Here is a 114,047-nt window from a genome sequence, read left to right on the forward strand (position 1 = left end):
TTTGCGCGTGCGCCGCGTACTCAGATTCAGGCCAAGTTCTCGTTGGGTCATCACGCCATTGTTCCTGTCGTGCCTCGCTCATGCCATTCGGGCTTGACCGGGGGTTTTGAACACCATCCCTAAAGAAGTGCATAGCAGGCAGTCAACGGCTTGCTCAAGAGACTTTGCCTTCTCGGCAACCCGATCGCGACAAGGAGTTGATATCGCGCCAGCGCGACGGCAGCATGTGCCTGCATCCAGGAAGACGCATCTGCGGCCGGACCAGGCATGGCGGCATCAGCAGGGTCTTCGTGACCGCAACGTCATCCTCGTCAAGGGCGAGGTGGTGTTCGAGGGGTCTTCGGAAGAACTGCTGTCCGGGCCGGAACTGCTGGAACAGTATCTGGGCGTCTGACGCCGCTCAGAGCAGCGGCCGCAGTTCCCGCGCCGCATCCAGCAGCAGCGGCAACAGGTCCTTGCGCATCACCGCCGGCACCAGGCGGTCGGGCGCGGCCACCACGTTGAGCGCCGCCACCGTCTGCCCTTTCATGTTGCGCAGTGGCACCGCCAGCGCGTGCACGCCCAGCTCGTGCTCTTCGCTGGCGACCGCGAAGTCGTCGGCCTTCACCTGCGCCACGATCGCGCGCAGGGCCTTGTGATCCACCGTGGTTTTCGGGGTCAGGCGCGGCAACTCACGGCCCTTGAGCCATGCAGCGAACTCCGGCTTCGTCATCGCCGCCAGCAACACCCGCCCGGTCGAGGTGGCGTGCACCGGCAGCCGGGCACCCAGATGCAGGCCATAGGCCATCAGCCGCTGGCCGCCGACCGACGCGCTGCGCGCCACGATCACCACCTCATCCCCATCCAGCACCACGGCCGAGAACGATTCGTGCGTCTGCGCCGCCAGACGGTTGAGCGTGGGCTGCAGCAGGCGCGGCAAGCGCGCCGAGGCGAGGTAGCTGCCCGAGAAGCGCAGCACCTTGGCTGAGAGCCAGTAATGCGTGCCGTCGGTGTCGAGATAGCCCAGGTATGCCAGCGTGAGCAGGTGGCGCCGGGCGGCGGCGCGCGTGAGCCCGGCGCGCTCGGCCGCCTGGGTGGCGTTCAGGCGCTGGCGTTCGGTGTCGAAACTCTCCAGCACGGCCATGCCCTTGGCCATGCCTTCGATGAAATCCGCCTTGGCGATCTCCATGCAGGTTCTCCAGCAAAGTGTTGCGCGATCATCGCACAAGCAAGCCAATCACCGCACAGAGTCGTCCCGCAGGGCATGGTCAAGCGGCGCCCGGAAACCTACAGTCCCGTCACCCGTTCCACACAACCAGGAGACATTCCATGCGCACCCAAGTCGCGATCATCGGCGGCGGCCCCTCCGGCCTGATGCTTTCCCAGCTTCTGCACCTCAAGGGCATCGACACCATCGTGCTCGAACGCCAGAGCCGTGAGTATGTGCTGTCGCGCATTCGCGCCGGCGTGCTCGAACACGGCTTCGCCAAGCTGATGCGCGAAGCCCAGTGCGGCGAGCGCATGGACCGTGAAGGCGAAATCCACGACGGCTTCCTCATCTCCGACAACGGCAAGATGAACCGCGTCGACCTGCACAAGTACAGCGGCGGCAGCTCGGTGGTGGTGTACGGCCAGACCGAACTCACCCGTGACCTGTACGAAGCACGCGACAAGATGAACGGCGTGGTGATCCACAACGCCGAAGACGTGCAGCCGCACGACCTCAAGAGCGACCAGCCCTACGTCACCTACCGCAAGGGCGACGAGGTGGTGCGCATCGACTGCGACTATGTGATCGGCGCCGACGGCTTCCACGGGGTGAGCCGCAAGTCGATCCCGCGCGAGGTGCTCAAGGAATACGAGAAGGTCTATCCCTTCGGCTGGCTGGGCGTGCTCTCGCGCACCAAGCCAGTGTCGCCCGAACTGATCTACGCCAAGCACGAACGCGGCTTCGCGCTGTGCTCGCTGCGCTCGCAGGTGCTCTCGCGCTACTACATCCAGGTGCCCCTGACCGACACGGTGGAAGACTGGAGCGACGACAAGTTCTGGGAAGAACTCAAGCGCCGCCTGCCCGCCGACGTGGCCGAGCGCCTGATCACCGGACCCTCGATCGAAAAGTCGATCGCGCCGCTGCGTTCCTTCGTGGCCGAGCCGATGCGCTACGGCAACCTGTTCCTGGCCGGCGACGCGGCCCACATCGTGCCGCCCACCGGCGCACGCGGTCTCAACAGCGCCGCGTCGGACATCTACTACCTCTACCACGCGATGGTCGCGCACTACAAGAACGGCGACGACTCCGGCCTGGAGAACTACTCGGCCAAGGCCCTGGCCCGCGTCTGGAAGGCGCAGCGCTTCTCGTGGTGGATGACCACCATGCTGCACACCTTCCCCGACAACCTGACCTACGACCAGAAGCTGCAGCAGACCGAGCTGGAGTACCTGTTCTCGTCCGAGAAGGCCCAGGGCTCACTGGCGGAAAACTACGTCGGCCTGCCGTTCTGAACGGCCCCGGTCACAGCTGTCGCCCGGACGCTGGCCGGGCGTCAGCGTTCCGGGTTAAAAACGGGTCATGGCTGCCAAGAACCCCTCCTCACCCACCACGTCCAAACCCGCCGCCGCGCTCAAGCCCCTGCGCGGCGTGCGCGTGCTCAGCCTCGCGCTGAACCTGCCCGGCCCGGCCGCCTTCCTGCGCCTCAAGGCCATGGGGGCGACCTGTCTCAAGGCCGAGCCGCCCGGCCCCAAGGGGACCAGCGGGGACCCGATGGGTCAGTACAACCGCGGCGCCTACGACACGCTGCACGCCGGCATCAAGGTCGTGACCCTCGACCTCAAGACCGAGAAGGGGCAGCAGAAGCTGCACCAGGAACTGGCGCGCACCGACGTGCTGCTGACCTCGTTCCGCCCTTCGGCACTGGCCAAGCTCGGCCTCTCGTGGAAAGCGCTGCACAAGGCCTACCCGGCGCTGTCGGTGGTGGCCATCGTCGGCGCGCCCGGCGCGCGCGCCGAAGAGCCGGGCCACGACCTGACCTACCTCGCCGACGCCGGCCTCGTGACCGGTCTGGACCTGCCGGCCACGCTGTTTGCCGACATGGGCGGCGCGCTCATGGCCAGCGAAGCGGCACTCACGGCCGTGCTGGTGCAGAAGACCAGCGGCAAGGGCTCGTTCCAGGAAGTCGCGCTGAGCGACGCCGCCGCCTGGCTCGCCCTGCCCCGCAGCTGGGGCCTGACGCAGCCCAAGGGCGCCGTCGGCGGTGCGCACGCGGGCTACCGCGTCTACCCCTGCAAGGACGGCCGCGTCGCCGTGGCCGCGCTGGAGCCGCACTTCGCGGCCTCGCTGTGCGCCGCGGCCGGCGTGGCGATGAACGGCATGGGCAGCATGTTCCAGCCCGCGACCCACCAGGCGATCGCCGCCTTCCTGGCCGGCCAGACGCGCAAGCAGCTCGATGCGCTCGCCACCGCACGCGACATTCCGCTGCACACGCTCGGCAGCTGAACGCCCGGCCTCAGTTCGCCAGCGAAAACTCCACCGCTGCCAGCGCGTGCAGGGCGGTGGTGTCGAAGGTCGGGATCGGGCTGTCTTCGGGGCGGATGATCAGCGGCAGCTCGGTGCATCCCAGCACCACACCTTGCGCACCGCGCGAGCGCAGGTCGGTGATGCAGCCGGTGAACCACTGGCGCGAGACCTCGTGCAGCTCGCCGCGGCACAGCTCCTCGAAGATGATGCGGTGGATCTCTTCGCGCTGCACCTCGTCGGGTAGCACGCAGCGGATGCCGCGCTGCGCCAGTCGCTCGACATAGAACGCCCGCTCCATCGTGAAGCGCGTGCCCATCAGGCCGACCGTGTCCAGCCCCTGCGCGAGGATGGCGTCGGCCGTGACATCGGCGATGTGGATCAGCGGCACGTCGGTCGCGGCCTGCACCTGCGGCGCCAGCTGGTGCATGGTGTTGGTGCCGATCAGCAGGCACTCGGCGCCGGTGTCGGAGAGGCGCCGGGCGGCGTCGCACAGGATGCCTGCCATGCCGTCCCAGTCGCCCGCGCGCTGGCGCTGGGCGATGTCCTGGAAATCGAGGCTGACCAGGTTCATGCGCGCGCTGCTCAGGCCGCCCCGGCGTCGCGCCACCTCGCGGTTGATGATCTGGTAGTAGAGGGTGGTCGACTCCCAGCTCATGCCGCCGATCAGGCCAATGGTTTTCATGGGTGCTCCGTGCTGCGTTGAATGCAGGAAGTTTCCCATCGCTCCCGGGGAAATGGCTTGCCTTTTTCGCCTTATGAAGCGCAATATTGAGCATTGATTTGCTCAAATCGACCATGAAAAGAAAACTGGATGCCACGGACCGGCAAATTCTCGCGATCCTGCAGCGCAACGCGGAAACCCCGCTGGCCGAGCTCGCCGCCGCCGTGCACCTCTCGTCCACGCCCTGCTGGCGCCGCATCCAGCGCCTGCGTGAGCAGGGCTTCATCACGCGCCAGGTCGCCCTGGTCGACGCCGCGAAGATCAACCTGGGCGTGACCGTCTTTGTCTCGGTGCGCACCAGCCAGCACAACCAGGCCTGGTTCGAGCGCTTCCGCGACGCGGTGCGCGACATTCCCGAAATCGTCGAGCTCTACCGCATGAGCGGCGACGTCGACTACCTGATGAAGATCGTGGTGCCCGACATCGCCGCCTACGACCGGGTCTACCAGCGGCTGATCCGCTCGGTCGATCTCTCGGACGTCAGCAGCAGCTTCGCGATGGAAGAACTCAAGAACACCACCGCCCTGCCGCTGGACTACGCCGACTGAAGGGCACTGCCGCCGTCTTCAGCGTTGCGGCGTCGGGGTCAGCACCTCGCGCGCCCAGCCCGGCAGTGGCCCGGCCTGCCAGCTGACCACCCCCGCCCGCAACCGCGCCACCTGCCGCGGCGGCTGGAACGGCTCGCCCGGCGGCACCGAGGTGTCGTAGAGCAAGGCCAGATCGGCTCGCCGCACCGCCACGCCCAGGTGCCGCACCGTGCGCGGGTACCGCGCCAGGATGCGCTCGGGCGGTACCGGGTGTCCGCCCTCCTTCACGCGCTGCGCCACGCGCCCGAGCAGTTGCTGCGGATCGTCGACGCAGACCACCAGCAGCACCACCGCGAAGCCGGCCCGCTTCGCCGCGGCCATCAGGTCGAGCTTGGAGGTGTGCGAGAACACGGTCTCGCTGGCGAACGAACGCCCCTGTTCGAGGCACTGCGCCCGCCGCGCGTCGGCCCACAGACGCGCCTGCCGGGAACGCTCGGCCGGGTCGGCCACTTGTTGCAGCTGCGCCGCCTCGTGCAGGTCGGCGTTGATGAACTCGGCACCGGCGGGAATCAGGCCCTCGGCCACGGCCGAGCGGTAGAGCGTGGACTTGCCGGCGCCGTTGGGACCGGCCAGCAGATAGAAAACCGGGGCGGCCAAACCGGGCGTCGCCTGGCGAGGGTTCAGGCGGCGCGGGGCAGCGCGGCGTCGGCCTTCTGGCGGTTGGCGCTGACCGTGCTGCGCACCGCCTGCACCAGCCGGCCGGTGGTTTCAGCATCGGCAAAACGCGCCTCGATCGCGTCCAGCGACTCGTCCAGGGCACCCCCACTCTGGCGGGCGTCGTAACGGGCGATGGCCTCGCGGGCCTCCTGCACCGTCAGACCGGTTTCGTCGGCGATGCGGCCCAGCGTGGCCCAGTATTCGATCTGCCCCGCCACCGAGCGGCGCTGCGGCTGGGCCGCCTCACGCGCCTGCTGCACCAGGGCAGCGGGCAGTTTCACGGAAGCAAACGGACTCGGGGATGCGGGCATGACAGACTCCTGTTTGGCGCATTTTGCGCCAAAGTGCGGCATTCGGCAAATTCGTATCATCGGCTGCTCAAGGAGGAATGCGCCGTCATGCGAAAACAAGGCACCGTCCGCCGAGCCCAGGCTGCGCGAACGAAAGCGCCCGCCTGGCCTGCGTTCACGCTGATGCTGGTCTGGGCTGGTCTGCTCATCGCGGGTGTGGCACTCGGTCGCCTGGGCTGGCTGTTCCTGCCGGCGGCCCTGCTCCTCAACCTGGTCACCTTCTTCGTCTACTGGCGGGACAAGTTCGCGGCGACCAAGGGCGCCTGGCGCACGCCGGAAGACACCCTGCACCTCTTCGGCCTGCTCGGTGGCTGGCCCGGTGCGTGGTTTGCGCACCAGATCCTGCGGCACAAGTCGGCCAAGCAGGCGTTCCGCAATGTCTACTGGATGACGGCGATCCTGAACGTGATCGCCCTGGGCGCCTGGGTGCTGCTGCCCTGGCTGCCCTTGCCCCATTGAAGTGGCGCCCTGCCAGGGCGCCAGGACTTATTCGCCGCCGCCGAACAGCCGCGCGAAAAAGCCCTTCCTCTTCTTCAGGTGCAGCTCGCGGATCAGCTCCTCCTTGATCTGGGCCTTCATGTCGGCGTCGCCATGGCCGACATTCTTCAGGTAGATCTTCACCGAGTCGCCGTAGCTGCGGTCGTCGTTGCGGATGTGGTTGAACAGCCAGCGTGAGAGCATCGCGTGCAGTTCGGACGCCACGTCTTCGCCCGCGTCGAAGCGCATGCGGTACTCGCCCACCTTGCGGGTGAACAGCTCGTGGATCTTCTTGTGCGGGCCGGCAAACATGTAGCCGGCGTCCGCCATCAGCGACTCCTCGAACGCGAAGTGCGACAGCGTGTAGTCGACCATCTCGTCGATCACGGCGCCGACGGCCGCCCGGTCGTGGTGGTCGCGTGCGTCGTAGAGCTGGTTGATGTATTCGACGATCCGCTTGTGCTGACCGTCGATTTCGCGGATGCCCGTTTCGAGATCGGACGTCCAGTTCAGATGTGCCATGTGGGTGCCTCTCGTCAGGTGACAGGTGCCACCCGGAAAAGTGACAAATTGTGAGAGAGAACCCGCGCCGTTGCTGGTGAATCCGGCGCTTTCATGACTTATCTCAACCCTTCAGGCCAGGGCAGTACACGAAAGTTCAGTACACCCGGGTAACCTTGAAGCCTTTGCCCTGCAGCAGCCTGGGCAGGCCCTGCGGTCCCACCATGTGCAGCGCCCCCACCGCCGCGAACACGCTCACGTCCACGTGCAGCCGTTCGATCGCATCGGCCAGCCCGGGGTTGCGCCCGTCCACCAGGCGCGCATAGGCCTCGCGCTCGGTCGGCGTATTCAAGCAATCGCACCAGTCCGCATAGGCCTCGATGTCCTTGAGGTCGCGCGCCTCCCAGGCGCGGGCCAGCCGCTCCAGCCCCTGGTTGGCCATCGGCCGCTGCAACTCCGCCAGCGCCTCGCGCACCATGGACGCCGCCTCGTCGTCGTCGCGCGCGAGGATCGCCGAGAGCTGCGTCTGCGCTGTCTCCAGCCCCACCACCGGACGCTGACCACCCAGGCTGCGCACCAGCAGCACCGACTCGGCACCGTAGAGCGGAAACAGTCCCAGGCGCTGCGCCTGCGCGACCGCCAGCTGAGAGACATGAAATTCCGCCGCGCCCCGGTCCAGATCCGCCGCCGGCAGGCACTCGGCCGCCCAGGCCGAGCGCAGCGACTGCATCAGCTCGGCCGGCAGCGCCCGTGGTGGCCCCTGTGTCGCCCCCCGCAGGGCCGACTGCACCGCGGGGTCGGTCACATCGATCTCCAGCGCCAGCACGCCGGTGCGCGACAGCGACGCCTCGGCCCGCGGCCCCAGCGCAAACCACTCCGGCCGCCCGGCGTGGATCGTCCCGTACAGATAGGAGTCGCGCCCGTTGCGACCGATGCGCCAGAGAAAGCCCCGGTCGGTCGCCTGCTGCTGGGCCTTGAGCATCAGTTCGCGGCTGGGGGGCGTGGGCTGGGGCGGGCAGGAATTGGCGTCGGCTGGCGCGGCGATGGAGCTTGCCGCGGAGCACAGGCCGGCAAAGGCCAAGGCGAGTCTGGCGAATTGACGGCGGGACAGCGGGCGAAATGACATCGGTGAATTGTCGGCGCTGTGCCCAGTGCGATGGCCCGTGGCCAACAAGACCACAACCGGGTTGCGCCCAGCCCCCCGGCAAGCAATCGGCTCACCCCGACCGCTGACTCCTGAAAAGAGTGCAGTACGATATTTCGGTCAATTTGCTTTCAATCGTTAATATTTTTTACACCTTATCCACTATTCGCGGTGGTCATCTTTCAAGGAGGAACTTCATGAATCGCTTGTCCAAAATGTTTTTTGCCGCGGCAGGAATCTCGATCCTGACCGCCTGCGGCGGGGGCTCCAGTGAGCCTGCCGACGCCTATGTCGGCGCATGGAGGTCGGCCTGCTATTCCTATGTGGGAAATGACGGCAATACCTACTTTGCAAGAGACACGAACAACTTCACGAAGGCTTCAGCGACCTCTCTGAACGTGACCTTCTCCGATTCGACCGCACACGCCGACCCTGCCTGCAACAACGTGCTGGGTGCCATTTCCAATCCGGCCGGTGGAACTGTCCAACTGGGACCCAAGGCCAGCTTTTTGGGTGGCGAAGTGGACTCGATCAGCGCGACCTTTCCCTCGCGCACTTTGGTTGGCTACATGACGGTCAGCGGATCACAGCTGTTCATCATTGCAGAAGCACCCAACATCCCTCTCACTGGCTGGGGTGTCGGATCGCCCTACACCAGAACCGAGGCCAAACAAGCGCCTGCATCTGCGCTGCTCAAGAGCATCGGGGTCAGCGATGGTCTGGCTCCGGCAACACCGCTGGGTGGGTACTCCAGGTAACAAGCCACGGCCCGAAGCTGCCCAACAGACCCGGGCCGATTCAAGGTGCGGTGGGGGCCGCGTCGGGCTCTGGCTGTGAATGTCCGGTGGCAGTCACCGCTGCGCCGAACGGGCTGTCGGCCAGCGCCTGCGCACATTCCTGCACCATCCAGCGGCGGAAGCGGTGCAGGGCTTCGCTGTTGCGGCGGCTGTTGGGCTCCACCAGAAAGTAGCCCCGCTCCGTGCGCTGCGGGCTGTCCACGGCGGGCACCAGCTGGCCGCTGCGCACCAGCTCGTCCACCAGCGGGGCCCAGCCCAGCGCCACACCCTGTCCCGCCGTGGCGGCCTGAATGACCAGCGGGTAGGTGTTGAGCGTGAGGTCGTGCCCGGTGCCCGTGCGGCGCAGGCCGTGGGCGGCGAACCAGCCGTCCCACTGCTGCCAGCGCTGGGGTTCGGCGCTCTCCAGGTGCAGCAGCGGCAGCGCCCGCATGTCGGCGGCCTGCCCGCTCAGGCGCTGCCGCGCAAAAAACGCCGGGCTGCACACCGGCACCACGATCTCGGGGATCAACGCTGTCGCGCTGCAGCCGGGCCACTGCCCGTCGCCAAACGCAATGGCCATGTCCACCGCTTCGCCGCGGATGTCGAACTGGTTCTGGCTGGTGACGATGCGCACGTCCAGCTCCGGCACCAGCTCGCGCAGCGTGGCCAGGCGCGGCATCAGCCAGTAGGTGGCAAAGCCGAAGTCGGTGGCCACGGTCAGCACCTGGCGCTCGCGCCGCGCGCGGATCTTGGCCGCCACCTCGCCGATCCCGCTCAGGCTCTCGCGCACCGCCGCGACGAGTTGCAGGCCCTCGGGCGTGAGCGAGACGCCGCGGTGCTCCCGCTTGAACAGGGCCGCGCCCAGGTCGTCCTCCAGCAGGCCGATGCGCTGGCTCACCGCCGGCTGGCTGGTGCCCAGCTCGCGGGCGGCGGCGGTGAAGCTCAGTTGCCGCGCCGCGGCCTCGAAAAACACCAGGCTTTGCAATGGGGGGAGTCGGCGCGCATCTCGCATAAGCCCACTTTATACGTCCATAAGCAATACCGGGCTTCACCCCTCTCAAACGCCTCCCTAAACTGGCCCTCACACATAAACCCGTTTTATGTTTTTCAAGCCGCTGACAGGGAATCCGCACCCGTGAACCGACCCAACATCCTCATCCTCATGGCCGACCAGCTGACCCCGTCGGCGCTGGCCGCTTATGGCAACACGGTGTGCAAGACGCCCACCATCGACGCGCTGGCCGCCGCCGGTGTGGTGTTCGACTCGGCCTACACCAACAGCCCCCTGTGCGCGCCGTCGCGCTATGTGTTCCTGTCCGGCAAGCTGCCGTCGGCCATCGGGGCCTACGACAACGCGGCCGAGATGCCGTCGGAAGTGCTGACCTTCGCCCACCATCTGCGCCACGCGGGTTACCGCACCGTGCTCTCGGGCAAGATGCATTTCTGCGGCGCCGACCAGACCCACGGCTTTGAAGAGCGGCTGACCACCGACATCTACCCCGCCGACTTCGGCTGGACCCCGGACTGGGAACACCCCGAGGTGCGCCCCAGCTGGTACCACAACATGGGCTCGGTGCTGGACGCCGGCCTGTGCGTGCGCACCAACCAGCTGGACTTCGACGACGAGGTCGTCTTCCTCGCGCAGCAGAAGCTGTTCGACATCGCCCGCGACGCCGACCCGCGCCCGTTCTGCATGGTGGTGTCCATGACCCACCCGCACGACCCGTATGCCATCCCGCGCGAATACTGGGACCGCTACCGCCACGAAGACATCGACATGCCCAAGGTGCGCGACGACATGGTGCCGCGCGACCCGCACACCCAGCGCCTGCGCCATGTGAGCGACATGGACCGCACCCCGGTGAACGACGAACAGGTGCGCAACGCCCGCCACGCCTACTACGGCGCGGTGTCGTACGTGGACGACCAGATGGGCCGCATCCTGAAAACGCTGGAGCAGGCCGGCCAGGCCGACAACACCATCGTCGTCGTGCTGTCCGACCACGGCGACATGCTGGGCGAACGCGGGCTTTGGTACAAGATGACCTACTTCGAGAACGCCTGCCGCATCCCGCTGATCGTGCACGCGCCCCAACGCTTCCAGCCGGCGCGGGTGGCGGCCAGCGTGTCGTCCATGGACCTGTTGCCCACGCTCATGGACCTGGCCTTCGACGGTGCCGCCCCCGAGCGGCCCGAGCCGCTGGACGGCCGCAGTCTCTGGGGCCACCTCACCGGCCAGGGCGGGCACGACGAAGTGGTGGGCGAATTCCTGGGCGAAGGCGCGGTGGCGCCGCTGGTGATGCTGCGCCGGGGCACGCTCAAGTTCGTGCACACGCCGGTGGACCCGGACCAGCTGTACGACCTGGCGGCCGACCCGCTGGAGCTGCACAACCTCGCGGCCGACCCGGCCCACGCGGTCACGTTGCAGGCCTTCCGCGGCGAGGTCGCCCAACGCTGGGACATGCCCGCGCTCACGGCCGAAGTGATCGCCAGCCAGAAGCGCCGCCGCTTCCATTACGCGGCGCAAAGCCAGGGCGCGGCCCAGCCCTGGGACCACCAGCCCTTCCAGCCCGCCAGCCAGCGCTACATGCGCAACCACATCGACCTCGACACGCTCGAAGCCCGCGCCCGTTTTCCGACTGTCCGTTCCGCCTGATCCACCCTTCCCATCCTTCACCTTCTGAGGAGTTCTCCATGGCCCATCACCGCCTCGTTCTTGCGTCCTGTGCTGCGGCACTGGGCCTGCTCGCCAGCCACGCCCAGGCCGCCGAGCCCGAGTCCTGCCGCCAGGTCCGCATGGCCGACCCGGGCTGGACCGACATCACCGCCACCAACGCCTTCGCCGGCGTGGTGCTCAGCGCCCTGGGCTACGAACAGAAGGTGTCGTCCCTGAGCGTGCCCATCACCTACGTGGGCGTGAAGAAGGAACAGATCGACGTGTTCCTGGGCAACTGGATGCCGGCCCAGAAAGCGCTGGTCGAACCGCTGATGAAGGAAGGCTCTCTGGAGGTGGTGCGCGCCAACCTGCCCGGCGCCAAGTTCACGCTGGCGGTGCCCGCCTACGTGGCCGACGCCGGGGTGAAGACCTTCGCCGACCTCGCCAAGTACGCCGACAAGTTCGACAAGAAGATCTACGGCATCGAGTCCGGCTCGCCCGCCAACCAGAACATCAAGAAAATGATCGACGCCAAGAGCTACGGCCTGGACGGCTGGTCGCTGGTCGAATCGAGCGAGCAAAGCATGCTCAGCCAGGTGGCCCGCAAGGAAAAGGGCAAGGACTGGATCGTGTTCCTGGCCTGGGAGCCGCACCAGATGAACACCAAGTTCCGCATCAGCTACCTGGACGGTGACAAGGACTACTTCGGCCCCAACTACGGCAGCGCCACGGTCAACACCGTCTCGCGCAAAGGCTACGCCGCCCAGTGCACCAACGTGGGCAAGCTGTTCGCGCAGATGGAATTCAGCGTGGACCTGGAAAACAAAGCCATCACCGAGGTGCTGGACACCAAGATCGACGCCAAAGCCGCCGCCATCAAACAGCTCAAGGCCAACCCCAAGGTGCTCGACACCTGGCTGGCCGGCGTCAAGACCTACGGTGGCGACGACGGGCTGGTCGCGGTGAAGAAGGCGCTGGCGCTGAACTGACGCGGCGGTGGGGTGCCCTTACCCGGCGCCCTACCGCCCCTTGCCCTTGACCCCCGCCCGCGGCGGCAAGCCCGTGTGCTGGGTGAGGATGCGCCCCTTGACCGGCGCCTTGCCGGCGGCGCCTGAGGCAGCGGCGCCCTTCGCCGCACCACCCGGCTTCACCACCGCCGCCGCCCGCTCGCTGGCTTTCGCGCCCACAGGCGTGCTGTTCTTCTTCCGTGCACTCTGGTACCCGCCGTCGGTCATCGGCTGGAAGGTCGGGATCAGGTGGTGTTTGCCGTTGCCGATCAGGTCGGCGCGGCCCATGGCCTTGAGCGTTTCGCGCAGCAGCGGCCAGTTGTTCGGGTCGTGGTAACGCAGGAAGGCCTTGTGCAGGCGGCGGCGTTTTTCGCCGCGCACGATGTCCACCCGCTCGGCCCGGTCGTCGCGGTGCACGCCCTTGAGCGGGTTGAGGTTGGTGTGGTACATGGCCGTGGCGGTGGCCATGGGGCTGGGGTAGAAGGTCTGCACCTGGTCGGCGCGGAAGCCGTTTTTCTTCAGCCAGATCGCGAGGTTCATCATGTCCTCGTCGCTGGTGCCGGGGTGCGCGGCGATGAAGTACGGGATCAGGAACTGCTTCTTGCCCGCCTCTTCGCTGTACTTCTCGAACATGGTCTTGAAGCGGTCGTAGCTGCCGATGCCGGGCTTCATCATCTTGGACAGCGGCCCGCCTTCGGTGTGCTCGGGCGCGATCTTGAGGTAGCCGCCCACGTGGTGCTGCACCAGTTCCTTGACGTATTCCGGGCTCTTGACGGCCAGGTCGTAGCGCAGGCCGGAGCCGATCAGGATCTTCTTGATGCCCTTCAGGGCCCGCGCGCGGCGGTAGATCTTGATGAGCGGGTCGTGGTTGGTGGTGAGGTTCTGGCAGATGCCGGGGTAGACGCAGCTGGGCTTGCGGCAGGCGGCTTCGATGGCGGGGCTGCGGCAGCCCAGGCGGTACATGTTGGCGGTGGGGCCGCCGAGGTCGGAGACCACGCCGGTGAAGCCGACCACCTTGTCGCGCATCTCTTCGACTTCGCGAATGATGGAATCTTCGGAGCGGCTCTGGATGATGCGGCCTTCGTGCTCGGTGATGGAGCAGAAGGTGCAGCCGCCGAAGCAGCCACGCATGATGTTCACGGAAAAGCGGATCATTTCCCAGGCCGGGATCTTGGTCGCACCGTCGTGTTTGCCGTGTTCGTCGGCGTAGGCCGGGTGCGGGCCGCGGCCATACGGCAGATCGAACACGTAGTCCATCTCGGCCGTGGTCAGCGGGATCGGCGGCGGGTTGATCCAGACGTCGCGCGCCGTGGCGCCTTCGCCGTGCGCTTGCACCAGCGCGCGGGCGTTGCCGGGGTTGGTTTCCAGGTGCAGCACGCGGTTGGCGTGGGCGTAGAGCACGGCGTCGCTCTTGACCTGTTCGTAGCTGGGCAGGCGGATCACGGTGCGATCGCGCGGCAGCTTGGCCACGCCGCCCAGGCCCTGCGGGCGGTGGATGGTGATGGGTTTGACCTGCGGATCGCTCGCCGGGGCAGAAGCGCCCTCTTCCTTGGAACAGCTCTGGCCCTGCGCCTGCGCCTGTTCGCTGGTGGTCTGGTAGGGGTTGATGTGGTCTTCGACGTGGCCGGGCTGGTCGACCTCGGTCGAATCCAGCTCGATCCAGCCCTCGGCCGTCGGGTCGCCGGGGCGGCGCACGAAGGCGGTGCCGCGCACGTCGGTGATCTGCTCAATGGGTTCGCGCGCGGCGATGCGGTGCGCCACCTCGACCAGCGCGCGCTCTGCATTGCCGTACAGCAGCAGGTCGCACTTGGCGTCCACCACGATGGACCGGCGCACCTTGTCGCTCCAGTAGTCGTAGTGGGCGATGCGGCGCAGGCTGCCTTCGATGCCGCCGAGCACGATGGGCACGTCCTTGTAGGCCTCGCGGCAGCGCTGGCTGTAGACGATGGCGGCGCGGTCGGGGCGCTTGCCGCCCACGTCGCCGGGGGTGTAGGCGTCGTCGCTGCGGATCTTCCGGTCGGCGGTGTACCGGTTGATCATGGAATCCATGTTGCCCGCGGTCACGCCCCAGAACAGGTTGGGCTTGCCCAGCGCCTTGAAGGGCTCGGCGCTCTGCCAGTCGGGCTGGGCGATGATGCCGACGCGAAAGCCCTGAGCTTCGAGCACGCGGCCGATGACGGCCATGCCGAAGCTGGGGTGGTCCACATAGGCATCGCCGGTCACCAGGATGATGTCGCACGAATCCCAGCCGAGCTGCTCCATCTCCGCCCGGCTCATGGGCAGGAAGGGCGCGACGCCGAAACGCTTGGCCCAGTACGGGCGGTAGCTGGTCAGCGGCTTGGCGTTGCGCGCGAAAAAGGAGACGTCGATCGGGGCATTCATGGGGGGCGCTCGGGGTAACCCGCAAGTGTAGGTGTTGGGCATCAACCTTGTTGCTGTCCGGGACCGCAAGAAATGTCCGCATGCCGTGTCCAGAATGGGCCGCTCCCCACCCTTTTGGAGCGATTTCATGCCATTCACCGCCCAGCCGCAGGCCCTGCACGTCGTCGGCATCGCCCTGCGCACCCACAACGGCGAGGCCTTCCAGACCATTCCAACGCTCTGGGCGCGCTTTGCCCAGTCCGGCCTTGCCGGGCGCCTGCCGCACCGCCTGTCGGACGATGTCTACGCGGTCTACACCCACTTCCAGAACGCGGGCGTCGACAACCAGGGCTGGTACACCCTGGTCATCGGGCATGCCGTGCCCGGCGACACACCCGCGCTGCCGCCCGAAGGATTGACGCACGTGGTCGCACCGGCCTCGCGGCGCGCGGTGTTTGAGGTGGCGCAAGGCCGGCCCGAGCTGGTGGGCGCCGAATGGCAGCAGATCTGGCGGCGCACCGACCTGCAGAAAACCACGCTGGCAGACTACGAGCATTACCGGCCGGACGGCAGGATTGGCATCCACATCGGTGTTTCCGGGAGCCCGAATGAACGAGAAGATTGATCTGAAGAAGACCCTGAAGGACCTGTATCTGGCGTCGGCAAAAGAGCCGGCGGTGGTCGAGGTGCCGACGCTGCGCTACCTGATGGTCGATGGCGAGGGCGATCCCAACACCGCGCCGGCCTACGCCGAGGCGGTGGAGGCGCTGTTTTCGGTCTCCTACACGGCCAAGTTCATGGTGAAAAAAGGGCCGCAGGCCATCGACTACGGCGTGATGCCGCTCGAAGGCCTGTGGTGGTCCGACGACCTGTCGGCCTTCCGGACCGGCGCCAAGGACCGCTGGAAATGGACCGCAATGGTCCTGCAGCCCGACTTCGTGAGCGACGAACTGATCGCCGAGGCCATCGACGAGGTGCGCAAAAAGAAGAAGCTGCCGGGCGTGGACCGCTTGCGGCTGGACCGCCTGACCGAAGGCCGTTGCGCCCAGATCCTGCACGTCGGCCCGTTCTCCGAAGAAGGCCCGACCATTGAGCGGCTGCACGACTTCATCACCGGGCGCTCGGCGCTGCGCGGCAAACACCACGAGATCTACCTGAGCGACATCCGGCGCGCGGAGCCGGCGAAGTGGAAAACCATCGTCCGGCAGCCGATGGCATGAGCACCGCCCGGCCGTTCCGAAGGTGCTCGGCCCCGCAGCGCTCGGCGCGAAGGGAATTTCAGTGAGCACCACACCATCACCGCAATGGGTCGACTACCGGGCGCAGTTGCTGCGCGTCACCGCCCACATCCACGACCACCTCGCCGAGCCGCTGGACCTGGCCGAGCTGGCGGTGGTGGCCGACCTGTCGCCGTTCCACTGGCACCGGATCTACCACGCGCTCATGGGCGAGACGGTGGCCGCCACCGTGCGGCGCCTGCGGCTGCACCAGGCCTCGGGCCACCTCGCACAGACCGCACTGACGGTGACCGAGATCGCCCGGCGCTGCGGCTACCCGAATGCACAGTCGTTCACCCGCGCGTTCCGTCAATTCTTCGGCGAGAGTCCACAAGCCTGGCGCGAAACGAGGACCGACGACTTGCCATGGCGGACTGCCGCGGCGGCGCAGCCGGACGGCTGGCCGGTGACGGTGCGGCAGGTGCCGGCCATCGAGGTCGCGGGCGTGCCACACCGGGGCAGCTACATGCGCATCGGTCGCGCCTTTGAAACCGCGCAGATCCAGTTTGCGGCGCAAGGGCTGATGCGGCCGGACACGCGCTGGCTGGCGCAGTACCTGGACGACCCGTTTGCCTATCCCGAGGCGCAGCTGAGTTCGCGCGCCGGGTTCTCGCTGCCGCCCGGCGCCGAGGTCGCGCCACCGCTGCAGCGCTTCAGCCTGGGCGGCACGCCCTGCGCCGTGCTGCGCTACCGCGGCCCCTACCCCAACATGCGCGACGCCTACCAGTGGCTCTACGGCTCCTGGCTGATCGCATCCGGCCACCGCCTCGCCGACCAGCCGGTGTTCGAGGACTACCTCAACAGCCCGCGCGACACGGCCCCGGCCGACCTGCTGTCGGACATCTACCTGCCGCTGGCCCCTTCAGCCATCGCTGCCCGCTGAGGCTCAGAGGTCCTTCAGCGCCGCTTCGATGTGCGCCTGGAACACGGCCGGGTTGGCCAGCGCCTGGGCGTTCATCAGCGCGAGCTTGACGAGGAACAGCTCGGTCTTGTTGGGGCCGACGGCGTCGATGGCGGTGGCGAGCTGGTCGTAGACCTGTTCCAGGCCGGGGATGGACAGCCCGTTGTTCGGGGTGTTCGTGGGGGTGTTCGTGGCGGCGTTCTGGCTGCTCATGCTGGGGCTCCCGTGGTCAGGCCGGCGGCGGTGTGGAGGGCGGCGCGCAGCCGCCTGGCGTCCAGCGAGGTCCAGCGGGCGCAAACGTGCTGGTCGGGCCGCAGCAGGTAGGCGCCGCCATCCTGGAGGCCGTGGGGCTGGCGCAGGTGGCCGTCGGCGTCGGGCAGGGTCTGGTCGGCGCCGGGCACCGGCTGGCTGGCGCCGACGGCGATCACCTGCAGCGGCAGGCCCTGGGCGCGCAGTTCGTCCATCACAGCCCGCAGGTCGGCCGGGAGGGTGGCGTCGGAGGCACAGAGCAGCGTGAAGCGGTGGTCGAGGTGGTCGAGCAGGAAGTCTTCATCGCCCAGCCGCACGTTGCGCGGCGGCGCGCCGTGGCCCGGGCCGGCAACAAATGCGTCGTTGTCGTCGCCCACGGCATTGAGCGGCGAGGCGCCGTATTCGTGCGGCCGCGAGGTGCGCCAGTGGTACAGCGGCCCGACAAAGGGCTGGCTCAGCGAGAGCGAGAGCACGGCGTCGCGCAGCAGGCGGAAACCGCGCGTGGGCGGCGCCATGAAGCGCGTGCTCTTGCCCGCTTCGTCGATGATTTCGCGCGCCGCGGCCACGCGCTCGCTGCTGTAGCTGTGCAGCAGCGACTCGGGCGCCACGCCCCGGGCCACCAGCGCCAGCCGCCAAGCCAGCGCCTGCGCATCCTGGAAACCGGTGTTCGCGCCGCGCACGCCAAAGATGGGCAACAGGTGCGCCGCATCGCCCACGAACAGCACGCGGCCGTGCACATAGTCGGGCAGCGTGAGCGCTCGCGCCGAATAGACCGAGCACCAGTCCATCTCCCAGGGCGCGCCGGCGTGGCCGATCATGGCCAGCTGCGCGTCGATGCGGACCTGGAGCGACTCGGGCCGCAGCGCGTCTTCGGGTGTCTCGCCGGGCGGCAACTGGTAGTCCAGCCGCCAGATGCCGTGCGGCTCGCGGTGCATCAGGATGGTGTTGCCCGGGTTCCAGTCGGGGTCAAAAAAGGCCAGGCGTTCGGTCGGCAGCGGCAGGTCGACCCGGATGTCGGCGATGACGAACTTGCCTTCGTAGGACGCACCTTCGAGCTTGAGGTCCATCAGCCCACGCACGGCCGAACGCGCACCGTCGGCGGCCACCAGCCAGTCGGCCTTCAGCGTGTACGGGCCTTCGGCGGTGTCGACCTGCAGCGTGGCGCCCGTGCTGTCCTGCTCAAAGGATTCCAGCTTGTTGCCCCAGCGCAGCTCCACCAGCGGGTTGGCCGCGCAGGCCTCCACCAGGTACTGCTCCAGGTACTGCTGCTGCAGGTTGATGAGCGGGAAGAAGCGGTCGTCCGGGTCGTGCGGGTTCTCCATGCGGAACACGCGCTGGCCGCGGTAGATCGAGTTGCCAAAACGCCAGGGCAGGCCGTTTTCCGTCAGCCGGTGCGCCACCCCCACCTGCTGCAGGATCTCCATCGAGCGGCGGGTGAACACGATGGCCCGGCTGCCCTCGGACACCTGGCGCTCGGCTTCGAGCACCACGCTTTTCACGCCCTGCTGCGCCAGCGCCAGCGCGGTCACCAGGCCGATCGGCCCGGCGCCGGCGATCACGACCGGGGCGTGCTGTTCCGCCGGGTGCTGAGATGGCAGCCAGGCGTCGAACACCTGGTAGTCGTAGTAGATCGAGCGCCGGGGTTCGGCGTGCGGCTGGTACATGGTCTGTCTCCTGTGCTGCCGCGCAGTGTAGGCAGCCGTCGCCTGCTGCATGTCCTGAAAGCAGGACATCAAGGGAAAGCCCTCAGCCGGCCGACTCCAGCAGGGCCGCGACCAGTTCGCGCTGCCCGGCCACGCCCAGCTTGCGGTAGACCCGCTGGCAGTAGGTCTGGGCGCTGGCGGGGGTCAAACCCAGGCGCCCGGCCAGGGCGGCGGTGTCCAGCCCGTCCATCAGCGCCATCACCACATCACTGTCGCGCTGCGTCAGCGCCGGCCAGCGCCGCACCGCGCGCGCCAGCAGCAGGCCGCGCAGGTCCTGGTGCACCGCGAGGCCGGTGTGGTGCAGGCGCACGGCCTGCACGATCAGCGGCGCGAAGGCCTCGACCACGGCGAGGGCCGCGTCGTCGAACGGTCCGTGTTCGGTGCCGCGGTACAGGTGCACCGACATCCAGCGCCGCCCTTCGTACAGCGCCAGCACCGCCAGCCGCTCGGCCACCTGCGGCAGTTCGTAGCAGGTCTGGCGGTAGTCGGCGTGGGCGATGTCCGCGCCGGTCTGCCGGTGCAGCAGGATGCGCGGCGCCTCCGCGCCGGCCTTCTGCGCCGCGGCCCACTCGGCCTGCATCACCGCCGCCAGCCCGTCGAGCCGGTAAAAGCGGCTCACATAGGCCTCGGCGATGTGGGGCAGTTCCTGCGTGCGCGAACGGTCGCCGACCGCGACCACCACCGGTTTGCGGCCGGGCTCGAAGGCGAACACCGTGCACTGCGCCAGCGGTGCGTGCGCCCCGACCAGCCGCAGCAGGTCTTCGGCCACCGCGTCGCGCGCGCCCTGCCCGAGGTGGGACAGCAGCGCACTGGCCTGCGCCAGCGGCAGATCCAGCGCGGGGAGCGGGCGGCTGCCCAGCACCCAGTGGCGCGGCGGGGGTTTCGACATGCGGGGCACTGTAGCGCAGGCGACCGCGACCGCCCCCCCGCGCTCCTAGCATGCAAGCCACCGCCACAGGAGACCACCATGCCCGACTTCAGCACCCTGCGCATCGCGCCCGACCCCGACCAGCCGCGCATCGCGCGCCTGCTGCTCAACCGGCCCGAGCGCTACAACGCGATCAACGACGCGACGCCGCGCGAGATCCGCGCGGCGGTCGAATGGGCCAACGCGCAACCGGAGATCCACGTCATCGTGGTCGAGGGCGCGGGCAAGGGGTTCTGCGGCGGCTACGACCTGGTCAGCTACGCCGAGCAGCAGATCGAGCACCCTTGCCAGCAGGAAAGTTACCCGTGGGACCCGCTGGAGGACTACGCCGTCATGAAGCGCAACACCGAGGACTTCATGAGCCTCTGGCGCTCGGCCAAACCGACCATCGCCAAGGTGCACGGCGCGGCGGTCGCTGGCGGCAGCGACATCGCGCTGTGTTGTGACCTTCTGGTGATGGCCGAAGACGCGCGCATTGGTTACATGCCGACCCGCGTCTGGGGCTGCCCGACCACGGCCATGTGGACCTACCGCCTGGGCCCGCTGCGCGCCAAGCAGATGATGTTCACCGGCGAGGTGATCGACGGACGAAAGGCCGCGGACTGGGGGCTGGCGAACGAGGCCGTGCCTGCCGATCAGCTGGACGCCAGGGTGATGGCGCTGGCCGGCCGCATCGCCGGCGTGCCGCGCTCGCACCTGGCGATGCACAAGATCGTGGTGAACCAGGTGATGCTGGCGATGGGACTGGAGCAGTCGCAGCAGATGGCGACCGTGTTCGACGGCATCACGCGCCACAACCCCGAAGGCCTCTGGTTCCGCCGCTACGCGCAGGAACAGGGCTACAAGGCGGCGGTGCAGTGGCGCGACGGCGGCGCACCGATCCCCGAGGGCGACGAAGCCCGCGCGCTGATCCGCGAGATGGAATCGCGCCAACCGCGCTGAGCGCATGCACGAAAACACAAGCGCGCGTTACGCAACAGGCGCAACCAGACGTACGGTGCATCTCGTTACCCCTCTTACGGAGCCAACCCGAATGTAAGCCGCATGCTCCGTAGCATGAGTGCTTCACTTTCAGAAGGAGCTCGCATGGCACTGCATTTCGGTAAACGCGAAAACGAACCCACCAACAACCTCAACTCGGGCCTGAACACACCCCGCTACGGCGCCAGCGGCACCAGCACGACCAACACCACCAGCTCCCCGAACGACACCCGGACCACGTCCACCGCCCCGGCCAGCAGCACCGTGCCCGAAGGCGGCAGCAAGCTGACCGTCGGCCCGAACATCAAGCTCAAGGGCGTCGAGATCACCGATTGCGACACGCTGGTGGTCGAAGGTCTGGTCGAGGCCACGATGGACTCGCGCGTGATCCAGATTGCACAGCAAGGCGCCTTCAAGGGTTCGGCCGAGATCGACATTGCCGAGATCCACGGCGTGTTCGACGGCAACCTCACGGTGCGCCAGAAGCTGGTGATCTACGCGACCGGCAAGGTCACCGGCAAGATCCGCTACGGCAAGGTGGTGATCGAAGAAGGCGGCCAGCTCTCCGGCGACATCGAATGCTCGGTGGCTGGTGCGGCGAAATCGGCCTCGGCGGCGGCGGCCGGCGGCGCGAAACCGGCCATGGCGCTCGCCGCGTAAAGCTCGCCCGAACCGTTCAACGCGGTGTCTGCGCCCGCTATGCTTGGCGCATGTACACCGCGTTCTTCGGCCTGCAGCGCGATCCGTTCACGATTTCGCCCGATCCGCGCTACCTCTTCCTGAGCGAGCGCCACCGGGAAGCCTTTGCGCACCTGATGTACGGCGCCCATGGCGGCGGCGGTTTCGTGCTGCTCACCGGCGACATCGGCACCGGCAAGACCACGGTGTGCCGGCACTTTCTCGAACACACCCCGGCGCAGAGCCAGGTCGCCTACATCTTCAACCCCCGGCTGAGCGTCATCGAGCTGCTGCGCAGCATTGCCGACGAGTTCGGTTATGCCGTGCCGGCGCCTGGCAACCGCGAGACCACCGTCAAGGAACTGGTCGACCCGCTCAACCGGTTCCTGCTGGTGGCCCATGCGGCCGGCCGCAACCCCATCCTGATCATCGACGAGGCGCAGAACCTCTCGCCCGAGGTGCTGGAGCAGCTGCGTCTGCTGACCAATCTCGAGACCCACGAACACAAGCTGCTGCAGATCGTGCTGATCGGCCAGCCGGAGCTGCGCGGCATCCTCGCGCGGCCCGGGCTGGAACAGCTGGCGCAGCGCATCGTGGCGCGTTTTCACCTCGGTCCGCTGGACGAGGCGGACACCAAGCGTTACATCAGGCACCGGCTCCAGGTCGCGGGCCTGGCCGGCCCCTTGCCGTTCACGCCCCGCGCCATGCGCCGCGTCCATGCGCTGAGCGGTGGCGTGCCGCGCAAGATCAACCTGCTCTGCAGCCGTGCGCTGCTGGGAGCGTATTCGCTGGGCGCCAGAAGCGCCGGTCCGGAAGTGATCGAACGGGCGGCGCTCGAGGTGTTCGGCAACACCCGCACCGCACCGTCCCGGGTCCGCTCGCTGGCCCTGCTGGTCACCGGCGGGCTGGCGGGGGCGGTGCTCGCGGGCGCCCTGCTGTGGGGGTGGCGCACGCCGCCGGCCACCGCCACCCTGGCTCCGGCCGCCCGTCTGCCAGCCCCAGCGGCCCCGGTCGCCGCACCGGTCGCTGCACCAGAGGCAGCCCCACCCGCAAAACCCGTCTCGCCCTCACCGACGGCCATCAACACGCCACCATCGGCCAGCGAACTGCTGGCCAGCGAAGAGGCCGGCTGGCGTGCGCTGGCGCCGCGCTGGGGCATGGGCCCGGTGGATGGCGCACTGTGCCCCGCTGCGCTGAAACAGGGCCTGCAGTGCTACTCCACCTCGCGCATGACGCTGCACGGCATCGGACAGATGGACCGCCCCGCCCTGCTGCGCCTGCACCTGCCGGCCGGCGAGGGCTACGTGGTGCTCGAAAGCCTTGACAACGACCGCACCACGCTCTCGACCGCGGAGCGCCGCTGGACCGTCGACACCGCCTGGCTGCAACGCACCTGGCAAGGTAGGTACCTGACGCTCTGGCGCACGCCCGAGGGACAACAAGGCCTGCTGAGCAACGGCCTGGCCAGCCCGGCCGCCGCCCGCTGGATGGAACGGACGCTGGCCACCCTGCAACAGCGCGGCGAGATCGACCCGAAGGCGGGCACGCTGGCCGCCAAGGTGGCGGCGTTCCAGCGTTCGCGCGGCGTCGAGGTCGATGGTCGCGCCGACCCGACCACCCTGATACTGCTGAACCGGGCCAGCGGCGAAAACGAGCCGCGCCTGTCCGCCACGAACCCCTGAGCCGATTCATGTCCTACATCCTGGATGCCCTCAAACGCGCCCACGCCGAACGCAGCCATGCGGCGTCCGCCGGTGCCCCCCTGTCCGGCGCGCAGGCGTTCGCGCTCCCCTCCGCGCCCGGCAGCCGGCGCCTGCCCCAGGGCCTGTTGCTGGGCGCCGTGTCGCTGATCGTGGTGGCCGCGCTGGCGACCTGGTGGCTGCGCAAGGAACCTGCACCGGCGCACACCGAGACACCGCCAGCAGTCATGGCCGTGGCGCCGGCCCCTGCGCCGCCGCCTGGCGCGGTGCCAGTCGACACGGCCCCGGCACCCCAGGCGCCCAGACCCTTCGTGGGCCCCACCCAGTCGGCGGCACCGGTGCTCAGGCCGCCCCCCATGCCGGCCAATGCCACCGAACGTGCCCAGACACCCACCCCGGCCCAGTCGGCGGCCAGGGGCGCGGCCCTGATGCCGATCCAGGGCCGCCCGGTTGGTCCGGGCGACGCGCCCCCGAACGCACCACCCGCCGAAGGCGCCAGCGACGCCACCGGCACCATGGCCGCCGGTGCGCCGGCGGCCCCGGGTGCGGGCGTGCCGGCCGCGCCGCCGGCACCGCCACCGGCAATGCCCGCCCCGCTGCCCGTCACGCGTTCCCCCAGCACCACGACCACCACGTCGGGAGGTCCGAGCGGCGCCCTGGCCTCGGACACCGGCCTCAAGGTCACCGGCGCCACCTATTCGGAAAACCCGGCGCACCGCCTGCTGATCGTCAATGGCAAAGTGGTCAAGGAAGGCCAGGAGGTCGAGCCCGGCCTGGTGCTGGAGGTGATCTCTCCCCGCAGCGCCGTGTTCAAACGCCAGGGAACGCGCTTCAACGTCAACTACTGAAGGGCAACCACGCCCACATACGCCCTGCTTACGGCAGCGCCGTCCGAAAGCCCCTGCAAAGGAGGCGACAATCCTGTTTTCGTCCCACAAAAGAGACTGCGGAGCCCTGCATGCGCATTTCCAACCGAAAAAGAATCCTGATCACCGGGGGAGCCGGCTTCCTGGGCTCGCACCTGAGCGAGCGCATGCTGGCCGAAGGCAACGACGTGCTGTGTGTCGACAACTTCTACAGCGGCACCAAGGACAACGTCGCCCACCTGATGGGCAACCCGCATTTCGAACTGATGCGCCACGACGTCACCTTCCCGCTGTACGTGGAAGTGGACGAGATCTACAACCTGGCCTGCCCGGCCTCGCCGATCCACTACCAGTGGGACCCGGTGCAGACCACCAAGACCAGCGTGCACGGCGCGATCAACATGCTGGGCCTGGCCAAGCGCACCAAGGCCAAGATCTTCCAGGCCTCGACCAGCGAGGTCTACGGCGACCCCGAGGTGCATCCCCAGCCGGAAAGCTACTGGGGCAAGGTCAACCCGATCGGCATCCGCTCCTGCTACGACGAAGGCAAGCGCTGCGCCGAAACCCTGTTCTTCGACTACCACCGCCAGCACCAGGTCAAGATCAAGGTCGCCCGCATCTTCAACACCTACGGCCCGCGCATGCACCCCAACGACGGCCGGGTGGTGAGCAACTTCATCGTGCAGGCCCTGCGCGGAGAAGACATCACGATCTACGGCGACGGCTCGCAGACGCGCAGCTTCTGCTTCTACGAAGACCTGATCGAAGGCTTCGTGCGCCTGATGGCCAGCGGTGACGACGTGACCGGCCCGATCAACCTGGGCAACCCCAACGAATTCACCATCCGCGAACTGGCCGAGGCCGTGCTGCGCAAGGTCGGCGGCAAGTCCAAGCTGATCTGCCTGCCCCTGCCCTCGGACGATCCGAAGCAGCGCCAGCCCAACATCGAGCAGGCCAAGGCCGTGCTCGGCTGGCAGCCCCAGGTCCAGCTCGAAGAAGGCCTGGACAAGACCATCGACTACTTCCGCCGCTTCCTGCAACAGCAATGAGCCAGACCCAGCACGACATCGTGATCGTGACGCCGGTCTACGAGGACCAGGAGGCGAGCGGTCGACTGTTCAATGAGCTGGCCAAGGAACTGGGCCAGCGCGTGTTCGTGATCGCGGTGGACGACGGCTCGGTGCGCCAGCCGCTGGACATCGCCAGCCTGCGCGAAGGCGGTGTGGACGGCGTGGTGCTCAAGCTGCGCCGCAACGTCGGCCACCAGCGTGCGATCGCGATCGGCCTGGGCTACGCCGACGAGCGCCTGCTGCCGGGCCAGCGGGTGGTCGTGATGGACTCCGACGGCGAGGACCTGCCCTCGACCATCCCCCCGCTGCTGGCCCAGCTGGACAATCCGGCCATCGATGTCGTGGTGGCGCAGCGCAAGAGCCGCGTCGAGACCTTCAAGTTCAAGGCCTTCTACCAGGTCTACAAGCGCTTCTTCAGCCTGATGACCGGGCGCCCGATCAGCTTTGGCAACTTCATGGCGCTCAAGCCGGCCGCGGTGCGCCGTCTGGTCGCCATGCAGGAGCTGCCGATCCACGTGGCGGCGGCCGTGCTGGCGTCCAAGCTGCGCACCGGCATCTGTCCGCTGGACCGCGGTCCGCGCTACGCCGGCCAGTCCAAGATGAACTTTGTCGGCCTGGCGCTGCACGGCTTCAAGGCCCTGATGGTGTTCGCCGAAGACGTGCTGGTGCGTGTTGGCATCTTCAGCGCGGGGCTGGCGGTGCTGTCCATCGGTGGTTCCGGACTCGCGATCCTGCTCAAGCTGTTCGGTTACTCCACGCCCGGCTGGTTCTCGATCGCCCTGGGCGTGCTGCTGCTGATCTTCCTGCAGACCGGCGCGCTGGCGCTGATGACGCTGATGCTGACCGGCGTGATGCGCAGCGGCAGCGTGGTCACCGCCGTGGCCCACCGCGAGTTCATCGCCGAAGTGTTCGAGACGGCGCCATGAGCGCCACGGCGACCTCCAGCCACCCGCGCGCCGAACTGATCCGTTTCATCGTCAACGGCCTGGTCGCCACCGCGGTGCATTTCGTGGTGCTCACCGTCAACCTCAAGGTGCTGGGCTTCGGCTCGGCGGGTCTGGCCAATCTGGTGGCCGCCGTGTTCGGCATCACCACCTCGTTCCTGGGCAGCCGGTTCTACGTTTTCGCCGGTTCGGCGCAGCAGGCCTGGATGCCGCAGGTGGTCAAGTTCAGCGGCCTGTACGCGGTCGCGGCCGTGCTGCACGGGCTGGTGCTCTGGGCCTGGACCGACCGCCTGGGCCTGGACTACCGCATCGGTTTCGTCATCGCGACCGGCATGCAGGTCTCGCTCAGCTACCTCGGCAACAAATTCCTGGTGTTCAAGTCATGAAGCTGTTTCGCGCCTTTGCCGCCACCGTCCTGTTCGTCCTGCTGCTGCTCTCGACGTACTACCTGCACATCCGCTTCTTCACGGTCAACGTGGTGTTCTACGCCGCGATCGCCGACGGCGTGGTCGCCGCGCTGGTGACGTCCCTGGTGATGTACCCGAGCCGTACCTTCAACGGCTTCGAGAAGTTCCAGCTGCTGGTGATCTGGGTGCTGGCGGGCTACTGCTTCGCGATCTCGGTGCCAACCGTGATCGACCGCTCGCTGTCGTTCTACATCCTGGAGAAGCTGCAGCAACGCGGCGGCGGCATCCAGCAAAGCCGCTTCGCCGACGTGTTCACCAAGGAGTACCTCAAGGAACACCGGCTGGTCGACGTGCGCCTGACCGAGCAGATGGAATCGGGCACGATCCAGATCGTCGATGGTTGCGTCAAGCTGACCGAGAAGGGCCAGAAGTTCGCCGCCGCCAGCCGCTACTTCCGCCAGAACTTCCTGCCCAAGAAGCGCCTGCTGATGGGCCAGTATTCGTCGGACCTGACCGACCCGTTCCGCAACAGCGCGGACATCAGCGACTACAAGTGCCAGTGAGCGCGCTGCTGGAGACCCGGGATCTGGGCTTTGCCTGGCCCGGCCAGCCGGCGCTGTTCCAGGGCTTGAATCTGTCGGTCGGCCCCGGCGTCAGCCTGGTGACCGGCGATGAGCAACGCGGCAAGACAACGCTGCTGCGCCTGCTGGCCGGTGACCTGCCTCTGCAGCGCGGCCGGCCGTCCTGGCACGGCGAACCCGTGGACACCGCGACCGAGGCCTGGCGCCGCCAGGTGTTCTGGATCCACCCGCAGACCGAGGCACACGACCAGATCTGTGCCAGCGATTGGTTCGCCAGCCTGCCGGCGCGTTACCCGCGCTTTTCGCGGGAAGCCCTCGCCGACCTGATCGAGGGTTTCGGGCTGGAGCCGCACCTGGCCAAACCGCTGTACATGCTCTCCACCGGCAGCAAGCGCAAGGTCTGGCTCAGCGCGGCCTTCGCCGCCGGCGCGCCTCTGACCCTGATCGATCAGCCGTTTGCCGCGCTCGATGGCCCGGCGATCCGTTTCCTGCGTGACCTGCTGCAGGAGGCGGCCGAAGTGCCGGAGCGCGCCTGGGTCATCGCGGACTTCGAAGCGCCGGCCGACGTGCCGCTGGCGGGCACCATCACGCTGTGAACCCCGGGCCCGTCACCGGCCGCCCAGCCCCATCGCGCGCGAAATCACCTCTTTCATGATCTCGTTGGTGCCGCCGTAGATGCGCTGCACGCGCGCGTCGGCGTAGGCACGGGTGATGGGGTATTCCCACATGTAGCCATAGCCGCCGTGCAGCTGCACGCACTCGTCCATGACCTTGCACTGCAGGTCGCTGCACCAGTACTTGGCCATGCTGGCGGTCGCGGTATCCAGCTTGTCCACAGCCACCAGCTCGCAGCACTTGTCGACGAACACGCGCGCCACCTGCACCTCGGTCTGCAACTCCGCCAGCGTGTAGCGGGTGTTCTGGTAGCTGGCCACGGCCTGGCCGAACACCTTGCGGTCCTTGACGTATTGCACGGTCCAGTCGATCGCCGCCTGCGCCGAGGCCACGGCACCAATGGCGATCTGCAGCCGTTCCCAGGGCAGTTGTTCCATCAGGCAGATGAAGCCCCGGCCCTCGAACGCCGCGCCGCCCAGCAGGTTCTCCGCCGGCACCGCCACGTTGTCGAAGAACAGCTCGGACGTGTCCTGCGCCTTCATGCCCAGCTTCTTCAGCCGCTTGCCCTTGCTGAAGCCGGGCATGCCCTGCTCCACCAGCAGCAGGCTCGTCCCCTTCGCGCCCGCAGCCGGGTCGGTCTTGGCGACCACGATCACCAGGTCGGCGTGCCAGCCGTTGGTGATGAAGGTTTTGCTGCCGTTGAGCCGGTAGCTGCCGTCGGCCTGCTTGATGGCCGTGGTCTTCACGCCCTGCAGGTCGCTGCCGGCGGCGGGTTCGCTCATCGCAATCGCGCCCACCATCTCGCCCGTGGCCAGCAGCGGCAGGTACTTTTTCTTCTGTGCCTCGGTGCCGTAGTGCAGGATGTACGGCGCCACGATCTCGCTGTGAAGGCCGAAGCCGATGCCGCTCACCCCGGCGCGCGCGATCTCCTCCATCTGGGCCACCGAGTACAGCTTGTCGGCCCCCGCGCCGCCGTATTCCTCCGGCATGGTCATGCAGAGAAAGCCGTTTTCACCGGCCGCGCGCCAGACCCCACGGTCCACATAGCCCTGTTCTTCCCAGCCCTCATGGAAGGGCGTGATCTCCTTCTCCACGAAGCGGCGGAAGCTGTCGCGGAAGGCTTCGTGGTCGGCATTGAAGAGGCTGCGTTCGATCATGGTGTCACCTTTCGGACTGGAGAAATTGATTTTTACAAAGCATTTGCTTGGCAAAAGTCTATACTGATCCGATCGCCCGGACCATCCGGACAAATCCCCCAGGAGACACCATGAGCGAAGCCTATGTGTACGACGCGATCCGGACACCGCGCGGCAAGGGCAAGAAGGACGGCAGCCTGCACGAGGTCAAGCCGGTCAACCTGCTGGCCGGCCTGCTGAGCGAGCTGCAGCGCCGCAACGACCTGGACACGGCCGCGGTGGACGACGTGGTGATGGGCGTGGTCTCGCCCATCGGTGAACAGGGCTCGGTGATTCCCAAGGTCGCGGCGCTCAAGGCCGGCTGGGACTGGCGCTGTTCGGGCGTACAGCTCAACCGCTTCTGCGCCTCGGGCCTGGAGGCCGTGAACATGGCCGCCATGAAGGTCAGGAGCGGCTGGGAAGACCTGGTGGTCGCTGGCGGCGTGGAGAGCATGAGCCGCGTGCCCATCGGCTCGGACGGCGGCGCCTGGGCGCAGGACCCCGAGACCAACAGCGCCACGCTCTTCGTGCCGCAGGGCATCGGCGCCGACCTGATTGCCACGCTCAACGGCTTCAGTCGCGCCGACGTGGACGCCTTTGCGCTGGAATCGCAGAAGCGCGCCGCGGCCGCGCGCGCCGCCGGGCATTTCGACCGCTCGGTCGTGCCGGTCAAGGACAAGATGGGCCTGACCATCCTGGACAAGGACGAGTTCATCAAACCGAACACCACGCTGGAAGGCCTGGGGGGCTTGAAGCCCGCCTTCGAGCAACTCGGTGCCATGGGCTTCGACGCCGTCGCCCTGCAGCGTTACCCGCAGGTCGAGCGCATCCACCACGTGCACCACGCCGGCAACTCGTCGGGCATCGTGGACGGTGCCGCGGCCATCCTCATCGGCAGCGAAGCCGCCGGCAAGATCCACGGATTCACACCACGCGCCCGCATCGTGTCGGTCGCACTCTCGGGCGCCGACCCGACCATCATGCTCACCGGCCCCATGCCGGCGGCGCGCAAGGCGCTGGCCAAGGCAGGGCTGACGATCGACCAGATCGACTTGTTCGAGGTCAACGAGGCGTTTGCCGCCGTGCCCATGAAGTTCATGCAGGAGATGGGCGTGCCGCACGAGAAGGTCAACGTCAACGGCGGTGCGATTGCGCTGGGGCATCCGCTGGGCGCGACGGGCGCCATGATCCTGAACACGCTGATCGACGAGCTGCACCGCCGCAAACTCCGGTACGGCCTCGCCACGCTCTGTGTCGGCGGCGGCATGGGCATTGCCACCATCGTTGAACGCATCTGATCGACAGCGGAGACCACGAACATGATCACCCAGACCATCCGCTACGACCTGGCCAACGGCATCGCAACGATCACCTTCGACGAGCAGGGCTCGCCGGTCAACACCATGTGCCTGCAGTGGCAGGACGACCTGGACGCCATCGCGGCCCAGGTGGTGAAGGACAAGGCCCAGCTCAGGGGCATCGTGCTCGCTTCGGCCAAAAGCACCTTCTTCGCTGGCGCCGACCTCAAGGGCGCGATGCGCTCGACCGCCGCCGACGGCCCGCGCGTGTTCCACGAGATCGAGCGCATCAAGAAGAACTTCCGCACCATCGAGACGCAGGGCCTGCCGGTGGTGTCTTGCCTCAACGGCGCGGCGCTGGGCGGCGGCTGGGAAGTGGCGCTGGTCGGCCACCACCGCATCGCCGTCAACAACCCGAAGATCCAGTTCGGCCTGCCCGAGATCACGCTCGGCCTGATTCCGGGTGGCGGCGGCATCACCAAGATGACCCGCGTGCTGGGCCTGATGGCGGCGCAGCCCTACATCCTGGAAAGCAAACTCTTCGGCCCGGAAGAGGCGCTGAAGATCGGCGTGGTGCACGAACTGGTGGCCACACCGGAAGAGCTGGTGCCGCGTGCGCTGGCCTTCATCGAGGCGGCACAGGGCAAGCCCGAGGCCTGCCAGCATGTGTGGGACCGCAAGGACTACAAGATGCCCGGCGGCACGCCGAGCAACCCCAAGATCGCCGGCATGCTGACGGTGGCGCCCGCCGTGCTCAAGCAGAAAACGCGCGGCCTCTACCCCGCGCCCGAGGCCGCGCTGGCCGCGATGGTCGAAGGCGCGATGGTCGATTTCGACACCGCCATGCGCGTGGAAAGCCGCCACCTGGCCGGGCTGATGACCGGCAACGTCGCGCGCAACATGATCAACACCTTCTTCTTCAACATGAACGCCATCAAGGGCGGGCAGTCGAGGCCGAAGGACGTGGCGAAGTACCAGCCGAAGAAGGTCGGCGTGCTGGGCGCCGGCATGATGGGCTCGGGCATCGCCTATGCGCAGGCCACGCGCGGCATCGCCACCGTGCTCAAGGACGTGAGCATCGACGCCGCCGAGAAGGGCAAGTCGTACACGACCAAGCTCACCCAGAAGCGCGTCGACAAGGGCCAGATGTCGGCCGAGAAGCAGCAAGGCATCCTGGGCCTCATCACCCCGACCGCCAGCGCCGCCGACCTGAAGGGTTGCGATCTGATCATCGAGGCCGTGTTCGAGCAGCGCGAACTCAAGGCCATGGTGACGAAGGAAGCCGAGCCCATGCTCGCCGAGGGTGGCTTCTTCGCCAGCAACACCTCCACCCTGCCCATCTCCGGTCTCGCCCAGGCCAGCCGAGATGCCAAGAAGTTCGTCGGCATCCACTTCTTCAGTCCGGTGGACAAGATGAAGCTGGTCGAGATCATCCGCGGCAAGGACACGGACGACGAAACCATCGCCCGTGCCTACGACTACGTGCAGGCGCTGGGCAAGCTGCCCATCGTCGTCAACGACTCCCGCGGCTTCTACACCAGCCGCACCTTCGGCACCTTCGTGATGGAGGGCGCGGCCATGCTGGGCGAAGGCATCCCGGCGCCGGTGATCGAAAACGCCGCCATGCAGGCCGGCATGCCGGTGGGACCGCTGGCGGTGCTGGACGAGACCGCGCTGTCGCTGTCGGTGCATGTGCTGGAGCAGACCCGCATCGACTTTCAGAAGGAAGGCCAGCAATATGTGGCGACGCCCGGCGAGACCCTGGTCGAACACATGGTCAAGCAGCACAACCGTCCGGGCCGCGCGGCCGGCGGCGGTTTCTACGACTACCCCGAGGGCGGCAAGAAGCACCTGTGGCCGCAACTGAAAGCGCTGTACGAAAAGCCCGGCGCCGAGTGGGACCTGCAGGACGTGAAAGACCGCCTGCTCTACCGCCAGGCGGTGGAGACCGCACGTTGCCTGGCCGAGGGCGTGCTCACCAGCGTGCACGACGGCAACATCGGCTCGATCTTCGGGATCGGCTTCCCGGCCTGGACCGGCGGCGCGCTGCAGTTCGTCTACGGCCAGGGCATCGAGGCCTTCGAGCGGCGCTGTGCCGGGCTGGCCGCGAAGTACGGCAGCGGCTTCGTGCTGAGCGATGCGGTCAAGGCGGCCTTGCGCACGCACCAGCCGGTCTACTGAGCAGGGAACGGTGCCGGGTAAGCTACACCGCATGAACCGGCCCATCCGGCACCACCTGTCCGTCACCCTCGGCCCACGCTCCTCGCCGGCGCCACAGCCCTCCCCCATCGACGCCGCCGACGCCGCCCTGCAAAGCGGCCGTCCCGACACCGCCGAGCATGTGCTGCGGCAGGCCGATGTGGTCGGGCGCGGCGATGCCGTCGGCATGCACCTGCTGGCGATCGCCTGCGCACAACAGCAGCGGTTTGCCGAGGCCGAAGCCGTCTGGCGGGCGCTGCTCGCCCTGCCCGGCCAGGAAGCCCAGGTGCTGCCCAACCTGGGACGCATGCTGGAGAAAGCCGGACGGCTGGACGAAGCCAGGGCACTGCTGGCCCGCGCCGTCGAGCTCACCCCGCAGGACTACACCGCCCGGCTCAACCTCGGCGCCTGCCTGCACGCCCTGGGCCGTTACGCCGAAGCCCGGGACCACACGGAAGCAGCAGCCCGGTTGCGGCCCGATCTCGCCCAGCCCTGGTTCAACCTCGGCAGCCTCTGGCAGGCCGAAGATCATTTCGCCCAGGCCGCCCGCTGCCACGACCAGGCCTTGTCCATCGACCCGACCCACCAGGGCGCCATCAGCAACGGCCTGTTCCTCCAGCACTTCCTGCCCGAGGTCACTCCGGCGGACCGGCTTCGCAGCGCCCGCGAACGCGGTGACGCGCTGTGCCGTGGCATCGCCCCGAAGCCGCACCCACGCACCCGCGCGCCCGGCCCGCTGCGTGTGGGACTGCTGTCGGCCGACTTCCGCGCCCATTCGGTGGGCTGGTTCCTCGCGGGTTTCCTGCCGCTGCTGGACAGCGCGCAAGTCCGTGTCACGGCCTACAACAACGGCACCCGGAGCGACGCGTTGACCGCTCGCCTGCGCGCGGCCTGCAGCGACTGGCACGACATCCATGCCCTGGGCGACGCCGCCGCGGCCGACCTGATCGCCTCGTACGGCCTCGACGTGCTGCTCGATCTCTCCGGCATGACCGCCGGCCACCGTCTGGGCGTGCTGGCCCGCAAGCCAGCGCCGCTCCAGGTCAGCTGGCTGGGTTATTTCAGCTCGACGGGCATGCCCACCATCGACTGGGTGCTGGCCGATCCGCTGTGCGTGCCGCCAGGCGAGGAACGCTTTTTCCGCGAACAGGTCTGGCGCCTGCCGCACAGCCGCTTCTGCATGGCGCCGCCGCCCGATGCGCCCGAGGTCAATGCCTTGCCCGCGCTGTCCGCCGGCGCCGTCACCTTCGGCTGCTTCCAGGAGCTGGCCAAGCTCAATGATCGCGTGCTGCGCACCTGGGCCGCGGTGCTTCACGGCCTGCCGGGCGCCCGCCTGCGCGTGCAGTCGGCGCGGCTGGCCAAGCCCGAGGAGCGCGCGCGTTTCGCGTTGCGTCTGGAGGCTGCCGGCCTCGACCCCGCACGGTGCGCGCTATTGCCCCCCACCAACCGTGCCGGCTACCTGCGCGCCCACCACGAGATCGACTTCATCCTCGACAGCTTCCCTTACACCGGCGGCACCACCACCTGCGAAGCCTTGTGGATGGGCGTGCCGACCCTGACGCTGGCCAGCCCCGGCATGCTGGAACGGCAAGGTGAAGCGCATCTGCGCAATGTGGGTCTGGTCGACTGGGTCGCCCACAGCGAGCAAGACTTTGTGCAACGCGCCCTGAGCCACGCCAGCCCCGAAGGTTTGCGGTCCTTGGCCGTACTTCGCAGCCAGCTGCGCGAGCGCTGCCGCGTCAGCCCGCTGTTCGACAATGGCCGTTTTGCCGCCGACTGGACCCAGGCCCTGCGGGCGATGCACCAACAGTTTCTTTCCCAACCTCTCCAAGAACCATGAAACGACTCGAAGGAAAAATCAGCCTCATCACCGGCGCCGCCCAGGGCATTGGCCTGGCCACCGCGCTCAAGTTCGCGCGCGAAGGCGCCACCGTGATCGTCTGTGACGTCAAGCAGGCGGCGGTCGACGAGGCCGTGAAGCAATGCCAGGCCGAAGGCGCGACCGCCGTCGGCTTCGTGATGGACGTGACCCAGCGCGAGATGGTCGATGCCGTGGTGGCGCAGGTGAAGGAGCGCTTCGGCCGCATCGACGTGCTGGTCAACAACGCCGGCATCACGCAGGACGCGCGGCTGCAGAAGATGACGCTGGAGCAGTTCGACAAGGTGATCGACGTCAACCTGCGCGGCGTGTTCCATTGCGCCCAGGCGGTGGCCGACACCATGGTCGCCCAGGGCAGCGGCGTGATCCTCAACGCCTCGTCGGTGGTCGGCATCTACGGCAACTTCGGCCAAACCAACTACGCCGCCACCAAGTTCGGCGTGATCGGTTTCACCAAGACCTGGAGCCGCGAGCTGGGTCCCAAGGGTGTGCGCGTCAACGCGGTCGCGCCGGGCTTCATCAGCACGCCGATCCTGAGCACCATCCCGGGCAAGGTGATCGAGGAAATGGAACACCGCGTGCCGCTGCGCCGCCTGGGCCAGCCCGAGGAAATCGCCAACGTGTACGCCTTCCTCGCCAGCGACGAAGCCAGCTACGTCAACGGCGCGGTGCTCGAAGTCTCGGGCGGCATGTCGGTCTGACCATGGAACGGCCGCCACTGCCACCGGGTGTCACGCTGCGCGAGCCCCGGCCGGGCGACATGGGCTGGGTGATCCAGCAGCATGGCGAGCGGTACTGGCGCGAGTACGGCTGGAACGCCGAATTCGAAGCCCTGGTGGCCGGCATCGTGGCCGACATGATGAAGAACCACGACACGGCCTGGGAGCGCGGCTGGATCGCCGAGCGCGACGGCGAGCGGATCGGCTCGGTGTTCGTGGTGCGCAAGAGCGAGGGCGTGGCGCAGTTGCGGCTGCTGATCCTGACCCCGGCGGCGCGCGGGCTGGGGCTGGGCGGCCGGCTGACCGACGAATGCATCGCCTTCGCCCGCGAAAAGGGCTACCGGCGCATGGTGCTCTGGACCAACCGCAACCTCGACGCCGCCCGGGCCATCTACGCCCGGCGCGGCTTCACGCTGGTCGGCAGCGAGCCACACCACAGCTACGGCCAGGACCTGGTGGGCGAGCACTGGGAACGCGCGCTCTGACCCGGTGACCGGCGCTCACGCGCCCCGGCGCAGCCGCGCAAAGGTCTCGTTCATCTGCCGCGTCTGGTTTTCGTAGGCCATGTTGGTGACCACGGTTTCCGGCACGGCATGGCGGTAGGCACGCAGGAAGTCCGCATGGCTGTGAAAGCAGCCCATGTCCCGGATCGGGCAGCTGTCCGGGTCGGAGGGACTGAACCGCTGCAGCGCATCGCCCCGCCCGTCCCAGGTGCACACACCGTCGCGATGGACAAAGTAGCCCGCCATCAGCTTGCGCTGACGGATCTCGGCCACCACGGCCCCGAACAGCGGCGGGTCCATCACGTAGGCGTCGACCGACTGCCAGAGCCCCTGGAGCCAGACCTCGGTCAGCGGATAGAAGAACGGCATGCCGGCCAGCCGGGAAAAATCCCACAACCCGTTGGTCACATACGCCGGCTCCAGCTGGACCCAGTGCATGCGCGCCGGGATGCCGCCGATCCGCAGCAGATGCAGCCAGAGCGTGGCCTTGAAGTACCCGTCTCCCGCCGTCAGCCGGTGCAGTGCCCTGGGCGCAGTGCGCAGGGACGGGTCGGAGAGTTCAAACGGCAGCAGGGAGACATGGTGGAACAGCATCAGGGCCTGCTCGCCGGGCTCCGTCAGGCCGTCCGTCAGGCCCGCGGCCAGCGCGCGCAGGCCGGTGGCCTCCAGGTCCACCCCGGGAGCGTTGCCCAGCCAGGCACCAGGGCTGTCGTCGCAGTGGCAGGTTTTCCAGGTCACCGATTCCTCCGTCCCCGGGTCTTTCGAAACCCGCTGGATGCAGACACTAGAACTTTTTGCCGCACACCACAAGACACAAGCCCCGCGGGACCCGCATTCTTTGGCGACCCGTCGATAATTTCCGGATGACCGACCCGCAAACCACAGATGCCGATGCGGCACCAGACCGCCCCCGCTCCAAAACCGACCTCTTCCTCTCTTTCACCTTCCTCGCCCTGCAGGGTTTCGGCGGCGTGCTGGCCGTGGTGCAACGCGAGCTGGTCGAGAAAAAACGCTGGATGACGCGCGAGCAGTTTGTCGAAGACTGGGCTGTCGCGCAGATCATGCCGGGGCCCAATGTGGTCAACCTCTCGCTGATGATCGGCGGCCGCTATTTCGGCCTGCCGGGCGCACTGGCCGCGCTCACGGGCATGCTGGCCGCGCCGCTGGTGATCGTGCTGCTGCTGGCGGCCCTGTACGGCAGCGTCGCCGACACGGCGGCCGCGCAGGGTGCGCTCAAGGGCATGGGCGCGGTCGCCGCCGGCCTGATCACCGCCACCGGCATCAAGCTCATCGCCGCGCTGGACAAGAACGCCATGGGCCTGTGGGTCTGCATCGGCCTGGCAGCCATCACCTTCGTCGCGATCGCGCTGCTGCGCCTGCCGCTGGCCTGGGTGCTGCTGGTGGTCGGTGGCGGCGCCTGCCTGTGGGCCTACCGCGTGCTGGGCGGCCAGGACCGGGAGACAAAAGCATGAGCAGCATGGAACCCATCCTGTCCAACTGGCTGGACCTGTTCCTGCATTTCGCCTCGCTGTCGCTGCTGGCGGTCGGCGGTGCGATCACCACCGCGCCCGACATGCACCGCTATCTCGTCGGCGAGCAGCACTGGCTGAGCGATGCACAGTTCGGTTCGTCGATCGCCCTGTCGCAGGCCGCGCCCGGGCCCAACGTGTTGTTCGTGGCGCTGCTGGGCTGGAACGTCGGCCTCAACGCCGGCGGCGGACCCTCGGCCGGCTGGCTGGCCTGGGTCTGGGCACTGGTGGGTGTGCTGGTCACGCTGGTGGCGATCATGCTGCCGTCGTCGGTGCTGACCTACACCGCGACCCAGTGGGGCCACCGCAACCGAGAGTTGCGGGCGGTGCGTGCCTTCAAGGCCGGCATGGCACCGATCGTGATCGCGCTGCTGATCGCCACAGGCTGGCTGCTGAGCGCATCGCACAACGACGCGGCACGCGACTGGCCGCTGTGGCTGCTGACCCTGTGCGCGACCCTGCTGGTCTGGCGCACGAAGCTGCACCTGCTGTGGATGATCGGCGCGGGAGCGCTGGCGGGGGCGCTGGGCTGGGTCTGAAGCAGCCCTTTCAGCACCCGCTCACTTCTCGCGCGCGATCGCCGACAGGCCCTTGAGGTCCAGGCTGTTCAGGGCCGAGCGCACACCGTCCATGTCCACGTTGTCGCCGGTCACCTCGATCATCACGCCGTTGGCCAGCATCATGGTCATCTCGGCGCGGCTGCCATCCTTGCGGTATTCCTCCTTCACCGCCACGCCGTCCTTCTTGTAGACCTTCTCGACCTCGGTCTGGGTCTCGCGGTTGACCGTGCTGCTGGCCCAGGCGCCCATGGCCATCATCAGGGCCGGCATGGCGCCGATGTCCTGCACCTTGACCTCGACACGGCCCTTGTCGTTGCGGAACTCGGAGGTCACGCTGGAGAAACTCATGCCCATGGCGTTGTCGGTGCGCGCCTCGATCGCGGAGCGTTCCATCGCGCCGAGCTTGGCGGGCACGAAGGCCTGCAGGGCTTCGGGAGCGATCGGCTTGCCGCCCTGCCCGCCCAGCGCACCCATCATGTCGCCCAGCGCCTTGCCGGCGGCCGCCGAGTCGCCCTTGGCCTGCGCGGCTTCCATTTCCTTGCCGGCCGCTTCCATCTTCTTGGCGGCTTCTTCGAGCTTGGCGGTGTTGATGGTGACGTCGGAGCCGGGCACCTTGATGTTGACCTCGGCCGGCGGCGTCGCGCCGCCCATCATCATGCCGGGGCCACCACCGGAGAACATGGCGGTGACCGCGCCAACGATCAGGCCCGCCACGATGCCGCAGACGATCAGCACCGCCGTGTAGCCCAGCGCCTTTTCTTCCGGGGCCTTCATCAGCACGGGAATGCCGGTGTAGAGCAGGTAGATCGAATACAGCCCCGCCAGCAGGCCGAGCATCGACAGCGCGGGAATCAGGTTGAAGACGCCACCGACCAGGCCGGCCGTCGCGCCGTAGGCCACCAGCTTGAAGGCGTTGAGCCCGTTCTTCTGGCCGCCGAAGCTGGGCGCCAGCGCGTCGGCGATCAGCGACAGCACATAGACCATGGCCAGCGACAGCACAAAGCCGACCACCATGTTCACCAGCCCGGCCAGGATCGGTACCCGGAAGCTGAGGCCGAAGCCGCCGACACCGATCAGGCTCAGGCCGATGAAGGTGGCGATCGCCGGGATCGCCGCCAGGTAGACCAGGTAGTTCTTGTAGATCGACGGAATGTCACCCGCCTCGGCATCGATGACCGGCCAGGTCTCCCTGGGCTTGAGCAGGATCGCTTGCACACGTTCGACGAGGTTCATGGTGGGCTCCTGTGATGGGAAAGGGGCGGGGAAAGAAACCGGGTCAGTGCGGGTTCTCGAAGAACACCGCGTTGGTGTAGTCGCTGACTTCGAAGTAGACCTTCTTCTCGCCCGGATCGACGGTCATGTTCTGGTTTTCGTCGAGCACGCCGTAGCCGTAGCGGTAGGCGCGGGGCTTGCCGTCTTCGGTGCCCATCGCGGTGCTCATCTTGTCGATCGCCAGAAAGCGGCGGGCCAGCTTGTCGCCCGCGTAGACCTCCAGCACGCCATTGGTGCCGGTCCAGTTCTGGATGTCGCGGCTGATCTTGTTCTGCTGTTCCTGGGTACAGCCCGCGAGCACGGCCAGCACGGAAAGGGTGACAAGGCCGGCAAGGGAAGCGATTCGGAAGTTCATGGAGCGATCCTGATCAGACAGTCAAGGAGATTCAGCCGCGCTGGCGCAGCGCTTCGTAGAGGCACACGCCGCTGGCGACCGAGACGTTCAGGCTCTCGACACCGCCCTTCATGGGGATGCCGACCAGCTCGTCGCAGGTCTTACGGGTGAGCTGGCGCATGCCGTCGCCCTCGGCGCCCAGCACCAGCGCCACCGCGCCCTTGAGGTCGACCTGGTACAGCGTCTTGGGGGCATCGTCGCTGGTGCCGATGATCCAGATGTTGCGTTCCTTGAGTTCGTTCAGGGTGCGCGCCAGGTTGGTCACCATGAAGTACGGCATGGTCTCGGCGGCGCCGCTGGCCACCTTGGCCACCGTCGCGTTGATGCCCACCGCGTGGTCCTTGGGCGCGATCACGGCGTGCGCGCCGGCCCCGTCGGCCACGCGCAGGCAGGCGCCCAGGTTGTGCGGGTCGGTCACGCCGTCGAGCACCAGCAGCAGCGGCGCCACGCCTTCGGCTTCGAGTTTTTCCAGCAGTTCGTCCAGCGAATGGGCCTGCTCCAGCGGATTCACGCGCGCGGCCACGCCCTGGTGGCCGTGGCTGCCGGCCAGCTTGGCCAGCCGCAGCCCGTCGGCCTCGATCAGGCGCACGCCGGCTTCCTTGGCGCGGTCGATGAACTGCCGCATGCGCTGGTCGCGCCGCGTCGGTTCAAAGTAGATCTCGATGATGGATTGCGGCGCCGTCTTCAGGCGCACGCCGACGGCGTGGAAGCCGAACAGGACTTTGGGGGAGGACATCCCGTGATTATCCCCGCGACGGTTCCAGACCGAATGCCACGGACGGGCCGTTTCTCAGCCGGGCACCCGAACCAGCCGCACGGCAAACAGGAAAGCGCGCGAATACGCCCGCACCTGCCCGTCGATGAAGTCGACGCCGAAGGCATTCACATCGGATGCCGAGGCGGAATTCACCGCCGGCGTGGTCGACCAGAAGGCCGCGAGCGGCGTGTTCGGAAACGCCGTGGTGTCGAGGAGCGGAGCGCTGCCCCTGGACGGTTCGACCAGACTGCTCAGTTCCTTGACGTTGGGCATGCGCCAGCCGGTCGCGCTGCCAGCGAGCGCAAACGCGTTGGCGTGGCGGAAGGTGCTGACCCCGCCGTCGACGCAGGTGCTGCCGTTCCAGGTCTTCGATTCGACACAGCGCCGCCACTGCAGGCCCGTCTGCCGGTCGATCACCAGGTTGTTGGCTGCGTCACCCGGATAGCTGGCCGACCCGAACACGAACCGCGCACCACCGAACGCGCCCCCGCGCACCAGGCGCACATGCCGCAGCGTCGACGGCGCCGCCGTGGAACGCGCACCCGTGCCGAAAGACAGGCTCCAGCGCTGGGTGCCACCCAGCGGCGCCGCGGCGCTGCTCCAGTAGCCACCGGCCGCGTCGCTGGTGTTGGGCAGCTTCGACAGGTTGATGCTGATCGGCCCCACCACCCCGTAGCGCACCAGGTTCTGCAGCTCCTGGGGCGTGGGCAGCCGCCAGTCGCTGAAGCCACACAGGTTGCTGGCGTTGACGGCGGCGATGTAGCCACTGGTGTCGCCCGCGCCACCGCCGCCAGCGTTGGTGTAGCTGTTGCTGCCGGCCCGCAGGCCGGACGCGGTCTTGCCCTCCCACACCAGGCCGGTCAGGTCGGACTGCACGCAGTCGGTCAGGGGAGCGCTGCCCACCGGGTTGTAGAACTCGGTGTTGTAGAAGAAGCGGGTGCCGTCCTGCTGCCGGCTCAGGGCGATCGCGCTCGCGGCGGCGCAGTTCACCAGGATGTTCGTGCCAGTCTCGAAGCACTGTGCGCCCGACACCCCGGTGTTGGGCAGCTTCTCCCCGACCCAGCCGCTGTCCATCACGTGGTAGCCCACGCCCTCGTAGGTGTAGATGCCGGCCAGGGTCGACTGGATGCGGTCGCGCTCGGCGGCGCTGGCGGTGTAGAAGTGAAACCCCTTGCTCGCCACGTAGAACCGGTAGAGCGGCGTGAGACCGAACCCAGGCGCCGTGCTGGCGTAGTAGGCGATGCCTTCGTCGGTGAAATGCGGCAGGGTCGCGAGGATGGTCGAACGCTCCGACGCACTGATGGTGTAGAAGTGCACGCCGGTGCGGGTGTTGTAGAAGCGGTAGACCGGGCTCAGGCCGGCCGTGGACACGTTGCTCGCGTAGAAGGCCGCCCCTTCAAACGGCATGTCGGGGCGGGTCGCCTGGATCGTGGCGCGCTCGGTTTCGCTGACGGTGTAGAAGTGCGCGCCGGTCCCGGTGTTGTAGAAGCGGTAAACCGGGATGCCTGTGGCCGCCGCCTTCGCCAGGGCAGCGTCCCCGCTTTTGTGCGTCGGCGCGCGCTCTTCCTCCGCGGATTTCTCCTGTGTCCCGGCCTCGGTCCCGCCCCCGCAGGCGGTCAGCAAGACAGCGACAACCACGCCGACCAGCAGCGAGGCGGTCGGTCGGATGCGGGGAGTCGGATGGGACATCACAATGGGCTCCAGTCGGGTGTGTCTGCATTGGGACACGCGCCCGGCGGGCCGGACAATAGGCCGAACAGCCTATGAACAAGGCTATCCGCCCGCGGTAAGCTGTACTTCATACCACATCGAGGTGATGCCGCGTGGACACGCTCAAGAGCTTTCGACTGCTGCTGCTGGACGACCACCCGCTGTTCCGCGAGGGTCTGGTGATGGCCCTGAACAAGCTGGAGCCGGAGTGCGAGGTGGTGGCGGTTGCCACCCTGCCGCAGGCCAGGGCACTGCTGGCCGACGACCCGAACCGGTTCGATCTCGTGCTGATCGACTACAAGCTGCCCGGCCGCGATGGCCTGTCGTGTGCGGTCGAGCTGCAATCCCTCCACCCCATGGTCAGCTTCGGCCTGATTTCGGGCGAGGACGACGACCGGCTGCCCCGGCATGCGCGCGAAGCCGGCCTGGTGGCCTTCCTCTCCAAGTCGCTGGAAATGGACGCCCTGCTCGATGCCTTGCGGCGGCTCGCCAGCGGCGAAACGGTGTATTCCGTCAACACCAGCCTGGCCACACGCGGCCTGCCCGCACAGGACTTCGGTCTGACACCGCGGCAACTGGATGTGCTGCAGATGCTGGCCACCGGCGAGAGCAACAAGGCGATCGCCCAGGCCATGGGCATCTCGCCCGCCACAGTGAAGAACCACCTTGACGCCATCTTCGAGAAGATGGGCGTGACCAACCGGTTGCAGGCGGTCATGCTCGCGCGAGCGGCACTGCGCTGAAGCCCGGACCACGCGGGCCCATGCCATGACCGACAGCACACTGCCGCCGCCCAACCCCGCCATCGCCATTGCCGAACAGCACCGCATCCGCATCCTGCGGGAGGTGCTGCGCCTGGGCGCGCGGGTGCCGCTGGTCTCGGTGGTCTGGCAGACCGCCATCAGCCTGCTGACCGCCGGCTACTTCGGCTACCCGGACCACTTGCTGGAGGCCGGCATCTGGCTGGCGCTGATCGCACTGAGCCAGACGATGCGCCTGGTGTTCAGGACAAAGGACCCGGGACCGGACACCATGCTGATCCGGCGCACGCTGCGCCGGCATCAGATCCGCGTGCTCTACAGCGCCCTGGCCTGGGGCAGTGCGGGCGTGCTGCTGTTCGACCACGGCAACGCGGCCCGGCAGCTGGCGCTGACGGTGATCATGGTGTCCAGCTGCATCGGCTTCTCTTTCTCCGCGTCTTCCCACGCCCCCACGCTCAAGCTGGCCCTGCCCCTGCTGGTCGGGCCGATCATCGTCTCGCTCTTCATGAGCCCGCAGCCCTACATGTGGGTCATGGGCGTGATCGGCACGAGCTTTCTGGTGCTCATGCACCGCCTGATCCACGACCGCGGCCAGCAACTCGAAGAAACGCTGTCGCTGCGCATGGAGGCCCAGGAAGCCCGCGAGGAGAAGCAGCGCTTCTTCGCCGCCGCCAGCCACGACCTGCGCCAGCCCCTGCAGGCGCTGACGCTCTACCACACGGTGCTCGCCAGGGGTGACACCAGTCCCGGCGTGATCGAGCGCATGGGGGAATGCATCGACGCGCTGGACCGGCTGCTCGCGGGCGTGCTCGACATCGCCCGGCTCGATGCGGGCAAGGTGGTTGCCAGCATCGAGCCCATCCACCTGCCCGAGCTGATGCTGCGCGTGGCGCGCCTGCACGACCTGGCGTTGCGCGACAAGGGGTTGCGGCTGCGCCTGCACACGCAGGACGAGTGGCTGCTGAGCGACCCCGTTCTCCTGGAACGCATCCTGTCCAACCTGCTGAGCAACGCGGTGCGCTACACCGAACGCGGGAGCATCCTGTTTGCCGCCCGCCGGCGCGGCGATCACCTGCTGCTGCAGGTGTTCGACACCGGCATCGGCATTCCCGAAGACCGACTGGAAGCGATCTTCGGAGAGTTCACGCAGTTGAACAATCCTGCCCGCGATGCCGAGCGTGGCACCGGCCTCGGACTGGCCACGGTGCAGCGTCTGGCGCGCCTGCTGGGCCACCCCGTCTCGGTACGCTCGGTGCTCGACAGGGGCTCCTGCTTTTCCCTGCAGGTGCCGCGCGGCGCCGCCGCCCCATCGAAGGCGCAGGGAGGCCAGGCAGAGACCGGGCCGCCGTCGGCGACCGCTCTGCCCCCCTGGCGTGTGCTGGTGGTCGACGACAACAACCTGGTGCGCGACGCCCTGGAGAAGATGCTCTCCGGCTGGGGGCTGGTGGTGGTGACGGAGGACAGCGCCGCCGGCGCGCTGGCGCGCATGCAATCGGAAGATTTCGATGCCGTGCTCAGCGACTGGCGACTGCCGGGCGAACGGGACGGCCTGCAGGTCCTGCAGCAGGCCCGTCGAGACACCCGTGCCCGCCTGACCGCCTTGCTGACCGGCGACAACCCGGCAGAGGTGCCACCCGGGTTCCCGGTGATCGGCAAACCGGTGCGCCCGCTGCGCCTGCGTGCCCTGCTGCAGAGTTCGCTGGCGCCCGACGGATCATGCGACGGCCGGACCGGTCAAAGCGGCCAGACGTAGAAAGCGATGCCTTCGTAGGCGTAGACCTGGGACAGGTTGTTCCGGATGTCGGCGACTTCGGTGGCGGAATACGAGTAGAAGTGCGAACCCGTCGCCAGGTGCCGGAACCGGTGCAGCGCAATGGTGCCGATGCCCGGGGAGCTGGCACTTCTGGCCCACCACGCCACCCCTTCCAGGGTGAAGTACGGCAGGGCCAGCACAGCGTTCTTCTCGGCCTCGCTGATGGTGTAGAAGTAGGCTCCGTTGCTCAGGTTCCTGAACCGGTAGACCGGCAAAGAACCTACGGCAGCAGAGGTTTGCACTTTGTAGGCCGCCCGTTCGTACTGGTAGGAAGGCAGTGCCCCGAGGATCGTGTCCCGTTCGCTGGGTGAGGCGGTGAACAGGTGCATCCCTGTCCTCAGGTTGTAGAAGCGGAACACCGTCCCGGCGGCGAAGGTGGGCGGAACCAGTGCGCCATAGGCGTTGAGGTGTCCGGCGCCACAACCGGAGCACGGGGCGGCAAATGGCGTGCTGCCCAGCTTCAGCCGGGCCGCCACCTGATCGGGGGTGAGCCCCGGATTGAGCTGCAGCAGCAGGGCCGCGACGCCGGCCACATGCGGGGCGGCCATGGAGGTACCGTCCATGTACCAGTAGTCCGCCGTCCCGGGGGCCCAGTAGCCGAAGTTGTAGGTGGACAGAATGCCTGCGCCTGGCGCTGCCAGACCCACCGTGGCACCATAGTTGGAGAAACTGGCCTTGTCACCGAGATCGCTGCTCGCCGCCACGGTGATCACCCCATTGCAATTGGCCGGGGCGTAGTTGAGCACGTTGTCGTTGGCGTTGCCGGCAGACACCACCACCACGGCCCCCAGCCCTCGAACCGTGTCGATGGTGGCCTGCTCCGTGGCCGTGCAGGCCGCCTTGGCGCCCAGTGAAACATTGATCACCCGGGCCGGATACGGATTGGCAGGCACCCCGGGGACGCTGCCACCAGCGGCCCAGATGACGGCCTCGGCAATGTCCGAGACCAGGCCACCGCAACGCCCCAGCACACGCACCGGCACCACCTTCGCCCCAGGGGCCACGCCTGCGATCCCGATGCCGTTGTTGGCAACGGCCGCGACGATGCCGCTCACATGGGTGCCATGCCAGGTCGAGGGGTACTCGGTGTAGTCGTCACCGCATTCCCAGTACGAGTCCGACGCGCTCACCCCATCGCCCGTATCGGACGGATCGCTGTCGCGCCCATTGCCATCGTTGCCCATCCAGGGGTCGGAGATGAAGTCGTATCCGCCGATCAGGTTGGGGGCAAGGTCGGGATGGGCGGTGACGCCGGAATCGACCACGGCCACGCGCACACCACTCCCGGTGGCCAGGTCCCAGGCCGCCGGCAGGGCCATGTTCGTCGTGGCCTGCGTGCGCCAGTATTGCCATTGCAACGCATAGTTCGGATCGTTGGGTGTCGACATGTGGCGGCGGATCCCGTCGGCTTCCACATACTCGACCGCCGGATCCTGCGCGATGTCCTGGATCAGCTGGCGCAGTTGTGCCGGCTGGAGCGGTGTGCTTTGGCTCAGCAGGTACCCCCCGGTCACCAGGGTCTTGTTGAACAGCAGGCTGATGCCGTGCCGGTTGGCGGCCTCGCTGGCCTTGGTGAAACCCAGCCCGGCGGCGTTCTGGCCGGCGTACTGGCTGGACAGGCTCTTGGTGAGAGGTGCGCCTGGCCGGTACTTGATGATGATGCCCCGGACCTTGGGCGAATCGGTCGCAGCCTTGGCGAAGATCCGGGGCGGCTTGGCTTTCTCCGCAGACTGCGCGCTCACGGAGACAAAGGAAAGGGAAAGCGCCAGCAGCGCCTGGAGCAGGGCCGCAGCCCTGAAAAACTGTGTTCTGTTCATGGGGTCCCTGATGAGCGCCGGGATCCGGCCCACCGCCGTGGGCCAGATGCCCGATCCGCCCCATTATGTGAACGAACGAAACCGCATTCCATCTCCCAAACAGAGGAGGTCTCTCCAGAGTGCAGCGCGGCGCGCACTCAGTCGCGCACCGCCATGCGTCCTTCCTCGATCGTGATGCGCCGCTCGCAGCGCTGTGCGATCGCACGGTCGTGCGTGACCAGCACCAGCGTCGTGCCCTGCTCCCGGTTGAGCGCGAACATCAGCTCCATCACCTTCTCGCCGGTCGCGAAATCCAGGCTGCCCGTCGGCTCGTCGGCCAGCAGCACGGCCGGCTGGACCACGAAGGCGCGCGCCAGCGCCACGCGCTGCTGCTCTCCGCCCGAGAGCACCTTGGGGTAGTGCCCCAGCCGCTCCTGCAGGCCGACCCGCTGGAGCATGGCGGCCGCGGTGGCGCGCGCGTCGCGCCGGCCGGAAAGCTCCAGCGGCAGCATCACGTTCTCCAGTGCCGTCAGGTTGCCCAGCAGCTGGAAGCTCTGGAACACGAACCCCAGCTTCTGCGCCCGCAGGGCGGCGCGCTGGTCTTCGTCGCGGGAGAACAGGTCTTCACCGTCGATGCGCACCGTGCCGCTGGACGGTGTGTCCAGCCCGGCGATGATCGACAGCAGCGTGCTCTTGCCCGAACCGGAGGCGCCGACGATGGCGGCGGTTTCCCCTTTGCGCAGCGAGAAATCGATATCGCGCAAAATCGTCAGAGTGCCCGTGGCGTCGGTGACCGACTTGAACACGTGCTGTACCTCAATCATTTCCTGGGACATCGGGTTCGCCCTGAAAGGCCGTGTGTTGAAACGCCGTCACTGTAACGCCCTGCTCTGCGCAATCCTCGCCAGCGGGGCATTCCACGCCGCGCTGGCACAGGCGCCGGCCGCCACCAAGGTGCTCGTGGTCGGCGATTCGATCAGCGCCGAATACGGACTGCGTCGCGGCAGCGGCTGGATCCAGCTGCTGCAGACGCATTTCGACCGCGAAAAGCGCCCGGTGCGCCTGATCAATGCCGGCATCAGCGGCGACACCACCTCCGGTGGCCGCTCGCGCCTGCCAGCCCTGCTCAGGCAGCACCAGCCGGCGGTGGTGGTCATCGAACTGGGCGCCAACGACGCCCTGCGCGGGCTGCCGCTGGCCATGACCCGCGAGAACCTGACCGCCATGACCAAGGCATCCAAGGATGCCGGTGCCAAGGTGCTGATCGTCGGCATGCAGGTGCCGCCCAACTACGGCGGGCAATACACGCGCGACTTCCAGGCCCTGTTCAAGCAGGTCGCCGATGCAGAGAAAACGGCCCTCGTCCCCTTCCTGCTCAAGGGCGTGGCCGACCAGCCCGACCCGACCTCGCTGTTCCAGGAAGACCGCATCCATCCCAACGAAGCGGCCCAGCCGACGCTGGCCGCCAACGTCTGGCCAGCCCTGTTGCCGTTGCTGCCGAAACGATAATCGGCACATGCCCGTCCACACCCTGCCCGCCACCGGGGCGATCTGCCGCCTCGGAGAGTTCGACACCATCATCGACGCCCGCAGCGAAGACGAACATGCGCTCGATCACGTGCCGGGCGCACTCAACTGGCCCACGCTGAACAATGCCGAGCGGATCACGATCGGCACCATGTACAAGCAGGTCAACGCCTTCGAGGCCAAGAAGCGTGGCGCCGCCATCGCCGCCCGCAACATCGCGGCACACATCGAACGCGAGGTGATCGACAAGCCCAAGGACTGGAAGCCGCTGGTGTACTGCTGGCGCGGCGGCAACCGCAGCGGCGCCCTTGCCACCATCCTGGGCGCCATCGGGTTCCAGGTCACGTTGATCGAGGGCGGCTACAAGGCCTGGCGCGCGGCGCTGGTCGACGACCTGGTCGTGCAGGCGCACCGCCACCACTACCGCGTGGTCTGCGGCCCCACGGGCAGCGGCAAGACCCGGCTGCTGCACGCGCTGGCCGCACAAGGCGCACAGGTGCTCGACCTCGAAGGCCTCGCGCGGCACCGCAGCTCGGTGCTCGGCCACCTGCCGGGCATCGAGCAGCCGAGCCAGAAGCGCTTCGACAGCCTGGTCTGGGACGCGCTGCGCAGCTTCGACCCGCAGCGGCCGGTGTTCATCGAGAGCGAGAGCAGGAAGGTGGGCAACCTGCGCGTGCCCGAGGCCCTGATCGAAGCCATGCGCGCCAGCCCCTGCATCGACCTGCAGCTTCCCGACGAAGAGCGTGCAGCGCTGCTGATGGAGGACTATCCCCATTTCGTCGAGGACCCCGACTTCTTCTGTGAGCGGCTAGAAGCCCTGACCGAGCTGCGCGGCAAGGCGGTGGTCAATGGCTGGGTCGAGAACGTCCGCGCCGGAAAGACACAAGAAGTGGTGCTGGACCTGCTGAAGACCCACTACGACCCGACGTATGCGGCGTCGATTGCGCGGAATTTCGCCCACTACGGTGCGGCGAAACCCTGTGTCCTGGGTGACCGGTCGCGCCAGTCACTGGACATGGCCGCGCGGTCGCTCTCCATCGACGCCGCGGACACCGGGCCTTGAGCCGTTCGGGCCGTCAGCGGTCCGCCGGCCTCCACAGCAGAAGATCCAGGCTTTGCTCCTGCTCGGTCGCGATGCCCGGCAACGGTGTCGGATCCTGACGGGAGAGGATCGCGAGCTGCCAGCGGCGACCGTCGTGGTCAAATGAATACAGATTCAAGACAGGCGTCCCTGGCACAAGCAACGGCACTGGCGCCTGCCCCTCCGGCAGCGACCGCAGAGGCGTCAGCAGACCGTTCAGTGAAAGCATCCACTCCCGTTGTGTGGCAAGGAACACCAAGCTGATCCCACGCACCAGCGACATGCCAGACACGTAGCGCTGGGCCCGTACCACCTGTGGCTCGCGTTCACCCTTGACGACCCATTGTTCGACACGCGTCTGTCCGCCCGGCGAACGAAAGAGCCGCTCCTGTTTCACCAGTCCCGCCAAAGGATCACCCGCAGGAGGCGGCGTGGCCGCCACGGAGCAGGCTGTCCCAGACAAGGCCAGCGCAAGAGTGCAGAGGGAGAAACACGGTGACCGGAACAGCATGGCTGTTCTTTCTTACCTCGTGCGCCCCTTGACGCCCGCCTTGGCCGCCGACCAGGCTCGCAAGGACTTGAGGATTCGCGCACCCCGCTCATCGCCTCCGTCGCACACCATCACCGTCGGACCTCGATCTCCGAGAAGTGGCTTCGGCACCGTTGCACCGCTCTCGGGCACCTTCGCCGCCCTGCGCGCGGCACTCATGCTGGCCGACTTCTGCAACAGACCACCGGCGGTGTACCGTGCAAACGGCAGGGTCAGCGCAGCCCAGTCGTTGTAGTCGCCAAGGAAGCCCACCACGCCATCGCCATTGAGATCGCGCGACACCGCGGAGGCGCCCAGGGAACCATCTTCGTCCCAGTCGGCGTAGACACCCGGCAATGCACCCCGACCCACATTGGCACTTTCATAGAGTGCCGCTTCGTTCAGTGGAAGGCTGCTGCCGTCGGAGTAGTCGATCACGAAGGGAACAGGGTCGGCGCTGCATTGGGGGTGCGTGCTCCCCTGTGAGCAGCGCACCGAACCAAAGGCCTCCTGCCATTCCCTGAACGGCCAGAAGGTGTTGCCCGGACTGACGCCGTCTTTCAGGTAATTCATCACGCTGAGGTAATTGGGCTTGTAGTTCTTGTCTTCGTTGCCGCCGTGGCGAAGTCCGAGGTTGTGACCCAGCTCGTGCATGAAGGTTGCAGCCTGCTCGTTGGTCAGCCATTGAGACGCCGCGGAAACGTCGCCCATGGTCAGAACGAAATCGTTGCCCAACAGCTCGGCCCGGCCCCAGGATGCGGTGGGCGGTGCATCGCCGAACAGCGCGTAGTGGAAGATGGCCCTTCGACGGGGGTCGAAGTGCTGCCATTTCCACTGGTAAACCGTCCGGTAGTTGAGGGTATTTCCAGTGCACTCGGTGGGCAGGAAACCGAGACAGGGCTCATAAGGCACCACCGAGCTGTCTTGCCCGAGATTGAACTGCGCAGGATCGAAGCTCGCGGCAAACAGGTCGCCAACGTCAATGTGGACGGCGATGCCGCGCAGGGCAAACGCGTTCTTCACCATCTGCAGGGAAGCCTGGATCGGGATCACACCCGCCTTGGCGCTGGACATGTGGTCGACCTCGATGAAGATGTCACGCTGACCCGCGCGCGCGCCCATCGAGTAGAGGTCCAGACCGTTGTAGGTACTTCCTGGCTGTTCGTTGGCGTCCGGCAAGCCGTCGTTGTCACCATCGGTTGCACCGGGCGCCACATCGTTGGGGCCACCCGGCGTTGCGTAGTCCACGGCCACCCAGTCCAGGGCGCTCTGTGTGTCCTGGGCACCCATTGTCGCCACCGGGCGAGCCAGTGCCCTGGCTTGGTCACTGACGCCGCCGGTGAAGGTGGTCGTGACAGGAGCGCCGACCCAATGCGATGAAGTGACCGGGTTGGGCGCCACCGCGGGGTTGCCAAACCGGAGGGCATCCACCGTCTGGCCCGAACCGACCGACACCAGCTCGACCAGTCCGTCGCCGCTCCAGCCTCCCCAGACGGGCGCGGGGCCAGCGGTGTTCAGGACCACCACGGGGTTCAACGCCGTGACGGGCACATAGCCGTCTGTGGCAGCCAACAACCGGTACTGCCCCGGAGCCACGGTGGCGCTGGGCAGGTCAAACTGATTGATCACCGTGGCGCCGAAGCGCAACCGGTAGCCCGAGAGATTGATCGCGGCGGCGGTCGGATTGAAGACCTCCAGCCAGCAGCCGGAGTAGTTGTCAGCGGGGCATCCGCCCACCTCGGAAATCAGCAGATCCGTCGGCGCATTGTTCACGCAGGTCAGGCCGACGTTGCTCACCGCCGCATTGGCCGTGCCGGTCGCATTGCTCAGGCTGCAAGTCTGTCCCCGCGGCTGCGTCCGCACACCGACCACATAGGTTTCGCCCAATGGCGTCTTGCTCACGAAGGTGAACCCACCGTTGCCGGTGACGGTCAGATCGCCCCCGCCATTGAGCGTCAGCACCACCGGATTGCCCGCGATCAGGCCGCTGACCGCACCACCGACCGTGGCATGGTCGACGCAGTCGACAGCCACATTGCTCACGGTTCCACCGACGGTCCCGAGTCCGTTGGTCACCGCGCAGGTCTGCTCCACCGGTTGTGTCCTCACACTGACGGCATAGGTCGAGCCGTAGGGAATCGCGGAGCCGAACGCGAAGCTGCCGTTGCCGGTGCGCGTCAGGTCGTCGGTGGCGTTGTTCTGCAGCACCACCGTCTTGCCCGAGCCCAGGCCAGAGACGCTGCCCCCCACGGAATAGCTGTTGGTCGAGCAACTCACCGACACGTTGCCGATGTCCCCGGTGGCGGTTCCGCTGCCGTTGCCGACGCTGCAGGTCTGTCCCGCCGGCTGCGTCCGGACCGTCACGCTGTAGGTGCCGCCGTAGGTGACGGTGCCGGTGAAGCTGAATGCGCCATCGCCGGTCCGGGTCAGGTCATTGGCCCCGTTCAACTGGAGCACCACTTCGCGGCCCGCCGCCAGACCGGACAAGGTGCCACCGACCGTGTAGGAGTTGTCGCTGCAGGTGACCGACACGTTGGACACGGTTCCCGACAGGGTTCCCGTGCCATTGGCAACCACGCAGGTCTGCCCCACCGGCTGGGTCCGGACCGACACCAGGTAGGTACCGCCATGGGTCAGCATGGCCGCGAAGCCGAAGGCGCCGTTGGCGCTGCGGGTCAGATCCCCGCCGCCGTTGATCTGCAGCACCACGCTCCGGCCCGAACCGAGGCCGGCGATGCTGCCACCCACCGCGTAGGTGTTGGTCGTGCAGTTCACCGCGATATTGCCGACGTTCGCCGTGGTCGTGCCGCTGCCGTTGCCGACCACGCAGGTCTGTCCCACCGGCTGGGTCCCGACGGTCACGTTGTAAGAGCTACCGTGGGCCGAAGGCGCAACAAACGCAAACGCCCCGTTGCCGGGCAGCAGCAGGTCCCCTCCCCCGTTGTTCTGCAGCAGGACTGTCTTGCCCGCATCAAGCCCGCTGACGCTGCCGCCCACGCTGTAGGTCGCCACCGAGCAGGTCACGGAAACGCTCGACACCGTGGCCGTCACGGTGCCGCTGCCATTGGTCACCGTGCAGGTCTGCCCCACGGGCTGGGTGCCCACGCTCACCGTGTATGTCGCGTCCCTGTCGACGCGGCCGGAGAAGGTGAAAGACCCGTCGGCGGAGAGCGTCAGGCCGCTCCCGCCGTTGAGCTGCAACACAACCGACTGCCCGCCGGCCAGCCCGCTGAGCGTGCCGCCCACGGAAAACGACTGCACAGCGGAGCCAAAAACGAAATAGCCCACGTTCTCGAACAGGTAGTGCGGCAGGTTCGCGCGGATGCGGTCTTTCTCCACCTCGCTGGCGGAATAGAAGTGGAATCCGGCGGTGGAGACGTAGAACCGGTACAGAGGCACCGTGCCCGGCAATGCCGTCTTGCTCGCGTAGTAGCCGATCCCTTCATAGTGGAACTGCGGCAGGTTCGACTCGATGTACGCCTTCTCTTCGGCACTGATGGAATAGAAGTGCACGCCGGTCTGCGTGTTGTAGAACCGGTAGACCGGAGAGAGGCCGGTGTCGGGGACAGCGCTGACGAAGAACGCCTCTCCTTCGTACTGGAACATCGGCAAGGTGTTTTGCACCCGGCTGCGTTCGGCGGCATCGATGGTGTAGAAGTGCGCGCCGGTCTGCGAGTTGTAGAAGCGGTAGACCGGGGATCGGGCGGCGGCCTTGGTCACGACCTGCGGAAGGCTGGCTCCGGCCTGCGCCGACGACTGTGCCCTGGCCAGTTCCTCGGCGTTGATCTCCGCCGACTTGGCCAGCAGTTGCGAGGTCCGCAACCGCTCCATCCCACCTTCTTCCGACGCTGGGGAGGCACTGCCCTGGGAGCCTCCGCAGCCGGTCAGGACCAGCGCAACCAGAAGGGAAGTCAGACCAACCGTCAAACGTTGAAGCATGGTGGACTCCGAAGAAGATCGGATGGGCTCTGCGCGGTTGCGCCTGCTTCCGGCGGTCAGAAGACCGTCATGTCGAAACAGCCATCGGTTCCCCACCATAGTAACAAGTAGTAATTCCTCTGTGCAGTCTTGTTACTTTTTGGATATCCATCAAAAGGATGAAATGCGGTCGCACCTGTCCGCATACCGCAACAACGGCAATGCCGTCGGGGCCCTCAGGCGGCATCCATTCCGGCAGTGGCTGCGGTGCATGTCTGCGGCCTGCAGGAGGGCCCGGGCCCAGGCTCAGGCATTGGAAGGCTGGTCACCCGGCACGCTTTCACCGGGTTCGGCCTCTTGTCCAGGGGCCTGGTCGTCCGGGGAGCCATCTCCAGGCGTCTTGCGTCCTGCCTTGGCCCGAAGCTTCTCTTCCTTCTTCTGCTTCTTGGCCAGTTCGCGCTGGCGTTTTTCGTATCCGTAATTGGGAGTGGCCAAGGCTTGCTTTCGTTGGGTTGGTGGGTGGGCAGAGGGTTCAGGCGTTCAGCGCCGCGAGGCCCTGCGCGAGGTCGGCACGGAGATCTTCGACGCTTTCCAGGCCGATGGCAAACCGCACCAGACCGCCTTTGTGGGGCCAGGGGCGGCTGCGGATGGACGACACGTTGTAGGGTGCGCACAGGCTGATCGGACCGGCCCAGCTCCAGCCGGGGCGGAACAGCTTCAGGTGGTCGCAGAATGCGTCGATCTGCGACCGCGAAAAACGCTCATCAAACACCACGCTGAACAGGCAGGCCGCGGCCTTCGCGTCGCGCTGCCAGTGGGCGTGGCCGGGTGACCCTGGCAAGGCCGGATGCAGCACCTGCACCACGCCGCCTTGTCCCTGCATCCAGAGGGCCAGTTCGCGGGTGCTCCGGTCCTGCGCTTCGTAGCGCAAGGCCATCGAAGTCAGGCCGCGCAGCACCAGTTCGGTGTCGTTGCCGCTCACACCCAGGCCCAGGCGCATGTGGCACATCAGCAGCGCGTGGTGCAGCGCGTGTTCGCGCGTCACCACCGAGCCCATGAGCACGTCGGCGCCACCACTGGGGTACTTGGTCAGGGCCTGCATCGAGATGTCGACGCCGAGTTCGAAAGCCGGAAACGCGATGCCCGCGCCCCAGGTGTTGTCCAGCGCACTCAGGATGCGGCGCTCGGGCGCCCGGCCTTCGCTGGCCGCGCGGATCACGGCCACCAGCGCGGGAATGTCGGGAAACTCCAGCGTGATTGAGCCGGGTGCCTCGATCCACACCAGCCGCGTGGCCGGCGAGATGCACGCAGCCAGATCGGCCGGATCGAGCGGGTCGTAGTAGCGGTGGGTGATGCCCCACTGCGCCAGTTCGACGGCGGCAAACGACTTGCCCGGGCCATAGGCGTTGTCGGGCAGCAGCACCTCGTCACCCTGCCGCAGGAAACTCATGTCGACCAGGGTCATGGCCGACAGGCCACTGGGCGCCAGCACGCAATACTGGCCGCCTTCAACGGTCGCGATCTTCTCTTCGAGGATGAAGGTGGTCGGCGTGCCGTGCAGACCATAGGTGTAGCCGCTCTTGTCGGCCCACTCCTGCGTGCGCAGGGCATGCACGTCCTTGAACAGGACGGTCGACGCCTTGTGCACGCCGGGCGCAACGGCGTCAAAGCCCTCGGGAGGGCGGTAGGGATGGTGGATCAGTCGGGTGGAAAGGTCTGACATCGAATCAGAGCTTCCACTTTTCGAGGAGCTGCGCCGGCCGCATGCTGTCGTAGCTCTCGAACGGCTGGTGGATCCAGGGGTTCGTCGGCAGGTATTCCACCGAGTAGTCGGGCGTGAAGGTCGAGAGCTGCTTGGTCCAGATCACCGCGCTGCGCAGCTCGGTGATCGGGGCGTAGTTGTTCTTGAGCATGCCGATCACCGCGTTGAGCGTGTGACCGGAGTCGGCCAGGTCGTCCACCAGCAGCACCTTGCCGGCGATCTCGCCCTTGGGGGTGGTGATGTAGCGGGCGATGTCCAGGTTGCCCTGTTGCGTGCCGGCAGCGGCGCGGTAAGAGCTGGTCGACATGATGGCCAGAGGCACATCGAAGATGCGCGAGAGGATGTCGCCCGGACGCATGCCGCCGCGCGCCAGACACAGGATGGTGTCGAACTGCCAGCCCGACTGGTACACCTTGAGCGCGAGCTTCTCGATGAGGTTGTGGTACTCGTCGTAGGACACGTAGAGGTGTTTGCCGTCTTCGGTCAGCATGTGCGCTCCGGGTGGGATGGGTGATTTTGATTCTGCATCAAAGCCTGGTGTCGGGACATCAGGCCTGGTACGGGTGGTGAATCAGGATGGTGTGGTCGCGGTCCGGGCTGGTCGAGACCACGTGGATCGGCACGCCGGTGGTTGCCTGGATGCGGTCCAGGTAACGCTGGGCGTTGACCGGCAGGTCTTCGTAGCGCGTCTTGCCGACCGAGCTTTCGGTCCAGCCGGGCAGGGTTTCGTAGATCGGCTTGCAACGCGAGATCTCGTCCGCACCGGCGGGCAGGATGTCGATGGTTTCACCGTCGAGTTCGTAGCCGGTACACAGCTTGAGCTCGGACAGACCGTCGAGCACATCCAGCTTGGTGATGCACAGGCCGGTGAGGCCGTTGACCTGGGCCGAGCGCTTGAGCAGCGCGGCGTCGAACCAGCCGCAGCGGCGCGAACGGCCGGTGGTCACACCCTTCTCGGCACCCACCGTGCTCATGTGGTAACCCGGCGTGCCTTCCTTTTCCCACTCCAGCTCGGTCGGGAACGGTCCGCCGCCGACGCGGGTGCAGTAGGCCTTGGTGATGCCCAGCACGTAGTGCAGCAGGTTGGGGCCAACGCCCGAACCCGCGGCCGCGTTGCCGGCCACGCAGTTGCTCGACGTCACGAAGGGATAGGTGCCATGGTCGATGTCCAGCAGCGTGCCCTGCGCGCCTTCGAACAGCAGGTTGGCACCGGCCCGGTGGGCGTCGTTCAGCTCGCGCGACACGTCCGCGATCATGGGCTTGATCAACTCGGCTTGCGCCATCGCCTCGTTGTACACGGCATCAAACTGGATCTCGCCGTCCTTCATGTAGGCCGCGATCTTTTCGTCCCAGGCCAGGTCGGCCGAATGCAGCCAGGTCTTGAGCACGTGGTTGTGCAGCGCCAGCAGCTCGCGCAGCTTGGTGGCAAAACGCTCGGGATACTTCAGGTCCATCACGCGCAGGGCGCGGCGGGCGATCTTGTCTTCGTAGGCCGGGCCGATGCCGCGGCCGGTGGTGCCGATCTTCTCGGTGCCGGCCTTGACCTTGGCGGCTTCGCGCGCGATGTCGATGGCTGCGTGGAACGGCAGGATCAGCGGGCAGCCTTCGCTCACGCGCAAGCGCGAACGCACTTCAACCCCCGCCTTCTCCAGCCCGCCGATCTCTTCGAACAGCTTGCCGACCGACAGCACCACACCGTTGCCGATGTAGCACTTCACGCCCGGGCGCATGATGCCGCTGGGGATCAGGTGCAGCGCGGTCTTCACGCCGTTGATCACGAGGGTGTGACCGGCGTTGTGACCGCCCTGGAAACGCACCACGCCCTGGGCGGACTCGGTCAGCCAGTCGACCAGCTTGCCTTTGCCTTCGTCGCCCCATTGCGTGCCCACGACCACCACATTGCGCCCCGCGGCTGCGGCGCTGCTGTTCTTGCTCATTGCTAGATTCCGGTTAAAGGGATTTCACTGTCCAGGCGCCCGCGCGGGCCGCATCGGGCACCAGTTCGCGGTCGCAGTGGAACTCATTGACTTCGTGTTCATGCCCCGGCAGGACACAGACCACGGTATGGCCCTGGGCACGCAGGGCGGCGACAGCCTCACGCAGGCCAGCCTCCATGCCCCAGGGCGAGCGGATCGCCGCCACCAGCGGCCGCGGAGCGACCGCAGACACCAGCTCCTTGAGGTCGAGGCTGAAGCCCACGGCCGGGCGCTTGCGCCCGAACACCGCACCGACTTCGTCGTAACGACCGCCGCGCGCCAGTTCCATGGCCGCACCCTGCGGGTCCTGGGCAAACACGGCGAAACGCATGCCGGTGTAGTAGGCATAGCCGCGCAGGTCGGCCAGATCGATGGTCACCGCCATGTCGGCCGTCGTCGCGTGGTCAGCCAGCCACTGCAGATCGTCCAGCGCCGCATTCAGCATGGGCGACGGGGTCAGTTCCCTGCGTGCGCGGGCGATCACCGAGACATCGCCGAACAGGCCGGGCAAAGCGGTCAGGTCGCGGCGCACACCCTCCGGCAGCGCACGGGCCAGCTCCGACAGGCCTGGGACGTCCTTGCCCGCCAGCGCGGCATGAATGGCACGCACGGTGTCGGCCGGCAACTGCACGGGTGCCAGCACGGCATCGATCACGCGCACATCGGCCAGATCCAGCTGCAGGCGTTGCACGCCCGCATGACGCAGGCAGGCGCGGGCCAGCTCGACCACTTCGAGATCGGCCTCCAGGCCGGCATGCCCATAGATCTCAGCGCCGAACTGCAGCGGTTCGCGGCTGGACAGCGGACGGTCGACCCGGGTGTGCACCACCGGCCCGCAATAGCTCAGGCGCGCCACACCCTGGCGGTTGAGCAGGTGGGCATCGATGCGGGCGACCTGCGGTGTGCTGTCGGCACGCAGACCGAGGCTGCGACCCGACAGTTGATCGACCAGCTTGAAGGTCATCAGGTCCAGCGCTTCGCCGGTGCCGGTCAGCAGCGACTCCAGATGCTCGACCATCGGCGGCATCACCAGCTCGTAGCCATAGCCACGGGCGGTGTCCAGCAATCCCCTGCGAAGTTCTTCGATGTGGCGAGCCGCGGAAGGCAGGACATCGGCAATGTGATCCGGAAGGACCCAGGCAGACATGGGCATTTGAGGGGGCTGTTAAAAACGCGATTTTACCGGGTGCGCAGCCCCTGCCCGGACGGGAAGCGACGCTCAGCTCACCAACCACCAGAGCAAGGCCCCGGCGCCCAGACAGATCAGCCCGAAGAAACGGATCTGTCCGTCCTGCAGCTTGAGCATTTCGGTGAACATGCGCCGCCAGACGCCCGGGGCCACGAAGGGCATCAGCCCTTCGAACACCAGCACCAGAGCGAGCGCCGGCCAGAACAGGTCGGCGAACGAAGCGTCCATTCCGTCAGCCGCGCGAGGCGTCACTTCGCGGCGTTGCCGCGCATGGCCTTGAAGAACTCCGACGAGGGGTCCAGCACCATCACGTCCGACTTGCCGGCAAAGCTGGCCTTGTAGGCCTGCAGGCTGCGGTAGAACTGCGCGAACGACGGGTCTTTCCCGAAGGCTTCGCCGTAAAGCGATGCCGCCTTGGCATCGCCTTCGCCCTTGACCGTCTGCGCCAGCTTGTAGGCGTCGGCCAGGATCACTTCGCGCTGGCGCTCGGCATCGGCACGGATCTTTTCGCCTTCGGCAAAACCGGTCGAACGCAGCTCGTTGGCCACCCGCTTGCGTTCGGCCTCCATGCGCCGGTACACCTCACCGGTGACGCTTTCGGCGTAATCGACGCGCGTGATGCGAACGTCCACCACATCCATGCCCCAGGGCTTGTCCGCGCCAGCGACCGCGCGCAGCACCTCGCGCTTGACATCTTCCATCAGCTCTTCGCGGCGGTTGGTCAGCAGCTCGTTGAGCGTTCGCTTGTTCACTTCCTGCTGGAAGGAGTTGCGCACCACACGGTTGAGCTGCAGAGCACCGGCACTTTCGTTCAGGCCGACGTTGCGGATGTACTGCTGCGGCTGGCTGATGCGCCAGCGCACATACCAGTCGATCACCACGCGCTGCTTTTCCGCTGTCAGCGTCGGTTCGGTGTCGCTGCTTTCCAGCGTGAGCAGGCGCTTGTCGATGTAGGACACTTTCTGCACCAGCGGAATCTTCCAGTCTAAGCCGGGCTCGGTCACGACCTTCTTGATTTCGCCAAGCTGAAACACCACACCGAACTGGCGCTGATCCACCACGAAAAAGGTGGAACTGAGTAGGGCCAGGGCGACCAGGATGGTCGTGACAATGAATCCAAGTTTGTTCATCGGGCTCTCCGGACTCAGCGGCTTTCGCGCTCACGCGAGCGGGCGTTGTTGTTTTGCGCCGTGGGTGGCGGCGTGACCGGCGTGCTGGTCACCGGTGCTGTCGGTGCAGCAGTTGTGGCCGGAGCGGCTGGAGTCTGCGACACCTGCTGCATCAGTTTGTCCAGCGGCAGGTACAGCAGATTCGAACCCGCCTTCGTGTCGACCATCACCTTGGTGACGTTGGAATAGATCTCGGACATGGCGTCCAGGTACATGCGATCCCGCGTGACCTGCGGGGCCTTCTGGTACTCGGCGAACACGGCGCGGAAACGCTGGGCATCACCCTCCGCCTGTCCAACGATCCTTGCGCGATACCCCTCTGCCTCCGCTGCCAGGCGCGACGCGGCGCCTCGTGCACGTGGCACCACGTCGTTGGCATAGGCCTGCGCTTCATTCTTCGCGCGGTCACGCTCCTGACTGGCCTTGAGCACGTCGTCGAACGCTGCCTGCACCTGCTCGGGTGGGCGCACATGGGTCAGGTTCACGCCATCGATCACCACACCGACCTTGTACCGGTCGAGAATGGTCTGCATCAAGGTCCGCACACGCGGCGCAATCTGGTCACGCTCCTCCACCAGGGCTGCGTCCATCTTCATCTTGCCCACCACTTCTCGCACCGCAGTCTCCGCCGCCTTGATGACCGCTGCCTCGGGATCTCGGCTCTCGAAAAGGTAAGCCCGTGCATCGCTCAGGCGGAACTGGACCACCAGCTTGATGTCGACGATGTTCGCGTCGGCGGTGAGCATGGACGATTCGCGTAATCCGGTGGCGGGCACGATGGCATCACGCCCGACGTCAACCGAACGCAGCTGCGTCACGGCAACCGTTTCATGGCGTTCAATCGGATACGGCAGACGCCAGCCGAAACCGGCTCCCGCAGTACCACTGAACTTGCCAAATCGCGTGATCACGGCCTGCTGCCCTTCTTCCACGATGAAGAAGCCAGTCCCCGACCAGATCAGCAGCGCCACCAGCGCGATCAGACCGGCCCCGATGCCGGCCGACTTGGGACTCGGGTTGAATCCCGGCGAGCCACCTCCGTTGCCGCCGGAGCCGCTGCCCCCCCCTTTGTTGCCACCCAGCAGCCCGCCCAGCTTGCGGTTGAAGTCGCGCCAGAGCTCGTCCAGATCCGGCGGTCCCTGGTTCGGCCCCTGGGGGCGCTGACCGCGCTGGCGCGCGTCGTCGGCGTCACCGGACTTCGGATCGCTGTCGTTGCGCGTGGAATCATCTCCCCTGCCCCAACGCGGATCATTCAGGTTGAACACGCCCAGCAGACGGGAGCGCCAGCCCGGTCGAACGCCGGTGCCAGTGCCGCCGGAAGGGGTTTCCATATTCACATCCATGGATTGAAAGCTCGTTTTACGGGTCAAAGCCACATTGTGCCCAATCAGGGCTGCCCATCGTCTGACGCGGACTCTGCCATTTCACCATCCTGCGGATCCCGGGGGCCGGTGCGCTCCAGCACGATCGCCGCCAGGCGCGCACGCAACTCCGGCACCCCTTCGCCGGTCAGGGCACTCACGAAGATACGAGGCACGCTCACCCCGTCGAGTTCCATCAGATCTTCCAGTGCTCTGGGGGCACTGGCCACGTCCATGGCATCGAGTTTGTTGAACACCAGCACCTGCGGCACCTGATCGGCACCGATTTCTTGCAGGACGCCCTGCACCGATGTGATCTGTTCCAGGTGTGCCGGATTGGAGGCATCAACCACATGCAGCAGCAGATCGGCGTCGGCCGCCTCCTGCAACGTGGCAGCAAAGGCATCGACCAGTCCGTGCGGCAGGTCTCGGATGAAACCCACCGTGTCCGACAGCGACACGGAACGCCCGGCCTCTCCCAGATACAGCTGTCGGGTCGTCGTGTCCAGGGTGGCGAACAGCTGGTCGGCAGCGTAGGCACGAGCCTTGACCAGCGCATTGAACAGCGAGGATTTGCCGGCGTTGGTGTAGCCGACCAGGGAAATCGTGAAGGCATCGCGCCGTTCGCGCTGGCGACGCTGGGTCGCGCGCTGTTTCTTGACCTTCTCCAGCCGGTCCTTGGTGCGCTTGATGGCGTCGGCGATCATGCGCCGGTCCAGTTCGATCTGGGTTTCACCCGGACCACCACGCATGCCGATGCCGCCGCTCTGGCGTTCCAGGTGGGTCCAGCGACGGACCAGCCGGGTGCTCAGGTACTGCAGGCGGGCCAGCTCGACCTGCAGCTTGCCCTCGTGGCTGCGCGCGCGCTGCGCAAAGATCTGGAGGATGAGCAGGGTGCGGTCATTGACCGGCAAGCCCAGTGTCCGTTCGAGATTGCGCTGCTGGGCCGGGCTCAGGGACTGGTCGAACAGCACCTCGCTGGCGCCGCTGGCCTGGGCCAGCATCTTGATTTCATCGGCCTTGCCGGAACCGACAAACAGTGCCGGGTCGGGAGCCTTGCGCTTGCAGGTGACCCGATCGGCCACAGCAAAGCCCGCGGTCTTGGCGAGCAGACCGAGCTCTTCGAGTTCGTGGTCGAAATGGGGCAGACCGAAGTCCACCCCGACAAGAACAACCGACGGCAGCGTCGGAGCGGCCGCGTCGGAGGGGGTCAAGAGCCGGACGGCTCGTCCGCGCCGACGGCAGAGAACTGCACCGGACGGCCCGGAACGATGGTGGAAATCGCGTGCTTGTACACCATCTGGGTCACGGTGTTGCGCAGCAGCACGACATACTGGTCAAAGGATTCGATCTGACCCTGAAGCTTGATCCCGTTGACCAGGTAAATGGAAACCGGAACATGTTCCCGGCGCAACTGGTTGAGGAAAGGATCTTGCAAGAGCTGGCCTTTGTTATTGCTCACGATATGCTCCGTGTTCAAAAAAAGAGTGGATAGGGGGCGCACCATACCACACCGGCGGCTGGCGCAGGAATGCCCGGACTCAGACCTAGTCCTTGAAGGGGTTGGCCGAGGTCTTGAACTCGATGCGCAGCGGCGTGCCGACCAGGTTGAAGGCCTTGCGGAAGCGACCTTCCAGGAATCGCTTGTAGGCATCGGGCACGTGTTCCAGCGAGTTGCCGTGGACCACGATGACCGGCGGATTCATGCCACCCTGGTGGGCGTAACGCATCTTGGGCCGGAACATGCCGACCTTCTGCGGCGATTGGAATGCCACCGCTTCCTGCAGCAGGCGGGTGAGTTGCGGTGTCGGCATTTTCCGCATGGCGGAAGCGTGCGCCTGAATGATCGACTTCCAGACCGGCCCCAGTCCCTGGCGCTTGCGCGCCGAGATCAGGTGCAGGGAGGCAAACTTGAGAAAGGCCAGCCGGGTTTCGATCTGGCGCTCGACCTGCTCGCGCTGGTAGGCATCGACCGCATCCCACTTGTTGATCGCCAGCACCACCGCCCGGCCACTTTCCAGGGCATAGCCCGCGATGTGTGCGTCCTGGTCGGTCACGCCTTGCGTGGCGTCCAGCAGCAGCAGCACGACGTGGGCACTTTCGATGGCCTGCAGAGTCTTGACGACCGAGAACTTCTCGATCGCCTCGAACACCTTGCCTTTGCGGCGCAGACCGGCGGTGTCGATCAGCTCGAACTTCTTGCCGTCGCGCTCGAATGGCACCGAGATCGCGTCGCGCGTCGTGCCCGGCAGATCGAATGCCACCAGGCGCTCCTCGCCCAGCCAGACATTGATCAGGGTCGACTTGCCGACGTTCGGACGACCGGCCACCGCCAGCTTGATCACGTCGTTGGCCGCCTCTCCTTCTTCGGCGTCTTCTTCCGAGAAACCGGGAATGGCGTCCAGCGCCATTTCCAGCATGCTGCGCACGCCCTGGCCGTGGGCGCTCGAGACCGGCAGCACCTCGCCCAGACCCAGCTCGAAGAACTCGACCAGCTGCGCGCCTTCCTTCATGCCTTCGGCCTTGTTGGCCACCAGGATGGTCGGCTTGCCCAGGCGGCGCAGGTACTGGGCGATTTCGTGGTCCTGCGCGCTCAGGCCCGCGCGCGCGTCGACCACGAACAGCACCACGTCGGACTCGGCCACGGCCTGCCGCGTCTGCTTGGCCATTTCCCGGTAGATGCCTTCGGTCGCGTCGGGTTCGAATCCCCCGGTGTCGATGACGATGTACTCGCGCCTGCCCAGATGACCATTGCCATAGTGCCGGTCGCGCGTGAGGCCCGCGAAATCGGCCACGATGGCGTCGCGGGTGCCGGTCAACCGGTTGAACAGGGTGGACTTGCCCACATTGGGCCGCCCCACCAGGGCGATCACGGGTTTCACGACAGAGACTTTCGATCAGGCCGCCCGGCGGGCGACAAAACAGTTAAGGCTGGGGACGCCAGGCGAACACACCGCCATTGCGCGTCTGCACCACCAGCGCGGGGCCCGACAGCACAGGCGCGGCCATCACGGCGGAGCCATCGGTCGGCAGGCGGGTCAGTTCGCTGCCATCGGTGGTCGACAGCAGATGCACCTGCCCGCTGTCGTCACCGACCACCATCAGCCGCTCCAGCGACAGGGGTGCAGACAACTCGCGGTATTTCAGGCGATCCAGCTCCCAGGCCTTGTCGCCATTGGCACGGCGCCAGGCCACGATGCGGCCATCGGCTTCGGCACCCAGCACCAGCTGAGCATCCCCATGGACACCCACCACGCCCTGCGCGGGCTTGTTCCAGACCACACGCCCCGCGTCGGCATCGACGCAGGCAACGGAAGAGTTGTAGGCGCGGGCGCACACGGAGTTGCCGACGCGGCTGACCGGCCCGACGAGATCGACCAGGCGCTCGACCTCGTTGGTGCCACGGGAATTGGCCACCTGGACATCCCAGCGGGGAGCGCCATTGGCCGGACTGAGCCCGACCAGCCGGCCGGAGAGACCGGCAACCAGCGTGTCACCCACTGCGAGCAGCACACCCTGTTGGCGCAGCACCAGCGGCTCACCGGGACGCGACTGCGTCCACAGGCGGGCACCGGTCTGGCCATCGAAAGCCAGCACGCTGCGGTCGGCGGTCAGCACGAACACGCGCCGACCAGCCACCAGAGGCGCGGTGTAAGAAGCCGACGGCAACTGCGCACGCCAGACCTCACGGCCGTCGCTGATCGCGACCAGCTGGTGCGACTGCGTCACCACCGCCGTGACCTGTCCGTCGGATCCTGGGCCGGTGGCCAGAGCCGTGCCGAGATTGAGGCGCCAGACATCCTTGCCGCTGATGGCGTCGACCACGGCCACCGTGCCGGCGCCTCCCGCCAGGTACAGCCGCCCCTGGAAGGAGAACGGCGCCAGCGCCGACGCCGAGGCGCCGACCTGGGTCGACCAGATCACCTGGGCCGACATCTTGTTGGCCGGCGGCGGCAGCTCCGCGGGCTTGACCCTGGCCGGCCCCGAAGAACAGGCGCCAAGCACCATCAGCGAGACCAGGGCCGCCAGCGAGAAGGCCTTGCGGGCCAGAGTGCGGCGGGCGCTCACTGCGCGGCTCCTGCCTTGGCCGTCGTGACCTCCACCCCCAGCGACGCCAGCTTCACCTGCACCAGCTGGCGGTACTCGGTGCGGGCCCCCATGGCGTCCCAGGCCTTCTTGTATTCGGCCTTGGCTTCTTCGGTCTTGCCCTGGGCCATGAACACGTCGCCACGGCGGTCTGCCACGAGCGACACAAAACTCTCGGGCACCGGTGCCTGCAACACCTTGAGCGCCTCGTCATAGGCCTTGGCTTCCAGGTGCACCGCCGCCAGCCGCAGGCGGGCCACCGCCTGGTACGAATCGTCGGAGGCACTGTCGGCCACCCAGGTCAGCGCGGCCTTGGCTGCGTCGCCCTTGCCGGCTTCAAACAGGCTCTGTGCCGCCAGCAGTCCCCCTTGGGCAGCGAAAGTCGTGCGACCGAACTGGCTCTTCATGTCCGACAGCGCCTGTTCGATCTTGGCCGCGTCGCGGGCCCGCGCAGCGCGATCGATTTCGTCGTACAGGGCCGCGGCCTTCACCGACTGGCTGCGTTGCCACCAGTTCCAGCCGTTCCAGGCCGCAAAGCCACCCAGCACCACGATCAGCGCCCAGGTGATGAGGTTGCCGTACCGAGCCCAGAAATGCTTGAGCTGGTCGATCTGTTCCTGTTCTTCGAGGTCGAAATTCGCCATGGTGTCCGCGTTGGAAAAAGGTCAATGATTGTAGGCGCAGGTCCCCGAGGAACCCTCAGCCCCTGAGGCCGGGCGCCCAGGCCTGAACGCCAGCGAGCGGCTGCAGGGTCTGTGCAGCTTCGCCGTCACGGTCACCCCGCAAGGCCTTGACCGCGACCATGCCCTGCTCCAGCTCCTGTGCACCGAACACCAGCGCGTAGCGCGCGCCACTGCCGTCGGCCTTCTTGAACTGCGACTTCATGCTGCCCATGCCCTCGGCGCCACCGGCATGCATCGCGACCGACACCCCGGCCGCGCGCAACTGGCGCAGCAGCGGCATCGCCACCGCCAGCGCGGCGGCGTCCGGAATCACGGCGTAGGCGTCGGGTGCGACCGGTTCGGGCAACCTGCCCTGCTCCTTGAGCAGTTCAAGAATGCGCTCCATGCCCAGTGCCCAGCCCACGGCCGGCGCCGGCTTGCCACCGATCTGCTCGAACAGGCCGTCGTAGCGGCCGCCAGCGCAGACCGTGCCCTGAGAGCCGAGCTGGGTGGTCACGAACTCGAACACCGACAGGTTGTAGTAGTCCATGCCGCGCACCAGGCGCGGGTTGATGCGGTAGGCAATGCCCTGCGCATCCAGCAGGCCGCGCAGGCGGTTGAAATGGTCCAGCGAGGCCTCACCCAGGTAGTCCATCAGGCGCGGCGCACCGTTGACCAGGTCCTGCATGGCCGGATTCTTCGTATCCAGGATACGCAACGGGTTGCTGTGGAGGCGGCGTTTGGCGTCCTCGTCCAGACGGTCGGCATGGCCTTCGAGATAGGTGATCAGCGCCTGGCGGTGCGCCAGCCGTTCGGCCGGCTGCCCCAGGCTGTTGATCTCCAGTTCGATCCCTGCCAGCCCCAGCTCGGCCCACAGGTCGCAGGCCAGCACGATCAACTCGACATCCACGTCCGGACCGGCGAAGCCCAGCGCCTCGGCACCGAACTGGTGGAACTGGCGGTAACGGCCACGCTGCGGACGCTCGTGGCGAAACATCGGTCCCATGTAATACAGCCGCTTGCCGCCGTCGTAGAGCATCGAGTGCTCGACCGCCGCCCGCACCACACCGGCCGTGTTCTCAGGGCGCAGGGTCAGCTGTTCGCCGTTGAGCCGGTCCTCGAAGGAATACATCTCCTTCTCGACGATGTCGGTCACCTCGCCCAGGCCGCGAATGAACAGCGCGGTCGGCTCGACGATGGGCGTGCGCACGTTGCGGTAACCATAGCGGCGCATCAGCGAGCGCAGTGTGTCCTCCAGCCACTCCCAGTGTGCGGACACCGGAGGAGCAATGTCGTTCATGCCTTTGACGGCGCTCAGTTTCTCTGCCATGGATCTGCTTCGGAAAAAAACGGCGGCCGTGGCCGCCGGTGCGCGGTTCAGGCGGGTGTGCCGTACCGCTTCTGGACGTAGTTTTCGACGATCTGCTGGAATTCGGCAGCAATGCCCTCGCCACGCAACGTCAGCGCCTTTTCGCCGTCGATGAACACCGGCGCGGCCGGTGCCTCACCGGTGCCCGGCAGGCTGATGCCGAGGTCGGCGTGTTTGCTCTCGCCGGGGCCATTGACGATGCAGCCCATGACCGCGACCTTCATGTTCTCGACGCCGGGGTAGCGCGCTCGCCACACCGGCATGGAAGCCCGAAGGAAGTCGTCGATCTGCTTGGCCAGCTCCTGGAAGGTGGTGCTGGTGGTGCGGCCACAGCCGGGGCAGGCGGTGACGCTGGGCACGAAGGCCCGCAGACCCAGCGACTGCAGGATCTCGGACGCGATCAAGACTTCCTGCGTCCGGGCTTCGCCGGGCTGCGGCGTGAGCGAGACGCGGATGGTGTCGCCAATGCCTTGCTGCAGCAGCACCGACAGCGCTGCGGCCGAAGCCACCGTACCTTTGGCCCCCATGCCGGCTTCGGTCAGTCCCAGGTGCAGCACATGGTCGGTGCGACGGGCCAGCTCCTCGTACACCGCGATCAGGTCCTGCACACCACTGACCTTGCAGGACAGCATGATGTTGTTGCGGTTCAGGCCGATCTCTTCGGCACGCTGCGCGGAATCGAGGGCCGAAGTGATCAGCGCTTCGTACATCACCTGCCGGGCATCCCAGGGCTCGGCACGCTGCGCGTTCTGGTCCATCAGCCGGGCCAGCAGATCCTGGTCCAGACTGCCCCAGTTGACGCCGATCCGGACCGCCTTGTCGTAGCGGGCGGCGATCTCGACCATCTGGGCAAACTGCCGGTCGCCCTTGTCGCCTCGACCGACGTTGCCGGGGTTGATGCGGTACTTGGACAGCGCCTCGGCGCAGGCCGGATGATCGGTCAGCAGCCGGTGGCCGTTGTAGTGGAAGTCGCCAATCAGTGGCACATGGACGCCCATGCGGTCCAGCTGCTCGCGGATGTGCGGCACGGCCTGTGCGGCCTCATCGTTGTTGACCGTGATGCGGACCAGCTCGGAGCCGGCCAGCGCCAGTTCCTTGACCTGGATCGCCGTGCCGATGGCGTCGGCGGTGTCGGTGTTGGTCATCGACTGCACGCGCACCGGCGCACCGCCGCCGACGGTCACCTCGTGAGAGCCCCAGCGCACCACGCCGGCGCGGCTGTGACGCAGACGGGGCGCACTCAGGGCGACCGGCCGGGGGCCGGCATCGGCGGACGCAGAGCGATCGGGCTGGGTTGCTGTGAGCATCGTCACTTCACCTGGAATCGGGCCACGCTGTTGCGGGCAAAGGGCGAAACATCGAAGGCCTGGCCACGCACGGTGACCGCCACCGCGTCGGCGCGTCCCACGACCACCGAATACGGCGGGGCCACGGTGAAGTCCAGCGCATCGCCGGACTTCAGCATGCGCTGCACCTGGGTCTTGCCGGTGCCGTCAACCACCTCGATCCAGGCGTCGGCCGTGGCGCGGATGTTGAGCACCGCGGCACTGGCCGCGGTCTCGGCCACCGGAGCAGCGGGCGCAGCAGGCGGTGCCGTTGCCGGAACTGGTGTTGCAGCAACCTTGGCGGGCACATCGCCGGCCGTCACTGCGGGCGCGGACACCACAGGCGGCTCGGGTGCCGGAGCCGGCGGCATCACCGGCTCCACCTTGGCCTCGGCCGGGCCGGAGGACGGCGTGAAACCGGCCACCGCAGACTTCACCGACGCCACGCTGTCGTCCCAGTCGGGCATGAACAGGAGACCGACAGCCCCCGTCACCAGGGCCAGCGACACCATGACGGCGGGCCGGCGCAGCCAGTCCAGCGGAGCGAGCGACGGAGCCATCTGGGCCGGACGGAAGGGCGCGTTGAGCGCACCCGACGGCGAGTCCAGCGAGGGCGTGTGCCCGGTCGGAATCTGCGCCAGCACCGCGGCCGGGTCGACTTTCAGGTGCCTGCAGGCACTGGAGGCCAGCGCGCGGGCAAAGGTGAGGTCGGGCAATTCGTCGTAGCGGCCGGCTTCCAGCGCCTCGAGCTTTCGCACCGGCACCTTCAGGGCAGCCGCCAGGGCAGCAATATGCAATCCGGCAGCCTCACGCGATTGGCGCAGCAGCACCGGGCTCGCAAAACCCGGGTTCTGGCTGGGCGACTCACTCATTGAAGGCACCTCGCTGATAAGCAGCCAACTCCTTGGAGCGGGGGAAGCGGCGTTGAAGTTGTTGTGCCAGCTGATCGGCGGCCGGCGTGTTCTTCAGCACCCGTTCGATCTTGATACCCAGCCAAAGTGATTCGGCATTGGCCTGTTCGGAGTTGTTCAGGCGCCGGATGTAGAACTGTGCCCGGCTGTGGTCACCACGGCGATACAGCAGCGCAGCAAGGTTGTAGCCAGTGATCGGGTTGGCCGCGTCAAGTTCGTAGGAACGGGCAAAACTGCTCTCGGCCTCAGCCAGTTGACCCATGCGCGTCTGGCACACGCCCTTGGCCATCAGCGTCTTGGCCTGGCCACCGTACACCGGGCTGGTGAGCGCCCGGTTGAACAGGTCGACCGCCTCTGCGTGCCTGCCCAGCTGGCAGGCATACCAGCCGTAGTTGTGCAACGCGTCTGGATCGCGGGGATTGATCTGCAAGGCACGGCGAAAGCTGTCTTCGGCCAGCCCGTTGTCGTTCAGGCGCATGTAAACCAGTCCGCGCAGCACAAACGCCGGACCAAAGTTCGGATCGGCCACCAGTGCCTGCTTGATCTGGTCCAGCGCGACCGAGGTCTGGCCCTGGTCGAAATATCCCGAGGCCAGTTCGATGCGCAAACGGGCCCGCTTGCGCGCTTCGGGTTCATCGGACTCGGTCAGCGGTTCGCCATTGCGATCCGTGTTGGCGTTCACCGAGCTGTTCGCGCAGGCAGCGACAGCCCCCAGCAAGAGCAGCCCCATCACCACCCGGACCACCCGGGAAGACAGATCCAGCGCCCAGATGCCGGCACCCGCACGGTTGCGTGCAACCTGCGCGGTGGATTCACTCGGGCGAAAAACGCGGGAATCTGTCATGCCTGGTTTTCCTTGGCTGGGTGCACAAATCGGATCGGCTGCGCGGCCGCCCGTCGACGGGCGGCCTGGGTACGGTCCAGGACGTCTCCGGCCAGTTGACCGCAGGCGGCATCGATGTCATCGCCCCGCGTCTTGCGGATGGTGGTCACCACGCCGCCGTCGTTGAGGATCTTGCCGAAGGCCTGGACCACCGGACGCGGCGAGCAGCGCAGGCCGGAATCCGGAAACGGGTTGAAGGGTATCAGGTTGAATTTGCAGGGCACTCCTCGCCCGCCGTGGTGCTTCACCAGCTCCAGCAACTGGCGCGCGTGCTCCGGCTGGTCGTTCACCCCGTCGAGCATGCAGTACTCGAAGGTGATGAAGTCGCGCGGGGCTGCGGGCAGATAGCGCTGGCAGGCATCGAGCAACTCGGCGATCGGGTACTTGCGGTTGATCGGCACCAGCACGTCGCGCAGCGCGTCGTTGGGCGCGTGCAGCGACACCGCCAGCGCGACCGGGCAGTCCTTGGCCAGACGGTCCATCATCGGCACCACCCCAGAAGTGGACACGGTGAGCCGCCGGCGCGACAGGCCATAACCGTGGTCGTCCAGCATCGCGCGCAACGCCGGCACCAGAGCGCTGTAGTTCTGCAGCGGCTCGCCCATGCCCATCATCACCACGTTGGTGATCACGCGCTCGGTGGTGCCCAGGTGCTTGCGCAGGAAATGTTCGGCATGCCAGAGCTGCGCCAGGATTTCACCGGTGGTGAGATTGCGCGAGAACCCCTGGTGACCGGTGGAGCAGAAGCGGCAACCGACGGCGCAGCCAGCCTGCGAGGACACGCACAGCGTACCCCGGTCATCTTCTGGAATGAACACGGTCTCGACGGCGTTGCCGTCGCCCACATCGAACAGCCATTTGATGGTGCCGTCGGCCGAATCCTGGCGCGAGAGCACCGGCAATCCGGTGATGGTGCAGACCGAGGGCAGTTTTTCGCGCAGGCTCTTGGCGAGATCGGTCATCTCGTCGAAGCGCGAAGCCCCCTTCTGATGGATCCAGCGAAACAGCTGGACGGCGCGGAAGCGCTTTTCGCCCAGCTGTTCGCAATAGGCGGTCAAGCCCTCGAGGTCGAAGTCGAGCAGGTTGACCGTCATGTCATGGCGTTCGCGCGGATCAGCGCGAGTACACGTTCATGCCGGGGAAGAAGAAGGCAACTTCCACTGCGGCGGTTTCGGGAGCGTCGGAGCCGTGCACGGCGTTGGCATCGATGCTGTCGGCGAAGTCGGCGCGGATGGTGCCGGCGGCGGCCTTCTTGGGATCGGTGGCGCCCATCAGGTCGCGGTTCTTGGCGATGGCGCCTTCGCCTTCCAGGGCCTGGATCATCACCGGACCGGAGATCATGAAGTCCACCAGGTCCTTGAAGAAGGGACGGGCCTTGTGCACCGCGTAGAACTGCTCGGCTTCGGCGCGGGAGAGGTGCACCAGCTTGGCGGCCACGATCTTCAGGCCTGCAGCTTCAAAACGGGCATAGATCTGACCGATCACGTTCTTGGCGACGGCGTCGGGCTTGATGATGGAGAGGGTGCGTTCGATGGCCATGATGTTCCTTGAATTTTCGAGTGAAAGACGGTTTTTGCGCTGAGCGGCAAAGCCCCTGATTCTACCTCGGTCAGGGTGAAACCTTTGCAGCGCGCGGGGCAACGGGTTCGATCACCGGCCTCCAGGGCGACCTCGCCCACCGCCACCCCCGCCGCGGCGCCCACCGCCGGGACCTCCTCGTCCACCACCTTGTTCGCGCTGGCGCTGCAGGGCGTCCTGGCCGATGTAGCCGAGCGATGTCTTCAACGGATCGGGCTGGCCACCCGCCTGGCCTGGCGATCCCTTACCGCCCTTGCCCTTCGTCGATGGCGTACCGAACATGCTGCCACGGCGCACCGACGGTGCCTCGCCCCGGCTGCCGGCCGGATTGCCGTAGTTGCGTCCACCTTGCGGACCCTGTTTGCTGCCACGCCCCGGGGCGGCACGACCGGACGGGCGCTCGGCACGCGGCTTCACACCGGCCGCCGCCGTCAGTCGATCGATGTCACCCTGGTCCAGCTCCAGCCACACACCACGCTTGAGACCGCGCGGCAGCATCATGGCGCCGTAACGGATGCGGATCAGCCGGCTCACGGCATGACCCACCGCCTCGAACATCCGGCGCACCTCACGGTTGCGGCCTTCGCCGATGGTGACGCGGTACCAGCAGTTGGCACCCTCGCCGCCGCCGTCCTCGATGCTGTCGAAGCGCGCTTCGCCGTCGTCCAGCCGCACCCCGTCGAGCAGGCGCTGCTTCTCTTCGTTGGACAGCGCCCCCAGCACCCGCACCGCGTACTCGCGCTGCAGGCCAAAGCGCGGGTGCATCAGGCGGTTGGCCAGCTCGCCGGAGTCGGTGAGCAGCAGCAGGCCTTCGGTGTTCAGATCCAACCGGCCGACCGACTGCCATTTGCCATGGAACAGGCGTGGCAGGCGGCGGAACACGGTGGGCCGGTTCTGCGGATCGTCGTGCGAAACCACCTCGCCCGCGGGCTTGTGGTAGGCCAGAACCCGCGGCGGTGGCGGCGCGATGCGCACGCGCACAGGCTTGCCGTTGACCTTGATCGTGTCGCCGTACTGGATGCGCTGCCCCACGTGGGCAGGTTCGCCGTTGACGGAGATGCGCCCTTCGAGGATCAGTTGCTCCATCTCCAGGCGGGAGCCCAGTCCAGCCTGGGCCAGCACCTTGTGCAGCTTGGGCGAATCGGCCTCGGGCAGCAGCACCCGCTTGCCCGGCAGCGGCTGTTCAAGCTCCTGGTCGGCATCGAAGGCGCCGCTGACCACATCGTCAAAACGCAGGGCGTCATCCGGAGCAGCGGCATCCTGCGGGGCAGGTCCGTGGGCGGGCGGTGCCGCCGCCGGAGCGGCGTCATTCGGGCTGGGGGGCGTCACCGGTTTCATGTGTGTCCTGGGAGTTGGCGGGAGAAGCGGATTCGGAAGCGGTTTCTTCGGGCGGCAGCTGGAACAAACCACCCTCTTCGTCGGCGGTGGCCGATGGGGTGGCCGGCAGTGCATCAAAGTCCAGACGGCCCAGCGCAGATTCCTGCACCTCGCTGCTGTCCAGCGGCGGCAACTGGTCGAGCGACGACAGGCCGAGGTCGTCCAGGAACTGGCGCGTGGTCGCGAACAGGGCGGGACGCCCCACCGTTTCACGGTGGCCGATGACCTCGATCCATCCCCGGTCTTCCAGCTGCTTGAGGATCAGGGAGTTGATGGTCACGCCCCGGATGTCTTCCATGTCACCGCGGGTGACGGGCTGGCGGTAGGCAATGATGGCCAGCGTCTCCATCGCGGCGCGGGTGTACTTGGGCGGCTTCTCGGGGTGGAGCCGGTCCAGGAAGGGCCGCATGTCCGGCCGGCTCTGGAACCGCCAGCCGGTGGCCACCGGCACCAGCTCGACGCCGCGCCCCGTCCATTCGGTCTGCAGGTCGGCCAGCAGCATCTTGAGGGTATCGGACGACACCTCTCCATCGAACAGCACCCCGAGTTCCCGCACGGACAGGGGCTGGGGCGCGCAGATCAGGGCCGTCTCGAGGACGCGCTTGGCATCCGAGGAATTCATCGGTGGAACCTGAAAGAAAGCCTGGCGAAGGTCTTGTGCAACATGGCGGGCCGCCGCAGTCTGCTCACCCCCGCAAGAGGCATGGTGAACACGGGGGAGTGCGCTGGCTCAGGACCGTCCGCGAGGGAAGTTGGAACGATCGGACAACAGTGGGGTCCGAACCACGGACCCGAAGACGCCGCGGACTCTTACCCCGGCAGAGGACCATTGTAATGGAGCCCCGCCGCGGCCACAGCGGCCAGGAAGTCCGGCGGCGGCACGCTGGTGAAATCCAGCGGCGCGCCACCGACAGGATGGGCCAGCGACAGGCGGACCGCATGCAGCGCCTGGCGCTCCATGCCCCAGGCCACCTTGCCGCCATACAGCGTGTCCCCGACCAGCGGATGTCCCAGCCAGGCCATGTGGACCCGGATCTGGTGCGTCCGCCCGGTGTGCAGCTTGCAGGCCACCAGGCAGGCCTGTGCGTTGGTGCCGATCAGGGTGACGGTGGTCCGGGCGGGCTTGGCCCCGGTCTGGTCCGCGCGCAGCACCGCCATGCGCAGGCGCTGCACCGGGTCACGACCGACCGCCCGCTCCACCTCGCAGGGCGATTCACGCTCCCATGGACCATGGCCCAGCGCCACGTATTCCCGACGCACCTCTCGCGCCGCGATCGCCCGCACCAGCGCCTCCATGCTGCGCCGGCTCTTCGCCACCAGCATCAGGCCCGAGGTGTCCTTGTCCAGCCGGTGCACGATCCCCGCGCGCGGCAGGCTGCTGGCGCCCGCATGGTGGGCCAGCAGCCCATTGAGCAAGGTGCCGCTCCAGTGCCCTGGCGCCGGATGGACCACCAGCCCGGCAGGTTTGCGGATCACCAGCAGGTCGGTGTCTTCGAAGACGATGTCCAGGGCCATCGGCTGGGCCACGAACGCCATCGCCTGCTGGGTCGGCCGCAACTCCACCCGCAACCGGTCACCGGCTGTTACCTTTGCGGACGGTTTGCGCGCCTCGCCCCCCCGGAACCAGACGGCCCCGTCGGCCATCAGCTGCTGCAGGTAGGAACGAGAGAACTCCGGCACCAGCGCCGCCAGGGCACGGTCGATGCGCCAGCCGTGCATGGACGCGGGCACGTCGCAGTCGCGGATTTCCGGTTCCGGCAGACCGTCGACCAGTTCCGCGTCCGTCTCGGACGCAGCCTCGTCGCCCACCCCCGTCGATATAATTTCCGAAGCCAATCCGGTGTTCCTGTTGTGAAGGTCCGCGTGTGAATCCTCGTTCGAGATTATCGGTCGTGTCCCTGGGCGCCTCGGCCCTGATGCTGGCGGTTTCCGCCTGCAGCAACACACCTGTCGACGCGACCAAGGACTGGAGTGTCAACAAGCTCCACACCGAAGCCCGCGACGAGCGCGACGCCGGCAACTACGAAAAGGCGATCGATCTCTACGAAAAGCTCGAAGGTCGCGCCGCCGGCACGCCGCTGGCCCAGCAGGCCGAACTCGACAAGGCATTTGCCCAGTACAAATCGGGCGAACAGGCGCAGGCCCTCGCGACGCTGGAGCGTTTCATGCGGCTGCACCCCGCCAGCCCGGCGCTTGACTACGCGCTCTATCTCAAGGGTCTGGTGACCTTCAACGAAAACCTGGGGCTGTTCGGCTCGCTCTCGCAACAGGACCTATCCGAGCGCGACCAGAAGGCCGCCAAGGAATCCTTCGAGGCCTTCCGCGAAGTCGCGACACGCTTCCCCGACTCCCGCTATGCGCCCGACTCCCGTGCGCGCATGACGCACATCGTGAACTCGCTGTCGCAGTACGAGGTGCATGTCGCCCGTTACTACGTCGGCCGCGGCGCCTACCTGGCGGCGGTGAACCGCGCCCAGGCTGCCCTCAGCGACTACCCCAACACGCCCGCGCTGGAAGAGGCCCTGGCCATCCTGGTGCGCAGCTACGATGCCCTGGGCATGACCCAGTTGCGCGACGACGCACAGCGCGTGCTGAAAACCAACTACCCCAAGAGCGCCTTCCTGCAGCAACCGGGCAGCAGCAAGGGCAACGCCTGGTGGAAGCTTTGGTGAATCCGCCCGCTGCTTCAGGTCTCACCTTTTTTTGAGCCCCTGGTCCGGAGGCAGTAATAAGTGGGTACTATCCGGCGCTGAATCGGCCCATCGTTTGTGATCCATCGCGACCTCCCATGAGCAAAGGCTTCCGCATCCACGCGTCCACCGGCATCCATCGGGGTGACCGCGACTACCAGCAGGATCAGGTCTGCCTGCTGCAGCATCCTCGCGAAAGCGGTTGCATGCTGGCCGTGGTAGCCGACGGCATGGGCGGGCGCAGCGGCGGGCGCAAGGCCTCCGACCAGGTCATGCTGACCTCGCGCCAGCTGTTCGAACGCTTCGACCCCGACACCGACGACGCCTCGGCCATGTTGCGGCAGATCGTCGAAGAGTCGCACCTGGTGATCAAGCTCACCGCCGTGTCGGCCGAGCAGGAGCCCCACAGCACCATCGCGGCCTTCCTGCTCTCGCCCAACGGAACCAGCCACTGGATCCACGCCGGCGACTCGCGCATCTACCACTTCCGCAATGGCCGCATGGTGTTCCGTACCATGGACCACTCCTATGTGCAGACCCTGGTGAACCAGGGCGAGATCACCGAAGAAGAAGCACTGGACCACCCGCACTCCAACATCCTGATGGGTTGCCTGGGCACCGACAACGATCCGCCGGTGGACATCCATGTCGTGCAGCAGCTGGGCCCAGGCGACGCCATCATGGCCTGCAGCGACGGGGTCTGGCACTACTTCACGCCAGAGGAACTCTCCAGCACGATCTCGATGCTCTCGCCCCGCGAGGCCTGCGAGTTCCTGATCCAGAAGGCGCGCTCACGCGCCAAGGGCATGGGCGACAACCTGTCGCTGACCATCGTCAAGTTCGACCCGTTGACATAACAAGCCCCCCTGCGCCGCTTGACTAGACAGGCGCGCTCAGGTCAGCCCGGTATCGACGGTCCGGTGCTCCAGGGCGAGGTATTCCGCCGACTGCATTTCCCCGAGGCGTGAAACCGTGCGCGGGAACTCATGCGACATGGGTCCGTCGAGGTACAGCTGTTCGGGCGGCACGGCCGCCGACATCACCAGCTTCACGCGGCGGTCGTACAGCACGTCGATCAGCCAGGTGAAGCGCCGCGCCTCCGAGGCCTGGCGCACCGCCATCTGCGGCACGTTGGACAGCATCAGTGTGTGAAACTGGGTCGCGATTTCCAGGTAATCGTTCTGCGAACGCGGACCGCCGCACAGGGTCTGGAAATCGAACCAGATCACGCCGCCGGCCCGGCGCAGCGCGCGGATCTCGCGCGACTCGATCTGCATCACCGGACTTTCGTCGTGGGCCTCGGCCAGCTCGCCAAAGGTCTTGTCCATCGCCGCATCGGCGAGCTCACCCAGCGGCGTGTGGTACAGCTCGATGTGCGTCAGCGTGCGCTGGCGATAGTCGGTGCCGTTGTCGACGCTGAGGACTTCGAGCTTCTGCTTGAGCAGCTCGATCGCCGGCAGGATGCGGTCGCGGTGCAGGCCATTGGGGTACAGCCCGTCCGGGTGGAAATTGGACGTGGTGACGAAGCCCACACCCGCCTTGAACAGGGCGTCCAGCAGGCGGTGCAGGATCATGGCGTCGGTCACATCCGCCACGTGGAACTCGTCGAAGCAGATCAGCTTGTAGCGCTTGGCGATGCGTTCGCCCAGCTCGTCCAGCGGGTTGACCGTGCCCTGCAGCTCGCGCAGTTCGCGGTGCACCTCGCGCATGAACTCGTGGAAGTGCAGCCGCGTCTTGCGCCGGATCGGCACCGCGTTGAAAAAGCAGTCCATCAGGAAGCTCTTGCCGCGCCCCACCCCGCCGAACATGTAGACCCCGCGCGGGATCTCGGGCTTGACGAACATCTTCTTCAGCGCGTTGGAGCGCTTCTGTTTGTAGTTCGCCCAGTCGGCGGCACACCGCTCCAGCGCGGCGATGGCGCGCTGCTGGGCGGGGTCGGTGGTGTAGCCGCGCGTCTTCAGCTCGGCTTCATAGGTGGCGCGGACCGACAAGAGCAGATCCCGATCAGAAGTTCAGCGTGCGCTTGTCCACCGCCAGCGCGGCTTCCTTGGTCGACTCGGAAAGCGACGGGTGGGCATGGCAGATGCGGGCGATGTCTTCGCTCGACGCCTTGAACTCCATCGCCATCACGGCTTCGGCGATCAGCTCGGACGCCTGCGGGCCGATGATGTGCACGCCCAGGATCTCGTCGGTCTTGGCGTCGGCCACGATCTTGACGAAGCCGGTGGTGTCGCCCAGCGCGCGCGCACGGCCATTGGCCAGGAACGGGAACTGGCCCGAGCGGTAGGCCACGCCGTCCGCCTTGAGCTGCTGCTCGGTCTTGCCGACCCAGGCGATTTCCGGGCTGGTGTAGATCACGTAGGGAATGGTGTTGAAGTTGACGTGACCATGCTGGCCAGCGATGCGCTCGGCCACCGCCACACCCTCTTCTTCCGCCTTGTGCGCCAGCATCGGGCCACGCACCACGTCGCCCACCGCCCACACGCCGGGCAGGTTGGTGCGGCACTCGGCATCGACCACGATGGCGCCGCGCTCGTCCAGCTGCAGACCCACGGCCTCGGGATTCAGACCGATGGTGTTGGCGACGCGGCCGATCGAGACGATCAGCTTGTCCACCGCCAGCTCCTGGGCTTCGCCCTTGGCGTTGGTGTAGGCCACGGTCACGCCCTTCTTGGCGTTCTTGACCTCGGCGATCTTCACGCCCAGCTCGATCTTCAGGCCCTGCTTGGTGAAGACCTTGAGCGCTTCCTTGGCCACGGCCTCGTCGGCCGCGGGCAGGAAGGCGGGCATGCCTTCGAGGATCACGACCTCGGCCCCCAGGCGGCGCCAGACCGAACCCATTTCCAGGCCGATCACGCCGGAACCGATCACGCCCAGCTTCTTGGGCACGGCGCCGACACGCAGCGCGCCGTCGTTGGACAGCACGTTGACTTCGTCGAACTCGACGCCCGGCAGCGCACGCGCGTTGGAGCCGGTGGCGACGATGACCTGCTTGCCGCTGATCACTTCTTCGGCCGCGCCGGCGACCTTGATCTGGTAAGCACCGTCGGCAGCGGCCACGAAGGAACCACGGCCGTGGAAGAAGCTGACCTTGTTCTTCTTGAGCAGGTAGAGGATGCCGTCGTTGTTCTGCTTCACGACGCCGTCCTTGCGGGCGATCATCTTGGCCACGTCCATCTTCACCGCACCGGTGCTGATGCCGTGTTCGGCGAAGTGGTGGCTGGCGTGGTCGAAGTGCTCGGACGACTGCAGCAGCGCCTTGGACGGGATGCAGCCGACGTTGGTGCAGGTGCCGCCGGGGGCCGGGCCACCGGCCGCGTTCTTCCACTCGTCGATGCACGCGACCTTGAAGCCCAGCTGGGCAGCGCGGATGGCGGCGATGTAGCCGCCGGGGCCGCCGCCGATCACGACGACGTCAAATGCTTGGGACATGTTTTTTTCCTGAAAGGGTTGGACAAACGCCCCCGAAGGGGCGTCTGCAAAGTCACTGTTCGATCAGATGTCGAACAGCAAACGGGCCGGATCTTCCAGCGCTTCCTTCATGGCCACCAGGCCCAGCACGGCTTCGCGGCCGTCGATGATGCGGTGGTCGTAGGACATGGCGAAGTAGTTCATCGGGCGCACCACGACCTGGCCGTTTTCGACCATGGCGCGGTCCTTAGTGGCGTGCACGCCCAGGATGGCCGACTGCGGCGGGTTGATGATGGGGGTGGACATCATCGAGCCGAAGGTGCCGCCGTTGGAGATGGAGAACGTGCCACCGGTCATGTCGTCGATGCCCAGCTTGCCGTCCTTGGCCTTCTGGCCGAATTCGGCGATCTTCTTCTCGATGTCGGCGAAGCTCATCTGGTCGGCATTGCGCAGGATGGGCACCACCAGGCCGCGCGGCGAGCCGACAGCGATACCGATGTCGAAGTAGCCGTGGTAGACGATGTCGTTGCCGTCGACCGACGCGTTGAGGATCGGGAACTTCTTGAGGGCGTGCACGGCCGCCTTGACGAAGAAGCTCATGAAGCCCAGCTTGACGCCGTGTTCCTTCTCGAAACGCTCCTGCATGCGCTTGCGCATGTCCATGACCGGGGCCATGTTGATTTCGTTGAAGGTGGTCAGGATGGCGTTGGTCGATTGCGACTGCAGCAGACGCTCGGCCACGCGGGCGCGCAGACGCGTCATCGGGACACGCTCTTCCGGACGGTCGCCCAGATCCGGCGCCACGGTGGCGACCTGCGGCAGCACCTTGGTGGGCGCGCCGGTGGGGATCGCAGCGGGGGCGGCCACGGCGACCTTGGGTGCGCTGGCGGCGGCCAGCACATCGCCCTTGGTCACACGGCCATCCTTGCCGGTGCCGGCGACGGAACCGGGCGCCATGCCGGCGTCGGCCATCAGCTTGGCGGCGGCGGGCATGGCCACGCCGGCCTTGCCGGTGGAGGCGGCGGCAGCGGCGGCCGGGGCAGCAGCCACCGGAGCCGGTGCGGCAGCAGCCGGTGCAGGAGCGGCCGCCGGGGCAGCGGCACCAGCGACGGCGGCGGTGTCGATCTTCGCGATCAGCTGATCGGCGGCGACGGTCGCGCCGTCGCCCTGCACGATTTCCACCAGCACGCCGCTGGCGGGCGCCGGGCATTCGAGCACGACCTTGTCGGTCTCGATCTCGATCAGGATTTCGTCGACGGTGACGGCGTCACCGGCTTTTTTCTTCCACTGCAGCAGCGTGGCTTCGGCCACGGATTCGGAAAGCTGCGGAACCTTGACTTCTACGATTGCCATGTTTCTTCTACCTTGATGTGTCGAAGGCTGTGGCCCGGCGGCGGCCCCGGCCGTGACCGACCGGGGCGTGGGGGCTCACGACGCCAGAACGTTTATTTCGAGAGGATGAAGCCCTTGAGCTTGCCGAAGGCGGCCTCGATGAGGGCCTTCTGCTGGTCCTGGTGCAGGTGGGCGTAACCCACGGCCGGCGAGGCCGAGGCCGCGCGACCGGCGTAACCCAGCTTCTGGCCGTCCAGCATGTTCTCGTGCACCTGGTGCTGCACGAAGAACCAGGCGCCCTGGTTCTGCGGCTCGTCCTGGCACCACACGATGTCGGTGGCGTTGGGGTACTTCTTGAGCTCGGTACCGAAGGCCTTGTGCGGGAACGGGTAGAGCTGTTCGACGCGCAGGATGGCCACGTCGTCGGAGCCCTTCTCTTCGCGCTTCTTGACCAGGTCGTAGTAGACCTTGCCCGAGCAGCAGATCACGCGCTTGACCTTGTCGGCCTTCTTGATCACGTCCTCGTTGTTCTCGGGGATCACGGTCTGGAAGCCACCCTTGGTGAACTCGGACAGCGGCGAGGTCGCATCCTTGTTGCGCAGCAGGGACTTGGGCGTGAAGATCACCAGCGGCTTGCGCAGGTTGCGCACCATCTGGCGACGCAGCACGTGGAAGATCTGGCTGGCCGTGGTCGGCTGCACGATCTGCATGTTGGTGTCGGCCGCCAGCTGCATGAAGCGCTCGACGCGGGCCGAGCTGTGCTCGGGGCCCTGGCCTTCGTAGCCGTGCGGCAGCATCAGCGTCAGGCCGTTGGCACGGCCCCACTTCACTTCGCCGGAGGCGATGAACTGGTCGATCACCACCTGGGCGCCGTTGGCGAAGTCGCCGAACTGGGCTTCCCAGATCACCAGGGTGTTCGGGTCGGAACCGGCATAGCCGTACTCGAAGCCCAGCACCGCCTCTTCGGACAGGATGGAGTCGATGACGACGAACGGTGCCTGGTTCTCGGCCACGTTCTGCAGCGGCACATAGGTGCCCACGTCCCACTTCTCGCGGTTCTGGTCGTGGATCACGGCATGGCGGTGCGTGAACGTGCCACGGCCGCAGTCTTCACCGGACAGGCGCACCGGGTAGCCGGATGCGACCAGCGAGGCAAACGCCATGTGCTCGCCCATGCCCCAGTCGACGTTGACGTCGCCACGGCCCATGGCCGCGCGGTCGTCGTACACCTTCTTGACCAGCTGGTGCGGGGTCACGCTGGCGGGAATGGTCGTGATCTTCTCGGCCAGGCGCTTCCACTCCGCCGTGGGGATGGCGGTGTCGGCGGCGTCGGTCCACTTCTTGCCCAGGAAGGGCGACCAGTCGACCGCGTACTTGCTCTTGAAGTTGGTCAGCACCGGGTCCACCGTGTGCTTGCCGGCGTCCATGGCGGCGCGGTAGGCCTTGACCATGTCGTCGCCCAGCGTCTCGCCCAGGCCCTGCGCCGACAGCTTGTCCGCGTACAGGCGACGCGTACCAGGGTGCTGCGCGATCTTCTTGTACATCAGCGGCTGGGTCAGGCTCGGGGTGTCCTGCTCGTTGTGGCCCAGCTTGCGGAAGCAGATGATGTCCACGACCACGTCCTTGCGGAAGGCCATGCGGTATTCCAGCGCGAGCTGGGTGGCCAGCACGACGGCTTCCGGATCGTCACCGTTGACGTGCAGCACCGGCGACTCGACGCCCTTGACGATGTCCGTGCAGTACAGCGTGGAACGCAGGTCGCGCGGGTCGGAGGTGGTGAAGCCGATCTGGTTGTTGATGATCAGGTGCACCGTGCCACCCGTGGAGTAGCCACGGGTCTGGGCCAGTGCCAGGGTTTCCTGGTTCACGCCCTGGCCGGCGAAGGCGGCGTCGCCGTGCACCAGCACCGGCAGCACCTGCTTGCCGTGCGGATCGCCGCGGCGGTCCATGCGGGCGCGCACCGAACCTTCGACCACCGGGTTCACGATTTCCAGGTGCGACGGGTTGAACGACAGCGAGAGGTGAACCGGGCCACCACTGGTGCTCACGTCGGAACTGAAGCCCTGGTGGTACTTCACGTCACCGGCGGGCAGCTCTTCGGGCGCGGTGTGGTCGAACTCGGCGAACAGGTCCTTGGGCATCTTGCCCAGGGTGTTGACCAGCACGTTCAGGCGACCGCGGTGGGCCATGCCGATCACGATTTCCTGCACGCCCTGCGCGCCGGCCTGCTGGATCAGCTCGTCCATGGCGGCGATGAAGCTCTCGCCACCTTCGAGCGAGAAACGCTTCTGGCCCACGTACTTGGTGTGGAGGAAACGCTCCAGGCCTTCGGACGCGGTCAGGCGATCGAGGATGTGCTTCTTCTTCTCGGCGTTGAAGGAAGGTTTGCTGCGGATGGATTCGAGCTTTTCCTGCCACCAGCGCTTCTGGTTCTGATCGGTGATGAACATGTACTCGGCACCCAGCGTGCCGCAATACGTTTCGCGCAGCGCATTCAGCAGCTCGCGCAGCGTCATCACTTCCTTGCCAAAGAAGGTGTTGCTGGTGTTGAAGACGGTTTCGTAATCGGCGTCGGAGAAGCCGTAGAAACCAGGATCCAGCTCGGGAATGTGGTCGCGCTCGGTGCGCTTGAGCGGATCGAGGTCGGCCCAGCGGGAACCGACGTTGCGGTAGGCGGCAATGAGCTGCTGAACCGCCACGCGCTTGCGGCCGAGTTCGGAGTCGGCGCCGGTGGGCTGGATGGCACGACCGGCACCCTGCTTGGCCAGTTCGGCAAAGGCGTTGATGACGGGCTGGTGGGCAACGTCGCGGGCGTCCGAGCCGTCGGCGGCTGGAACGTGCTGCAGGGCGTCAAAGTAGTCGCGCCAGTTGTCTGGCACGCTGCCCGGGTTCTCCAGGTATTTTTCGTACATCTCTTCGACGTATGGGGCGTTGCCCCCGAAGAGATACGAGTTGCTTTTGTAAGCAACGTAGACGTTCGTCTCGCTCATTGATCCGCTGACCCCCGTTTCCCTCAGGGAAACATAAGCTGGTTAAAACAACCTTCCGCGACACGGCTGGACCGATTGGCGGATGCGACAGTGACTGTGGAAGGACCTGACTGCAGCCTGCGATTGTGCCACTTTGCAGCACGGTGCTGCAATCAATATGGCCGTGAAAGGCCAATCTGTTCCGAATGTCGGCCCGGCCGTTGCTCCCCAGCGAAGCGACAGCCTGCTGTCAGCTTCGGGGCGTCAGTCGCCAGCGCGTGGGGACATCCGCTCGGCGTCGGGAACGGCATCCGGCGCGTCCAGCTCCATGGCGATCTGGGTGCAGACGGTGCGGCACAGCGCCACCACTTTCTCGTTCTGCACCCGGTAGATCACCTGGGTACCTTCCTTGCGCCGGGCCAGCACACCGGCGCGGTGCAACAGGTGCAGGTGCTGCGACAGGTTGGGCTGGGTGGTCTGGATTTCCTGCAACAACTGCGAGACCGACTTTTCCTTGTCGCACAGGGCGCCAAGGATGCGCAGGCGCATCGGCGTGGCCAGCACACCGAACAATTCGGCGGCCAGCTCGAACACACGGGCCTTTTCGATGGGGGCGTCGGAGCCGATCATCTGTTCCATGGTTGGCCGCCCCGTTGGGTTGCAGAACAAGGACGCATGTTAATGAAAAACGGCGCCATGAGGCGCCGTTTCCGTGGGACAGGGGTGATCAGGCCTGCAGGTCCCTGATCTGCTGCAGGGCCGCCGGATCGTCCATGGTCGTCAGGTCGCCCGGATCGCGCCCTTCGCACACCGCCTGGATCGCGCGGCGCAGCAGCTTGCCGCTGCGGGTCTTGGGCAGCACGTTGACGAACCGCACGCGCGAGGGACGCGCCACCGCACCCAGCTGCTCGTCCACCACCTTCATGACCTCGCCTTCGAGTTTGATCAGGGCGGCGTCGTCGCCCAGCAGGGCCGCATCCTTGAGCACCGCGAACGCCATCGCCACCTGGCCCTTGAGCTGGTCGGCCACGCCCACCACCGCCACTTCGGCGATCTTCGGGTGGCTGGAGATGCTCTCCTCGATCTCGCGGGTGCCCAGGCGGTGGCCGGCGACGTTGATCACGTCGTCGGTGCGGCCCAGGATGAAGAAGTAGCCTTCCGCGTCCTTCACGCCCCAGTCGAAGGTGCTGTACATCACGCGGTTGTGGATGCTGGACCAGTAGGTCTTGACGTAGCGCTCGTCGTCGCCCCAGATGGTCTGCAGGCAGCCCGGTGGCAGCGGGCCATCGACCGCGATCACGCCCTTCTTGTTCGGCTCGGTGATTTCCTCGGCCGTGGTTTCGTCGATCAGCTTGACGTCGTAGCCATACACCGCCTTGCCGGGCGAGCCGAACTTGCTCGGTGCCTGCTCGACGCCGTTGCAGATCGCCAGGATCGGCCAGCCGGTTTCGGTCTGCCAGTAGTTGTCGACGATGGGCTTGCCCAGTTCGTCCGAAATCCACTTGGCGGTCGGCTCGTCCAGCGGCTCACCCGCCAGGAACAGGGCCTTGAGCGACGACAGGTCGTACTTTTTGATGAAGGACGGGTCGTACTTCTTGAGCACGCGCACGGCCGTGGGCGCCGAGAACATGACCGACACCTTGTACTTCTCGACCAGGCTCCACCAGACGCCGGCGTCCGGGCGGATCGGCAGGCCCTCGTACATGATGGTCGCCATGCCACCGATCAGCGGGCCGTAGATGATGTAGCTGTGCCCCACCACCCAGCCGATGTCGCTGGTGGAAAAATAGGTTTCGCCCGGCTCGCCCATGTAGATGTGCTTCATGGAAGCGGCCAGCGCCACGGTGTAGCCGCCCGTGTCGCGCTGCACGCCCTTGGGCTTGCCGGTGGTGCCGCTGGTGTAGAGCGTGTAGCTGGGATGCGTGGCGTCGACCCATTCGCAGGGCACGACGGCGTCCATCACCTTGGCGCGCTCGATCGAATAGTCGACGTCGCGGCCATCCACCGCCCTGAACTCGGCCAGGCCGCGGTTGACCATCACCACCTTGGCCGGCTTGTGGCTGGACAGGCGAATGGCCTCGTCCAGCAGCGGCTTGTACTCGACCACCTTGCCGCCGCGCGAACCCGCGTCAGCGCTGACGATCGCCACCGGCGAGGCGTCTTCGATGCGGCTGGCCAGCGAGTGGCTGGCGAAGCCGCCGAACACCACCGAGTGGATGGCTCCGATGCGCACGCAGGCCAGCATGGCAAACGCCGCCTCGGGAATCATGGGCATGTAGATCAGGACGCGGTCGCCCTTCTTGACGCCCTGCGCCTTGAGGATGGCGGCCATGCGCTGCACCTCGGCGTGCAGTTCGCGGAAGCTGTAGGTCTTCTCGGTGTCGGTCTCGGTGGAGACGAAGATCAGCGCGTTCTGGTCCGGACGGGTCGCCAGATGGCGGTCGACGGCGTTGTGGCAGAGGTTGGTCAGGCCACCTTCGAACCAGCGTGCGAACGGCGGGTTGTCGTAGTTGCAGACGCGGTCAAACGGTTTGTGCCAGTCCACCAGCTGGGCCTGTTCCGCCCAGAAGGCGTCGCGGTCGTTGATCGAGCGCTGGTGAAAGGCGGCAAAGCCCTGCGGGTTGGCCATGAGAGTCTCCTGCGTGGTGGAAGCCATTGAAACGGTGATGCAGCAGCCACCGCAACCGCGGAGACCGCCAAACTGAATTCATAATTATGAATCTCAGACTTTCGGGAGTCTGACATGGCAGACCCCGCCGCTCAGGGATTTACTTGATCAGGGCCTGGATTTCGCGGAAAGCCGGGTGTTCGGCCGAGCGCATCCACTCGAACAGCACCATTTCCGTGGTCACCAGTTCGCAGCCCGCCCCCGCCAGCCGGTCGAACGCCGCATCGCGGTTGCGCTCGGTGCGCGAGGCGCAGGCGTCGGTCACAACCCAGACATCCATCTCCTCTTCCGCCAGTTCCAGTGCGGTCTGCAGCAGGCAGACATGGGCCTCGCAGCCCGCCAGCACGATGGCGCCACGCGCCGCTACCGGCGCCGCCGCCGGTTTCTGCAGGTGCTTGGGCAGGCTGCGGGCATTGCCGCCCGGGCCACGCGGCGCAGGGCGCAGGCAATCGATCAGGCCTTCGGGCACCGCACTGAAATGCATCTTGGCCAAGGTGCGCTGGCACAGGCCACGCAAGGCTGCATCGTTCTGGCCCAGCCGCTCCGGGTTCTGCTCGGTGCCCCAGACCGGGACTCCCAACAATTTGGCGCCTTGCGCCAGCCGCCGGGCGTTGGCCAGGACGGCCTCGCGTTCCGGCAGTGCGGCCATCAGGCGCTCCTGATAGTCGACCAGAACCAGTTGGGAGTCAGAGACTTCGAGCAACATGCAAACATTCCCGCAGAGGTCCGCGCGGGCTGCGCGGAGCAGGCCGTGATTGTGACAAACGCGGAGGCATCCCGGCCGGGCTTGCTGGCCCCGCCTCAGGCAGAGAACAGATCCGCCTGCCCCGTCTCGGTGCCGCTCTCCTGGTGGGAGGCCGCCAGCGCGACATCCAGCCAGCGCTGCAGGCTCTGCACAAAGCGGGTTTCCAGCACCGCACGGCCGCCCGGCCGGCGCGGCCCCTGCAGCACCAGCAGACCCAGGCCGTAGGCCAGGACTTCGTCGTGCAGCTGCTGGGCCGCGTCCGAGGAGAGACCGCTGGCGTGCAAGGGCTCCAGACAAGGCTGCAGCGCGTCGGCCAGTCGCGCCAGCAGCTCCGATGCCGACTCGGCCCCCTCCCCTGCGGCCTCCTGCAGACCATGCCCACCATGCAACACCAGTTGCAGACGCTGCGTGTCGGCCGCCAGGCAGGACCACCAGGCCAGCGAGCGCTCGACGAACAGGCTGCGGGCCAGGGCGACCTGGGCCAGCGGCGGCGCGCCTTCCTTGCGCGATTTCCCACCACGCTCGCCGCGCGGCGCCCGGACCTCCGCCACCAGATCGGCCAGCTCCTGGATCACGCGCTGCTGCAGCGCCGACAGGATGGCCTCGCGGCCAGGGAAATACGCATACAGCGCTCCGGCCGTGTAGCCCGCGCGCTGCGCCAGCTGGCGCATGTTGAATCCCGGCGCACCAGATTCCTGCCACAGCGCCCAGGCCGTATCGAGCAGTTGCTGACGCCGCTCATCACCAAACCGCTGCTGCCGAAGCCGGCGGTCCTGGGCCCGCTGCTGCTGCTGCCGCAGCTGCTCGGGATTCGGCACAGGGGTGATGGCATCGAACTTGACAGACATGGCGATGGACTGAATTGGCGATCGTCAAATTATATGAACAATGTTCAAAAATTCAAACAATCCATAAAACACAGAACAATCATCAAAACAGCCTTTTCTGTTTTTTGCTTACCCGATTTGAACGTCTTTCAAAAATTCAAATGAAGTTCAGCCTCATCTTCAACACACAAGAGACAAATATTCAACAGAATCAACATTCTGCAATCCAAACTTCGCTTGACTTGGCATTTTTGGGGGGATAAGCTGCACGCCCATGCGATCCCTCCTTGTCTCCGTCCTGCTCCTGGGCAGCGCGCTCGCGCACGCCACCCCCACCGACGGGACCGACGACGAGATGACGCGGGTGCTGGAAGAGCGCGGCGTCATTGCCCGGCTGGGCTCCCAGATCAAGCAGGCCCGCAACGACGTCAGCATGAAAGCGTCTGACCTGGTGGTGAGCGCGATGGGCTTCCTCGGTGTGCCCTACCGCTATGGCGGCAGCAGTGTCGAGACCGGATTCGACTGCAGCGGACTGGTCCGTGCCGTGTTCGAACAGTCGGTCGGCAAGATCCTGCCCCGCCGGGCTGATCAGCAGGCCGCGGCCACCGAAGTCATTGATCGCAGCGATCTCAAGCCCGGCGATCTGGTTTTCTTCGACACCATGCGCCGAGCCTTCAGCCACGTGGGCATCTACGTGGGCGAAGGCAAGTTCATCCACGCCCCCCGCTCCGGTGGCGCGGTGCGCGTCGAAGACATGCGCCAGGCCTACTGGCAGACGCGCTTCAACGGAGCCAGGCGCGTCCCACTCGCGACCGAAAGCACCAGCGCCAGCCGCTGAGTCGCGATTTCCGGGGTGCCGCGTCCGACCCTTGACGGGTCCGGACCTCGCCAGGACACCCCTCCAACAACGTCACGGCTTTGTCGCCAAGCAGCAACATCGCATTCATTTTTGCCAGCCGTCAGACAAGAATGGTTCTTGTCTGCATTGGTCTGCCGAACGCCGCTTCTTCCGGAACAGGTCCGCCTCCCGGTGACAGGCACTTTGATTTACCCAGCCCGTGGCGCTTCAGGTTTGCAGTGGTCGCAGGTTGAAGTTGCGACCGATTCCTGTTCTCGAAAAGGTGATTTGTGTCCGATATTTCCTATGTCCCTTGTCAAGCCTTAGCCGACCTCGCCGAATGACTTGTTCCGGCGTGTGCACTCCTGTGTACAGTCGCGCTCCGCCCAAGGCATCGACGCTTTTGCAGCGTTTGAGTCTGAACCGGCGCGAACGAGGACATGACCATCAAACCCACTCCGTCCATTGACGCTTCGGACGCCATGGCCACCGAAGCGGTCCGGGCCTGGCAGGACCTGCTGGCGGTGACCCCGACCAATGTGCGCCATGCCGTGGCCGATGTGGTCCGGGACGGCGCCGAAACGCTGACAGAAGAGTTCTACGACCGGATGATGCGCAGCGAGCGGGCCACCCCGTTCCTGGATCAGGAGCGGGTCCAGAAGCGCCTGCGGGCTTCGCTGCAGCGCTGGATGACCGAGTTGTTCGAGGTCGAGGCGGATCTGGAGCAGTCCATCCGGCGCCAGATCGAGGTGGGCGAGGTGCACGCCCGCATCCGGCTGCCCATCGACCTGATTCCCGCCGGCATCCGCATCCTCAAACGCGGCATCCGCCGGCGCATCGATTTCGCGCCGCTGGACCCGTCCGACCGGCTGCTGGCCCTCGTCTATGTGTCCGACCTGCTGCACCTGGCCGACGGGCTGATGAACCAGGCCTATTTCCACGACGCGCAGGACGTGGTGCGCAACGACGAGGCCTACCGGCTCGTCACGCAGAAACGCAGTGCCTCGCTCGAACGGGCAAGGCAGCGCGCCGCGCTGTCGGAATGGGCCGAAGAGCTGCTGCTGTCGGTCTGGGCGGCCAGCCCGCCCCGTGCCTTTGCCCGCCTGCGCGATTCGGAGTTCGGCATCTGGCTGCACCACAAAGGCACGATCCTGTTCGACGGCTCGGAAGACTTCCACTCCCTGCTCGAATCGATCGACACCATGGACAACGCCCTGCTGCCGCGCCTGATCGATGCCGCACAGGACCGCCAGCGCACCGACGCGGCCATCGTCGCGATCAAGCAGTTGCTGGACCTGATCCGATTCAAGCTCAACGAACTGTTCGACCGCGCCGGCAGCCAGGACGACGGGCTGGACATCGAAACCCGCCTGCCCGACCGGCGCTACCTGCCCGCCATCCTGGCCAATGTCATGCGCACGCACCACGACAGCGGGCGTCCGTGCTGCCTGCTGCTGGTCGAGGTCCAGCTGCCCGCCTTCAAGGGACTGACGGCGTCGGGCACGCGCAGCCGCCTGCTGCAGGTCGCGGCCACCACGCTGATCGACTGCTCGCGGACCAGCGACCACCTGTTCCGCTTCGATGAACAGCGTTTTCTGATGATCGCCGTGGAATGCGACCGCTCGAAGGCCACCCAGCTGGCCAACGGGATCGCCGAGGAGCTGCGCAACGTCTTGCAGGCCGGCAACATCCAGGGCAGCTGGACGCCGGTGCAGACCGCGATCGCCGTCGGCATCGCCGAGTACGACCGCCACCCCGACTACCAGTACCTGATCCAGCGCGCCGAATCGGCCCTGGCCGAGGCCACCAGCGGCAACAGCCGGGCCCGGATCGCCTTCGCCTGAACGCGCGCTGCCCGTTTCAACAGCACCAGAGCCGGAACGGTTCGGCTGAACGCGGATCAGGGACTGGCGGCGACCCCGGAGCGTTCGGACGGATCGAAGGTCCGGACCAGGGTTGCCGGGTTGCCGCTGACCACCACGCCCGCCGGAACGCTTGAACGCACCACCGACCCGGCCCCCACCACACTGTCGTCGCCGATGCTCACACCCTTGAGCACCAGGCAACCGTAACCGACCCAGACGTTGGCACCGATGTGCACCGGCGACGTGATGCCCGGCAGGCCCGGTGAGCGCCGGATGTTGGGTGCGAGATTGTGGAAATCGGTGTCGGTGACCAGCCCCGCGCCGACCAGCGACATGCGGCCGATCGAGACCGACTGCATGCAGTTGATCTTGGTCGCGTTGAGCACGGCCCCCTCCTCCACCGCGACGCGCCCCTTGCCGTAGACGCGGACCCCCATGATGAGGTTGACGTTCGGCGCCAGATCCACCGTGGCCGCACCCCAGACTTCCAGCGTCTCGGTGATCTGCACCCCGGCGCCGATGCTCAGCCGGCAGGCCTTGTGCATCGACACCCGCCCCAGGATCTTCGCGGAGGGATGGATGCTGATCCGCTCACCGTACCGGCGCAGCAGCCACCACCGGTACCAGCGGCAGCGCTCTCGGCGCCAGCCGCCGACAAGCCGGGCACCGAGCGTGTCGAAAAAACGGGCGGGGGCTTCCGGGCCGGTGCGGGCAGCAGACTGGTTCATGGTCGGTTGGGGTGCACATCACCCGGACGGCAGGGGGCCGTGGTCGCCCGGGAGCAGCGGCAAGGCGATGCAGAAGCTCGCGCCCTGGCCAAGGGTCCCGTGTGCGGCGATTTCGCCCCCATGGCGGTGCACGATGCGTTGCACGGTGGCCAGCCCGATGCCGATGCCGGGAAACTCGTCCTGCCGGTGCAGGCGCTGGAACGGTTTGAACAGGCGCCCGGCGTGGCCCATGTCGAAGCCGGCGCCGTTGTCGGACACACAGATGCCCCGCAGGCCGCTGACTTCGCCCGCGTGCACGCGGATCGTGGGCGCGGCGGTGGCGCCGGTGTATTTCCAGGCGTTGTCGATCAGGTTGTCCAGCGCACTGGCGAGCATGCGCTCGTCGCCCTGCACCACCAGCCCGTCCTCGACCTCGACCGCCACCGACCGCCCAGGCTCGGCCTCGGCCAACTCGCTCAGCCGACGGCGCGCCATCGCCGACAGGTCGACCCGGTCCTGCCGCAGCTCGCCGCGGGTGCTGCGCGACAGGAACAGCAAGCCGTCGATCAGGTCGCTCATCTTGTGGACCGCCAGGCCGATCTGGTCGAGATAGACCTTGGCCTGGCCCTGCAGGGAGGCACCATGGTCCTCCAGCAGCGCCTGGGAATAGCCACTCATCGCGCGCAGCGGCGCCCGCAGGTCGTGGGAGACCGCGTAGGAAAACGTCTCCAGCTCCTGGTTCGCCGCGGTCAGCTCGGCCGTGCGTTCGGCGACGCGCGCCTCGAGGGTTGCGTTGACTTCGCGCAGGGCGGCCTCGGCCGCCTTGATCGCGTCGATGTCGGTGTGGGTTCCCAGCATGCGCAACGGCTTGCCGTCGGCGGACCACTCCTGCAGCTTGCCCATGGACAGGATCCACTTCCAGCCGCCCTCGCGGGTGCGCAGCCGGAACTCGACCCGGTAGTCGGGCAGACGCCCGTCCAGATAGGCGTCCAGGGTCTTGAGCACCTCGTCGCGGTCGTCCGGATGCAGGCGGGCGCGCCAGCCGGCATAGGTTTCCTGGAAGGTCTGCGGATCGTGGCCGAGCATGGACGCGTATTCCGGGCTGACCATCACCGCGCCAGTTTCCAGATTCAGGTCGTACATGCCCTGCTTGGCGGCCACCAGCGCCAGCCGCAGCCGCTCTTCGCTGTCGTGCAGGGCCTGCTCGGTCCGCCGGCGGCCGGTGATGTCCAGAAAGGTCACCGCACACTGGTTGGGTCCGGCGCGGAAGGCCGACACCGAGTAATAGACGCCCAGCCGCTCCGATCCCATCTCGAACAGCTGCGGCGTTCCGGTCAGGGCCACCCGGCCGTAGGTGCCGATCCAGTCGGCGGCGTCTTTCTCGATCCCGGGCAGCACCTGGGTCAGGCGCTGCCCGATGGCATCGCCCAGCGCCAGACCGGTGGTGGTCGCGAAGCCCTGGTTGGCCGCCAGGACCACCAGGTCCACCGGTTCGCCGCGGTCCCCCTGCACCAGTTCGAACAGCACGAAGCCGGTGTTCATGTTCTCGAACAGCGACCGGTAGCGCGCCTCGGATTCGACCAGCCGGTCCTCGGCCGCCTTGCGCTCGGAGATGTCGCGCGAGATGCCGAAGGTGCCGAAGGTTTGCCCCTGCGTGTCGCGCAGCGGCCCTTTGGTGGCCAGGAACACCCGCTCGCCTTCGGCGGTATCCAGCCGTTCCTCGTTGGTTTCCACCCGTCCGGACGCGAAGACGCGGCGGTCGATGGACTGGATCAGAGCGGCCTGCCCGGCCGGAAAGACGGCATGGTCGTCGCGCCCCAGCAGATCGTCGGCGGGTTTGCCCATGTAGCGGGCCGCCACGTTGTTGACCAGCAGGTAGCGGCCCTGGTCGTCCTTGGCAAAGATCGCGTCGCTGGAGCTCTTGGCGATCGCGGCCAGGAGCTGGGTCGCCCGCTGCCTTTCGTCGGCCTCGGCCCTCTCGCGGCGGTAGGAAGCGTTCAGCTGGGCCACCAGCCGGCGCACCAGCACATACAGCAGCAGGGTCGTGACCGCGACGAAGGCCCAGCCTTTGACCATGCTGGCCTTCACCAGCGTCTCGGGGTCGCTGAACAGGAAACCCATCGCCCGGTCGGACAGCAGAATCCACAGCCCCGCGAACACGGCGTACACCAGCGCCACGCGGAGTGCGCCTTGCGAAGGTCTGGTTGGCGGGAGGTTGGAGTTCACGGAAGCGGAATTGCCTGGAGGCCGGGGCAACTGCCCCCCGGGAGGATAGGCCCCGACCCGATCTCCCGAAACCAACTGGTTCAAGGACACCGCAAGAAGTGCGGGCATCGTTGGAATGCCGCCACACCCTGCACCATCGCGATGCGCTGCGGCGGCGGTCAGGGTGCGAGAACCGTGATCGCCTCCAGCCCGTAGGCGAGCACGCGGTCATCGCCGCCCGCCCCCAGGCTCGCGGGGGAACGGGCGTCCGGTGAGCACAGCTCAAGCGTGAGCAGGCGTCCACGGATGCCCGATCGCGGAACGCGCACGGTGATCGTGCGGTCGTCCGCGCGCTCGCGTGTGCTCCTCAGCGTCTGGCCAGCCGCGCGAATCTCGAGTGCACGGCCCTGCTCGCCGGGGCCGACGTACGGCCGCCCCTCGAGCACCACGACGACACCGTCCACCGGAGGCTCCTCCAGCCGCAACAGGATCCGCGACCGATCGCCCGAACACCAGGTTCCCCAGGGCTCGGGCGCGTGCCAGCCGGCGGCCAGCACACCGACGTGGACGCTGCGCGTGCACATCGGCAGCCGGATGCCGAACGGCACGGGCGCGGTCCGGCGTGCCTCCCGGGCGCGCAACCGTTCGACGGGCGTACCTCCGTCGTCCAGAGGAGCCAGCCCGCGAAGCCGCCGGAGCTGATCGATGAAGGTGCCGCGCCGCTCGCGCCGGCGCACCAGGTAGTCGAGCGCGAACGGATCGATGCCGATGGCGCCGAGCCTGGCAAGGATCGCGTGCCACGCGCGCCGCCCCGGACCGAAGGTCACGGTGTCGTTCCAGGCCCGGGCGAGCAGCTCGGCACGCAGGCCGGCGTCGCCCAGCCGCTCCAGAAAAAAGGCCTGCTCGTCCGCGCGGCCATCGGCGTACGAGCCCGGGCGGTCGCCCGACGCAACCGTGATCACCCCAAGGTGCGGCACGTTGCGGAGCACATGGCCCGCGCGGTGTGCCCGGTAGAGGAAGTCCTGCGTCGGAGGCGCGATGCAGTCGCGCGCGGCGCGGAAACCACGCATCGCGTCGAACAGGCTGCGCCGCAGCGTCCAGGTGGAGCACGGTGCGCACATCCGCTCCGGTCCGAGCGGCACGTAGACGCCGGTCCCGGTGAGCGCGTCGACATAGACACGGACATGTTCGAAGTCGCCACGGAAGCCGGGGTCGGGCGTGATGTTCGCGTTCGACGTGAAGACCAGATCCGCCGCCGTCGCGTGCAGCCATGCGACGCTCGCTTCGAGGTGGTCGGGAAACCACAGGTCGTCGTGGTTCAGGAAAGCAATCAGCGGCGCCCGCGCGTGGGCCACCCCCAGGTTGTTCGGTCCGGCCTGTTCGCCGAACGCCGTGACCATGCGCACGTAGCGGATCCGCGGGTCGCCCACCGCGGCGACGACCGCCTCGGTGTCGTCGGTGCATGCATCGCCGACGACGATGAGCTCCCAGTCCGTGAACGTCTGCCGGCGCACCGTCTCGATCGCGATGGCGAGCGCACGGCTCCTGTCGTGCGTCGCGGTCACGATCGAGACCGCGGGCGTGGGACGCGGCGCCATCAGACGATGCGGTACGGGATGTCCGGCGTGTCGGCCGGGAGCCGGTAGTGGTCGGGATCGCCGTAGCAGTAGGCGATGTCGACCGCATTGATGAGCAGCGCGGGCTCGTCGCCCTGGTTGCGGACACCGTGCCAGACCCCCGGGGGAACGACGACGAGGGCGGGCCGCTCGCGCCCGATGCGCAGCGCCTGCACCACCCCGCGCGTGGCCGAGCCCGGCCGCGCGTCATAGAGCACCACGAGCACCCGGCCCCACGCGCAGAAGAGGCGGTCCGTCGTCACGCGGTGTGCGTGCCACGCGCTCACGGCGCCGGGCGCCATCATGCGCTGGAACACCTGATCGACCGGGAGATCGTCGAGCGCCCAGTCCCTGCGCCAGATCTCGGTCAGGACACCGTTGTCGGCCAGCACATTCGTGATCTGCCTGGTCCGGACACCGTCGATGGACACGCTGCTGGCCGCGGTCCAGTCGGAACGGACCAGCTCCGGGTCCTTCTTGCCCACGAGCCCGAGCACGGGATCGATCTCAGGTGGGTACGTCATGGCTGCTGCTTCTTGGAGGTTCAGGTGGGATGCGCAACAGGTAACGAAACGCAACCAGGCGAAGCAAGTATGGCACGCGCCTTAAGAAAAGACATCCTTGGCGGTCGGCGCCGACAGTTCATCCGGGGTGGTCGTGCAGCGCGTAGCCGAGCTTATGCAGAAGCCCCCCCGCCACGCGCTCGAAGCGCAGCAGTTCGTCGGCGTCAAATTCCTGGCGCCAGGAGCCGATGCGCCCGGTACCGGGCCGTTCCATCGTCCGGTGCTGCTGGTGCAGGCGCTGTTCGCGGCTCACCACCACGCGGCCGTCGAGGGCAATGCGTGCACGGTGTTCTTCGAGCCTCTGAGAAGCACGTTCCTGATGATTCAGGACCTGATCGGACCAGGGCAGATCAAGGTAAGTGCACAGCCGACGCATGACCTGTTCGGGCTGCGCCACCAGCTCCTCATAGAAAACCTCGGTGTAGTGGACGCCCTGGGCACCCGCGTTGCGGGCGGCCTGAACACGTTCGATCCAGCCCTGCGCCAGCACCTCGGGTTCGCGCCCCGGAGAAAACCACTGCTGGCGCCAGGACGCCGCCACGTCGCGGCCGTCCCGGATGATGTGGATGAAATGGGCTTCCGGCAGCAGCTTGGCGAAGGTTCCGACGTGCCGCGAGTAGTCCGGGGTCTTCTCGCCCCAGCGCGGCTTGCCGAAGCGCTGCGCATAGAGCCGGTAGAAGGCGCGCAGGCCGTCGGCCAAGGTGAACGGTTCGATCGGGCGCAAGGCTTCGGCAAACGCCTCGCGCGCCAGGCCGAAGTCGTGCCAGTTGGGGGCGTCGGGCGGAAAGGCCGTGACCAGTTCGAAAAAGCGCGTGCGCAGCGCGTCGCCCGTTCCTTCGAGGGCAGCGACGTAGGCAAAGAAGCCCGTCTCGGGCGGGATCGCCAGATCGGGATGGGCATCGAGCATCAGCCGCAGCAGCGTGGTGCCCGAGCGCGGCGCACCGACGATGACGGGCATGGGGGCGTACCCGGAGTTCATGGCAGGGGGTCCTCCAACAGGGCGAGCAGGGTTTGCACAGCGGGCTCCAGCCCGGCGCGCATGGGTTCGATCGTCAGGCGCGGTGCCTCGGGCGCTTCGTAGGCGGCGCCCACCCCTGTGAATTGCGCCAGCTCGCCCCGGCGGGCGCGGCCGTAAAGGCCCTTGACGTCCGCGGCCTCGCACACCGCCAGCGGCGTGCTGACATGGATCTCCCGGAAGCGCTGTGCCCCGATGATGGCGCGCGCCGCGGCCCGGTCGGCCCGCAGCGGCGAAATCAGGGCCGCGACGACGACCAGGCCGGCATCGTTCATCAGCCGCGCGACTTCGGCGGTGCGGCGGATGTTTTCCGCCCGGTCGCGCGGATCGAAGCCCAGATCGCGGTTGAGACCGCTGCGCAGTGCATCGCCGTCGAGCACCACGCAGCGGCGCCCGACCTGGTTCAGGCGTTCGGCCACCGCGTGCGCGAGCGTGGTTTTCCCCGCGCCGCTCAGACCGGTCAGCCACAGGGTGTGGCTCGGAAGCTCAGACATGTCCACTCCGTTCGCGCGCCGACGGCGATCCGGCGGGCTGCAACAACAAGAGCCAGTCGTTGTCACCGGCGGCGTTCTTGCGATGGGGTTGAATGTGCATCTGGCGACCTCGACAACAGAACTGCACGAGGTGTTCCTCAAAACTGACGGGGTCGATCCAGGTCGCTTTCACCGGTCCCCGGAACGGGGTCAGATCCACCCGGAACGGCTGGTCGGACGCCGTGTAGGCGATGGCGACCGACTTTTCCCGCGCAATGCCCAGGGCCACGGGAGCATGAGGGGCCGGCCGCCATCCCAGTCGGTGCGCCAGCCGCCGAAGACGCGGACGATGCCGCAGAAACTTCTCCAGACGGCCTTCCGGCACCGCCAGCGGCTCGAATTCGTGCCACGGCAGCGTGCGCAGGAACTGCTTGGCCAGGCCCAGCTGCCTCGCGCCTGGAAGCTGCATGGCCTGCTCCCAGGGCATGTTGCCCCAGCACGATCCCGTGGGCGATGCGCCGAACGGCTGCTGGACCGTGTTGACCTGCCAGATGCCATTGGCCCCGTAGGTGTGCCCGGCCAGGCCGCTGTGGAGCGCGTGCGCCCAGAACGCCTCGCGGGCGTCCCGGGCGGTGACAAGGGGCTGGATCTCCAGCCCCTCGTAGCGCGCTTCCCCGCTGATCACCGGCATGGCCGGCTGCGCGCGCCAGCCTTGCCAGGCCCGCATCGCGTGGTGTGCCGTGGGCGCCCCGTGACCGGTCTGCTGCATGTCGAAGTCGAGCAGATTGGCATCCGTCACCGATTCGCGGGCGCTTTCAAACGGATGGGTGGTGATCGGGCGTCCGAACCCGTTGATGCTGCGCATGTCGGCGATCACACGGGTCCAGTCCGATCTCAGCAGGGTCCTGGAAACCGCCTTCTGGTCATCGCTCTCGAGATACCACGGCATGGTCTGCTCGCCGGCCGCGGCCCAGACCACGGGCAGCGCACCCCAGCGCGCGATCAGGTAGCGCCAGTGGCGCTGCATGTTTTCGAGCCCGATCATGGGCAGGTAATAGCCCCAGGCCCCTAGGATGCACGGGGTCAGCCCCTGCTCGACCAGATGGAAGATGCGCTGGTCGGCTTCGTCAAAAAACCGGGGATTGATCCGGCTCAGGTCGGTCTCCCAGCAGAAACCGCTGCTGCTTCGCCCCCGCTCGTCGAACAGCGGCATGTCCGGGTACAGACCCGCCACCAGCTGGATCACGTTGAAACCGATCTCCTTGCGGTTGTGTGCCAGCGCCTGGAAGTCCTGCGGCCAGGACAGGCGCCCGCACAGGCCCATCCACCAGGTGTCGCCCAGCCAGAAGAACGGCGTTCCGTCCGCGTGGCAGAAATGGCGCCGGTCGTCCGCGACCCGGATGCCGCCGTGCCGGTAGAGCGGGTTGTCGCCGAGGTACGGCTCGATCTCGACTTCGCCAGCCTGACCATGCAGGGACGGGTTGCCTTCGTCGCTGCATTGGCTCCTGAATGCATGAACACCCGTTTCCGGCGAGGCGTACCGGACACACCAGGTGTCTTCCCCCGCCCAGAACGCTGGAGCCACCACGGTCTTCCCGCTGGGGGCCGTGAAGACCACGTCCAGCACAAGCTCTCTGAAAGGCTCCGCATAGGCGGTGGTCGACGGAAAGCGGAGCTCGATCGCCTGGTGCTGGTGCGCCTTGTACGGGGTGGTGCTCAAATCTGTCGGGGCTCGGGTTGAAGAAACAGGTCGCTCCACTCTACCCGGGAGCCAGCGGCAAATCTCTGGTCAACCGTTCCGGCTCGCGCCGGTGACGCGCCAGATCACGTCGCCCACGTCGTCGGCGACCAGCAGGGAATGTCCATCCGGCCCGATCGCCACCCCCACCGGTCGGCCGTAGGACACCGATTCGTCGGGCGCCAGGAAGCCCGACAGGATGTCGCGCGCCGGGCCCGCGGGCCGGCCGTCGGTAAACGGGACGAACACCACCCGGTAGCCGCTGAGCGTGCTGCGGTTCCACGAACCGTGCTGCCCGACGACCATGCCGTCGACGTCGAAGCCCGGCAGCGTGCCCGCCGGCATCCAGCACAGGCCCAGCGATGCGGTGTGGCCGCCCAGCGCGTAGTCGGGCGTCCGTGCGGTGGCTACCTTGGCAGCGTCCTGCGGCACCCGGTCGTCCACCGTCTGGCCCCAGTAGCAGAACGGCCAGCCGTAGAAGCCACCCTCGGCGACCGAGGTCAGGTAGTCGGGTGGTGTCTCGTCGCCCAGCCCGTCGCGCTCATTGACGACCGTCCAGAGCCGCCGCGTGGTCGGCTCCCAGGCCATGCCCACGGGGTTGCGCAGGCCACTGGCAAAGATGCGGCACTGGTTCGTTTGCAGGTCCAGTTCGTGGATGCAGGCACGCCCCTCCTCGACTTCCATGCCGCCGTCGGCGATGTTGGTGAGCGAGCCGACACCGACATAGAGCCGTTTGCCGTCCGGGCTGGGCAGCAGGCTGCGCGTCCAGTGACCGTCGGGCTTGAAGGTGACCAGCCGCTGCGCCGGGGCGCGGATGGCCGTGTCGCCCAGGCGGTAGGCGAAGGCCATCACGCCGTCGGTGTTGCCGACATAGAAGGTGTCGCCCAGCAGCGCCATGCCGAAGGGCTGGTTCTGGTTCTCCAGCAACGCATGGCGCTCTTCGGCCACGCCGTCCCGGTCGGCGTCGCGCAGCAAGGTGATCCGGTTGGGGCTTTCGCCAAAGGCCGCTGCACGGCGCATGGTGGCGACCATCGCATGGTCGAACAAGGTCCGTGGTTGCCCGCCGGACTGCAGGGCCTCCGCCACGGTGACGTCGCCGTTGGGCAGCACCAGGATCCAGCGCGGATGCTTCAGCCCTGAGGCAAACGCGTTGACCTTGAGCCCGGGGGCGGCGGTCGGCAACTGGCCCGGCGCCCAGCCACGTGCTGTGGGCATCTTCAAGGTCGGAATGCGGCCCTGCGGGCGGGCCTCGGGAATCACCGGAGCCTCACCCACCGCTGGCGTTCGCGGCCCCCCCTGAAGGCTGCGCCACTTCACGGCACCGGCCCCCACGAGGGCCACCACCTTCGCCAACACATCGTAAAAAACCATGACAACATTCCTCGTCTGGACGCGAAGGCCGAGCAACGGTGTCCGCCCCGGTCGCTGCCATTGTCGGGCCGCGCACGGACAGGTGGCGCCACCCAAACAAAAAGCCCCGGACAGCTTCCCGTCCGGGGCTTTGGCTTGTGCGCATGACCCCGGGCAGCCCACCATGAAGCCGAATGGTTTGATGCACTGCGTGCTGGTGAATCCGAGCGAGAGAAGGTGATATCCCGCGACCTGCATCTCTTGCCCTGGCCTCGGCGCAGACGCTCTCCGCAATCGCATCCCGTACAGTTGCGCAACCATTTCTGACACTGCGCGCCTGAGCAATCGCCTGGTTCAGGGCCACAGTTCCAATGTCCAACTCGTTTGTCCAAGCCGTCACGCTGACGATCTGTGCCATCCTGGTGGTGGTCCAGTTCTTTCGCTGGATGTCGACCGAGCAACGCAAGCGGCGCACCCTGATGTGGAGTGTGGGCCTTGGGTTGGTGTGCCTGTCAGCGCGCGTCCTGTTCTTCGACGATCAACCGCCGAACGATCTGCAACAGACGCATGGAACGCTGCAGTCGACCCAATACCGTTACTACAAACTGGGTCGCACTTCGGTCAGCCAACGGGCCGAGATTCGGCTCGAAGGGCATGAAACGGTGTTCGAGTACCACGGCCCCGACCAGAAGCTGGACAGCGTCCTTCGAATCCAGGCGGTCCCCATCACCATCACACACCGTGCAGGAAGCCGCGTCGTCTGGGGAATCGATCTGAGCGGCGCGGTGATCGACTCGCCGCAACAGCGCATCGAGAGAAACAGGGAGTCCGCCAACCTGTCCGCTCTGGCCGGACTGGGTGTCTTGCTGATCGCCTTCCTGATTGGTCGTTACGTCAGAGTCTCTCCGGATAGCCCCGACAAGGCTGCGGTCGACGACGACGAATCACCGGCTCGACAACAAGCCGCCACCGGCACAGCGCCATCAGGAGTCACGTCAATCACAGGCCGAGGCTCGGAACTCCCTGACACGCCGAAAGCCGGGGCGACGTTTCGCGTCACTCACACGGCGACAAGCGCGGCTTCTCCTTCCACCGCCGAAAAATGGACGCCCGGTTGGCTTGGTGTCCAGATATTCGTTTTGCCCGCGAGCATTCTGTTCGGCATTGTGGTGACGCGGTGGGTCTGGGCCACGCAACTGCCCAAAGGCGACCTGGGATACGGGGGGTTCCTTTTCGTCCTGCTGGGCATGTTCCTGTTCCTGATCCTGGCGGCAGTGACGCACAACGTGCTCACCCTGGCTGCGATGCGCCTGCACGCCTTGCCGCGGTTGTGCCTGCTGGTGGGTGCTTTGTCAGCCACCTATTACGGATTCCAGGTCCAAAACCGGGTGAAGCCCGACAGACCGCCCGTCGAGGCCGACAAGGCCCCGGCCGCGATCACCACGCGTGAAGCTGCGGTACGGCAGGAGATGGACCTCGGGCTTGCACCCGGCAGCCCGCATCCCGAGCCTTCTGCGCCGGATTCGCGGCGGCAACCGCACGCAGTGGACAAGGTCATGGAGCATGCACCGCCAGGAACAGTCCCTCCGATGCTTGAAATGAACAGGGAATCGGGTGCGATGAGGGTCGTCAATCACGCCACCCACTTCGTCGATCTGCGGATGGCGTCGGTCCGCAACGCGTCCGGAACCTGGGAGCGTTGTCATTGGCTCGCGCCCATTACCGCCAGTCGCTTCTCCCCCACCGACGTGTCCGTGCGCTTAAACGCAGGTGAATCGAGGCTGTTCAACCTGGATGAAACCTGTCAGGACCGTTTTTCGGACGGCGCCCTGGAGTTTGTCGTCCGCGATGGGAAAGGCACCACGCTGTTCAAGTCCGATTCGGCCTTCTACCCATAGTCAGACACCACCAAGATGAACAAAGCCCCGGACGGTTTCCCGTCCGGGGCTTTTGTTTTGAGCAGCGCTGAAGCCGCTTACTTCTTCGCGGGCGGCAGGTCGGTACAAGACCCGTGCGCGACCTCCGCCGCCATGCCGATGCTCTCGCCCAGCGTGGGGTGCGGATGGATGGTCTTGCCGATGTCCACCGCGTCGGCACCCATCTCGATAGCTAGGGCGATCTCGCCGATCATGTCGCCGGCGTGCGTGCCGACGATGCCGCCGCCCAGGATCTTGCCGTGGCCATGGGCCTCGGGCGAGTCGTCGAACAGCAGCTTGGTGAAGCCTTCGTCACGGCCGTTGGCAATCGCCCGGCCCGAGGCCGTCCAGGGGAACAGGCCCTTCTTGACCTTGATGCCCTGGGCCTTGGCCTGGTCCTCGGTCAGGCCCACCCAGGCCACTTCGGGGTCGGTGTAGGCCACGCTGGGGATCACGCGGGCGTTGAACGCGGCTGCGGCCAGCTCCTTGTTGCCCTGCAGTTCCCCGGCGATGACCTCCGCCGCCACGTGCGCCTCGTGCACCGCCTTGTGCGCCAGCATGGGCTGGCCCACGATGTCGCCGATGGCGAAGATGTGCGGCACATTGGTGCGCATCTGGATGTCGACGTTGATGAAGCCGCGGTCGGTCACCGCCACACCGGCCTTGTCGGCAGCGATCTTCTTGCCGTTGGGCGTGCGGCCCACGGCCTGCAGCACCAGGTCGTAGGTGCCTTCGCTCTTGGTCCCGTCCAGGCCCTCGAACTGCACCTTGATGCCCTCGGGCGTCGCTTCGGCCCCGACCGTCTTGGTCTTGAGCATGATGTTGTCGAAGCGGCCCTTGTTCATCTTCTCCCAGACCTTGACCAGGTCCCGGTCCGCGCCCTGCATCAGGCCGTCCATCATCTCGACCACGTCCAGCCGGGCGCCCAGGGTGCTGTACACCGTGCCCATTTCCAGGCCGATGATCCCGCCGCCGACGATAAGCATTTTCTTGGGCACGCCCTGCAGCGCCAGCGCGCCGGTGGAGTCCACCACGCGCGGATCGTTGGGCATGAAGGGCAGGCGCACCGCCTGCGAACCGGCGGCGATGATGCACTTCTTGAAGGCCACGACCTTCTTGCTGCCGGTCTTGTCCTGGCCCGTGCCCGTGGTCTCTTCCACTTCGACGTGGTTGGGGCCGACGAAGGCGCCGTAGCCGCGCACGGTGGTGACCTTGCGCATCTTGGCCATGGCCGCCAGGCCACCGGTCAGCTTGCCGATGACCTTTTCCTTGTGGGCGCGCAGCTTGTCCACGCTCACCGTGGGCTTGCCGAACTCGACGCCCAGGTCACCCAGATGGCTGACCTCGTCCATCACCGCCGCCACGTGCAGCAGCGCCTTGGACGGGATGCAGCCCACGTTCAGGCAGACGCCGCCCAGCTGGGCATAACGCTCGACGATGACGACCTTCAGGCCCAGGTCGGCGGCGCGGAAGGCAGCGGAATAGCCGCCAGGGCCGGCGCCGAGCACGAGCACGTCGCACTCGATGTCGGCACTGCCGCCGAAGCTGGCGGCCGTGGGCGCCACGACCGGCGCAGCGGCCGGTGCCGCCACCGGAGCGGCCGCAGGCGCGGGTGCCGCGGCCGGAGCCGGTGCCGCCGCAGCGCCCTCGCCTTCCAGCACCAGCACCACCGAACCTTGCTTGACCTTGTCGCCCAGTTGGACCTTGAGTTCTTTCACCACGCCGGCGTGCGACGAGGGAATCTCCATCGAGGCCTTGTCGGACTCCACGGTGATGAGGCTTTGTTCGGCCTTGACGGTGTCACCGGGTTTGACCAGCAATTCGATCACGGCCACTTCGTCGAAGTCGCCAATGTCGGGAACTTGAATATCGATCAGTGCCATCGCCATTCCTTAGAGAAGAACGCGACGGAAGTCGCCGAGGATCTGGCCGAGGTAGGCGTTGAATCGCGCGGCGGCAGCGCCGTCGATCACGCGGTGGTCCCAGGTCAGCGACAGTGGCAGCATCAGGCGCGGCTGGAATGCCTTGCCGTCCCACACCGGTTCCATCTGGCTCTTGCAGACGCCCAGGATGGCGACTTCGGGCGCGTTGATGATGGGCGTGAAGTAGCGCCCACCGATGCCACCCAGGCTGGAGATGGTGAAGGTGGCGCCGGACATGTCGGCGGGGCCGAGCTTGCCGTCGCGCGCCTTCTTGGCCAGCTCACCCATTTCCTGGCTGATCTGCAGCACGCCCTTCTTGTCGGCGTCCTTGATGACGGGCACGACCAGGCCGTTGGGCGTGTCGGCCGCAAAACCGATGTGGTAGTACTGCTTGTAGACCAGCGAGTCGCCGTCCAGCGAGCTGTTGAACTCGGGGAACTTCTTGAGCGCGGCGACGGACGCCTTGATCAGGAAGGCCAGCATGGTCACCTTGACGCCGCTCTTCTCGTTCTCCTTGTTGGTGGAGACGCGGAAGGCTTCGAGGTCGGTGATGTCGGCGTCGTCGTGGTTGGTGACGGCCGGGATCATCACGGCGTTGCGCAGCAGGTTGGCGCCGCTGATCTTCTTGATGCGGCCCAGCTCCTTGCGCTCGATCGGACCGAACTTGGCGAAGTCCACCTTGGGCCAGGGGATCAGGCCCAGCTCGGAGCCGCCACCACCGGTCGATGCCGGGGCCTTGGCGGCCTGCGCCTTGGTCTGCACCGCGCCGGCCATGACCGACTTGGTGAACGACTGGATGTCGTCGGCCGTGATGCGGCCCTTCAGGCCGGAGCCCTTGACCTCGTCCAACGGCACGCCCAGTTCGCGGGCGAACTTGCGCACCGACGGAGAGGCGTGCGGCAGGCCCAGTGCGGGCGTGCCGGTGGGGTTGTGGGCGGGTGCGGCAGCGGCCGGTGCAGCAGCAGCGGCCGGAGCGGCCACGGCAGCAGCGGCAGGCGCAGCAGCAGCCACTGGAGCGGCGGCAGCCGGCGCAGCAGCGCTCACTGCGCCTTCCAGGATCGCCAGCAGGTCACCGATGTTGACCGTGTCGCCGACCTTGACCTTGAGCTCCTTGAGCACGCCGGCGTGCGAGGAAGGAATCTCCATCGAGGCCTTGTCGGACTCGACCGTGATCAGGCTCTGCTCGACCTTGATGGTGTCGCCGGGCTTGACGAACACCTCGATCACCGCGACGTCCTTGAAGTCGCCGATGTCGGGCACGCGCACTTCGACCGGGCCGGAGGCGGCGGGTGCCGCCACCGGTGCAGCCGCCACGGGCGCGGGCGCCGCCGCGGCGGGGGCCAAAGCAGCCGGTGCCGGGGCAGCGGCCTCGCCAGCGGCTTCCACCACCAGCACCACCGAACCCTCTTTCACCTTGTCGCCCAGCGCCACGCGCAGTTCTTTCACCACGCCAGCCGTGCTGGACGGAATCTCCATCGAGGCCTTGTCGCTCTCGACCGTGATCAGCGACTGCTCGGCCTTGACCGTGTCGCCCACCTTGACCAGCAGTTCGATGACCGCCACTTCGTCGAAGTCGCCGATGTCGGGGACTTTCACTTCTACCAGTGCCATGTTGTTGTCTCCGGTTGATCAGGCGTACAGGGGGTTCACTTTGTCGGTCTTGATGCCGTACTTCTTGATCGCTTCGGCGACCTTGGCCAGCGGCAGCTTGCCTTCGTCGGCCAGCGAGCGCAGGGCCGCGACCACGATGTAGTGGCGGTTGATCTCGAAGTGCTCGCGCAGCTTGCTGCGGAAGTCGCTGCGGCCGAAGCCGTCGGTGCCCAGCACCTTGTACGAGCGGCCCTTGGGGATGAAGGGACGGATCTGCTCGGCGTAGTTCTTCATGTAGTCGGTGGAAGCGATCACCGGGCCGGCGTGCTTTTCCAGCTGCTGCGCCACGAAGGACGTGCGCTGCGGCTCGGTCGGGTGCAGCATGTTGAAGCGCTCGGCGTCCTGGCCGTCGCGGGTCAGTTCGTTGAAGCTCGGGCAGCTCCACACGTCGGCCTGCACGCCCCAGTCGGTCGCCAGCAGGGCCTGCGCAGCGATCGACTCGCGCAGGATGGTGCCGGAGCCCAGCAGCTGCACGCGCTTGTCGCCTTCGGCGCCCGGCTTGCACAGGTACATGCCCTTGATGATCTGCTCTTCGGTGCCGGCGGTCAGGCCCGGCATGGCGTAGTTTTCGTTCAGCAGCGTCAGGTAGAAATAGACGTTGTCCTGCTTCTCCACCATGCGCTTGAGGCCGTGGTGCAGGATCACGCCGACTTCGTGCGCGAAGGTCGGGTCGTAGCTGATGCAGTTCGGGATCGTGCCGGCCAGGATGTGGCTGTGGCCGTCTTCGTGCTGCAGGCCTTCGCCGTTCAGGGTCGTGCGACCCGAGGTGCCGCCCAGCAGGAAGCCGCGCGCCTGCATGTCACCCGCCGCCCAGGCCAAGTCGCCGATGCGCTGGAAGCCGAACATCGAGTAGTACACGTAGAACGGCACCATGATGCGGTTGCTCGTGCTGTAAGAGGTGGCCGCCGCGATCCAGCTGCTCATGCCGCCGGCTTCGTTGATGCCTTCCTGCAGGATCTGGCCCGCCTTGTCTTCCTTGTAGTACATGACCTGGTCCTTGTCGACCGGGGTGTACTGCTGACCTGCGGGGTTGTAGATGCCGACCTGGCGGAACAGGCCTTCCATGCCGAAGGTGCGGGCCTCGTCCACCAGGATGGGCACCACGCGCGGGCCCAGGGCCTGGTCGCGCAGCAACTGCGTCAGGAAGCGCACATAGGCTTGCGTGGTGGAGATCTCACGGCCTTCGGCGGTGGGTTCCAGCACGGCCTTGAAGGTCTCCAGCGCGGGCACGGTGAAGCTCTCGTCGGCCTTCACGCGGCGCTTGGGCAGATAGCCGCCCAGAGCCTTGCGGCGCTCGTGCAGGTACTGCATTTCCGGCGTGTCGTCGGCCGGCTTGTAGAACGGGATCTTGGGCAGCTCGCTGTCCGGGATCGGCAGGTTGAAGCGGTCGCGGAAGATCTTGATGTCTTCGTCGGTCAGCTTCTTGGTCTGGTGCACGGTGTTCTTGCCTTCACCGGCCTTGCCCATGCCGAAGCCCTTGACCGTCTTGATCAGCAGAACGGTCGGCTGGCCCTTGGTGTTGACGGCCTGGTGGTAGGCGGCATAGACCTTCTGCGGGTCGTGGCCACCGCGGCGCAGGTTCCAGATGTCGTCGTCGCTCATGTGGGCGACCAGTTCCAGCGCCTTCGGATCGCGGCCGAAGAAGTGCTTGCGCACGTAGGCGCCGTCGTTGGCCTTGAAGGCCTGGTAGTCGCCGTCCAGCGTCTCCATCATGATCTTGCGCAGGGCGCCGTCCTTGTCGCGCGCCAGCAGCGGGTCCCAGTTGGAGCCCCACAGCAGCTTGATCACGTTCCAGCCGGAGCCGCGGAACTCGCCTTCGAGCTCCTGGATGATCTTGCCGTTGCCGCGCACCGGGCCGTCCAGGCGCTGCAGGTTGCAGTTCACCACGAAGATCAGGTTGTCGAGGTTCTCGCGCGCGGCCAGGCTGATGGCGCCCAGCGACTCGACCTCGTCCATCTCGCCGTCGCCGCAGAACACCCAGACCTTGCGGTTCTCGGTGTTGGCGATGCCACGGGCGTGCAGGTACTTCAGGAAACGCGCCTGGTAGATCGCCATCAGCGGGCCCAGGCCCATCGAGACGGTCGGGAACTGCCAGAACTCGGGCATCAGCTTGGGGTGCGGGTAGCTCGACAGGCCCTTGCCGTCCACTTCCTGGCGGAAGTTCAGCAGCTGCTCTTCGGTCAGGCGGCCTTCCAGGTAGGCGCGGGCGTAGACGCCGGGCGACACGTGGCCCTGGATGTAGAGGCAGTCGCCGCCGTGGTTTTCGGATTCGGCGTGCCAGAAGTGGTTGAAGCCGGCGCCGAACATGTGGGCCAGCGAAGCGAAGGAGCCGATGTGACCGCCCAGGTCACCACCGTCTTCGGGGTTGTGGCGGTTGGCCTTGACGACCATGGCCATGGCGTTCCAGCGCATGTAGGCGCGCAGGCGCTCTTCGATCTCGATGTTGCCGGGGCAGCGGGCCTCTTCGGTCGACTCGATGGTGTTGACGTAGCCGGTGTTGGCCGAGAACGGCATGTCGATGCTGTTCTGGCGGGCTTCTTCGAGCAGTTGTTCGAGCAGGAAGTGGGCGCGTTCCGGGCCCTCTTTTTCGATGACAGCGGCCAGCGCTTCCATCCATTCGCGGGTTTCCTGGGCATCGATATCGCCGGCACCGCGGCCATTGAGAGCGTCTGACGCTGACATGTTTGTCTCCTAAGGGTGAAATCGGTCTGCGAAGCAGCTTTCGCAGTGTCCCGGATTTTTCCACACAACGGAGCAGATTTCAATATGTGCTTTCACTTTTTATATTGTGAACTATTGAGATATCATTTCTGTAGCATTTGACGCGCCCGGGACGGTCCGCAAACCGGTTTTTCCGGGGGCCAGCCGTACACTCGAAACCATGAATCCCGCACCCGAACCACAGGCCGCGCACGAGACCGGCAGCTCTCCGCTGGCCCGCTGGCGACGCTGGTGGCGCCGACTGCCGCCGTCGCGCCAGGACCGTTTTGTCACCCTGGCGCCGCTGCTCTCCGTCCTGCTGTTTCTCGCCGCCATCGTGGTGGCCATCACCTACCTGCGCTACGAAGAGCTGGACCGTGAACAGGAAGCGGTGACGCGCGACGTCGAGTACGCGCAGCAGCGCCTGCGCCTGCGGTTGCTGGAGCGGCAGGAGCAGCTCATGCGCCTGGCGCGCGAGGTGGACAACAAGGAAATCAACACAGAGGAGTTCGCCTTCCAGGCCGAGACCCTGATCAGCCAGTTCCCCGAACTGCAGGCCATCAGCTGGGTCGATGCACGCCGCACGGTGCAGGCCAGCAACGCATCGCCCAGCGCGCCGGCCACGCTGCAACGCGCGCAGGGCAGCACGCTCACGACCAGCGACACCGACGGCTCGTTCGAGCTGGCGCGCGACCTGCGCCAACCGGTCTATTCGCGCCCGCTGGGTGAGGAACCACGCCTGGCCACGCTGCTGATCCAGGTACCGCTGACCGAACAGGGGCGCTTCGCCGGCACGGTCATGGGCGAATACTCGGTCGACGGGCTGATGCGCTTCGGCCTGCCGCCGGAAGTCATGTCGCGCTACGCCGTCGCCCTGCTCGACGATCGCGGGCGCGTGCTGGCCGGCAACCTGCAGTCGCCCAGTTCGGTGCTGCGGCTGCTGCCCTGGTCGGCGCAGGCGCTGGAGCACGAAGTGCCGGTGTCGCCGGTCGGCAATGGCCTGATCCTGAAGGCGCAGGGCTACCGCACCTCGCAGGACATCGTCGGCAACGGCTTCTTCTGGGTCATCGGTGCGCTGTCGGCGCTCACGGTCTGGATGCTGCTGGGCACCTGGCGACACACACGCAAACGCGTGCAGACCCAGCAGGCGTTGGTGTCCGAGACCAACTTCCGCCGTGCCATGGAGAACTCCATGCTCACCGGCATGCGGGCACTGGACATGCAGGGCCGCATCACCTACGTGAACCCGGCCTTCTGCTCGATGACTGGCTGGACCGAAAGCGAATTGGTCGGCCGCACCGCGCCCTTCCCCTACTGGCCCGACGACGACCACGACCAGCTCGCGGCACGGCTGGACGACGAGATCAGCGGCCGCTCGACGCCGGGCGGCTTCGAGGTCCGGGTGCGGCGGCGCGACGGCAGCATCTTCGACGCGCGCATGTACGTCTCGCCGCTGATCGACCCCAAGGGCCACCAGACCGGCTGGATGACCTCGATGACCGACATCACGGAGCCCAAGCGCATCCGAGAGGAACTCTCGGCCTCGTACGAACGCTTCACCACCGTGCTGGAGTCGCTGGACTCCGCGGTGTCGGTCGCGCCGCTGGGCAGCGACGAGATGCTGTTCGCCAACAAGATGTACCGGCTCTGGTTCGGCACCCGCGGCCAGGGCCACCGGCAGCTGGTCGACCTCACCGGCACCCAGCCCACGCCGGCCCCGGACAACGGCGATGCGGTCGACGCGTTTGCCGGCATGCCCACCGACACACTGACCGACGCCGGCTCGGAAAACGCCGAGGTGTTCGTCGAAGAGCTGGACCGCTGGCTCGAAGTCCGCACCCGCTACCTGACCTGGGTCGACGGCCGCCTGGCCCAGATGGTGATCGCCAGCGACATCACGCCGCGGCGCAACGCCGAAGAGCAGGCCGCCCGCCAGGCCGAGCGCGCCCAGACCGCCAGCCGCCTGATCACCATGGGCGAGATGGCCTCCAGCGTGGCGCACGAGCTCAACCAGCCGCTGACCGCGATCAGCAACTACTGCAACGGCATGATCTCGCGCCTGAAGGAACAGCGCATCAGCGAAGACGACATGCTGGCGGCGCTGGAGAAGACGGCCAAGCAGGCACAGCGCGCGGGCCAGATCATCCAGCGCATCCGCGCCTTCGTGAAACGCAGCGAGCCCAATCCGATGCCGTCCGACGTGGCGCAGATGGTGAGCAATGCGATCGAGCTGGCCGACATCGAACTGCGGCGCCAGCAGGTGCGCCTCTCGCCCTATGTCGCCGCGCGCCTGCCCAGCCTGATGGTCGACCCGATCCTGATCGAGCAGGTGCTGATCAACCTGCTCAAGAACGCGGGTGAAGCGATCGCACAGGCCGGCCGTCCGCCGGGCGAGCGCTACATCGAACTGCGTGTCGGGCCGCGCCGGCTGGACGATCAGGAAGTGGTCGAGTTCTCGGTGCGCGATTCGGGCAACGGCGTGCCCGCCGAAATGATCGAGCGCATCTACGAAGCCTTCTACAGCACCAAGAGCGAAGGCATGGGCATCGGCCTCAAGCTGTGCCGCAGCATCGTCGAGTCGCACCACGGCCGGATGCAGGTGCAGAACATCTACAATGGGGATGAAGTGGTGGGCTGCTGCTTCTCCTTCTGGATCCCGGTGCATTCGCGCCTGAAACCGGAGGCCGAACAGGTAGCTTCCACCGCGACGCCGTTGACGGACATGGAAAGAGCGAGATGAGTTTGATTCCCAAAAAAGGCACCGTCTATGTCGTCGATGACGACGAAGCCGTGCGCGATTCCCTGCAATGGCTGCTCGAGGGCAAAGACTACCGGGTGCGGTGCTTTGAATCCGCCGAGGCTTTCCTCAGCCGCTACGACGCCCGCGAGGTGGCCTGCCTGATCGCCGACATCCGCATGGGTGGCATGAGCGGCATGGAACTGCAGGAAAAGCTGATCGAGCGCCAATCCCCCCTGCCCATCGTCTTCATCACCGGCCACGGCGACGTGCCGATGGCGGTCGAATCGATGAAAAAGGGTGCGCTGGACTTCATCCAGAAACCGTTCAAGGAAGACCAGCTGGTGCTGCTGGTCGAGCGCATGCTGGAGACCGCCAAGGAAGCGTTCGCCACTCACCAGCAGGCCGCCAGCCGCGACGCCCTGCTCTCCAAGCTCACGGGCCGCGAGGCGCAGGTGCTCGAACGCATCGTCGCCGGCCGCCTGAACAAGCAGATCGCCGACGATCTGGGCATCAGCATCAAGACGGTGGAAGCGCACCGCGCCAACATCATGGAAAAGCTGGGCGCCAACACCGTGGCCGACCTGCTCAAGATCGCCCTGGGACAGACACCCGCCAAGGCCTGAACCCACACACCCTTCCCCTGACGCCCGCCGACACCGGCGGGCGTTTCCGTTTTCATCCACCGCCCGCACCGCCATGACCGCCCAACTGATCGACGGCAACGCCCTCTCCAAACAACTGCGCGCCGACGTGGCGGCCCGCGTGACCGCGCTCAAGGCCCGGGGCATCACGCCCGGTCTGGCGGTGATCCTGGTCGGCGACAACCAGGCTTCGCAGGTCTACGTGCGCAACAAGGTCAAGGCCTGCGAAGACACCGGCATGCATTCGGTGCTGGAAACCTGGCCGGCCACCATGACCGAATCCGAGCTGCTGGCCCGTGTGGACGCGCTGAACAAGGACGCCAGCATCCACGGCATCCTGGTGCAGCTGCCGCTGCCGCCGCACATGAACGCCCAGCGCGTGATCGAGGCCATCTCGCCAGAGAAGGACGTGGACGGCTTCCACATCGCCAGTGCTGGCGCTCTGATGACCGGCCTGCCCGGCTTCTGGCCCTGCACGCCGTATGGCTGCATGAAGATGCTGGAGAGCATCGGCTACGACCTCAAGGGCAAGCACGCGGTCGTGATCGGCCGCAGCAACATCGTGGGCAAGCCCATGGCCATGATGCTGCTGCAGCAGAACGCCACCGTGACCATCTGCCACAGCGGCACCAAGGACCTCAAGGCCATGACCCTGCAGGCCGACGTGATCGTCGCCGCCGTGGGCAAGCGCAATGTGCTGACGGCCGACATGGTCAAGCCTGGCGCGGTGGTGCTGGACGTGGGCATGAACCGCAACGACGAAGGCAAGCTCTGCGGCGACGTCGACTTCGCCGGCGTCAGGGAAGTCGCCAGCTACATCACACCGGTGCCCGGCGGTGTCGGCCCCATGACCATCACCATGCTGATGGTCAACACGCTGGAATCGGCCGAGCGCCAGCGCGGCTGACGCGAAGCCCCGTCAGCGGGTCGCGGGCGCTCAGGGCGCCTGCAGCACCTCGCAGGGTCGCGGGTATACCTTCAGGAACGGCGCCTCGGCGCCACCGGCCGCGAACGGCCCCGAGCCCTGTTCGGCCAGCATCTGCCAGGTGCCCGGCTCACCCATCCAGACCTCCTGGAAGGTCTTGAAACCGTCCAGCGCCTTGACCCGCTCATTGGCGGCGTCGAAGTCGCGCGCCGGGCGGTAGTGTTCCAGCCAGCACAGCTTCATCAACGCGTAGTAACGCGACTGCAGCCAGGCCTGCCGGGTTTCCGGCACGACGCGCACCGTAAACAGCAGCAGCACGATGAGCAGCACCGGCGCCATGCGCTGCCGGAACCGCATGAGCAGCAGCACGACCGCCGCCACACCCGGCATCATCAGCGCCGTGTAGCGCGAGGCGGTCGCCGCCGCCACGCCCAGTTGCACACGACCGTAGGCGGTCAGCAGCGCAAACGCAAGACTGCAACCGATCAGGATCAGGCAGACCTCGAACAGGCGGCGGTCGGCAGGTGCCTGGGCCTGCGCTCCGGACGCCGTCAGCGCCTTGAGCGAACGCAAGGCCCCGACCACCAGCGCGCCCACCACCAGCGCGCCCACCGGATACAGCAGCCAGCGCGGCGCGCGGTGCAGCATCAGCGTGAAGTGGCTGAACATCGCCACCATGAAGTGCAGGTAGTCCAGCGGATTGGGCCGCATCGCCTCGAAGCCGTCGGCCGCGACCACGAAGTGGTAGTCCCGCAGGAACAGGCCCAGCGACACCGCGCAGGCGGCCAGCAACACCGCCGCGTGCCAGCGACCGGCGCCTTCCCCGCGCCAGACCTGCAGCAGCAGGACCACCACCACGGCCGGGATCGCCGTGATGCCGAAGCCGGTGAAGGTCAGGCCCAGGATCAGCACCGACAGCGCCGCCAGCCGCGCCAGCCCCAGCGGCCAGAGCCAGACATTGGCCAGCGACACCAGCAGCAGCAGGGGAAAGATGCTGTGCGAGGCGTTGGGCGCCACCGTCATGGTCTCGAAGGTGCAGACACCCCAGAACACCAGCAGCAGGATCGCGTCCCACAGGCTCCAGGGCCCGGGCAGCAGTTGCCGGCGCAGGCGCAGCACCAGCAGGCCCGCCAGCAGTTGCTCGGCCACCATCACCAGGCTGTCGAGCCGCACGCTCCAGTGGCTGAAGTGGTAGGCCGGCAGCATGAACGCAAAGCTCAGGCCCTGCCGGTGCGGACCGTGCTGCCAGCGGAACGCGGTCAGGACATCGCTCCACTGGAACCCATCCTCGAGCGAACGCAGCACCGCCCACTGGTCGGAGAACGGCACATTGACCGACATCAGCCAGGTCAGGCCGATCAGGCGGGCCACCAGCAAGGCACCGAGCAGCAACAGGATCGCATGCACCCACCGGGCCGGCACCCGCTCCGGCATCGCTGGGAGTGAGCGCCAGGCGCTCATGGCCGTCCGGCGCGGCCGATCAGGCGCCACAGCACGGCGCCAGCGCACAGCCACTGCCCCAGCACCAGCACGGTCCCGAGGCTGTGCCAGATCCGCAGGTTGCCGCCGGTGGCGCGGGCGCTCACGATCTTCTGCGCCACGCCGAACTCCTGCAGCATCGCCAGCAAGACCGCGAGGGCGACCAGCACCATCGTGACCAGCAGGCCACGCAGGAGCGCCACCGTCTGCGGCGAAGCGTCGGCCGGCAGCGAAGCGCGTTGTCGGCGCAGCACCAGCATCAGCAAGGCACCCAGCGCCATGCCGGCCCAGCATTGCAAGGAAAAGATGCGCGCCGCCACAGGGCCAGCGACCGCCGGGTTGCCCAGAGTCGCAAAGATGGTCG

101 protein-coding genes and 2 pseudogenes (1 of these 103 running past the window's edge) are annotated in these 114,047 nt (G+C 66.9%); 39 read left to right on the forward strand and 64 right to left on the reverse strand.

Annotated elements, in window-relative coordinates; translation table 11 throughout:
* Nucleotides 1-289 precede the first annotated feature (289 nt).
* Nucleotides 290-394, forward strand: a pseudogene (locus ACS5NL_RS09420) (ABC transporter ATP-binding protein); the annotation flags it as partial.
* A 6-nt stretch (nt 395-400) separates the two neighbouring features.
* On the opposite strand, the gene ACS5NL_RS09425 reads toward ACS5NL_RS09420, so the two are convergent.
* The gene (locus ACS5NL_RS09425; RefSeq protein ID WP_439353482.1) at nt 401-1,168 is read right to left on the reverse strand and encodes an IclR family transcriptional regulator domain-containing protein; all 768 of its coding nucleotides are present in this window, start codon (nt 1,166-1,168) and stop codon (nt 401-403) included.
* 140 nt (nt 1,169-1,308) lie between these two features.
* On the opposite strand from ACS5NL_RS09425, the gene pobA reads away from it, so the two are divergent.
* Together pobA and ACS5NL_RS09435 are read left to right on the forward strand one after the other, a co-directional pair.
* Complete coding sequence (gene pobA, locus ACS5NL_RS09430) at nt 1,309-2,481, forward strand: 4-hydroxybenzoate 3-monooxygenase (protein ID WP_439353483.1); 1,173 nt, start codon at nt 1,309-1,311, stop codon at nt 2,479-2,481.
* Nucleotides 2,482-2,548: 67 nt separating this feature from the next.
* The gene (locus ACS5NL_RS09435) at nt 2,549-3,472 is read left to right on the forward strand and encodes a CoA transferase (RefSeq protein WP_439353484.1); all 924 of its coding nucleotides are present in this window, start codon (nt 2,549-2,551) and stop codon (nt 3,470-3,472) included.
* A 10-nt stretch (nt 3,473-3,482) separates the two neighbouring features.
* On the opposite strand, the gene ACS5NL_RS09440 is transcribed toward ACS5NL_RS09435, so the two are convergent.
* Nucleotides 3,483-4,175, reverse strand: a complete 693-nt coding sequence (locus ACS5NL_RS09440; RefSeq protein ID WP_439353485.1) for an aspartate/glutamate racemase family protein — start codon at nt 4,173-4,175, stop codon at nt 3,483-3,485.
* A 125-nt stretch (nt 4,176-4,300) separates the two neighbouring features.
* Here ACS5NL_RS09440 and ACS5NL_RS09445 point away from each other — a divergent pair, with 125 nt between their 5' ends.
* Entirely contained in the window at nt 4,301-4,762 is a 462-nt protein-coding gene (locus ACS5NL_RS09445; protein WP_500684329.1) for an Lrp/AsnC family transcriptional regulator, read from the forward strand.
* Between the two features lie 18 nt (nt 4,763-4,780).
* Here the strand turns inward: ACS5NL_RS09445 and ACS5NL_RS09450 are convergent, their stop codons facing one another.
* Nucleotides 4,781-5,398, reverse strand: a complete 618-nt coding sequence (locus ACS5NL_RS09450) for an ATPase (protein WP_439353487.1) — start codon at nt 5,396-5,398, stop codon at nt 4,781-4,783.
* Nucleotides 5,399-5,421: 23 nt separating this feature from the next.
* A complete protein-coding gene (locus ACS5NL_RS09455; protein WP_439353488.1) occupies nt 5,422-5,769 on the reverse strand; it encodes a TA system antitoxin ParD family protein in 348 nt (115 codons plus the stop codon).
* 87 nt (nt 5,770-5,856) lie between these two features.
* On the opposite strand from ACS5NL_RS09455, the gene ACS5NL_RS09460 reads away from it, so the two are divergent.
* The gene (locus tag ACS5NL_RS09460; RefSeq protein ID WP_439353489.1) at nt 5,857-6,267 is read left to right on the forward strand and encodes a DUF1294 domain-containing protein; all 411 of its coding nucleotides are present in this window, start codon (nt 5,857-5,859) and stop codon (nt 6,265-6,267) included.
* Nucleotides 6,268-6,294: 27 nt separating this feature from the next.
* On the opposite strand, the gene ACS5NL_RS09465 is transcribed toward ACS5NL_RS09460, so the two are convergent.
* Nucleotides 6,295-6,807, reverse strand: coding sequence for a bacteriohemerythrin (locus ACS5NL_RS09465; RefSeq protein WP_439353490.1), 513 nt, complete (start codon nt 6,805-6,807; stop codon nt 6,295-6,297).
* Between the two features lie 136 nt (nt 6,808-6,943).
* The gene (locus tag ACS5NL_RS09470) at nt 6,944-7,912 is read right to left on the reverse strand and encodes a TraB/GumN family protein (protein ID WP_439353491.1); all 969 of its coding nucleotides are present in this window, start codon (nt 7,910-7,912) and stop codon (nt 6,944-6,946) included.
* Between the two features lie 215 nt (nt 7,913-8,127).
* Here ACS5NL_RS09470 and ACS5NL_RS09475 point away from each other — a divergent pair, with 215 nt between their 5' ends.
* Entirely contained in the window at nt 8,128-8,688 is a 561-nt protein-coding gene (locus ACS5NL_RS09475) for a hypothetical protein (protein WP_439353492.1), read from the forward strand.
* 40 nt (nt 8,689-8,728) lie between these two features.
* On the opposite strand, the gene ACS5NL_RS09480 is transcribed toward ACS5NL_RS09475, so the two are convergent.
* Entirely contained in the window at nt 8,729-9,718 is a 990-nt protein-coding gene (locus tag ACS5NL_RS09480) for a choline sulfate utilization transcriptional regulator (RefSeq protein ID WP_439353493.1), read from the reverse strand.
* A gap of 123 nt (nt 9,719-9,841) precedes the next feature.
* On the opposite strand from ACS5NL_RS09480, the gene betC reads away from it, so the two are divergent.
* Together betC and choX are read left to right on the forward strand one after the other, a co-directional pair.
* On the forward strand, nt 9,842-11,362 hold the full coding sequence (gene betC / locus ACS5NL_RS09485) for a choline-sulfatase (protein ID WP_439353494.1): 1,521 nt from the start codon (nt 9,842-9,844) through the stop codon (nt 11,360-11,362).
* Between the two features lie 38 nt (nt 11,363-11,400).
* Nucleotides 11,401-12,351 (forward strand): choline ABC transporter substrate-binding protein, encoded by a 951-nt coding sequence (gene choX / locus ACS5NL_RS09490; RefSeq protein ID WP_439353495.1) that lies wholly within the window; start codon nt 11,401-11,403, stop codon nt 12,349-12,351.
* Between the two features lie 30 nt (nt 12,352-12,381).
* On the opposite strand, the gene ACS5NL_RS09495 is transcribed toward choX, so the two are convergent.
* Nucleotides 12,382-14,751: a YgiQ family radical SAM protein gene (locus ACS5NL_RS09495; protein ID WP_439353496.1), complete on the reverse strand. Its 2,370-nt coding sequence runs from the start codon at nt 14,749-14,751 to the stop codon at nt 12,382-12,384.
* Nucleotides 14,752-14,878: 127 nt separating this feature from the next.
* Between ACS5NL_RS09495 and ACS5NL_RS09500 the strand changes: the two genes are divergently transcribed.
* The 3 genes from ACS5NL_RS09500 (at nt 14,879) to ACS5NL_RS09510 (ending at nt 16,890) form a co-directional block, all read left to right on the forward strand.
* On the forward strand, nt 14,879-15,355 hold the full coding sequence (locus ACS5NL_RS09500) for a GyrI-like domain-containing protein (protein ID WP_439353497.1): 477 nt from the start codon (nt 14,879-14,881) through the stop codon (nt 15,353-15,355).
* Nucleotides 15,339-15,950 carry a GyrI-like domain-containing protein gene (locus ACS5NL_RS09505; protein WP_439353498.1) on the forward strand — a complete coding sequence of 204 codons (612 nt, stop codon included), beginning with the start codon at nt 15,339-15,341 and terminating at the stop codon, nt 15,948-15,950. The genes ACS5NL_RS09500 and ACS5NL_RS09505 overlap by 17 nt, the downstream gene beginning before the upstream one ends.
* 61 nt (nt 15,951-16,011) lie before the next feature.
* Nucleotides 16,012-16,890: an AraC family transcriptional regulator gene (locus tag ACS5NL_RS09510; RefSeq protein WP_439353499.1), complete on the forward strand. Its 879-nt coding sequence runs from the start codon at nt 16,012-16,014 to the stop codon at nt 16,888-16,890.
* A gap of 3 nt (nt 16,891-16,893) precedes the next feature.
* Here ACS5NL_RS09510 and ACS5NL_RS09515 read toward each other — a convergent pair whose 3' ends face one another.
* From ACS5NL_RS09515 to ACS5NL_RS09525, 3 genes are all read right to left on the reverse strand, one after another.
* Nucleotides 16,894-17,121 carry a DUF2783 domain-containing protein gene (locus ACS5NL_RS09515; protein ID WP_439353500.1) on the reverse strand — a complete coding sequence of 76 codons (228 nt, stop codon included), beginning with the start codon at nt 17,119-17,121 and terminating at the stop codon, nt 16,894-16,896.
* Nucleotides 17,118-18,821: an FAD-dependent monooxygenase gene (locus ACS5NL_RS09520; RefSeq protein ID WP_439353501.1), complete on the reverse strand. Its 1,704-nt coding sequence runs from the start codon at nt 18,819-18,821 to the stop codon at nt 17,118-17,120. The genes ACS5NL_RS09515 and ACS5NL_RS09520 overlap by 4 nt, the downstream gene beginning before the upstream one ends.
* A gap of 82 nt (nt 18,822-18,903) precedes the next feature.
* Nucleotides 18,904-19,749, reverse strand: a complete 846-nt coding sequence (locus ACS5NL_RS09525; protein WP_439353502.1) for a helix-turn-helix transcriptional regulator — start codon at nt 19,747-19,749, stop codon at nt 18,904-18,906.
* Between the two features lie 78 nt (nt 19,750-19,827).
* On the opposite strand from ACS5NL_RS09525, the gene ACS5NL_RS09530 reads away from it, so the two are divergent.
* The 9 genes from ACS5NL_RS09530 to ACS5NL_RS09570 all read left to right on the forward strand — a co-directional run bounded on the left by ACS5NL_RS09530 (nt 19,828) and on the right by ACS5NL_RS09570 (nt 27,611).
* A complete protein-coding gene (locus ACS5NL_RS09530) occupies nt 19,828-20,730 on the forward strand; it encodes a crotonase/enoyl-CoA hydratase family protein (protein WP_439353503.1) in 903 nt (300 codons plus the stop codon).
* A 144-nt stretch (nt 20,731-20,874) separates the two neighbouring features.
* On the forward strand, nt 20,875-21,429 hold the full coding sequence (locus tag ACS5NL_RS09535; RefSeq protein ID WP_439353504.1) for a bactofilin family protein: 555 nt from the start codon (nt 20,875-20,877) through the stop codon (nt 21,427-21,429).
* A 50-nt stretch (nt 21,430-21,479) separates the two neighbouring features.
* Complete coding sequence (locus tag ACS5NL_RS09540) at nt 21,480-23,129, forward strand: AAA family ATPase (RefSeq protein WP_439353505.1); 1,650 nt, start codon at nt 21,480-21,482, stop codon at nt 23,127-23,129.
* 8 nt (nt 23,130-23,137) lie between these two features.
* Nucleotides 23,138-23,995: a general secretion pathway protein GspB gene (locus ACS5NL_RS09545; protein WP_439353506.1), complete on the forward strand. Its 858-nt coding sequence runs from the start codon at nt 23,138-23,140 to the stop codon at nt 23,993-23,995.
* A gap of 110 nt (nt 23,996-24,105) precedes the next feature.
* Entirely contained in the window at nt 24,106-25,062 is a 957-nt protein-coding gene (locus ACS5NL_RS09550; protein WP_439353507.1) for a UDP-glucuronic acid decarboxylase family protein, read from the forward strand.
* Nucleotides 25,059-26,009, forward strand: a complete 951-nt coding sequence (locus ACS5NL_RS09555) for a glycosyltransferase (RefSeq protein ID WP_439353508.1) — start codon at nt 25,059-25,061, stop codon at nt 26,007-26,009. Before ACS5NL_RS09550 ends, ACS5NL_RS09555 begins: the two co-directional genes overlap by 4 nt.
* Nucleotides 26,006-26,413 carry a GtrA family protein gene (locus ACS5NL_RS09560; RefSeq protein WP_439353509.1) on the forward strand — a complete coding sequence of 136 codons (408 nt, stop codon included), beginning with the start codon at nt 26,006-26,008 and terminating at the stop codon, nt 26,411-26,413. Before ACS5NL_RS09555 ends, ACS5NL_RS09560 begins: the two co-directional genes overlap by 4 nt.
* Nucleotides 26,410-26,997, forward strand: a complete 588-nt coding sequence (locus ACS5NL_RS09565; RefSeq protein ID WP_439353510.1) for a hypothetical protein — start codon at nt 26,410-26,412, stop codon at nt 26,995-26,997. Before ACS5NL_RS09560 ends, ACS5NL_RS09565 begins: the two co-directional genes overlap by 4 nt.
* Nucleotides 26,994-27,611, forward strand: a complete 618-nt coding sequence (locus ACS5NL_RS09570) for an ABC transporter ATP-binding protein (RefSeq protein WP_439353511.1) — start codon at nt 26,994-26,996, stop codon at nt 27,609-27,611. The genes ACS5NL_RS09565 and ACS5NL_RS09570 overlap by 4 nt, the downstream gene beginning before the upstream one ends.
* A gap of 12 nt (nt 27,612-27,623) precedes the next feature.
* Here ACS5NL_RS09570 and ACS5NL_RS09575 read toward each other — a convergent pair whose 3' ends face one another.
* Entirely contained in the window at nt 27,624-28,787 is a 1,164-nt protein-coding gene (locus ACS5NL_RS09575) for an acyl-CoA dehydrogenase family protein (RefSeq protein WP_439353512.1), read from the reverse strand.
* A 110-nt stretch (nt 28,788-28,897) separates the two neighbouring features.
* Here ACS5NL_RS09575 and ACS5NL_RS09580 point away from each other — a divergent pair, with 110 nt between their 5' ends.
* The 5 genes and pseudogenes from ACS5NL_RS09580 to ACS5NL_RS09600 all read left to right on the forward strand — a co-directional run.
* Nucleotides 28,898-30,103: an acetyl-CoA C-acetyltransferase gene (locus tag ACS5NL_RS09580; protein WP_439353513.1), complete on the forward strand. Its 1,206-nt coding sequence runs from the start codon at nt 28,898-28,900 to the stop codon at nt 30,101-30,103.
* A gap of 21 nt (nt 30,104-30,124) precedes the next feature.
* The gene (locus tag ACS5NL_RS09585; protein WP_439353514.1) at nt 30,125-32,284 is read left to right on the forward strand and encodes a 3-hydroxyacyl-CoA dehydrogenase NAD-binding domain-containing protein; all 2,160 of its coding nucleotides are present in this window, start codon (nt 30,125-30,127) and stop codon (nt 32,282-32,284) included.
* Nucleotides 32,285-32,315: 31 nt separating this feature from the next.
* Nucleotides 32,316-34,142 (forward strand): O-linked N-acetylglucosamine transferase, SPINDLY family protein, encoded by a 1,827-nt coding sequence (locus tag ACS5NL_RS09590; RefSeq protein ID WP_439353515.1) that lies wholly within the window; start codon nt 32,316-32,318, stop codon nt 34,140-34,142.
* Nucleotides 34,139-34,882 (forward strand): 3-oxoacyl-ACP reductase FabG, encoded by a 744-nt coding sequence (fabG, locus tag ACS5NL_RS09595; RefSeq protein WP_439353516.1) that lies wholly within the window; start codon nt 34,139-34,141, stop codon nt 34,880-34,882. The genes ACS5NL_RS09590 and fabG overlap by 4 nt, the downstream gene beginning before the upstream one ends.
* A 29-nt stretch (nt 34,883-34,911) precedes the next feature.
* Nucleotides 34,912-35,385 (forward strand): annotated as a pseudogene (locus ACS5NL_RS09600) (GNAT family N-acetyltransferase); the annotation flags it as partial.
* Between the two features lie 15 nt (nt 35,386-35,400).
* Here the strand turns inward: ACS5NL_RS09600 and ACS5NL_RS09605 are convergent.
* Nucleotides 35,401-36,141 carry a transglutaminase-like domain-containing protein gene (locus ACS5NL_RS09605; protein WP_439353517.1) on the reverse strand — a complete coding sequence of 247 codons (741 nt, stop codon included), beginning with the start codon at nt 36,139-36,141 and terminating at the stop codon, nt 35,401-35,403.
* A gap of 125 nt (nt 36,142-36,266) precedes the next feature.
* On the opposite strand from ACS5NL_RS09605, the gene ACS5NL_RS09610 reads away from it, so the two are divergent.
* Together ACS5NL_RS09610 and ACS5NL_RS09615 are read left to right on the forward strand one after the other, a co-directional pair.
* Nucleotides 36,267-36,875, forward strand: coding sequence for a chromate transporter (locus ACS5NL_RS09610; protein WP_439353518.1), 609 nt, complete (start codon nt 36,267-36,269; stop codon nt 36,873-36,875).
* Between the two features lie 5 nt (nt 36,876-36,880).
* On the forward strand, nt 36,881-37,471 hold the full coding sequence (locus ACS5NL_RS09615; RefSeq protein ID WP_439353860.1) for a chromate transporter: 591 nt from the start codon (nt 36,881-36,883) through the stop codon (nt 37,469-37,471).
* Nucleotides 37,472-37,492: 21 nt separating this feature from the next.
* Here the strand turns inward: ACS5NL_RS09615 and ACS5NL_RS09620 are convergent, their stop codons facing one another.
* The 4 genes from ACS5NL_RS09620 to ACS5NL_RS09635 are packed head-to-tail and all read right to left on the reverse strand — an operon-like array spanning nt 37,493 to nt 41,604.
* The gene (locus tag ACS5NL_RS09620; RefSeq protein ID WP_439353519.1) at nt 37,493-38,725 is read right to left on the reverse strand and encodes a Yip1 family protein; all 1,233 of its coding nucleotides are present in this window, start codon (nt 38,723-38,725) and stop codon (nt 37,493-37,495) included.
* A gap of 43 nt (nt 38,726-38,768) precedes the next feature.
* Entirely contained in the window at nt 38,769-39,119 is a 351-nt protein-coding gene (locus tag ACS5NL_RS09625) for a hypothetical protein (protein WP_439353520.1), read from the reverse strand.
* A gap of 31 nt (nt 39,120-39,150) precedes the next feature.
* A complete protein-coding gene (gene rlmB / locus ACS5NL_RS09630) occupies nt 39,151-39,894 on the reverse strand; it encodes a 23S rRNA (guanosine(2251)-2'-O)-methyltransferase RlmB (RefSeq protein ID WP_439353521.1) in 744 nt (247 codons plus the stop codon).
* A gap of 54 nt (nt 39,895-39,948) precedes the next feature.
* Nucleotides 39,949-41,604, reverse strand: coding sequence for a DUF1566 domain-containing protein (locus tag ACS5NL_RS09635; RefSeq protein WP_439353522.1), 1,656 nt, complete (start codon nt 41,602-41,604; stop codon nt 39,949-39,951).
* A 134-nt stretch (nt 41,605-41,738) separates the two neighbouring features.
* Between ACS5NL_RS09635 and ACS5NL_RS09640 the strand changes: the two genes are divergently transcribed.
* Together ACS5NL_RS09640 and ACS5NL_RS09645 are read left to right on the forward strand one after the other, a co-directional pair.
* Entirely contained in the window at nt 41,739-42,368 is a 630-nt protein-coding gene (locus ACS5NL_RS09640) for a response regulator transcription factor (RefSeq protein WP_439353523.1), read from the forward strand.
* A gap of 25 nt (nt 42,369-42,393) precedes the next feature.
* On the forward strand, nt 42,394-44,139 hold the full coding sequence (locus ACS5NL_RS09645; RefSeq protein ID WP_439353524.1) for an ATP-binding response regulator: 1,746 nt from the start codon (nt 42,394-42,396) through the stop codon (nt 44,137-44,139).
* Here ACS5NL_RS09645 and ACS5NL_RS09650 read toward each other — a convergent pair.
* Entirely contained in the window at nt 44,121-46,016 is a 1,896-nt protein-coding gene (locus ACS5NL_RS09650) for a S8 family peptidase (protein WP_439353525.1), read from the reverse strand. The two genes, ACS5NL_RS09645 and ACS5NL_RS09650, sit on opposite strands and share 19 nt — an antisense overlap.
* A gap of 137 nt (nt 46,017-46,153) precedes the next feature.
* Nucleotides 46,154-46,831, reverse strand: a complete 678-nt coding sequence (locus tag ACS5NL_RS09655; RefSeq protein WP_439353526.1) for an ABC transporter ATP-binding protein — start codon at nt 46,829-46,831, stop codon at nt 46,154-46,156.
* Between the two features lie 25 nt (nt 46,832-46,856).
* Between ACS5NL_RS09655 and ACS5NL_RS09660 the strand changes: the two genes are divergently transcribed.
* Together ACS5NL_RS09660 and mnmH are read left to right on the forward strand one after the other, a co-directional pair.
* Nucleotides 46,857-47,504: an arylesterase gene (locus tag ACS5NL_RS09660; RefSeq protein ID WP_439353527.1), complete on the forward strand. Its 648-nt coding sequence runs from the start codon at nt 46,857-46,859 to the stop codon at nt 47,502-47,504.
* A 7-nt stretch (nt 47,505-47,511) separates the two neighbouring features.
* Nucleotides 47,512-48,585, forward strand: a complete 1,074-nt coding sequence (mnmH, locus tag ACS5NL_RS09665; RefSeq protein ID WP_439353528.1) for a tRNA 2-selenouridine(34) synthase MnmH — start codon at nt 47,512-47,514, stop codon at nt 48,583-48,585.
* A gap of 13 nt (nt 48,586-48,598) precedes the next feature.
* Here the strand turns inward: mnmH and ACS5NL_RS09670 are convergent, their stop codons facing one another.
* From ACS5NL_RS09670 to ACS5NL_RS09785, 24 genes are all read right to left on the reverse strand, one after another.
* Complete coding sequence (locus tag ACS5NL_RS09670) at nt 48,599-49,045, reverse strand: hypothetical protein (RefSeq protein WP_439353529.1); 447 nt, start codon at nt 49,043-49,045, stop codon at nt 48,599-48,601.
* 81 nt (nt 49,046-49,126) lie between these two features.
* A complete protein-coding gene (locus ACS5NL_RS09675; RefSeq protein ID WP_439353530.1) occupies nt 49,127-53,071 on the reverse strand; it encodes a hypothetical protein in 3,945 nt (1,314 codons plus the stop codon).
* A 285-nt stretch (nt 53,072-53,356) separates the two neighbouring features.
* Entirely contained in the window at nt 53,357-53,545 is a 189-nt protein-coding gene (locus ACS5NL_RS09680; protein WP_439353531.1) for a hypothetical protein, read from the reverse strand.
* A gap of 37 nt (nt 53,546-53,582) precedes the next feature.
* Entirely contained in the window at nt 53,583-54,773 is a 1,191-nt protein-coding gene (locus ACS5NL_RS09685; protein WP_439353532.1) for a PLP-dependent transferase, read from the reverse strand.
* A 4-nt stretch (nt 54,774-54,777) separates the two neighbouring features.
* Nucleotides 54,778-55,302 (reverse strand): phosphoribosyltransferase, encoded by a 525-nt coding sequence (locus ACS5NL_RS09690; RefSeq protein ID WP_439353533.1) that lies wholly within the window; start codon nt 55,300-55,302, stop codon nt 54,778-54,780.
* A 58-nt stretch (nt 55,303-55,360) separates the two neighbouring features.
* Nucleotides 55,361-56,749, reverse strand: coding sequence for an adenylosuccinate synthase (locus tag ACS5NL_RS09695; protein WP_439353534.1), 1,389 nt, complete (start codon nt 56,747-56,749; stop codon nt 55,361-55,363).
* 13 nt (nt 56,750-56,762) lie between these two features.
* Nucleotides 56,763-57,935, reverse strand: coding sequence for an ATP phosphoribosyltransferase regulatory subunit (locus ACS5NL_RS09700; protein ID WP_439353535.1), 1,173 nt, complete (start codon nt 57,933-57,935; stop codon nt 56,763-56,765).
* A gap of 72 nt (nt 57,936-58,007) precedes the next feature.
* On the reverse strand, nt 58,008-58,205 hold the full coding sequence (locus tag ACS5NL_RS09705; protein ID WP_439353536.1) for a DUF2065 domain-containing protein: 198 nt from the start codon (nt 58,203-58,205) through the stop codon (nt 58,008-58,010).
* A gap of 20 nt (nt 58,206-58,225) precedes the next feature.
* Nucleotides 58,226-59,107 carry a protease modulator HflC gene (hflC, locus tag ACS5NL_RS09710; RefSeq protein WP_439353537.1) on the reverse strand — a complete coding sequence of 294 codons (882 nt, stop codon included), beginning with the start codon at nt 59,105-59,107 and terminating at the stop codon, nt 58,226-58,228.
* Between the two features lie 14 nt (nt 59,108-59,121).
* A complete protein-coding gene (gene hflK, locus ACS5NL_RS09715) occupies nt 59,122-60,477 on the reverse strand; it encodes an FtsH protease activity modulator HflK (RefSeq protein ID WP_439353861.1) in 1,356 nt (451 codons plus the stop codon).
* A 56-nt stretch (nt 60,478-60,533) separates the two neighbouring features.
* Nucleotides 60,534-61,721 carry a GTPase HflX gene (gene hflX, locus ACS5NL_RS09720; RefSeq protein WP_439353538.1) on the reverse strand — a complete coding sequence of 396 codons (1,188 nt, stop codon included), beginning with the start codon at nt 61,719-61,721 and terminating at the stop codon, nt 60,534-60,536.
* A complete protein-coding gene (gene hfq, locus ACS5NL_RS09725; protein WP_439353539.1) occupies nt 61,718-62,014 on the reverse strand; it encodes an RNA chaperone Hfq in 297 nt (98 codons plus the stop codon). The genes hflX and hfq overlap by 4 nt, the downstream gene beginning before the upstream one ends.
* 40 nt (nt 62,015-62,054) lie before the next feature.
* Entirely contained in the window at nt 62,055-63,389 is a 1,335-nt protein-coding gene (gene der, locus ACS5NL_RS09730) for a ribosome biogenesis GTPase Der (protein ID WP_439353540.1), read from the reverse strand.
* Nucleotides 63,390-63,432: 43 nt separating this feature from the next.
* On the reverse strand, nt 63,433-64,575 hold the full coding sequence (bamB, locus tag ACS5NL_RS09735; RefSeq protein ID WP_439353541.1) for an outer membrane protein assembly factor BamB: 1,143 nt from the start codon (nt 64,573-64,575) through the stop codon (nt 63,433-63,435).
* Nucleotides 64,572-65,237, reverse strand: a complete 666-nt coding sequence (locus ACS5NL_RS09740) for a YfgM family protein (protein WP_439353542.1) — start codon at nt 65,235-65,237, stop codon at nt 64,572-64,574. The genes bamB and ACS5NL_RS09740 overlap by 4 nt, the downstream gene beginning before the upstream one ends.
* Before the next feature lie 55 nt (nt 65,238-65,292).
* Nucleotides 65,293-66,585 (reverse strand): histidine--tRNA ligase, encoded by a 1,293-nt coding sequence (gene hisS / locus ACS5NL_RS09745; RefSeq protein ID WP_439353543.1) that lies wholly within the window; start codon nt 66,583-66,585, stop codon nt 65,293-65,295.
* Between the two features lie 47 nt (nt 66,586-66,632).
* On the reverse strand, nt 66,633-67,931 hold the full coding sequence (gene ispG, locus ACS5NL_RS09750; protein WP_439353544.1) for a flavodoxin-dependent (E)-4-hydroxy-3-methylbut-2-enyl-diphosphate synthase: 1,299 nt from the start codon (nt 67,929-67,931) through the stop codon (nt 66,633-66,635).
* Nucleotides 67,932-67,933: 2 nt separating this feature from the next.
* Nucleotides 67,934-68,821 (reverse strand): RodZ domain-containing protein, encoded by an 888-nt coding sequence (locus ACS5NL_RS09755; RefSeq protein ID WP_439353545.1) that lies wholly within the window; start codon nt 68,819-68,821, stop codon nt 67,934-67,936.
* Complete coding sequence (pilW, locus tag ACS5NL_RS09760; RefSeq protein WP_439353546.1) at nt 68,814-69,704, reverse strand: type IV pilus biogenesis/stability protein PilW; 891 nt, start codon at nt 69,702-69,704, stop codon at nt 68,814-68,816. Before pilW ends, ACS5NL_RS09755 begins: the two co-directional genes overlap by 8 nt.
* On the reverse strand, nt 69,701-70,837 hold the full coding sequence (rlmN, locus tag ACS5NL_RS09765; protein ID WP_439353547.1) for a dual-specificity RNA methyltransferase RlmN: 1,137 nt from the start codon (nt 70,835-70,837) through the stop codon (nt 69,701-69,703). The genes pilW and rlmN overlap by 4 nt, the downstream gene beginning before the upstream one ends.
* A gap of 19 nt (nt 70,838-70,856) precedes the next feature.
* Entirely contained in the window at nt 70,857-71,282 is a 426-nt protein-coding gene (gene ndk, locus ACS5NL_RS09770; protein ID WP_411364293.1) for a nucleoside-diphosphate kinase, read from the reverse strand.
* A gap of 111 nt (nt 71,283-71,393) precedes the next feature.
* The gene (locus tag ACS5NL_RS09775) at nt 71,394-72,659 is read right to left on the reverse strand and encodes a pseudouridine synthase (RefSeq protein WP_439353548.1); all 1,266 of its coding nucleotides are present in this window, start codon (nt 72,657-72,659) and stop codon (nt 71,394-71,396) included.
* Nucleotides 72,628-73,320, reverse strand: a complete 693-nt coding sequence (scpB, locus tag ACS5NL_RS09780) for an SMC-Scp complex subunit ScpB (protein WP_439353549.1) — start codon at nt 73,318-73,320, stop codon at nt 72,628-72,630. Before scpB ends, ACS5NL_RS09775 begins: the two co-directional genes overlap by 32 nt.
* A gap of 188 nt (nt 73,321-73,508) precedes the next feature.
* Complete coding sequence (locus ACS5NL_RS09785; RefSeq protein ID WP_439353550.1) at nt 73,509-74,534, reverse strand: RluA family pseudouridine synthase; 1,026 nt, start codon at nt 74,532-74,534, stop codon at nt 73,509-73,511.
* Nucleotides 74,535-74,590: 56 nt separating this feature from the next.
* Here ACS5NL_RS09785 and ACS5NL_RS09790 point away from each other — a divergent pair, with 56 nt between their 5' ends.
* Nucleotides 74,591-75,370 carry an outer membrane protein assembly factor BamD gene (locus ACS5NL_RS09790; protein ID WP_439353551.1) on the forward strand — a complete coding sequence of 260 codons (780 nt, stop codon included), beginning with the start codon at nt 74,591-74,593 and terminating at the stop codon, nt 75,368-75,370.
* Nucleotides 75,371-75,486: 116 nt separating this feature from the next.
* The gene (locus tag ACS5NL_RS09795) at nt 75,487-76,245 is read left to right on the forward strand and encodes a PP2C family protein-serine/threonine phosphatase (RefSeq protein WP_439353552.1); all 759 of its coding nucleotides are present in this window, start codon (nt 75,487-75,489) and stop codon (nt 76,243-76,245) included.
* A gap of 36 nt (nt 76,246-76,281) precedes the next feature.
* On the opposite strand, the gene zapE is transcribed toward ACS5NL_RS09795, so the two are convergent.
* The 8 genes from zapE to ACS5NL_RS09835 all read right to left on the reverse strand — a co-directional run bounded on the left by zapE (nt 76,282) and on the right by ACS5NL_RS09835 (nt 87,361).
* A complete protein-coding gene (gene zapE / locus ACS5NL_RS09800) occupies nt 76,282-77,379 on the reverse strand; it encodes a cell division protein ZapE (protein WP_439353553.1) in 1,098 nt (365 codons plus the stop codon).
* Nucleotides 77,380-77,392: 13 nt separating this feature from the next.
* Nucleotides 77,393-78,820: a dihydrolipoyl dehydrogenase gene (lpdA, locus tag ACS5NL_RS09805; RefSeq protein ID WP_439353554.1), complete on the reverse strand. Its 1,428-nt coding sequence runs from the start codon at nt 78,818-78,820 to the stop codon at nt 77,393-77,395.
* Nucleotides 78,821-78,883: 63 nt separating this feature from the next.
* On the reverse strand, nt 78,884-80,152 hold the full coding sequence (odhB, locus tag ACS5NL_RS09810) for a 2-oxoglutarate dehydrogenase complex dihydrolipoyllysine-residue succinyltransferase (protein ID WP_411364285.1): 1,269 nt from the start codon (nt 80,150-80,152) through the stop codon (nt 78,884-78,886).
* Between the two features lie 92 nt (nt 80,153-80,244).
* The gene (locus tag ACS5NL_RS09815) at nt 80,245-83,121 is read right to left on the reverse strand and encodes a 2-oxoglutarate dehydrogenase E1 component (protein ID WP_439353555.1); all 2,877 of its coding nucleotides are present in this window, start codon (nt 83,119-83,121) and stop codon (nt 80,245-80,247) included.
* 243 nt (nt 83,122-83,364) lie between these two features.
* Nucleotides 83,365-83,739 (reverse strand): ArsR/SmtB family transcription factor, encoded by a 375-nt coding sequence (locus ACS5NL_RS09820; protein WP_439353556.1) that lies wholly within the window; start codon nt 83,737-83,739, stop codon nt 83,365-83,367.
* An 88-nt stretch (nt 83,740-83,827) separates the two neighbouring features.
* Nucleotides 83,828-85,756, reverse strand: a complete 1,929-nt coding sequence (locus ACS5NL_RS09825; protein ID WP_439353557.1) for a propionate--CoA ligase — start codon at nt 85,754-85,756, stop codon at nt 83,828-83,830.
* A 112-nt stretch (nt 85,757-85,868) separates the two neighbouring features.
* Nucleotides 85,869-86,474: an isochorismatase family protein gene (locus tag ACS5NL_RS09830; protein ID WP_439353558.1), complete on the reverse strand. Its 606-nt coding sequence runs from the start codon at nt 86,472-86,474 to the stop codon at nt 85,869-85,871.
* 95 nt (nt 86,475-86,569) lie between these two features.
* Nucleotides 86,570-87,361 (reverse strand): TetR/AcrR family transcriptional regulator, encoded by a 792-nt coding sequence (locus ACS5NL_RS09835; protein WP_439353559.1) that lies wholly within the window; start codon nt 87,359-87,361, stop codon nt 86,570-86,572.
* 253 nt (nt 87,362-87,614) lie between these two features.
* Between ACS5NL_RS09835 and ACS5NL_RS09840 the strand changes: the two genes are divergently transcribed.
* Entirely contained in the window at nt 87,615-88,178 is a 564-nt protein-coding gene (locus ACS5NL_RS09840) for a C40 family peptidase (protein WP_439353560.1), read from the forward strand.
* 440 nt (nt 88,179-88,618) lie between these two features.
* Nucleotides 88,619-90,022: a diguanylate cyclase domain-containing protein gene (locus ACS5NL_RS09845; RefSeq protein ID WP_439353561.1), complete on the forward strand. Its 1,404-nt coding sequence runs from the start codon at nt 88,619-88,621 to the stop codon at nt 90,020-90,022.
* 56 nt (nt 90,023-90,078) lie between these two features.
* On the opposite strand, the gene ACS5NL_RS09850 is transcribed toward ACS5NL_RS09845, so the two are convergent.
* The 8 genes from ACS5NL_RS09850 to ACS5NL_RS09885 form a co-directional block, all read right to left on the reverse strand.
* A complete protein-coding gene (locus tag ACS5NL_RS09850; RefSeq protein WP_439353562.1) occupies nt 90,079-90,771 on the reverse strand; it encodes an acyltransferase in 693 nt (230 codons plus the stop codon).
* 18 nt (nt 90,772-90,789) lie between these two features.
* Nucleotides 90,790-92,976: a PAS domain S-box protein gene (locus tag ACS5NL_RS09855; protein ID WP_439353563.1), complete on the reverse strand. Its 2,187-nt coding sequence runs from the start codon at nt 92,974-92,976 to the stop codon at nt 90,790-90,792.
* A 158-nt stretch (nt 92,977-93,134) separates the two neighbouring features.
* Entirely contained in the window at nt 93,135-94,553 is a 1,419-nt protein-coding gene (locus ACS5NL_RS09860; protein WP_439353564.1) for a glycosyltransferase family 2 protein, read from the reverse strand.
* Complete coding sequence (locus tag ACS5NL_RS09865) at nt 94,553-95,095, reverse strand: cupin domain-containing protein (protein ID WP_439353565.1); 543 nt, start codon at nt 95,093-95,095, stop codon at nt 94,553-94,555. The genes ACS5NL_RS09860 and ACS5NL_RS09865 overlap by 1 nt, the downstream gene beginning before the upstream one ends.
* A 118-nt stretch (nt 95,096-95,213) precedes the next feature.
* The gene (locus tag ACS5NL_RS09870; protein ID WP_439353566.1) at nt 95,214-96,113 is read right to left on the reverse strand and encodes a sulfotransferase family protein; all 900 of its coding nucleotides are present in this window, start codon (nt 96,111-96,113) and stop codon (nt 95,214-95,216) included.
* Complete coding sequence (cysC, locus tag ACS5NL_RS09875) at nt 96,110-96,643, reverse strand: adenylyl-sulfate kinase (protein WP_439353567.1); 534 nt, start codon at nt 96,641-96,643, stop codon at nt 96,110-96,112. The genes ACS5NL_RS09870 and cysC overlap by 4 nt, the downstream gene beginning before the upstream one ends.
* Nucleotides 96,636-98,381, reverse strand: a complete 1,746-nt coding sequence (locus ACS5NL_RS09880; protein ID WP_439353568.1) for a glycoside hydrolase family 140 protein — start codon at nt 98,379-98,381, stop codon at nt 96,636-96,638. Before ACS5NL_RS09880 ends, cysC begins: the two co-directional genes overlap by 8 nt.
* A gap of 30 nt (nt 98,382-98,411) precedes the next feature.
* Nucleotides 98,412-99,731 carry a PQQ-dependent sugar dehydrogenase gene (locus ACS5NL_RS09885; protein ID WP_439353569.1) on the reverse strand — a complete coding sequence of 440 codons (1,320 nt, stop codon included), beginning with the start codon at nt 99,729-99,731 and terminating at the stop codon, nt 98,412-98,414.
* Nucleotides 99,732-100,081: 350 nt separating this feature from the next.
* Here ACS5NL_RS09885 and ACS5NL_RS09890 point away from each other — a divergent pair, with 350 nt between their 5' ends.
* Nucleotides 100,082-101,608, forward strand: coding sequence for a hypothetical protein (locus ACS5NL_RS09890; RefSeq protein ID WP_439353571.1), 1,527 nt, complete (start codon nt 100,082-100,084; stop codon nt 101,606-101,608).
* Between the two features lie 77 nt (nt 101,609-101,685).
* Here ACS5NL_RS09890 and lpdA (ACS5NL_RS09895) read toward each other — a convergent pair whose 3' ends face one another.
* From lpdA (ACS5NL_RS09895) to aceE, 3 genes are read right to left on the reverse strand one after another with little or no spacing between them, the layout of a single operon-like run.
* Nucleotides 101,686-103,509, reverse strand: coding sequence for a dihydrolipoyl dehydrogenase (gene lpdA / locus ACS5NL_RS09895; RefSeq protein WP_439353573.1), 1,824 nt, complete (start codon nt 103,507-103,509; stop codon nt 101,686-101,688).
* 9 nt (nt 103,510-103,518) lie between these two features.
* Nucleotides 103,519-105,159 carry a dihydrolipoyllysine-residue acetyltransferase gene (gene aceF, locus ACS5NL_RS09900; RefSeq protein WP_439353574.1) on the reverse strand — a complete coding sequence of 547 codons (1,641 nt, stop codon included), beginning with the start codon at nt 105,157-105,159 and terminating at the stop codon, nt 103,519-103,521.
* 18 nt (nt 105,160-105,177) lie between these two features.
* On the reverse strand, nt 105,178-107,880 hold the full coding sequence (aceE, locus tag ACS5NL_RS09905) for a pyruvate dehydrogenase (acetyl-transferring), homodimeric type (RefSeq protein WP_439353576.1): 2,703 nt from the start codon (nt 107,878-107,880) through the stop codon (nt 105,178-105,180).
* 199 nt (nt 107,881-108,079) lie between these two features.
* On the opposite strand from aceE, the gene ACS5NL_RS09910 reads away from it, so the two are divergent.
* The 3 genes from ACS5NL_RS09910 (at nt 108,080) to folD (ending at nt 112,186) form a co-directional block, all read left to right on the forward strand.
* On the forward strand, nt 108,080-110,638 hold the full coding sequence (locus ACS5NL_RS09910; RefSeq protein ID WP_439353578.1) for a PAS domain-containing sensor histidine kinase: 2,559 nt from the start codon (nt 108,080-108,082) through the stop codon (nt 110,636-110,638).
* Nucleotides 110,635-111,261 carry a response regulator transcription factor gene (locus ACS5NL_RS09915; protein ID WP_411364254.1) on the forward strand — a complete coding sequence of 209 codons (627 nt, stop codon included), beginning with the start codon at nt 110,635-110,637 and terminating at the stop codon, nt 111,259-111,261. Before ACS5NL_RS09910 ends, ACS5NL_RS09915 begins: the two co-directional genes overlap by 4 nt.
* A gap of 73 nt (nt 111,262-111,334) precedes the next feature.
* A complete protein-coding gene (gene folD / locus ACS5NL_RS09920; protein WP_439353580.1) occupies nt 111,335-112,186 on the forward strand; it encodes a bifunctional methylenetetrahydrofolate dehydrogenase/methenyltetrahydrofolate cyclohydrolase FolD in 852 nt (283 codons plus the stop codon).
* Between the two features lie 30 nt (nt 112,187-112,216).
* Here the strand turns inward: folD and ACS5NL_RS09925 are convergent, their stop codons facing one another.
* Together ACS5NL_RS09925 and ACS5NL_RS09930 are read right to left on the reverse strand one after the other, a co-directional pair.
* Entirely contained in the window at nt 112,217-113,665 is a 1,449-nt protein-coding gene (locus tag ACS5NL_RS09925; RefSeq protein ID WP_439353581.1) for a hypothetical protein, read from the reverse strand.
* Nucleotides 113,662-114,047 carry the 3' portion of a DUF4149 domain-containing protein gene (locus ACS5NL_RS09930; protein WP_439353583.1) on the reverse strand. The gene runs 79 nt beyond the window's last position, so only the last 386 of its 465 coding nucleotides appear in the window; its start codon lies beyond the right edge, outside the window; the stop codon is at nt 113,662-113,664. Before ACS5NL_RS09930 ends, ACS5NL_RS09925 begins: the two co-directional genes overlap by 4 nt.

This window comes from Hydrogenophaga sedimenti, from assembly GCF_051857515.1.
Lineage (GTDB): Bacteria > Pseudomonadota > Gammaproteobacteria > Burkholderiales > Burkholderiaceae_C > Hydrogenophaga.

Bases quoted from the DNA above. Each gene is read 5' to 3' on its own strand.
- ACS5NL_RS09475 (WP_439353492.1), top strand. From the start codon at position 8,128: ATGAATCGCTTGTCCAAAATGTTTTTTGCCGCGGCAGGAATCTCGATC.
- ACS5NL_RS09530 (WP_439353503.1), top strand. From the start codon at position 19,828: ATGCCCGACTTCAGCACCCTGCGCATCGCGCCCGACCCCGACCAGCCG.
- ACS5NL_RS09435 (WP_439353484.1), top strand. From the start codon at position 2,549: ATGGCTGCCAAGAACCCCTCCTCACCCACCACGTCCAAACCCGCCGCC.
- ACS5NL_RS09655 (WP_439353526.1), bottom strand. From the start codon at position 46,831: ATGTCCCAGGAAATGATTGAGGTACAGCACGTGTTCAAGTCGGTCACC.
- rlmN (WP_439353547.1), bottom strand. From the start codon at position 70,837: ATGACGGTCAACCTGCTCGACTTCGACCTCGAGGGCTTGACCGCCTAT.
- ACS5NL_RS09615 (WP_439353860.1), top strand. From the start codon at position 36,881: ATGGAACCCATCCTGTCCAACTGGCTGGACCTGTTCCTGCATTTCGCC.
- ndk (WP_411364293.1), bottom strand. From the start codon at position 71,282: ATGGCCATCGAACGCACCCTCTCCATCATCAAGCCCGACGCCGTCGCC.
- ACS5NL_RS09700 (WP_439353535.1), bottom strand. From the start codon at position 57,935: ATGTCTGCCTGGGTCCTTCCGGATCACATTGCCGATGTCCTGCCTTCC.
- ACS5NL_RS09820 (WP_439353556.1), bottom strand. From the start codon at position 83,739: ATGGAACAGATGATCGGCTCCGACGCCCCCATCGAAAAGGCCCGTGTG.
- ACS5NL_RS09535 (WP_439353504.1), top strand. From the start codon at position 20,875: ATGGCACTGCATTTCGGTAAACGCGAAAACGAACCCACCAACAACCTC.
- ACS5NL_RS09540 (WP_439353505.1), top strand. From the start codon at position 21,480: ATGTACACCGCGTTCTTCGGCCTGCAGCGCGATCCGTTCACGATTTCG.
- ACS5NL_RS09440 (WP_439353485.1), bottom strand. From the start codon at position 4,175: ATGAAAACCATTGGCCTGATCGGCGGCATGAGCTGGGAGTCGACCACC.
- aceF (WP_439353574.1), bottom strand. From the start codon at position 105,159: ATGGCACTGGTAGAAGTGAAAGTCCCCGACATCGGCGACTTCGACGAA.
- lpdA (WP_439353554.1), bottom strand. From the start codon at position 78,820: ATGTCCCAAGCATTTGACGTCGTCGTGATCGGCGGCGGCCCCGGCGGC.
- ACS5NL_RS09685 (WP_439353532.1), bottom strand. From the start codon at position 54,773: ATGTCAGACCTTTCCACCCGACTGATCCACCATCCCTACCGCCCTCCC.
- ACS5NL_RS09910 (WP_439353578.1), top strand. From the start codon at position 108,080: ATGAATCCCGCACCCGAACCACAGGCCGCGCACGAGACCGGCAGCTCT.
- ACS5NL_RS09845 (WP_439353561.1), top strand. From the start codon at position 88,619: ATGACCATCAAACCCACTCCGTCCATTGACGCTTCGGACGCCATGGCC.
- ACS5NL_RS09495 (WP_439353496.1), bottom strand. From the start codon at position 14,751: ATGAATGCCCCGATCGACGTCTCCTTTTTCGCGCGCAACGCCAAGCCG.
- ACS5NL_RS09890 (WP_439353571.1), top strand. From the start codon at position 100,082: ATGTCCAACTCGTTTGTCCAAGCCGTCACGCTGACGATCTGTGCCATC.
- ACS5NL_RS09635 (WP_439353522.1), bottom strand. From the start codon at position 41,604: ATGTCCCATCCGACTCCCCGCATCCGACCGACCGCCTCGCTGCTGGTC.
- scpB (WP_439353549.1), bottom strand. From the start codon at position 73,320: ATGAATTCCTCGGATGCCAAGCGCGTCCTCGAGACGGCCCTGATCTGC.
- ACS5NL_RS09850 (WP_439353562.1), bottom strand. From the start codon at position 90,771: ATGAACCAGTCTGCTGCCCGCACCGGCCCGGAAGCCCCCGCCCGTTTT.
- ACS5NL_RS09690 (WP_439353533.1), bottom strand. From the start codon at position 55,302: ATGCTGACCGAAGACGGCAAACACCTCTACGTGTCCTACGACGAGTAC.
- ACS5NL_RS09480 (WP_439353493.1), bottom strand. From the start codon at position 9,718: ATGCGAGATGCGCGCCGACTCCCCCCATTGCAAAGCCTGGTGTTTTTC.
- ACS5NL_RS09695 (WP_439353534.1), bottom strand. From the start codon at position 56,749: ATGAGCAAGAACAGCAGCGCCGCAGCCGCGGGGCGCAATGTGGTGGTC.
- hfq (WP_439353539.1), bottom strand. From the start codon at position 62,014: ATGGTGCGCCCCCTATCCACTCTTTTTTTGAACACGGAGCATATCGTG.
- ACS5NL_RS09675 (WP_439353530.1), bottom strand. From the start codon at position 53,071: ATGCTTCAACGTTTGACGGTTGGTCTGACTTCCCTTCTGGTTGCGCTG.
- hisS (WP_439353543.1), bottom strand. From the start codon at position 66,585: ATGGCAGAGAAACTGAGCGCCGTCAAAGGCATGAACGACATTGCTCCT.
- fabG (WP_439353516.1), top strand. From the start codon at position 34,139: ATGAAACGACTCGAAGGAAAAATCAGCCTCATCACCGGCGCCGCCCAG.
- ACS5NL_RS09915 (WP_411364254.1), top strand. From the start codon at position 110,635: ATGAGTTTGATTCCCAAAAAAGGCACCGTCTATGTCGTCGATGACGAC.
- ACS5NL_RS09860 (WP_439353564.1), bottom strand. From the start codon at position 94,553: ATGGCGCCGCGTCCCACGCCCGCGGTCTCGATCGTGACCGCGACGCAC.
- ACS5NL_RS09835 (WP_439353559.1), bottom strand. From the start codon at position 87,361: ATGTCTGTCAAGTTCGATGCCATCACCCCTGTGCCGAATCCCGAGCAG.
- ACS5NL_RS09755 (WP_439353545.1), bottom strand. From the start codon at position 68,821: ATGAGTGAGTCGCCCAGCCAGAACCCGGGTTTTGCGAGCCCGGTGCTG.
- pilW (WP_439353546.1), bottom strand. From the start codon at position 69,704: ATGACAGATTCCCGCGTTTTTCGCCCGAGTGAATCCACCGCGCAGGTT.
- ACS5NL_RS09515 (WP_439353500.1), bottom strand. From the start codon at position 17,121: ATGAGCAGCCAGAACGCCGCCACGAACACCCCCACGAACACCCCGAAC.
- ACS5NL_RS09610 (WP_439353518.1), top strand. From the start codon at position 36,267: ATGACCGACCCGCAAACCACAGATGCCGATGCGGCACCAGACCGCCCC.
- ACS5NL_RS09455 (WP_439353488.1), bottom strand. From the start codon at position 5,769: ATGCCCGCATCCCCGAGTCCGTTTGCTTCCGTGAAACTGCCCGCTGCC.
- mnmH (WP_439353528.1), top strand. From the start codon at position 47,512: ATGCCCGTCCACACCCTGCCCGCCACCGGGGCGATCTGCCGCCTCGGA.
- ACS5NL_RS09650 (WP_439353525.1), bottom strand. From the start codon at position 46,016: ATGAACAGAACACAGTTTTTCAGGGCTGCGGCCCTGCTCCAGGCGCTG.
- odhB (WP_411364285.1), bottom strand. From the start codon at position 80,152: ATGGCAATCGTAGAAGTCAAGGTTCCGCAGCTTTCCGAATCCGTGGCC.
- ACS5NL_RS09470 (WP_439353491.1), bottom strand. From the start codon at position 7,912: ATGTCATTTCGCCCGCTGTCCCGCCGTCAATTCGCCAGACTCGCCTTG.
- ACS5NL_RS09620 (WP_439353519.1), bottom strand. From the start codon at position 38,725: ATGAACCTCGTCGAACGTGTGCAAGCGATCCTGCTCAAGCCCAGGGAG.
- aceE (WP_439353576.1), bottom strand. From the start codon at position 107,880: ATGTCAGCGTCAGACGCTCTCAATGGCCGCGGTGCCGGCGATATCGAT.
- ACS5NL_RS09870 (WP_439353566.1), bottom strand. From the start codon at position 96,113: ATGAACTCCGGGTACGCCCCCATGCCCGTCATCGTCGGTGCGCCGCGC.
- ACS5NL_RS09585 (WP_439353514.1), top strand. From the start codon at position 30,125: ATGATCACCCAGACCATCCGCTACGACCTGGCCAACGGCATCGCAACG.
- ACS5NL_RS09740 (WP_439353542.1), bottom strand. From the start codon at position 65,237: ATGGCGAATTTCGACCTCGAAGAACAGGAACAGATCGACCAGCTCAAG.
- ACS5NL_RS09840 (WP_439353560.1), top strand. From the start codon at position 87,615: ATGCGATCCCTCCTTGTCTCCGTCCTGCTCCTGGGCAGCGCGCTCGCG.
- ispG (WP_439353544.1), bottom strand. From the start codon at position 67,931: ATGCTCACAGCAACCCAGCCCGATCGCTCTGCGTCCGCCGATGCCGGC.
- ACS5NL_RS09460 (WP_439353489.1), top strand. From the start codon at position 5,857: ATGCGAAAACAAGGCACCGTCCGCCGAGCCCAGGCTGCGCGAACGAAA.
- ACS5NL_RS09520 (WP_439353501.1), bottom strand. From the start codon at position 18,821: ATGTACCAGCCGCACGCCGAACCCCGGCGCTCGATCTACTACGACTAC.
- ACS5NL_RS09580 (WP_439353513.1), top strand. From the start codon at position 28,898: ATGAGCGAAGCCTATGTGTACGACGCGATCCGGACACCGCGCGGCAAG.
- choX (WP_439353495.1), top strand. From the start codon at position 11,401: ATGGCCCATCACCGCCTCGTTCTTGCGTCCTGTGCTGCGGCACTGGGC.
- ACS5NL_RS09555 (WP_439353508.1), top strand. From the start codon at position 25,059: ATGAGCCAGACCCAGCACGACATCGTGATCGTGACGCCGGTCTACGAG.
- pobA (WP_439353483.1), top strand. From the start codon at position 1,309: ATGCGCACCCAAGTCGCGATCATCGGCGGCGGCCCCTCCGGCCTGATG.
- ACS5NL_RS09705 (WP_439353536.1), bottom strand. From the start codon at position 58,205: ATGGACGCTTCGTTCGCCGACCTGTTCTGGCCGGCGCTCGCTCTGGTG.
- ACS5NL_RS09575 (WP_439353512.1), bottom strand. From the start codon at position 28,787: ATGATCGAACGCAGCCTCTTCAATGCCGACCACGAAGCCTTCCGCGAC.
- ACS5NL_RS09815 (WP_439353555.1), bottom strand. From the start codon at position 83,121: ATGAGCGAGACGAACGTCTACGTTGCTTACAAAAGCAACTCGTATCTC.
- lpdA (WP_439353573.1), bottom strand. From the start codon at position 103,509: ATGGCACTGATCGATATTCAAGTTCCCGACATTGGCGACTTCGACGAA.
- ACS5NL_RS09925 (WP_439353581.1), bottom strand. From the start codon at position 113,665: ATGAGCGCCTGGCGCTCACTCCCAGCGATGCCGGAGCGGGTGCCGGCC.
- ACS5NL_RS09425 (WP_439353482.1), bottom strand. From the start codon at position 1,168: ATGGAGATCGCCAAGGCGGATTTCATCGAAGGCATGGCCAAGGGCATG.
- ACS5NL_RS09545 (WP_439353506.1), top strand. From the start codon at position 23,138: ATGTCCTACATCCTGGATGCCCTCAAACGCGCCCACGCCGAACGCAGC.
- hflK (WP_439353861.1), bottom strand. From the start codon at position 60,477: ATGGAAACCCCTTCCGGCGGCACTGGCACCGGCGTTCGACCGGGCTGG.
- ACS5NL_RS09525 (WP_439353502.1), bottom strand. From the start codon at position 19,749: ATGTCGAAACCCCCGCCGCGCCACTGGGTGCTGGGCAGCCGCCCGCTC.
- ACS5NL_RS09590 (WP_439353515.1), top strand. From the start codon at position 32,316: ATGAACCGGCCCATCCGGCACCACCTGTCCGTCACCCTCGGCCCACGC.
- ACS5NL_RS09775 (WP_439353548.1), bottom strand. From the start codon at position 72,659: ATGAAACCGGTGACGCCCCCCAGCCCGAATGACGCCGCTCCGGCGGCG.
- ACS5NL_RS09865 (WP_439353565.1), bottom strand. From the start codon at position 95,095: ATGACGTACCCACCTGAGATCGATCCCGTGCTCGGGCTCGTGGGCAAG.
- folD (WP_439353580.1), top strand. From the start codon at position 111,335: ATGACCGCCCAACTGATCGACGGCAACGCCCTCTCCAAACAACTGCGC.
- ACS5NL_RS09550 (WP_439353507.1), top strand. From the start codon at position 24,106: ATGCGCATTTCCAACCGAAAAAGAATCCTGATCACCGGGGGAGCCGGC.
- ACS5NL_RS09795 (WP_439353552.1), top strand. From the start codon at position 75,487: ATGAGCAAAGGCTTCCGCATCCACGCGTCCACCGGCATCCATCGGGGT.
- ACS5NL_RS09565 (WP_439353510.1), top strand. From the start codon at position 26,410: ATGAAGCTGTTTCGCGCCTTTGCCGCCACCGTCCTGTTCGTCCTGCTG.
- rlmB (WP_439353521.1), bottom strand. From the start codon at position 39,894: ATGTCCTCCCCCAAAGTCCTGTTCGGCTTCCACGCCGTCGGCGTGCGC.
- ACS5NL_RS09465 (WP_439353490.1), bottom strand. From the start codon at position 6,807: ATGGCACATCTGAACTGGACGTCCGATCTCGAAACGGGCATCCGCGAA.
- ACS5NL_RS09505 (WP_439353498.1), top strand. From the start codon at position 15,339: ATGAACGAGAAGATTGATCTGAAGAAGACCCTGAAGGACCTGTATCTG.
- ACS5NL_RS09885 (WP_439353569.1), bottom strand. From the start codon at position 99,731: ATGGTTTTTTACGATGTGTTGGCGAAGGTGGTGGCCCTCGTGGGGGCC.
- ACS5NL_RS09560 (WP_439353509.1), top strand. From the start codon at position 26,006: ATGAGCGCCACGGCGACCTCCAGCCACCCGCGCGCCGAACTGATCCGT.
- hflC (WP_439353537.1), bottom strand. From the start codon at position 59,107: ATGAACAAACTTGGATTCATTGTCACGACCATCCTGGTCGCCCTGGCC.
- cysC (WP_439353567.1), bottom strand. From the start codon at position 96,643: ATGTCTGAGCTTCCGAGCCACACCCTGTGGCTGACCGGTCTGAGCGGC.
- ACS5NL_RS09645 (WP_439353524.1), top strand. From the start codon at position 42,394: ATGACCGACAGCACACTGCCGCCGCCCAACCCCGCCATCGCCATTGCC.
- ACS5NL_RS09830 (WP_439353558.1), bottom strand. From the start codon at position 86,474: ATGTTGCTCGAAGTCTCTGACTCCCAACTGGTTCTGGTCGACTATCAG.
- ACS5NL_RS09625 (WP_439353520.1), bottom strand. From the start codon at position 39,119: ATGAACTTCCGAATCGCTTCCCTTGCCGGCCTTGTCACCCTTTCCGTG.
- ACS5NL_RS09500 (WP_439353497.1), top strand. From the start codon at position 14,879: ATGCCATTCACCGCCCAGCCGCAGGCCCTGCACGTCGTCGGCATCGCC.
- ACS5NL_RS09825 (WP_439353557.1), bottom strand. From the start codon at position 85,756: ATGGCTTCCACCACGCAGGAGACTCTCATGGCCAACCCGCAGGGCTTT.